At 62.5% G+C, this 113834-nt stretch carries 102 protein-coding genes and 2 pseudogenes (1 of these 104 running past the window's edge); 60 read left to right on the top strand and 44 right to left on the bottom strand.

The window, feature by feature from the left end:
* The 11 genes from NCR39_RS24255 to NCR39_RS24205 form a co-directional block, all read left to right on the top strand.
* On the top strand, positions 1-243 hold the 3' portion of the coding sequence (locus NCR39_RS24255; RefSeq protein ID WP_250454632.1) for a Zn-ribbon domain-containing OB-fold protein. 192 nt of this gene lie to the left of the window's left edge; the window shows 243 of its 435 coding nt (coding positions 193-435); its start codon lies beyond the left edge, outside the window; it ends in the stop codon at positions 241-243.
* Between the two features lie 189 nt (positions 244-432).
* The gene (locus tag NCR39_RS24250; RefSeq protein ID WP_250454631.1) at positions 433-1080 is read left to right on the top strand and encodes a GntR family transcriptional regulator; all 648 of its coding nucleotides are present in this window, start codon (positions 433-435) and stop codon (positions 1078-1080) included.
* 53 nt (positions 1081-1133) lie between these two features.
* Complete coding sequence (locus tag NCR39_RS24245) at positions 1134-1913, top strand: SDR family oxidoreductase (RefSeq protein WP_250454630.1); 780 nt, start codon at positions 1134-1136, stop codon at positions 1911-1913.
* A gap of 175 nt (positions 1914-2088) precedes the next feature.
* Positions 2089-3396, top strand: a complete 1308-nt coding sequence (locus tag NCR39_RS24240; protein ID WP_250454629.1) for an MFS transporter — start codon at positions 2089-2091, stop codon at positions 3394-3396.
* Between the two features lies 1 nt (position 3397).
* A complete protein-coding gene (locus NCR39_RS24235) occupies positions 3398-4438 on the top strand; it encodes an amidohydrolase family protein (RefSeq protein WP_250454628.1) in 1041 nt (346 codons plus the stop codon).
* Between the two features lie 200 nt (positions 4439-4638).
* The gene (locus tag NCR39_RS24230; RefSeq protein WP_250454627.1) at positions 4639-5538 is read left to right on the top strand and encodes an MBL fold metallo-hydrolase; all 900 of its coding nucleotides are present in this window, start codon (positions 4639-4641) and stop codon (positions 5536-5538) included.
* A gap of 80 nt (positions 5539-5618) precedes the next feature.
* Complete coding sequence (locus tag NCR39_RS24225; RefSeq protein WP_250454626.1) at positions 5619-6794, top strand: ABC transporter substrate-binding protein; 1176 nt, start codon at positions 5619-5621, stop codon at positions 6792-6794.
* A 42-nt stretch (positions 6795-6836) separates the two neighbouring features.
* Positions 6837-7706: a branched-chain amino acid ABC transporter permease gene (locus tag NCR39_RS24220; protein WP_250454625.1), complete on the top strand. Its 870-nt coding sequence runs from the start codon at positions 6837-6839 to the stop codon at positions 7704-7706.
* Positions 7703-8734 (top strand): branched-chain amino acid ABC transporter permease, encoded by a 1032-nt coding sequence (locus NCR39_RS24215; protein WP_250454624.1) that lies wholly within the window; start codon positions 7703-7705, stop codon positions 8732-8734. Before NCR39_RS24220 ends, NCR39_RS24215 begins: the two co-directional genes overlap by 4 nt.
* Positions 8731-9516, top strand: coding sequence for an ABC transporter ATP-binding protein (locus NCR39_RS24210; RefSeq protein WP_250454623.1), 786 nt, complete (start codon positions 8731-8733; stop codon positions 9514-9516). Before NCR39_RS24215 ends, NCR39_RS24210 begins: the two co-directional genes overlap by 4 nt.
* Entirely contained in the window at positions 9494-10204 is a 711-nt protein-coding gene (locus NCR39_RS24205) for an ABC transporter ATP-binding protein (RefSeq protein ID WP_250454622.1), read from the top strand. The genes NCR39_RS24210 and NCR39_RS24205 overlap by 23 nt, the downstream gene beginning before the upstream one ends.
* A 6-nt stretch (positions 10205-10210) precedes the next feature.
* Here NCR39_RS24205 and NCR39_RS24200 read toward each other — a convergent pair whose 3' ends face one another.
* Complete coding sequence (locus tag NCR39_RS24200; RefSeq protein ID WP_250454621.1) at positions 10211-10843, bottom strand: flavin reductase family protein; 633 nt, start codon at positions 10841-10843, stop codon at positions 10211-10213.
* A 249-nt stretch (positions 10844-11092) separates the two neighbouring features.
* Between NCR39_RS24200 and NCR39_RS24195 the strand changes: the two genes are divergently transcribed.
* Both NCR39_RS24195 and aldA read left to right on the top strand, forming a co-directional pair.
* On the top strand, positions 11093-12406 hold the full coding sequence (locus NCR39_RS24195) for an MFS transporter (RefSeq protein WP_250454620.1): 1314 nt from the start codon (positions 11093-11095) through the stop codon (positions 12404-12406).
* A 74-nt stretch (positions 12407-12480) separates the two neighbouring features.
* Positions 12481-13926, top strand: coding sequence for an aldehyde dehydrogenase (gene aldA, locus NCR39_RS24190; protein WP_250454619.1), 1446 nt, complete (start codon positions 12481-12483; stop codon positions 13924-13926).
* Positions 13927-13982: 56 nt separating this feature from the next.
* Here the strand turns inward: aldA and NCR39_RS24185 are convergent, their stop codons facing one another.
* From NCR39_RS24185 to NCR39_RS24175, 3 genes are read right to left on the bottom strand one after another with little or no spacing between them, the layout of a single operon-like run.
* Entirely contained in the window at positions 13983-14396 is a 414-nt protein-coding gene (locus NCR39_RS24185; protein ID WP_250454618.1) for a Zn-ribbon domain-containing OB-fold protein, read from the bottom strand.
* Positions 14397-14399: 3 nt separating this feature from the next.
* Positions 14400-15530 carry a thiolase family protein gene (locus NCR39_RS24180; RefSeq protein WP_250454617.1) on the bottom strand — a complete coding sequence of 377 codons (1131 nt, stop codon included), beginning with the start codon at positions 15528-15530 and terminating at the stop codon, positions 14400-14402.
* A 46-nt stretch (positions 15531-15576) separates the two neighbouring features.
* Positions 15577-18207, bottom strand: a complete 2631-nt coding sequence (locus NCR39_RS24175) for a CaiB/BaiF CoA transferase family protein (protein WP_250454616.1) — start codon at positions 18205-18207, stop codon at positions 15577-15579.
* A gap of 203 nt (positions 18208-18410) precedes the next feature.
* Between NCR39_RS24175 and NCR39_RS24170 the strand changes: the two genes are divergently transcribed.
* Entirely contained in the window at positions 18411-19061 is a 651-nt protein-coding gene (locus NCR39_RS24170) for a GntR family transcriptional regulator (RefSeq protein WP_250454615.1), read from the top strand.
* Between the two features lie 12 nt (positions 19062-19073).
* Here the strand turns inward: NCR39_RS24170 and NCR39_RS24165 are convergent, their stop codons facing one another.
* Positions 19074-20444 (bottom strand): MFS transporter, encoded by a 1371-nt coding sequence (locus NCR39_RS24165; protein WP_250455151.1) that lies wholly within the window; start codon positions 20442-20444, stop codon positions 19074-19076.
* A gap of 30 nt (positions 20445-20474) precedes the next feature.
* Positions 20475-21470: an SMP-30/gluconolactonase/LRE family protein gene (locus tag NCR39_RS24160; protein WP_250454614.1), complete on the bottom strand. Its 996-nt coding sequence runs from the start codon at positions 21468-21470 to the stop codon at positions 20475-20477.
* A gap of 389 nt (positions 21471-21859) precedes the next feature.
* Here NCR39_RS24160 and NCR39_RS24155 point away from each other — a divergent pair, with 389 nt between their 5' ends.
* Positions 21860-23230, top strand: a complete 1371-nt coding sequence (locus NCR39_RS24155; RefSeq protein ID WP_250454613.1) for an MmgE/PrpD family protein — start codon at positions 21860-21862, stop codon at positions 23228-23230.
* 6 nt (positions 23231-23236) lie between these two features.
* Here NCR39_RS24155 and NCR39_RS24150 read toward each other — a convergent pair whose 3' ends face one another.
* Positions 23237-24292, bottom strand: a complete 1056-nt coding sequence (locus NCR39_RS24150) for a LacI family DNA-binding transcriptional regulator (protein WP_250454612.1) — start codon at positions 24290-24292, stop codon at positions 23237-23239.
* A 339-nt stretch (positions 24293-24631) separates the two neighbouring features.
* On the opposite strand from NCR39_RS24150, the gene NCR39_RS24145 reads away from it, so the two are divergent.
* From NCR39_RS24145 to NCR39_RS24125, 5 genes are read left to right on the top strand one after another with little or no spacing between them, the layout of a single operon-like run.
* Complete coding sequence (locus NCR39_RS24145; protein ID WP_250454611.1) at positions 24632-25807, top strand: CaiB/BaiF CoA transferase family protein; 1176 nt, start codon at positions 24632-24634, stop codon at positions 25805-25807.
* On the top strand, positions 25797-26603 hold the full coding sequence (locus NCR39_RS24140) for an enoyl-CoA hydratase/isomerase family protein (RefSeq protein ID WP_250454610.1): 807 nt from the start codon (positions 25797-25799) through the stop codon (positions 26601-26603). The genes NCR39_RS24145 and NCR39_RS24140 overlap by 11 nt, the downstream gene beginning before the upstream one ends.
* Positions 26604-26605: 2 nt before the next feature.
* A complete protein-coding gene (locus tag NCR39_RS24135; protein ID WP_250454609.1) occupies positions 26606-27550 on the top strand; it encodes a hydroxymethylglutaryl-CoA lyase in 945 nt (314 codons plus the stop codon).
* 28 nt (positions 27551-27578) lie between these two features.
* Entirely contained in the window at positions 27579-28781 is a 1203-nt protein-coding gene (locus NCR39_RS24130; protein ID WP_250454608.1) for an acyl-CoA dehydrogenase family protein, read from the top strand.
* A gap of 43 nt (positions 28782-28824) precedes the next feature.
* The gene (locus tag NCR39_RS24125; RefSeq protein WP_250454607.1) at positions 28825-29886 is read left to right on the top strand and encodes an amidohydrolase family protein; all 1062 of its coding nucleotides are present in this window, start codon (positions 28825-28827) and stop codon (positions 29884-29886) included.
* Between the two features lie 350 nt (positions 29887-30236).
* Here NCR39_RS24125 and NCR39_RS24120 read toward each other — a convergent pair.
* Positions 30237-31273: pseudogene (locus NCR39_RS24120) on the bottom strand (IS481 family transposase).
* A 42-nt stretch (positions 31274-31315) separates the two neighbouring features.
* The gene (locus NCR39_RS24115) at positions 31316-32185 is read right to left on the bottom strand and encodes a hypothetical protein (RefSeq protein ID WP_250454606.1); all 870 of its coding nucleotides are present in this window, start codon (positions 32183-32185) and stop codon (positions 31316-31318) included.
* Between the two features lie 800 nt (positions 32186-32985).
* Between NCR39_RS24115 and NCR39_RS24110 the strand changes: the two genes are divergently transcribed.
* A complete protein-coding gene (locus tag NCR39_RS24110) occupies positions 32986-33438 on the top strand; it encodes a hypothetical protein (protein WP_250454605.1) in 453 nt (150 codons plus the stop codon).
* A gap of 1049 nt (positions 33439-34487) precedes the next feature.
* Here the strand turns inward: NCR39_RS24110 and NCR39_RS24105 are convergent.
* A complete protein-coding gene (locus NCR39_RS24105) occupies positions 34488-34745 on the bottom strand; it encodes a hypothetical protein (RefSeq protein WP_250454604.1) in 258 nt (85 codons plus the stop codon).
* 226 nt (positions 34746-34971) lie between these two features.
* Here NCR39_RS24105 and NCR39_RS24100 point away from each other — a divergent pair, with 226 nt between their 5' ends.
* On the top strand, positions 34972-35325 hold the full coding sequence (locus tag NCR39_RS24100) for a cyclic-phosphate processing receiver domain-containing protein (RefSeq protein WP_250454603.1): 354 nt from the start codon (positions 34972-34974) through the stop codon (positions 35323-35325).
* 391 nt (positions 35326-35716) lie between these two features.
* Here NCR39_RS24100 and NCR39_RS24095 read toward each other — a convergent pair whose 3' ends face one another.
* From NCR39_RS24095 to NCR39_RS24065, 6 genes are all read right to left on the bottom strand, one after another.
* A complete protein-coding gene (locus NCR39_RS24095) occupies positions 35717-36829 on the bottom strand; it encodes a sensor domain-containing diguanylate cyclase (RefSeq protein ID WP_250454602.1) in 1113 nt (370 codons plus the stop codon).
* Between the two features lie 703 nt (positions 36830-37532).
* Entirely contained in the window at positions 37533-39089 is a 1557-nt protein-coding gene (locus NCR39_RS24090; RefSeq protein ID WP_250454601.1) for an MFS transporter, read from the bottom strand.
* 1850 nt (positions 39090-40939) lie between these two features.
* Positions 40940-41860, bottom strand: coding sequence for an alpha/beta hydrolase (locus NCR39_RS24080; RefSeq protein WP_250454600.1), 921 nt, complete (start codon positions 41858-41860; stop codon positions 40940-40942).
* Positions 41861-41904: 44 nt separating this feature from the next.
* On the bottom strand, positions 41905-43365 hold the full coding sequence (locus tag NCR39_RS24075) for an aldehyde dehydrogenase (RefSeq protein WP_250454599.1): 1461 nt from the start codon (positions 43363-43365) through the stop codon (positions 41905-41907).
* Positions 43310-44497 carry a zinc-dependent alcohol dehydrogenase family protein gene (locus tag NCR39_RS24070; protein ID WP_250454598.1) on the bottom strand — a complete coding sequence of 396 codons (1188 nt, stop codon included), beginning with the start codon at positions 44495-44497 and terminating at the stop codon, positions 43310-43312. The genes NCR39_RS24075 and NCR39_RS24070 overlap by 56 nt, the downstream gene beginning before the upstream one ends.
* Positions 44494-45294: an SDR family NAD(P)-dependent oxidoreductase gene (locus tag NCR39_RS24065; protein ID WP_250454597.1), complete on the bottom strand. Its 801-nt coding sequence runs from the start codon at positions 45292-45294 to the stop codon at positions 44494-44496. Before NCR39_RS24065 ends, NCR39_RS24070 begins: the two co-directional genes overlap by 4 nt.
* Positions 45295-45538: 244 nt before the next feature.
* Between NCR39_RS24065 and NCR39_RS24060 the strand changes: the two genes are divergently transcribed.
* The 3 genes from NCR39_RS24060 (at position 45539) to NCR39_RS24050 (ending at position 49538) form a co-directional block, all read left to right on the top strand.
* Positions 45539-46792: a CaiB/BaiF CoA transferase family protein gene (locus NCR39_RS24060; protein ID WP_250454596.1), complete on the top strand. Its 1254-nt coding sequence runs from the start codon at positions 45539-45541 to the stop codon at positions 46790-46792.
* 72 nt (positions 46793-46864) lie between these two features.
* Positions 46865-47791: a LysR family transcriptional regulator gene (locus NCR39_RS24055; RefSeq protein ID WP_250454595.1), complete on the top strand. Its 927-nt coding sequence runs from the start codon at positions 46865-46867 to the stop codon at positions 47789-47791.
* A 469-nt stretch (positions 47792-48260) separates the two neighbouring features.
* Positions 48261-49538, top strand: a complete 1278-nt coding sequence (locus NCR39_RS24050; RefSeq protein WP_250455149.1) for an MFS transporter — start codon at positions 48261-48263, stop codon at positions 49536-49538.
* 259 nt (positions 49539-49797) lie between these two features.
* Here NCR39_RS24050 and NCR39_RS24045 read toward each other — a convergent pair whose 3' ends face one another.
* Entirely contained in the window at positions 49798-50679 is an 882-nt protein-coding gene (locus tag NCR39_RS24045; protein WP_250454594.1) for an alpha/beta fold hydrolase, read from the bottom strand.
* A gap of 294 nt (positions 50680-50973) precedes the next feature.
* Between NCR39_RS24045 and NCR39_RS24040 the strand changes: the two genes are divergently transcribed.
* Positions 50974-51930 carry a LysR family transcriptional regulator gene (locus NCR39_RS24040; protein WP_250455148.1) on the top strand — a complete coding sequence of 319 codons (957 nt, stop codon included), beginning with the start codon at positions 50974-50976 and terminating at the stop codon, positions 51928-51930.
* Between the two features lie 38 nt (positions 51931-51968).
* Here NCR39_RS24040 and NCR39_RS24035 read toward each other — a convergent pair whose 3' ends face one another.
* Positions 51969-53123 (bottom strand): porin, encoded by a 1155-nt coding sequence (locus tag NCR39_RS24035; protein WP_250454593.1) that lies wholly within the window; start codon positions 53121-53123, stop codon positions 51969-51971.
* A 579-nt stretch (positions 53124-53702) separates the two neighbouring features.
* Between NCR39_RS24035 and NCR39_RS24030 the strand changes: the two genes are divergently transcribed.
* The gene (locus NCR39_RS24030) at positions 53703-54071 is read left to right on the top strand and encodes a BON domain-containing protein (protein ID WP_250454592.1); all 369 of its coding nucleotides are present in this window, start codon (positions 53703-53705) and stop codon (positions 54069-54071) included.
* 39 nt (positions 54072-54110) lie between these two features.
* On the opposite strand, the gene NCR39_RS24025 is transcribed toward NCR39_RS24030, so the two are convergent.
* A complete protein-coding gene (locus NCR39_RS24025; RefSeq protein ID WP_250454591.1) occupies positions 54111-54920 on the bottom strand; it encodes an enoyl-CoA hydratase/isomerase family protein in 810 nt (269 codons plus the stop codon).
* Positions 54921-55262: 342 nt separating this feature from the next.
* Here NCR39_RS24025 and NCR39_RS24020 point away from each other — a divergent pair, with 342 nt between their 5' ends.
* Positions 55263-55493 carry a hypothetical protein gene (locus NCR39_RS24020; protein WP_250454590.1) on the top strand — a complete coding sequence of 77 codons (231 nt, stop codon included), beginning with the start codon at positions 55263-55265 and terminating at the stop codon, positions 55491-55493.
* Positions 55494-55623: 130 nt separating this feature from the next.
* On the opposite strand, the gene NCR39_RS24015 is transcribed toward NCR39_RS24020, so the two are convergent.
* Together NCR39_RS24015 and NCR39_RS24010 are read right to left on the bottom strand one after the other, a co-directional pair.
* The gene (locus tag NCR39_RS24015) at positions 55624-56556 is read right to left on the bottom strand and encodes an electron transfer flavoprotein subunit alpha/FixB family protein (RefSeq protein WP_250454589.1); all 933 of its coding nucleotides are present in this window, start codon (positions 56554-56556) and stop codon (positions 55624-55626) included.
* 16 nt (positions 56557-56572) lie between these two features.
* The gene (locus NCR39_RS24010) at positions 56573-57322 is read right to left on the bottom strand and encodes an electron transfer flavoprotein subunit beta/FixA family protein (protein ID WP_250454588.1); all 750 of its coding nucleotides are present in this window, start codon (positions 57320-57322) and stop codon (positions 56573-56575) included.
* 254 nt (positions 57323-57576) lie between these two features.
* On the opposite strand from NCR39_RS24010, the gene NCR39_RS24005 reads away from it, so the two are divergent.
* The 8 genes from NCR39_RS24005 (at position 57577) to NCR39_RS23970 (ending at position 65775) form a co-directional block, all read left to right on the top strand.
* Entirely contained in the window at positions 57577-58731 is a 1155-nt protein-coding gene (locus tag NCR39_RS24005; protein WP_250454587.1) for a CaiB/BaiF CoA transferase family protein, read from the top strand.
* A gap of 153 nt (positions 58732-58884) precedes the next feature.
* Positions 58885-60027: an acyl-CoA dehydrogenase family protein gene (locus NCR39_RS24000; protein ID WP_250454586.1), complete on the top strand. Its 1143-nt coding sequence runs from the start codon at positions 58885-58887 to the stop codon at positions 60025-60027.
* Between the two features lie 82 nt (positions 60028-60109).
* Positions 60110-60607 (top strand): MaoC family dehydratase, encoded by a 498-nt coding sequence (locus NCR39_RS23995; RefSeq protein WP_250454585.1) that lies wholly within the window; start codon positions 60110-60112, stop codon positions 60605-60607.
* Between the two features lie 11 nt (positions 60608-60618).
* A complete protein-coding gene (locus NCR39_RS23990) occupies positions 60619-61830 on the top strand; it encodes a thiolase family protein (RefSeq protein ID WP_250454584.1) in 1212 nt (403 codons plus the stop codon).
* Positions 61831-61849: 19 nt separating this feature from the next.
* A complete protein-coding gene (locus NCR39_RS23985) occupies positions 61850-62278 on the top strand; it encodes a Zn-ribbon domain-containing OB-fold protein (protein ID WP_250454583.1) in 429 nt (142 codons plus the stop codon).
* A gap of 67 nt (positions 62279-62345) precedes the next feature.
* Entirely contained in the window at positions 62346-63587 is a 1242-nt protein-coding gene (locus NCR39_RS23980; protein WP_250454582.1) for a CaiB/BaiF CoA transferase family protein, read from the top strand.
* 1 nt (position 63588) lies between these two features.
* Positions 63589-64737 carry a CaiB/BaiF CoA transferase family protein gene (locus NCR39_RS23975; RefSeq protein WP_250454581.1) on the top strand — a complete coding sequence of 383 codons (1149 nt, stop codon included), beginning with the start codon at positions 63589-63591 and terminating at the stop codon, positions 64735-64737.
* A 108-nt stretch (positions 64738-64845) separates the two neighbouring features.
* Entirely contained in the window at positions 64846-65775 is a 930-nt protein-coding gene (locus NCR39_RS23970; protein WP_250454580.1) for a LysR family transcriptional regulator, read from the top strand.
* Positions 65776-65819: 44 nt separating this feature from the next.
* On the opposite strand, the gene NCR39_RS23965 is transcribed toward NCR39_RS23970, so the two are convergent.
* The 5 genes from NCR39_RS23965 to NCR39_RS23945 all read right to left on the bottom strand — a co-directional run bounded on the left by NCR39_RS23965 (position 65820) and on the right by NCR39_RS23945 (position 72022).
* Positions 65820-67001, bottom strand: a complete 1182-nt coding sequence (locus NCR39_RS23965; RefSeq protein ID WP_250454579.1) for a CaiB/BaiF CoA transferase family protein — start codon at positions 66999-67001, stop codon at positions 65820-65822.
* A 91-nt stretch (positions 67002-67092) separates the two neighbouring features.
* Positions 67093-69057: an AMP-binding protein gene (locus NCR39_RS23960; protein WP_250454578.1), complete on the bottom strand. Its 1965-nt coding sequence runs from the start codon at positions 69055-69057 to the stop codon at positions 67093-67095.
* Positions 69058-69073: 16 nt separating this feature from the next.
* A complete protein-coding gene (locus NCR39_RS23955; protein ID WP_250454577.1) occupies positions 69074-70279 on the bottom strand; it encodes an acetyl-CoA C-acetyltransferase in 1206 nt (401 codons plus the stop codon).
* A 93-nt stretch (positions 70280-70372) separates the two neighbouring features.
* Positions 70373-71122, bottom strand: a complete 750-nt coding sequence (locus NCR39_RS23950) for an SDR family NAD(P)-dependent oxidoreductase (protein ID WP_250454576.1) — start codon at positions 71120-71122, stop codon at positions 70373-70375.
* Between the two features lie 24 nt (positions 71123-71146).
* Positions 71147-72022, bottom strand: coding sequence for a MaoC family dehydratase (locus NCR39_RS23945; protein WP_250454575.1), 876 nt, complete (start codon positions 72020-72022; stop codon positions 71147-71149).
* A gap of 241 nt (positions 72023-72263) precedes the next feature.
* Here NCR39_RS23945 and NCR39_RS23940 point away from each other — a divergent pair, with 241 nt between their 5' ends.
* The 4 genes from NCR39_RS23940 (at position 72264) to NCR39_RS23925 (ending at position 75488) form a co-directional block, all read left to right on the top strand.
* Positions 72264-73415, top strand: coding sequence for an acyl-CoA dehydrogenase family protein (locus NCR39_RS23940; protein WP_250455146.1), 1152 nt, complete (start codon positions 72264-72266; stop codon positions 73413-73415).
* Positions 73416-73434: 19 nt separating this feature from the next.
* Positions 73435-73638, top strand: coding sequence for a hypothetical protein (locus NCR39_RS23935; protein ID WP_250454574.1), 204 nt, complete (start codon positions 73435-73437; stop codon positions 73636-73638).
* Between the two features lie 184 nt (positions 73639-73822).
* The gene (locus NCR39_RS23930; protein WP_250454573.1) at positions 73823-74692 is read left to right on the top strand and encodes an IclR family transcriptional regulator; all 870 of its coding nucleotides are present in this window, start codon (positions 73823-73825) and stop codon (positions 74690-74692) included.
* A 7-nt stretch (positions 74693-74699) separates the two neighbouring features.
* Entirely contained in the window at positions 74700-75488 is a 789-nt protein-coding gene (locus NCR39_RS23925; RefSeq protein WP_250454572.1) for an IclR family transcriptional regulator, read from the top strand.
* 42 nt (positions 75489-75530) lie between these two features.
* Here the strand turns inward: NCR39_RS23925 and NCR39_RS23920 are convergent, their stop codons facing one another.
* From NCR39_RS23920 to NCR39_RS23910, 3 genes are all read right to left on the bottom strand, one after another.
* Complete coding sequence (locus tag NCR39_RS23920) at positions 75531-76823, bottom strand: acetyl-CoA hydrolase/transferase family protein (protein WP_250454571.1); 1293 nt, start codon at positions 76821-76823, stop codon at positions 75531-75533.
* A gap of 76 nt (positions 76824-76899) precedes the next feature.
* A complete protein-coding gene (locus NCR39_RS23915) occupies positions 76900-77475 on the bottom strand; it encodes a DUF2889 domain-containing protein (RefSeq protein ID WP_250454570.1) in 576 nt (191 codons plus the stop codon).
* A gap of 172 nt (positions 77476-77647) precedes the next feature.
* On the bottom strand, positions 77648-78163 hold the full coding sequence (locus tag NCR39_RS23910; RefSeq protein WP_250454569.1) for a hypothetical protein: 516 nt from the start codon (positions 78161-78163) through the stop codon (positions 77648-77650).
* A gap of 32 nt (positions 78164-78195) precedes the next feature.
* On the opposite strand from NCR39_RS23910, the gene NCR39_RS23905 reads away from it, so the two are divergent.
* The gene (locus NCR39_RS23905) at positions 78196-78633 is read left to right on the top strand and encodes a YybH family protein (RefSeq protein WP_250455144.1); all 438 of its coding nucleotides are present in this window, start codon (positions 78196-78198) and stop codon (positions 78631-78633) included.
* A 38-nt stretch (positions 78634-78671) separates the two neighbouring features.
* Here the strand turns inward: NCR39_RS23905 and NCR39_RS23900 are convergent, their stop codons facing one another.
* Positions 78672-79667, bottom strand: coding sequence for a LysR family transcriptional regulator (locus NCR39_RS23900; protein ID WP_250454568.1), 996 nt, complete (start codon positions 79665-79667; stop codon positions 78672-78674).
* Positions 79668-79804: 137 nt separating this feature from the next.
* On the opposite strand from NCR39_RS23900, the gene NCR39_RS23895 reads away from it, so the two are divergent.
* From NCR39_RS23895 to NCR39_RS23880, 4 genes are all read left to right on the top strand, one after another.
* Positions 79805-80722, top strand: a complete 918-nt coding sequence (locus NCR39_RS23895; protein ID WP_250454567.1) for an alpha/beta hydrolase — start codon at positions 79805-79807, stop codon at positions 80720-80722.
* 70 nt (positions 80723-80792) lie between these two features.
* Entirely contained in the window at positions 80793-81728 is a 936-nt protein-coding gene (locus tag NCR39_RS23890) for an alpha/beta hydrolase (RefSeq protein ID WP_250454566.1), read from the top strand.
* A gap of 20 nt (positions 81729-81748) precedes the next feature.
* Positions 81749-82453: an SDR family oxidoreductase gene (locus NCR39_RS23885; RefSeq protein ID WP_250454565.1), complete on the top strand. Its 705-nt coding sequence runs from the start codon at positions 81749-81751 to the stop codon at positions 82451-82453.
* 17 nt (positions 82454-82470) lie between these two features.
* Positions 82471-83628 carry an NADH-dependent flavin oxidoreductase gene (locus tag NCR39_RS23880; RefSeq protein WP_250454564.1) on the top strand — a complete coding sequence of 386 codons (1158 nt, stop codon included), beginning with the start codon at positions 82471-82473 and terminating at the stop codon, positions 83626-83628.
* A 45-nt stretch (positions 83629-83673) separates the two neighbouring features.
* On the opposite strand, the gene NCR39_RS23875 is transcribed toward NCR39_RS23880, so the two are convergent.
* Both NCR39_RS23875 and NCR39_RS23870 read right to left on the bottom strand, forming a co-directional pair.
* Entirely contained in the window at positions 83674-84267 is a 594-nt protein-coding gene (locus NCR39_RS23875) for an aldehyde dehydrogenase family protein (protein ID WP_250454563.1), read from the bottom strand.
* A gap of 4 nt (positions 84268-84271) precedes the next feature.
* Entirely contained in the window at positions 84272-84454 is a 183-nt protein-coding gene (locus NCR39_RS23870) for an aldehyde dehydrogenase family protein (protein ID WP_250454562.1), read from the bottom strand.
* A 324-nt stretch (positions 84455-84778) separates the two neighbouring features.
* Here NCR39_RS23870 and NCR39_RS23865 point away from each other — a divergent pair, with 324 nt between their 5' ends.
* Positions 84779-85384 carry a TetR/AcrR family transcriptional regulator gene (locus tag NCR39_RS23865; RefSeq protein WP_250454561.1) on the top strand — a complete coding sequence of 202 codons (606 nt, stop codon included), beginning with the start codon at positions 84779-84781 and terminating at the stop codon, positions 85382-85384.
* Positions 85385-85402: 18 nt separating this feature from the next.
* On the opposite strand, the gene NCR39_RS23860 is transcribed toward NCR39_RS23865, so the two are convergent.
* Together NCR39_RS23860 and NCR39_RS23855 are read right to left on the bottom strand one after the other, a co-directional pair.
* On the bottom strand, positions 85403-86851 hold the full coding sequence (locus tag NCR39_RS23860) for an MmgE/PrpD family protein (RefSeq protein WP_250454560.1): 1449 nt from the start codon (positions 86849-86851) through the stop codon (positions 85403-85405).
* Between the two features lie 120 nt (positions 86852-86971).
* Entirely contained in the window at positions 86972-88351 is a 1380-nt protein-coding gene (locus NCR39_RS23855; RefSeq protein WP_250454559.1) for an MFS transporter, read from the bottom strand.
* A gap of 362 nt (positions 88352-88713) precedes the next feature.
* On the opposite strand from NCR39_RS23855, the gene NCR39_RS23850 reads away from it, so the two are divergent.
* The 8 genes from NCR39_RS23850 (at position 88714) to NCR39_RS23815 (ending at position 95779) form a co-directional block, all read left to right on the top strand.
* Positions 88714-89601, top strand: a complete 888-nt coding sequence (locus NCR39_RS23850; RefSeq protein ID WP_250454558.1) for an HpcH/HpaI aldolase/citrate lyase family protein — start codon at positions 88714-88716, stop codon at positions 89599-89601.
* 31 nt (positions 89602-89632) lie between these two features.
* A complete protein-coding gene (locus NCR39_RS23845; RefSeq protein ID WP_061178376.1) occupies positions 89633-90094 on the top strand; it encodes a MaoC family dehydratase in 462 nt (153 codons plus the stop codon).
* A 26-nt stretch (positions 90095-90120) separates the two neighbouring features.
* Positions 90121-91287 carry an acyl-CoA dehydrogenase family protein gene (locus NCR39_RS23840; RefSeq protein WP_250454557.1) on the top strand — a complete coding sequence of 389 codons (1167 nt, stop codon included), beginning with the start codon at positions 90121-90123 and terminating at the stop codon, positions 91285-91287.
* Positions 91288-91449: 162 nt separating this feature from the next.
* Positions 91450-92688 (top strand): CaiB/BaiF CoA transferase family protein, encoded by a 1239-nt coding sequence (locus NCR39_RS23835; protein ID WP_250454556.1) that lies wholly within the window; start codon positions 91450-91452, stop codon positions 92686-92688.
* Between the two features lies 1 nt (position 92689).
* Positions 92690-93856 (top strand): CaiB/BaiF CoA transferase family protein, encoded by a 1167-nt coding sequence (locus NCR39_RS23830; RefSeq protein ID WP_250454555.1) that lies wholly within the window; start codon positions 92690-92692, stop codon positions 93854-93856.
* A gap of 114 nt (positions 93857-93970) precedes the next feature.
* Positions 93971-94657, top strand: a complete 687-nt coding sequence (locus tag NCR39_RS23825) for a nitroreductase family protein (RefSeq protein ID WP_250454554.1) — start codon at positions 93971-93973, stop codon at positions 94655-94657.
* 11 nt (positions 94658-94668) lie between these two features.
* On the top strand, positions 94669-94992 hold the full coding sequence (locus NCR39_RS23820; RefSeq protein WP_250454553.1) for a carboxymuconolactone decarboxylase family protein: 324 nt from the start codon (positions 94669-94671) through the stop codon (positions 94990-94992).
* A gap of 13 nt (positions 94993-95005) precedes the next feature.
* Entirely contained in the window at positions 95006-95779 is a 774-nt protein-coding gene (locus NCR39_RS23815; RefSeq protein ID WP_502800279.1) for an enoyl-CoA hydratase/isomerase family protein, read from the top strand.
* A gap of 57 nt (positions 95780-95836) precedes the next feature.
* On the opposite strand, the gene NCR39_RS23810 is transcribed toward NCR39_RS23815, so the two are convergent.
* The 3 genes from NCR39_RS23810 to NCR39_RS23800 form a co-directional block, all read right to left on the bottom strand.
* A complete protein-coding gene (locus NCR39_RS23810; RefSeq protein ID WP_250454551.1) occupies positions 95837-96634 on the bottom strand; it encodes an IclR family transcriptional regulator in 798 nt (265 codons plus the stop codon).
* Positions 96631-97389: an IclR family transcriptional regulator gene (locus tag NCR39_RS23805; RefSeq protein WP_250454550.1), complete on the bottom strand. Its 759-nt coding sequence runs from the start codon at positions 97387-97389 to the stop codon at positions 96631-96633. The genes NCR39_RS23810 and NCR39_RS23805 overlap by 4 nt, the downstream gene beginning before the upstream one ends.
* A 235-nt stretch (positions 97390-97624) precedes the next feature.
* A complete protein-coding gene (locus NCR39_RS23800; RefSeq protein WP_250454549.1) occupies positions 97625-98554 on the bottom strand; it encodes a LysR substrate-binding domain-containing protein in 930 nt (309 codons plus the stop codon).
* 111 nt (positions 98555-98665) lie between these two features.
* On the opposite strand from NCR39_RS23800, the gene NCR39_RS23795 reads away from it, so the two are divergent.
* The 6 genes and pseudogenes from NCR39_RS23795 (at position 98666) to NCR39_RS23770 (ending at position 104837) form a co-directional block, all read left to right on the top strand.
* Complete coding sequence (locus tag NCR39_RS23795; protein ID WP_250454548.1) at positions 98666-99838, top strand: acyl-CoA dehydrogenase family protein; 1173 nt, start codon at positions 98666-98668, stop codon at positions 99836-99838.
* A 71-nt stretch (positions 99839-99909) separates the two neighbouring features.
* A pseudogene (locus NCR39_RS23790) lies at positions 99910-100101 on the top strand (FAD-binding protein); the annotation flags it as partial.
* A gap of 41 nt (positions 100102-100142) precedes the next feature.
* Positions 100143-100997 (top strand): HTD2 family dehydratase, encoded by an 855-nt coding sequence (locus tag NCR39_RS23785; protein WP_250454547.1) that lies wholly within the window; start codon positions 100143-100145, stop codon positions 100995-100997.
* 34 nt (positions 100998-101031) lie between these two features.
* Entirely contained in the window at positions 101032-102228 is a 1197-nt protein-coding gene (locus NCR39_RS23780) for a CaiB/BaiF CoA transferase family protein (protein ID WP_250454546.1), read from the top strand.
* Positions 102229-102231: 3 nt separating this feature from the next.
* Positions 102232-103086, top strand: coding sequence for an HpcH/HpaI aldolase/citrate lyase family protein (locus tag NCR39_RS23775; protein ID WP_250454545.1), 855 nt, complete (start codon positions 102232-102234; stop codon positions 103084-103086).
* Between the two features lie 56 nt (positions 103087-103142).
* Entirely contained in the window at positions 103143-104837 is a 1695-nt protein-coding gene (locus NCR39_RS23770; protein ID WP_250454544.1) for an electron transfer flavoprotein-ubiquinone oxidoreductase, read from the top strand.
* 120 nt (positions 104838-104957) lie between these two features.
* Here the strand turns inward: NCR39_RS23770 and NCR39_RS23765 are convergent, their stop codons facing one another.
* The 7 genes from NCR39_RS23765 to NCR39_RS23735 form a co-directional block, all read right to left on the bottom strand.
* The gene (locus tag NCR39_RS23765; protein ID WP_250454543.1) at positions 104958-106382 is read right to left on the bottom strand and encodes an MmgE/PrpD family protein; all 1425 of its coding nucleotides are present in this window, start codon (positions 106380-106382) and stop codon (positions 104958-104960) included.
* Between the two features lie 32 nt (positions 106383-106414).
* Entirely contained in the window at positions 106415-107704 is a 1290-nt protein-coding gene (locus tag NCR39_RS23760; RefSeq protein WP_250454542.1) for an MFS transporter, read from the bottom strand.
* A gap of 79 nt (positions 107705-107783) precedes the next feature.
* A complete protein-coding gene (locus NCR39_RS23755; protein ID WP_250454541.1) occupies positions 107784-109193 on the bottom strand; it encodes an MmgE/PrpD family protein in 1410 nt (469 codons plus the stop codon).
* 212 nt (positions 109194-109405) lie between these two features.
* Complete coding sequence (locus NCR39_RS23750) at positions 109406-110476, bottom strand: zinc-dependent alcohol dehydrogenase family protein (RefSeq protein WP_250454540.1); 1071 nt, start codon at positions 110474-110476, stop codon at positions 109406-109408.
* Between the two features lie 59 nt (positions 110477-110535).
* Complete coding sequence (locus NCR39_RS23745; protein WP_250454539.1) at positions 110536-112026, bottom strand: aldehyde dehydrogenase family protein; 1491 nt, start codon at positions 112024-112026, stop codon at positions 110536-110538.
* 27 nt (positions 112027-112053) lie between these two features.
* A complete protein-coding gene (locus tag NCR39_RS23740; RefSeq protein ID WP_250454538.1) occupies positions 112054-112944 on the bottom strand; it encodes an SMP-30/gluconolactonase/LRE family protein in 891 nt (296 codons plus the stop codon).
* A 65-nt stretch (positions 112945-113009) separates the two neighbouring features.
* Positions 113010-113819 (bottom strand): enoyl-CoA hydratase/isomerase family protein, encoded by an 810-nt coding sequence (locus tag NCR39_RS23735; RefSeq protein WP_250455142.1) that lies wholly within the window; start codon positions 113817-113819, stop codon positions 113010-113012.
* Positions 113820-113834 lie beyond the last annotated feature (15 nt).

Here is a 113834-nt window from a genome sequence, read left to right as displayed (position 1 = left end):
TCGGGGCGAGGCACGGTGCTGTCGTGGGTGGTCTATCACAAGACCTATCTGGATGCCTACCCGGCGCCGTACAACGTGATCGCGGTGCGGCTCGACGAAGGCGCCGTGCTCATCTCCAACCTCGAGGCGCCGCTGCCCGAGGAAAGCTGGATCGGCAGAAAGGTGAGCATGATTTACAGCACGATGCCGGATGGCCTCGTGCTGCCCAGATTCGTGCTGTCCGAGCGCAACCCGGTGTCCTGAGCGAACGCCTCTCCGGGCGTTTCGCGTGCCCCAGGTTCGACTGTCCGAGCGCCATATATTTTATTTGCCCCTTACAATGACGTCCCTGCCGGGCGGCGAACCGCTCCGGCCGACACGACATCGCCCCGGGCCGGCCGTCTCCGGCGGACGGGGCCGCAGGCGGACAAGGCAGGACACTTTGGGGTTGATATGGTGTTTCAGACAAAGCTGGATCAGGTGGCCGAACGGCTGAGAGAGCGGATCATCTCGGGCGAGTACCGGCGCGGGGAGAAGCTCAAGCAGGCGGAGATCGCCGAGGAGCTGGGCGTATCCATCACGCCGGTGCGCGAGGCGCTCAAGGCGCTCGAAATGGAAGGCTTCGTCCTCAGCATCCCGCACAAGGGGTTGCTCGTGCCGGAGATCGATCGCGAAAGCGCGCGCGAGATTTTCGAGCTGCGCGTCGTGCTCGAACGGCGGTTGACCGAATGGGCGCTCGAAAAGATCACGGACGCGGAAATCGCCGAGTTGCGCACGATTCACAAGGAGCTGGCCAAGCTGACCAAGTCGCGCGAGCCGTTTCCCGTGCGCGCCGCCAACGTCCGCTTCCACTTCCGGATTTACGAGATCGCCGACCGTCCGCAGACGCTGCAGTTCGTCCGCGTGCTGTGGGCGAAGTATCCGTTCAATTTTCACGATGACCAGGCGGCGCGCTTCAAGCAGTTGCTGCACGAGCACGATGAAATCCTGCGCCGGCTCGAAGCGGGCGACCGCGCCGGCGCGCTCGCCGCGATGATCGAGCACATCGAGGCCGGCTGGCATCGGGTCGAGAAAAACGTCACGGAGGCGGCGAACGACTGAGTCGCCGCGGCGGGGCGGGAAGGTGAACTTCTTTCAGGAGACGCAAGGCAGCGATGAGCACTTCTTCTCACCCCGCTTCATCTTCGGACGCGCCGGTTCACGGCCGCACGCTGATCGTCACCGGTGGCTCGCGCGGGATCGGCGCGGCCGTTTCGCGCGCCGCGGCCCGCAGCGGCTATCGCGTGTGCATCAATTACCACAACGGCGCCGAGGCCGCCGAACGGCTCGCCGGGGACATCGCGGCTTGCGGCGGGGAAGCGTTCGCCTGGCAAGCCGACACGGCCGACGAGCACGCGGTCATCGCCCTTTTCGATGAAGTCACACGCCGCTACGGGCCCGTCACCGATCTCGTCAACAACGCCGGCGTGAGCGGCGGATCGACCCGTCTCGCCGATCTCGACGCCGCCGTCCTCGGGCGAACCCTCGCGGTCAACGTGATGGGCTATTTTCTCTGCTGCCGCGAAGCGGTACGGCGCATGTCGACGCAGCGCGGCGGCGCGGGCGGGCGCATCGTCAATGTGTCGTCGGTCGCGGCCACGCACGGATCGGCCGGCCGGCGCGTGCATTACGCGGCATCGAAGGGCGCGGTCGATACGCTGACCGTCGGCCTCGCCAAAGAAGTGGCGCGGGAAGGCATTCGCGTCAACGCCGTGTCTCCCGGCCTCGTCTTCACCGATTTCAACGAACCGGGCCGCGTCGAGCGTCTCGCAGACGAGGTGCCGATCGGCCGAGGCGCGTCGCCCGAGGAAATCGCCAACGCGATTCTCTGGCTGCTGAACGGCGATTCGGCCTATGTGCTCGGTGCCAATCTGGTGGTGTCTGGCGGCCGATAGACGTCCCGCATCGAAGCGGCATATCGCGCAAGACGGCGCGGCGTTTCTCCGTGCTAACCCTCGGTTGGAAAGAAGCAGATTGTCCGGCCGTTAAATATATTTTATATTTTACCCGATCAAATTCAGAATCGTGCCGCCGGCCAGCGAAGCCCGGCGGCCATACAAGGAGACGAACGTGCGCTGGAGATCTCGCTACTGGGTGTACCTGATGCTGTTCGCGCTCGCCGCGATCAATTATCTGGATCGCGTCGCGCTGTCGGTGTCGGCCGGGCACGTGCAAGCGGCGCTCGGCATCGACAAGGTTCAGCTCGGCTACCTGTTCTCTTCGTTTCTGTGGGGCTACACCCTTTGCCTGATTCCGGTCGGATTGCTCGTCGACCGCTTCGGCTCGCGCACGGTGACGGCGTTCAGCATGGCGATCTGGTCCGCCGCGACCGCGCTGACGGGCGCGACATCCGCGATGGCCGGCGTCGTCGCTGCGCGCGTGGTGATGGGCGTCGGCGAATCGGTCTGCTATCCGGCGGCGTCGCGCATCATTCGCGAATGGGTGCCGAGCAGCGAGCGCGGCACCGCGATGACGGTTTTCAACTCGGGCGCGTACTTCGGCCCGGCGCTCGGCGCGGTCGGGCTGTCGTGGCTCGTGTCGGTGTTCGACTGGCGCATATCGTTCGCCATCTGCGGGCTGGTAGGGTTCGTGTGGCTCGCCGTGTGGCTCGCGTTTTTCCGCCAGCCCGAAGAAGCGACGTGGATTTCGGACGAGGAGCGCGAAACGATCCGCCGCGAGCGCGAGACCGTATCGCAGACGAAGACGGTCGCCTCGGAGCCGGTGGGACTGCGCCGCATCATCGCCAGCCGCACGATGTGGGGACTCATGCTCACGCAGGGCGCCGGCGCCTACACGCAATATCTGTTTCTCACGTGGCTGCCGAACTATCTGCAGGCCGAGCGGGGCATGACGCTGCTAAAGAGCGGCACGGTGATGGCGCTGCCGTACATCGGTTCGATCGTCGTCTCGGTGGCGCTCGGCATGATGAGCGACCGGCTGCTGACGGCGCGCGCGGTGGAAGCGGGCCGCCGGCGCATCGTGCTCGGCGCGGTCGTGCTCGGCGGCGCGGTGATCCTGTTCGTGCCCTGGGTGTCGAGCATCGAAGCGATCCTGCTGCTCATCACGGTGGCGCTCGGCAGCGTCGCGACGGGCAACGCGCTCAACATCACGCTGCTCGGCGACCTGCTGCGCTCGAAGGCCGATCTCGGCCGCGCGACGGGACTGCTGTTGATCGGCGGGAACGTTTTCGGCTTTCTCGCGCCGATCGTGACCGGCTACGTGGTGCAGGCCACGGGTCGCTTCGATACCGCGTTCGCGGCGGCGGGCGGCCTGCTCGTCATGGGCGCGCTGTCGTCGTGGTTCCTCACGCGTTCGCCGATCGGCGAGCGGCCACAGGTTGCGCTGCAAGGCGACGCGACCGGACACATCGGAGGATGACATGAGCGATCCGCACAATAAGACCGCGCCGCCGCATATCGCGATACGTCCGGAATGGCTCGCGCAGCGCACCGAAGCGGCGCTCGACCCCGAGTTGCCGATCATCGACGCGCATCATCATCTGTGGGAATTTCCGGACAAGCGCTATCGCGCGCAGGATTTGCTCGACGATATCGCGAGCGGGCACGACATCCGCGCGACGGTGTTCGTCGAATGCAAGACGCATTACGACACGGACGGACCGGCGGATCGCGCCTCGGCCGGCGAGATGCGCTTCGCCCTGTCCGAGGCGCGCGAGGCGGCGGCGCTCGGCGCGTCGACGCGTGTGGGCGCTGCGTTCGTCGGCAATGTCGATCTGACGCTCGGCGCGTCGGCAGGGCCGGCGCTCGACCATCTGATGGACGCGTCGGAGGGGCGTCTGCGCAGCATCCGCAACATCGCCGTGTGGCACGCGGACCCGAACGTGCGCGCGTCGGCCGCGACGCCGCCGCCGCGCCTCTATCTCGATCCGTCGTTCCAGGCGGGATTCGCGCAACTGGCGCCGCGCCGGATCGCGTTCGACGCGTGGCTCGTCCACACCCAGCTTCCCGAACTGGATCGGCTCGCCGGCACGTTCGGCGAGACGCCGATCGTGCTCAACCATGTCGGCGGGCCGCTCGCGCTCGGTCCGTATCGCGGACGACGGGACGAAGTGTTCGCAGCATGGCGCGATGACATCGTGAAGCTGTCGCGTCGCGCGAACGTGCACGTGAAGCTCGGCGGCTTCGGCATGCCGCTCTTCGGCTTCGACTTCGAACGAGGCGAGTTGCCGCCCGATTCCGCGTCGGTGGCCGAGGCGATCCGGCCGTATGTCGAGACGTGCATCGAGGCATTCGGCGCGTCGCGCTGTATGTTCGAGACCAACTTCCCGGTCGACAAAGGCTGCTTCGGTTATGGCATCGCGTGGAATGCCTACAAGCGCGTGACCGCGGGTCTGCCGTCATCCGAGCGGATCGCGCTCTTTCACGACACCGCTGCGCGGTTCTATCGCATTGCGGCGTAGCCGTGCCGTGCCGTGCCGAAAGGCGCGGCGCATTCGTTACTTCCAAAACAATAAGGATACCGACATAAACGGAAAGCGTGAAAAGCCGCGATGCGTGCGCTTGGTAGATGCAAAATATAAAAAATATTTACACGGTGCTTTAGAAATATATAATGCATCGAAACGGGCTGGGCGACGAACCGGAACATCAGGAGACAGCAATGCAAGTGCAGAGAATCGGCAACACCGAGATCCGCAAGTTCGATGAAATCAGCCGGCTGCCGCTCGAAGCGCGCTGGCTCTTTCCGTCGATCGACGAGTCATTCGTCGAGGCGAACCGGAACTGGCTCGGGCCGAATCTCGTCGAGCCCGGATCGACCCGGCTCTACATGAGCTTTCACAGCTACGTCATCCGCACGAAGCACCACACGATCCTCGTCGATGCGTGCAACGGCAACCACAAACAGCGTCCGTCGATGCCGGCCTGGAACGATCTCGACACGCCGTATCTCGCCAATCTCGCGGGAATCGGCGTGAAGCCGGAGGAGATCGACATCGTGCTGTGCACGCATCTGCATGCCGATCACGTCGGCTGGAACACGAAGCTCGAAAACGGCCGCTGGGTGCCGACCTTTCCGAACGCGCGTTATCTGATGGCGCGCGTCGAGTTCGAACATCTGTTCGAGCAGCATCGCCGGCATCCGGAAACGCCGGTGAATCGCGGCTCGTTCGAGGACAGCGTGCTGCCGATTCACGAGCACGGCCGCGCCGATCTCGTCGAGCTCGATCACGTGGTCGAGCGCGAACTGGGCGAGGGCGTGTGGCTGTCGCCCGCGTGCGGTCACACGCCGGGGCACGTGCTCGTCAACGTGGGCGATCACGGACGCGAGCGCGCGGTGTTCACGGGCGACGTCATCCATCACGCAATCCAGTTCGCCGATCCAACCCTGACCAATCTCGCCGATTTCGACCCGCAGCAGGCGCACGACACGCGGCTCGCGCTGATGCGCCGCTATGCGGACACCGACACGCTGCTGATGACCGGGCATTTCCCCTCGCCGACGGCGGGCCGCATCGTGAGTCACAAAGACCTGTTCCGTTTCGTGTTCGACGGCCAGTAGCGCCACGCGCGGCCGCATCGCGCAGCACCTATCTCGCAACCGTCGCAGAGGCGGTATGAAAATGACAAGGAGACAACCGTATGATCAGTAAGACGCTGAAGACCATCGCGATCCGCGGGCTGCTCGCGGCGGCCATGAGCGGCGCCGCGTGGGCCGCGCACGCGCAGGAGACGATGAAGATCGGCGTGATCGCCTCGCTTTCCGGCGGCGGCACCGCGTGGGGCCTGGGACTTCAGCGCGGCGTCCAGATCGCCATCGATCAGCTCAACGACGCGGGCGGCATCAAGCTCGCCGGCAAGACCTACAAGCTCGAACTGATCGCATACGACGATCAGTACAACGCCGCGCAGGCCAAGACGGCCGCCGACCGACTCGTCAACCGCGATCAGGTGAAGGTGATCTTCGGACCGGTCGGATCGCCAGGCGCGCTCGGCTCGCTGCCGGTCACGGAGCCCGCGAAAGTCATTCAGTTCGTCGACGGCTACGCGCCGCAGATTCTGCGCAATCAGTGGAAGGGCGCCTACGTGTTTCGCATCAACAACAGCACGCAGGAGTTCTCGGGACCGATCGTTCAATGGCTGCACAAGAACGCACCGAACGCGAAGAAGATCGGCATGATCGCGCCGAATGATGCAACCGGCCAGTCCGGCGTGCCGATCCTCACCAACGCGTACAAGCAGAACGGCTTCGAAGTATGGACCGACGCCTACGAGCGCGGCACGAAGGAATTCACGCCGCTGCTGCTTCGCATGATGGCGCAGAACGTCGATGTGTTCGATCTCAACGCCAATGCGCCGGGTGAAGCGGGGCTGCTCGTCAAGCAGGCGAGACAGGTCGGCTATAAGGGCATCATCATCCAGTCGGGCGGCGCGGGCATCGACGAGCTGATCCAGATCGCCGGGCCGCTCGCCAACGGCATGCTGAAGTACGACGTCATCGACGAATCGCTGCCGCGCGTGAAGCCGTTCGTCACCGCGTATCAGAAGAAATACAGCGGCGTGATGAACGGCCTCGCGCCCGTGTACTACAACGCGGCGAACATGCTGTTCGAAGCCATGCGCCGCGCGGACAGCACCGACACCACGCAGATCCGCGATCAGCTCGAAAAGCTCGCGAACTACGACGCGCCGATCTTCGGCAAGGTCGTGTGGACCGGCGCGAAGGACTACGGCGTCGATCATCAACTGCTGCACACGTTCGTCATCAAGGAAGTGACGAATGGCAAGGCGTCGGTGAAAGCCGTCATCACGCCGTAAGCCTGCACGGCTTTTATCGCTGACGTGTTCCAGGAGCGTTTCATGTTCACTCCCGCAGTCATCGGCCAGGTGTTCGTGGATGGCATCGGCCTCTCCAGCATCTATATCCTCATCGCGCTCGGGTTCACGCTCCTGTTCGGCATCATGCGGGTCGTGAACTTCGCGCACGGCGCGTTCGCCATGCTCGGCGGCTATGCGCTGTACTACCTGTACGGCGGCTTCGGCCTGCCGTACCTGATCGCGGCGCCCGCCTCGGCGCTGATCGTCGCGACCGGCGCGCTGGTGCTCGAACGCGTCGTGTACCGCTTCTTCTATCAGCGGATGTTCCAGAGCATGATCGGCCTGCTCGGGCTCGACATGGCGATCATGTACACGGCGGTGATCGTCTGCAACGCGGAGGAGCGCTCGGTGCCGCCGAGCACCGATGCACTGCTTCAGTTCGGCGGTCTCGTGTTTCCCGCGCAGAAGCTGATCATCGCGGGCATCGCGGCCGTCGCGCTGCTCGCGTTCTACGTGTTCACGCATTACTCGCGCTACGGCCTCGCGATGCGCGCCGCCGCGCAGGACGTCGATATCGCCGAGGCGCAGGGTGTCAACAGCACGGCGATCTATCGGCTCGCCTTCTTCATCGCGATCTTCATGGCCGCGCTCGCGGGCGGCTTCTACGCGCAGACGTATGCGCTCTCGCCGTTCGTCGGCGAGCCGCAGTTGATGATCGCGTTCATCGTCGTGATTCTGGGCGGCATGGGCAGCATTCCCGGCGTCGCGCTAGGCGGGCTGCTGCTCGGTTTCGCGAACAGCTTTCTCGGCACCTTCTATGGCAGCGCCGCGTCGATCTTCGTGTCCTTCGGCGCGGTGATCCTGCTGCTGATCTTCCGTCCGTGGGGCCTGCTTGGAGCAAAAGAAGCATGAGCAAACAGTCGATTCTTCCCGCCACGCTGGGTCAGGCGCACGCATCGCCGCCGGCGCCGCAACCGGCCGCCGGGCGGCCGGCGCGCCGCTGGCTCGCGCATCCGGCGGTGATCGCGCTGCTGGTCGCCGCGCTCGTCGCGCTGCCGCTTTTGGGGCTCGACAAGTTCGTGCTCTCGGTGGCCGTCACGACGTTCATCACGGCGATCGCGGCCGCCTCGCTGCATCTCATCGTGCGCACCGGGCACGTCTCGCTCGGTCACGCGGCCTTCATGGGCATCGGCGCATACGTGTCGGCGATAGCGACGACGAACTACGCCGTGCCGTTCCCGATCGCGATGTGTCTCGCGTTTCTCGCGCCGGCGGTGCTCGCGCTGTTCGTCGGCCCGATTCTCCTGCGGCTGACGGGCAAGTACTTCGTGCTCGTCACGCTGCTGTTCGGCGAGATCGTGCGCACCGTGTTCGTCAACTGGACGAGCGTGACGGGCGGCTCCAACGGCATCTCCGGCGTGCCCGCGCCGAGCGAATTCTTCGCGGCTCCCGTGCCGTTCTATTACCTCGCGCTCGGCTTCGCGCTCGTCATCATCGGCATTGTCGGGCGGCTTCTCGGGTCCGAAGTCGGCCGGATCATCGATTCGGTGCGCGAGGGCGAATCGCTCGCGCGATGCTCGGGCGTGCCCGTGCTCGCCACGAAGGTCGCGGTGTTCGTGCTGGCGTGCGGCATCGTCGGCATCGCGGGCGCGTTGCAGGCGCATTTCGTCCACTACATCGATCCCACTTCGTTCGCCGTCGTGCAGTCGCTCAATCTCGTCGTCATCAACGTGATCGGCGGCATGTACACGCTCATCGGGCCGCTTCTCGGCACGGTGTTCGTCGTGCTGCTGCCGGAGTTCCTGCGCGGCTATGTCGAGCTTCAGCATGTCGTGTTCGGCATCGTGCTCATTCTCGTCATGGCGTTCTTCTCGGGCGGCATCGCCGATGCGGGCGTGCTGCTCGATCGCATGGGCTTCGGACGCGGAGGCCGGCGATGAGCGCGCGCCTGTTGCAGGTCGACAAGCTGTCCCGGCATTTCGGCGGGCTCGCCGCCGTGTCGGACCTGACGTTCCACGTGAACGAGCACGAGATTCTCGGCATTATCGGGCCGAACGGCGCGGGCAAAACCACCGCGATCAATCTCGTGAGCGGCATGATTCGCCCGAGCAGCGGCCACGTCCGGCTCGACGGTGAAGACATCACCGGGCTCACGCCGCACGTGCTCGCGCGCAAGGGGCTCGTGCGCACGTTTCAGTCGACCACGGTGTATGGCAGCCGCACGGTGTATGAAAACGCCGTGCGCGGCGCGTATCTGGGCATGTATCCGGGCGCGATGGCGGCGTTCTTCAACACGCGCCGCGCGCGTGCGATGCGCGCCGAAAGCGAGCATCGCGTCGCGGAGCTGCTTCAATGGCTGAATCTGGCCGATGTCGCGCACTTGCAGGCAGGCAGCCTGCCGTACGGCTATCAGAAGACGCTCGGCATGGTCATCACGCTGGCGGCGCAGCCGCGCATCGTGATGCTCGACGAACCGGTCGCGGGCCTGAGCGCCGAAGAAGCCGATCACGTGCGCGACACCATTCTCAAGATCCGCGCGCGCGGCATCACCGTGATCGTCATCGATCACAACATCCGCTTCATGAAGGGCCTGTGCGATCGCGTGATGGCGATGAATCAGGGACACGAGCTGACGACCGGCGCGCCGCTCGACGTCCTGGCCGATCCGAAAGTCATCGAAGCGTATCTGGGGAGAGGACATGCCGCAGCTCACCGTATCTGACCTGAACGTGCGCTACGGGCGCGTGATCGGCACGCACGATGTTTCGTTCTCGGTCGAGCCGGGCGAGATCTTCGCGCTGGTCGGCAGCAACGGCGCCGGCAAGAGCAGCGCCATCAAGGCGATACTCGGCATGGCGCAGTACGCGTCCGGCTCGATCACGTTCGAAGGCGAAGACATGCGCGGGCTGAGGACGAGCGAGATCGTGCGTCGCGGTATCGCGATCTCGCCGGAAGGACGGCGCGTGTTCGGGCAACTGTCGGTCGCCGAGAACCTTCGCATGGGCGCGTTCACGCGCGCGCGCGACGAGGCCGATCAACGCATCGAGCAGATCTATGCCTATTTTCCGCGCCTGAAAGAGCGCTGGAAGCAGCCGGCGGCGAGTCTCAGCGGAGGCGAGCAGCAGATGCTCGCCATCGGCCGCGCGCTGATGTCGAAGCCGAAGCTCTTCCTGCTCGACGAACCGTCGCTCGGGCTCGCGCCCATCGTCGTCGAGCGCATCGGCGACGTGCTGGACGAGATTCGTCACAAGGAGCAACTGACCGTGATCCTCGCGGAGCAGAACGCGCACTGGGCCATGCATCTCGCCTCGCGCGCGGCGATCTTCGAACTCGGCCGCACGGTCAACACCGGTCCGACCGAGCAATTGATGCGCGACCCCGCCGTGCAGGGCGCGTATCTGGGCATCTGAAATTCGTTACGCGTTCTTCGCCTTCCACGTATCGACGGGAATCAGCGGCATCTCGAAGACATCGGCCATGCGCACATAGTGATTCGCGTGCATGCGGCCGATGAGCTGCAACGCCTGAGTGTCGATCCAGCAGCGGTTCGCGTCGAGCACGGCCTCGTCCGGGATGTGCATCGCGAGCACTTCGCCGAGCACGAGCGAACGCCGCGTGCCAAGCTCGATGATCTGCATCAGCCGGCACTCGAACGACACGCGGCTTTGCGCGATGCGCGGCGTGCGGATCAGCGTGGAAGGCGCCGGCGTGAGTCCGGCTTCGGCGAATTCGTCCACGGACGGGCCGAACTCGATCGCGGTGATATTCATCTGTTCGGCGCAGTCGGCGCTCACGAGATTGACGACGAATTCCTTCTGCAGGCGCACGTTCTCGCCGGTGTCCTTGCGGTCCGAGTCGGAACGATGATTGATCGCGAAGCCGAGCGTCGGCGGGTCTTCGGCGAAGACGTTGAAGAACGAGAAGGGCGCGGCATTGGGCTTGCCGTTCGCATCGATGGTCGATACCCACGCGATAGGGCGCGGCGTGACCGTCGATGCCAGCAGCTTGTATCGATCGACCGGCTTGTAGCGGGAAAATTCAAAGTACATGACGCTCCTTCGGCGGATGAACGGTTGTGATCGCGAAGCGGGGAAGGGACAAGGAACTCACGAGGCGCGTGACAATATAGATTATATAATGCATTCTATTATCTGCATCCTTGAACGAAGATCGGAGCATTGATGAACGTGGGACGTCGATCCCGGGATGCGCAGGCGAGAAGAAGACCGCTTTCGCGGCGACGCGGAACAGCCGTCATTCCTTCGCGCCGATGACACGCCGTTCATCAGGAGACAAGCATGCAATCTGTCGATCCCGCTTCGGCGGTCTCTTCCCGCTCTGCATCAGAATTCGGCACTTCGGTCTTCGGGCGCATCACGCGCCGTCTGCTGCCGTTGCTGTTCATCTGCTATGTCGGGTGCTATCTCGACCGCGTCAACATCGGCTTCGCGAAACTGCAGATGGCGTCCGATCTCGGCTTCAGCGACACGGTGTACGGGCTCGGCGCGGGCATGTTCTTCATCGGCTATCTGGCATTCGAAACACCGAGCAACATGATTCTGTATCGCGTGGGCGCGCGGCGATGGCTCGCGCGCATCATGGTCACGTGGGGCTTCATTTCGGCGGCGATGCTCTTCGTCAGGACGCCCGCTGCGTTCTATGCGATGCGCTTCGTGCTCGGCATCGCCGAAGCGGGATTTTTCCCGGGCGTCGTGCTGTATCTGACGCAATGGTTTCCGTCGCGGCGTCGCGCAGGCGTCGTCGCCATCTTCATGACGGGCATTCCGGTGTCCGGCGTGCTCGGGGGACCGTTGTCGGGCTGGATCATGAGCCGCATGTCGGGAACGGGCGGCCTCGCGTCGTGGCAATGGCTGTTTCTGATCGAAGCGATTCCTTCCATCGTGCTCGCGGGCGTCCTGCTGAAGACGCTTCCCGACCGCGTCGCGGACGTCGACTGGCTCGATCAGGGCGAGAAAAACTGGGTGCAGGCGCAACTCGACGCCGAACAAAACGCGAAGCCCGAGGCGTCGCTGCGCCAGATGTTCGGCGATCGACGCGTCTGGCTGTGCGTGCTCATCAACTTCTGCATCGCGACGGGGCAATACGGCGTCAGCTTCTGGCTGCCGACGCTCATCAAGCGGCTCGGCCTGCACGACAACTTCCAGATCGGCTATCTCAGCGCGATTCCCTATCTGGCCGGCGTCGTCGCGATGCTCGTGCTCTCGCGCACCGGCGACCGCCTGCGCGAACGCCGCTGGCATGTCGCGGCGCCCGCGCTCGTCGGCGCGGCCGGCTTCGTGCTGAGCACGTTCCTTCAGCACGACACCACGCTGGCGCTGGGCGCGCTGACCATCGCGACCGGCGGCGTGATGGCGACGCTGCCGCTGTTCTGGTGCTTGCCGACATCGTTTCTCAAAGGCGCGTCCGGCGCGGCGGGCATCGGCCTCATCAATTCGGTCGGCGCGCTCGCCGGTTTCGTGAGCCCGCTTCTGACCGGCCTGCTGAACGACTACACGCACGACGCGCGCTACGGCGTCACGATGCTCGCCGCGTGGCTCGTGCTCGGCGCGGCGATGGTGTTGCGTCTGCCGCGCGCGCTGGTCAATCGCTGAGGCCGCGCGCCGCGTGATCGGAAAGTGGTTTTAAACATGGCGGGCGATGGCTCGCTCATCAAAGGTGAAAACGAATGAATCCAACCAACGAGTATTCCCTGTTCATCGATGGAGACTGGGTCGCGTCGGACGGCGATGCGCGGATCGCGGTGATCAATCCCGCGACGGGCGAGAAGATCGCCTCCGTCGCCGATGCGACCGACGCCGACATCGACCGCGCGGTCGATGCGGCGGCGGCGGCCTTTCCCGCCTGGAGCCGGCGCACGGCAGTGGAGCGCGCGGACTTCCTGCTGCGCCTCAACACGCTGATTCAGCGCGACCGCGAGCGCCTCGCGCGGCTGCTGACGCAGGAGGTCGGCAAGCCGATCCGCGAGGCGCGCGGCGAGATCGACTTCGCAATCGCGCTGATTCGCTTCGCCGCCGAGAACGCGCGCCGCGTGGAAGGCGATATCGTGCCGGGAAGCCGTCCGGGCGAAAAGATTCTGATCGAGAAGCTGCCGCACGGCGTGATCGCCGGCATCTCGGCGTGGAATTTTCCGGCGGCGCTGCTCGCGCGCAAGGTCGCGCCCGCGATTGCGGCGGGCAATACGATCGTCCTCAAGCCGCATGAGCTGACGCCTATCACGTCGCTCGAAATCGCGAGGCTGGTGGCGGAAGCGGGCATTCCGGCGGGCGTGGTCAACATCGTGAGCGGCGGCATTCCGGCCGGCCAGCGCCTCGTCGCGAATCCGGCCGTGAAGCTCGTCACGATGACGGGCAGCACCGCGGCGGGCAAGAAGATCATGGCCGCCGCCGCGCCGACGCTGAAGGAGGTCCGCCTGGAACTCGGCGGCAAGGCGCCTTTCATCGTGCTCGCCGATGCGGATCTCGAAGTGGCCGCGAGCGCAGCCGTCGAAGCGCGCTTTCTCAACGCGGGCCAGGTTTGCACGTGCAACGAGCGCACCTACGTTCACGAGGCCGTCCACGATCGCTTCCTCGAACTCGTGAGCGAGAAGATGCGCGCGATCAAGGTCGGCGATCCCTTGCAGGAAGACACGTCGATGGGGCCGAAGATCAGCGCGGCCGAGCTGGAGAAGGTCGAGCGGATCGTCGAAAAGGCGCTGCAGCAGGGCGCGCGTGCGCGGATCGGCGGCGGCCGGCTGACGGGCGGCGAATACGCGCAGGGCCATTTCTACGGCCCCACGCTGCTGACGGACGTGACGCACGAGATGGACATCGTGCGCGGCGAGGTCTTCGGCCCGGTCATGTCGGTGCTGAAGGTGCGCGACTTCGACGAGGCGCTCAGGCTTGCGAACGATTCGAGCTACGGCCTTTCCGCTTATCTCTTCACGAAGGATCTGGGCGTGCTGATGCGCACCGCGACGGAGCTGAACTTCGGCGAAATCTACGTGAACCGTTCGCTCGGCGAGGCGCCGCAAGGTTTCCATCACGGCTACGGCGACAGCGGCCTGGGCGGTGAGGACGGCAAGTACGGGCTCGAAGCGTACGTCCGCACGAAGACGATCTATCTGAACGCGTGACGCAGCGTGGCGCGCGGACGCACGAAGCGCCCGCGCGATCACGCATGCCGGGCATGTCAGGCCGGCACGAAGCGCGCGAGCGAGATCTCCGGCGTCACGTCTTCGAACTCCACTTGCATCGGCATGCCCATTTTCACGTCGCCGGGAAGAAGGCCGCTGCCGAAATTGCCGACGACGATCGGACCGTCGTCGAGCTGCACGAGGCACACGTGATACGGCAACTCGGCGCGAAAGCCGTCCCAGTACGCGCGATGGAACGTCGCCCAGGAAACGAGCGTGCCGCGCCCGCTCACGACTTCCCACGTCTGCGCGTCGGACAGGCACGACGGGCAGACCGGCGACGCCGGGAAATGCCGATGGCCGCATTGCCTGCACGCCTGCACCGACAACCGGTGTTGCCGCGCGAGGTTCCAGTAGCCCTTCGAGTATTCATCGATCACGGGTAACGGCTTGCCGTAGTCTTTCATCATGCTTCACCCCTTCGTATAGATGATCGAACGCGTGCACGGCGTGGCCGCGACGTACTGCACCACTTCGCAGTCCTTCACCTGGCGCTCGCCGCATTCGCCGCGCAACTGCCGCACCGCTTCGACGTTGAGCGCCCAGCCCTGCATGTAGGAATTCGACAGATGCCCGCCGTCGGTATTCGTCGGCAGCCGGCCGTGCACGCCGAGCGCGCCGTTCTCGACGAACGCGCCCGCCTCGCCGCGCTCGCAGAAACCGAGCCCTTCGAGGCTGAAGAGAACGGTCGGCGTGAAGTTGTCGTAGCACATCAGCGCGTCGATGTCGTCGTGGCTGACGCCCGCCATTTCATAGGCCTGCGTGCCGGCTTCGCGCACTTCGTCGTACCAGAATTCGGGATCGAAATTACCGATGGCGGAGCGCTCGAACGCGTCGCGTGCGCCGACGCCCGAAATCAGCACCGGCGGCTTTCGCAGATCGTTCGCGCGCTCGCGCGTCGTGAGGATCATGCAGACGGCGCCATCGTTGATGAGGCAGTAGTCGAGCAGGCCGAGCGGCGCGACGATGCGCCGTATCGTCTCGTGATCCTCGATCGTGATCGGCTTGCGCATGACCGCGTCGGGATTCAGGATCGCGTTGTTGCGAAACGCGACGGACACCTCGCCCAGCTGCCGCGTCGTGGTGCCGTAGCGCTCCATGTGCATGCGGAACATGAGCGCGTGCGACGCGCCCGGCGAAGTCAGTCCCCACGGGTCCCAGAACGACGCGAACTCGTCGCCGCCGTAGTTCATGCGGCGCGAGCGCCCGATGTTCGTGTAGATGAGCGCGACATACTTCGCCGCGCCGGTTTCGAGCGCGAGCATCGCCTCGGCGATCGCCATGCCGGACATGCGGCCGTGGCCGGGCAGCGTCATCGTCCAGCGCGGATTGAGGCCCAAAATCTCGCCCATGCGCGCATAGAACGGCACGCGGCAGCAGAGCAGGCCGTCGATCTCGTTCTTGTCGAGTCCGCAATCGGCGATCGCGGCCTTGAATGCCTCCGCGCCGAGCGCGTAGTCGTCGACAGCGGGAAAGTCGCCATAAGGCGTGTTGCCGACGCCGACGACGGCGATCCGGTTACTCATGCCCTGCATCGGATTCATGCTTGTTCTCCGTTCGGTAGGGGAAGGTCGGTGCGATGCCATGCGTTCAGATCACGCCTTCCTCGCGCAGCGCGTCGATGTCCGACGCGGCATAGCCGAGCCACTGGCTGAGGACGTGCACGTTGTCCTCGCCGTAGCAGGGCGCGCCGCGATCGATCACGCCGCCGCTGTAGGCGGGCGTCGCGGCGAGCTTCACCGGGAATTCGATGACCGGCCAGCGGCCGATGCGCGTGCCCGTCACTTCCGTGAGCCAGCCGAGTTCGGCGAGTTGCGGATCGACATCGCAGCGATCCGCAGCCGTCTGGCACACGCCCGCGGGCACGCCCGCGCGCTGCAGGCGCTGCATGCACGCGTACGGTTCCTGGCTCGCCGTCCACGCGCCGACGAGCGCGTCGAGTTCGTCCTGATGCGCGAGGCGGCCGTCGAGCGTCGCGAAGCGTGGATCGGTCGTCAGCGCGGGCAGTTGCGCGACATCGGCGAAGGCGCGCCACTCGGCATCGTCGAAACAGGCGATGCCGATCCACGCGTCGCGTCCCGCGCACCGGTAAGCGCCGTGCGGCGCGGCGCGCTTGTACGGAGAGCGGTTGCCGTAGCGCGCGAAGACGCGGCCATTGGCCGACCAGTCGAGCACGGACGACGCCGTCTGGAAGATGCCCGATTCGCACTGCGACGAGTCGATCCATTGCCCTTCGCCGGTCCGGTCGCGGTGATAGAGCGCACCGAGCGCGGCCAGTGCGAAGCCGTATGCGCCGATCCAGTCGAGATACGAATAGCCCCAGCCGGCAGGCATCGCGGGATCGGGCAGACCGGACATCTCGGTGCTGCCCGCGAACGACGCCGCCACGGGGCCGACGGTGCGAAAGCGGCCATAGCGGCCGATCGTGCCCATGCCCGACTGCTGCACGTAGATGATGTCCGGGCGGATCGACTTCAGCACGTCGTAGCCGAGGCCGAGCCGTTGCAGCACGCCGGGCGAAAAGCCTTCGGCGACGATATCGCACTGGCGAATCAGTTCCTTCGCGATCGCGAGACCCTTCGGATGCCGAATGTTCAGCGACATGCCGCGCTTGCCCGCGTTCTTGTTGTTGAACTGTCCGCCCATGTCCGCATCGGTCACGCCGGGCAGCGGCCCGGTGGCCTTTTCGCGCGCCTCGCGTCCGCCGACGGGCGCCATCGCGGCAAGACGCGTGTCGGGGTTCGCCTTCCATTCCACCTTGATGCTCTCCGCGCCGAGCGCGTTCAGGAAGCGCGTGCCGCCCGCCGAAGCGAGGAACCACGAGAAATCGAAGATGCGCACGCCTTGCAGCGGAAACGGCTTGCCGTGCCGCGAAAGCGTCACGCCGGACGGCGACGGATCGCGCGGCCGCGCGGGCAATGTCGGCGGCTGACGGCCGGCGAGCGGCTGCGAGAGCGGCTTCAAGAGCGAGGCGTCGCCGTTGTGCTCGCCGATCAACGGCGCGCGCGTGCCGGGCTGCCACGCGGTCGCCGTGCCGAGCCATTTGCTCGTCGGATAGCGAAAGCTGCGGCCGAATTCCGGATGCTCGATATCGCGGAACGACGCCCGCGCGAGCCAGTGCTCGTCTTCGGCGTTTTCGTGCGGCTTGCGCACCGGCGCCCACAACAGGCCGGCGTCCTGGGCTTCGCGCCACGGCAACTGCGCGTAGTCGTACGACGCGACGAAACGCTGGATGACTTCGAGCATGTGGCGCGTTTCGCTGTCGACCTCGGTGGAACCCGGCGTGTTACGCGCCGTCATGTCGGTATCGGCCGAAGGCGGCTGCAGATCTTCGGCCTTGCCGAATCGTTGCAGGAAGGGCACGAGGCACGCCTTGTCGCGCGCGGATACGCCCCACGTCATGTTCCAGCGGCCGTCCGCCGTGCGGCTGATGTTCGGCACGTCGCTCGGCGCCTCGGAAGCGTGCCGCGCCGTCTGCCGATACAGCGGCGCATGCCGCATGACCCACGACATCAGATCGAGTTCGGTGTTGATCGACACGGCCTGATGGATCGCGCACGAGACGTCCTGTCCATCGCCCGTGCGCAGCCGGTGCATCAGCGCGGCGAGGATCGCGACGGCCGTCTGATCGCCCGCGATGTGATACGCGTGCCAGACCTGCGGCGCGATGGGCGGCGTGGAGTAGGTTCCGTCGGGACCGCGGTCGTAGCCGCAGTTCATCATCACGCCGCCCAATGCGAGATGGATCAGATCCGATGCGCGATAGTCCTTCCACGGACCGGTATCGCCGAAGGGCGTGATGCGGGCGTGGATCAGCGAGGGAAACCGGTCCGTGACCGCTTCGCCGAGGCCGAGGTCGCGCACGAGACGGCCGCACGTGCTGTCGAGCAGGACATCCGCGTGCGCCAGCAGTTCGAGCAATCGTGCGCGGCCCGCGGGACTCGCGGTATCGAGCGCCACGGATTTCTTGCCGCGGTTGTAGGCCCAGAAGTGAAGCGAGCGCTCCGGATCTTCGACGTCTTCATAAAACGGTCCGATGCCGCGCGTCGCATTGCCCGCTTGCGGTTCGATCTTCACGACTTCCGCGCCCAGGCCCGCCAGCAGGAGGCCGCAGTACTCGCCGGTTTCGTCGGCGACTTCGATGACCCTGAGACCGGACAGCATGCCGGGCAGCGTGGACGGGTCGGGCATGGCGGGGCCGGAAGCAGTGGAATGCGACATGGTTCTCCTTTGGCGGACCGGGTTCTATGAACGATCGATGCAAAGTATAAAATATATTTTATAAAATCGTCACGCTTTTCGGTCCGGACGGCGGCTCGTGGCGCGCCCGGCTGGCGAGCGGTGCGGGCGTGATGGCGGCGTACAATACGGCGTGTCCGGCCCGATGAAGAGGCCGAAGCGCGATAGCCCACATCAGGACAATCATGGTTTTCCTCACAAAACTCGATCACGTGGCAGAGCGCTTGCGTGAGCGAATCATCTCGGGCGAATACCCGCGCGGCCACAAGCTGAAGCAGGCGGATATCGCCGCCGAGCTGGGCGTGTCGATCACCCCGGTGCGCGAGGCGCTCAAGGCGCTCGAAATGGAAGGCTTCGTCGTCAGCGAACCGCATCGCGGTTTGTCGGTGCCCGACATCGACCCGCTGCGCGCGCAGGAAATCTACGAGCTGCGCGTCGAGCTGGAACGCCTGCTCGCATTCAAGGCAGCCGAGCGGGCGACCCGCGAGGACATCGCCGAGTTGCGCGCGATGCACAAGGAATTCGTCGCGCTGGTCAAGTCCGGCGAGCGCTACGCGATCCGCTCGGCCAACGTGCGGTTTCATTTCCGTCTATACGAGATCGCGGATTACCAGCAGACGTTGCAGTTCGTGCGCGTGCTGTGGGCCAAGTTTCCGTTCAACTTCCACGACGATCAGGCCGGCCGGTTCAAGCAGTTGCCGAACGAGCACGTCGAGATTCTGCGCAAGCTCGAACAGGGCGATGCGCAGGGCGTCGCCGATGCGATGGTCGAGCACATCGAGGCGGGCTGGCGCCGTCTGGAGAAAAACGTGACGGCGCCGCCGACCGCCGCCTGACCGCGCGGCCGGTCAGCGTCCGGCGCGCGCAGGACTCAGCGACGGCGCGGCTTCGCCGGCGAGCGGCGCGATCGCTTCTTCTTCCAGCAGCGAGCGCCCGCCCGTCTCCGGCAGCTTGAAATACAGCACCACGAAGGCGACGAGCGCGATCGCGCAGAGATAGAACGCCGGCGAGATCGCGATGCCCGTGCCCGCGACCAGCGCCGCCGCGATCAACGGGCCGGTTCCGGCGACGGGCCCCGCGCCGAGATTGAGCGCAAGCGCGCCGCTCGTCATCCGCGTGCGCGGCGGGAACAGTTCCACGACGACCACCGTGTTCATCACGTTGATGAGCGCCTGGAACGACGCGAAGATGACGAGCCCGGCGAACGCGAGCGGCAGCCTGCCCGACGAGAGCATCAGGAACACCGGCACGCCGAACGCCATGTGCCCGAAGATGCCGATGAGAAACGTCTTGCGGCGGCCGATGACGTCGGACAGCCAGCCCGCCAGCGGACAGAAGAGCCCGTAGAGCACGAGACTCGCGCCGCTCGCCATCACGGATTCGGTGCGGCCCAGATGACCGGTCACGGGCAGGTAGTTGACCATGTAGGTCACGAAGTAATAAAAGCCGAGTCCGGTGATGCTCGCGAACAGGAACGCGATGCCGATCATCCGGATGTCCTCTTTCAGCGAATCGAGAAACGGCGTTTTCGCGAGGCCCTTCGGCGCGCGCGCCTTGATTTCCTCGAACACCGGCGTGTCTTCGAGTTTCAGCCGCATGTAGAGGCCGATCAGCCCGAGCGGAACGGCAAGCACGAAGGGGATGCGCCAGCCCCAGGCGTCGAACGCGCGCGCATCGAGCATGCTGGAGATGGCGAACACGACGAGGCTGCCCGCGGCCACGCCGAACGCGGCCGTCATCGAAATCACGCTCGCCGCCACGCCCCGACGGTTCGCCGGCGCGTATTCCACGAGGAACGTGCCTGCGCCCATCCATTCGCCGCCGACCGACATGCCCTGTATGCATCGCGTGACCAGGAGCGCGGCGGTCGCCCACATGCCGATGTGCTGGTACGTCGGCAGCACGGCGAGCACGAACGTCGATCCGCTCATGACGATGATCGCGATGGCGAGCGACTCCTTGCGCCCGACGCGGTCGCCGATCATGCCGAGCACGATGCCGCCGATCGGCCGAAAGAAGAACGCGATGCCGAAAACCGCCAGCGACGCGACCAGCGCCACCGTCGTGTTGCCGGCGGGAAAGAACGCGCGGCCGATGTTCACCGCGACGAAGCCGTACACCGCGAAGTCGAACCACTCCATGAAGTTGCCGATCAGTGTCGCGACGACCGCGCGCCGCCTGCGCGTCGCGATGTCCGTTGTCGTGCCTTCGTTCGTCATGTTCAAGTTCGTCTCCGGTTAGTGTCGTGGTCAGCGCAGCGAGCGGTTCCAGTTCGTCGTCGGCGCGCCGGCGACGGGACTGTCGAAACTCAGGACGGCATCGCCGAGCAGGCAGCCGAGATAGGCGGTCTTGTTGCCGGGACCGCCGAAGACGAGGCTCGATACGCTCTTTAGCCGCGACCGGCCGGTTGTGGCCATGTCTTCGGGCGTCAGGGAATCGGCCGCATAGCGCGACGCGAGATAGCGGGCGTATTCGTCGTCGAGGTCTTCGAGCACGACCTGAGTCGATCCGTCCGGCCGGATGACGATGACGCGGTTGCTGCCGACGCACGTGACCCACACGCCGCCGAAAGCATCGAAACACAGGCCGTCCGGGAAGTCGGCGCCCTCGAACTGGCAGACGACTTCCTTCGGCCCGAGCGCCGGTCCCGGCTGCAACTCGAAGCGGCTCGTCTTCTGCGCGTAGGTTTCGTTGACATAGAGCCACTTGCCGTCCGGAGAGAACGCGATTTCGTTCGTGTAGCCGAGACCGTTCGCCAGAATGCGCGAGCCGCTCGCATCCGCCACGCCGATGAAACCGTCGGCGACGCGACGCGTCCACGCACGCGCCCGCGGGCGCATGCGCGTGCTGACGGTGAACCAGATCGCGCCGCGCTCGTCCTCCAGCACGAAGTTGGTCGGCGGCATCGGTGCGCCGTCCACGGTTTCGACGACGGGCTCGACCGTGCCGTCGCCATCGATCTGGAAGATGCCGCCCAGTTCGCTGCCCAGGTTCGCGAACAACACCTTGCCCCGTTTCGACAGCGCGATGCCGTTCGGCACATAGCGATGCGGATTGCCGTCGGCCGGCAGCACGTGGCGCGGCGATTCGCCTGCACGCCAGGTCGTGTAGCCGCCCGCGCCGTGCGCGGCGACGAGTTCGCCGCCAGAGAGTGCGAGCACGCATTCGGGACGCGTGAGACCGGCGGCGGATACGCGCAGGTCGGAGAATCCGAGCCGGAAGTCCGGATCGAGTGGATAGGACATCGAAGCGCTCCAACGTGAGTTCGACGGATGAGGGCAGGGCGCGCGAATGCGAACGACGGCTCGGCGGCGGCAAATCTGCGGAGCAATATAATTTATAATTTGCATTATTGTAAAGATGCGGTGCATTCGGTGCCATGTGAGTGCCATCTGCCGGAGAGGGCCGTCCGGCGGGCTTTACCGGCCGACGGACGCGCGCTGATGCGCCCAAATGCGGATAAACCCGCATTTGACAGTACGTATCAGTCTCAATACATTTGAAACGTTTTTTCGGCTTCGACGCCGCGTAAGCAGTCGCAGGAAGCAATTCAAACGTCGCGACGCGCTCGCGATGTAGATCGAAAATGAAACGTTTCATAAAAGCTGCGCACGATTTCGACAGGAGACACGCAATGGAAGGCCTGACCCGGCAAATCGGCCGATTCGCCGCCGAATTCGATATCGCGAACGTGCCCGACGTGTCGCTAAAGGGCGCGCAGAGCGGCATCGCGGATTGCGTCGGCGTGATGATCGCGGGCTCGAAAGAACCCGCGCCCGGCATCATCCAGAGCACGTGCATCGACGTGGAGAGCGAACGCGGCGCATCGGTCGTGCCTTCGCGCCGATGGCTCGCGCCGGCGGACGCCGCGCTCGTGAACGGCGTCTCGGCGCACGTGCTCGATTACGACGACGTCGCGCTCGCGGGACATCCGAGTTCGGTGCTCGTCCCGGCGATTCTCGCGCAAGGCTGGGCTTCGAAGCGCAGCGGCGAGGACGTGCTCGCGGCGTACATCGCGGGCTACGAAACGTGGGCGTTGCTCGACGATCTCGAACCGGGCCACTTCCACGATCTCGGCTTTCATCCGACGGCGGTGCTGGGCACCATCGCGACCACCGTCGCGTGCGCTTACCTCCAGCGGCTCACCGCCGAGCAGGCGACGCACGCGGTCGCGTTGAGCGCATCGCTGGCGTCGGGACTCGTCGGCAACTTCGGCAGCATGACCAAGTCGCTGCACGCGGGCCGCGCGGCGCAGTCGGGCGTGCTGGCCGCGACGTGGGCGAAGGCGGGCTACACGGCATCGGTCGATGCCATCGAACATCGCACCGGCTTCATGCACACGCATTCGCCGTCGCGCGTGCCGGATCTCGCCGCGCGCGAACATCGTCTCGGACACGACTGGCGCATGCCGGGCTACGGCATCAACATCAAGCGCTATCCGATCTGCTACGCGACGCATCGCGCGATCGACGCGGCGATCGGCCTGCGCGAGGCGCACGCGGTCACGGCCGACGCCGTCGCCGAAGTGCGCGTGCATACCGGCGAAACGCAGCGTCTGATGCTGCGCAACCGCGCGCCGCAGACCGGCCTCGAAGCGAAGTTCAGCATGGAATTCGCCATGGCGAGCGCGCTGCTCGCGGGACGCGTCGGCCTGCGCGAACTCACCGACGCATTCGTCGCGCGCGCGGACGTGCAGGAATTGATGACGCGCGTGCGCGTGACAACCACGAAGGAACTGGCGACGCAATGGGATCAGCCGTTCGCGCCCGTCGATGAAGTGACTTTCGTGCTGAGGGACGGCCGCGAGCTTACGGCCGATCCGGTGGCGCGTCCGAAGGGAAGCTGGCAGCGTCCGTTGACGCGGGACGAGTTGCGCGCGAAGTTCGTCGATTGCGCGCGGGACGTGCTCGGCGACGGCGCGGGTTCGCTGTTCGATCAGTTGTCGAATCTGAGGGCGCTCGGTTCCGTGCGCGAACTCGATCTCTTCAGCGCCGCGCTCGCCTGAACGCAGTCAGTCGCGTGGCGCGCGGCACGACCGGCGCAGCACGATCTCCGTCGGAATGGTGATGCGGCGCGTTTGCGACGACTTCACCGGCGACTCCAGCATGCGGCCGAGCAGCACTCGGGCGGCGTTGCGGCCCATGTCTTCGAGATCCCAGCGCACCGTCGTGATGGGCGGCGACGCAAGCTCTGCCAGATCGGTGTCGCCGACCGCGATGATCGACACGTCCTGCGGCACACGCACGCCCTTCAGCGTGAGGGCGCGCAGCGCGCCGGCGAGCATCATGTTGCCGCCGAGGATGATCGCGGTGGGCGGCGTGTCCATCGACATCAGCGATTGCACTTCCTCATAGCCGTAGGCGGCTTCGAGGCTGTCGAGCCGCAACAGCTTCTGGTCGATCGGTACGCCCGCGGCTTCATGCGCCAGCACGAAGCCCTTGAACCGTTCGCGTCCGGGCCGAATGCTGGATGCGCCCGTGATGAGCGCGATGCGCCGGTGCCCGAGCGACAGCAGATATTCGGCTGCCTGATGAATGCCGTTGCACTGATTCGACACGACGTGATCGCATTGCTCCGGAAACTCGCGTTCGACCAGCACGATCGGCACGCGCGCACTCTCGATCAGCTCGATCAGGCGTGCGTCGTATTCGTCGGAAGGCGCGAAAAGAAGGCCATCGACGCGACGTTGCAGCAGCAGCGTGAAGAGTTCGATCTCGTGCTCGACGTCGCCGTTGCTGTTGGCGAGGATGAACGCGTAGCCTTGGCGGCGCGACACTTCCTCCGCGCCCTTGACCATGGCCGCGAACAGGGGATTGCGCGAGTCGGGCAGCAGGCAGCCGATCGCCTTGGTCGATGCGGTTCTCATGCTCTGCGCGACGACGTTCGGCTGCCAGCCGGTGGCGGCGATGGCGGCCTCGACGCGCGCGCGGATGAGCGGCTTGACGCTCGGATGCTTGTTCGCGACCCGCGACACGGTGCCGAGCGAAACGCGCGCGGCGGCCGCGACATCGCGCATGGTGACGGTCGTCCTGGAAGGCGCGGCGCGCTTGTTCGATTGGGACTTCATGGATGATCCGGCGTGGCTTCCGCTTCGGGAGCCGAAGCAGTTCGAAAAGTGAGTTCGTTTCATCGGGCGCTGCGCGTTCGCCAAACGTCGCGGACGGCGGCGAACCTTGCAGATGCGTACTCTACGGCATTTCATGCCATGCGGTAAGCAGAAGGGTGCATCGGGGAAACGCGTTTTTATGAAACGTTTCATTGACGCTGCCGGAGCGCTCTCATAGACTGAATGCTTCTTCGGTTTTTGCGCGAATCGGGCGCGGTGTTCGTGTTTCGAAGGACATCGGCAAAGATAAAATGAAACGGTTCATCGTAGAGCGTAGTGCAACCAGACACGGGAGACACGATGCAAGACGAGCTGCCGCTTGCCGGCACGGTGATCTACGAACTTGGAACGAGCGTCGCGGCGCCTTATGCCGGACAGATCCTCGCGGATCTCGGCGCGCGCGTGGTCAAGGTGGAAAACCCGGGCGGCGGCGATCACGCGCGGCATTGGGGACCGCCGTTCTGGAACGACGAATCGGTGACTTTTCTCGCGCTCAATCGCGGCAAAGAGAGCATCACCGTGGATTTCTCGGATGCGCGCGAGTGCGAACGTCTGCGCCGGTCGATCCTCGACGAAGCCGATGGCGTCATCCAGAACCTGCGTCCGGGGCTGCTCGAGAAATTCGGGCTTGATCCGGACGAATTGATGAAACAGAAGCCATCGCTGATCTGGTGCGACATCGGCGCGTTCGGCAACGTCGGTCCGCTGCGTAAGAAGCCCGGCTACGATCCGCTCGCGCAGGCATCGACCGGAATCATGAGCATCACCGGCGAAGCGCAGCGCCCGCCCGTGCGCGTGGGCGTTTCGCTGATCGATCAGGGCGCAGGAATGTGGGCGGTGATCGGTCTCTTGTCGCGCATGCTCGCGCGCGGCCGGAACGGCGTGGGCGGCCGCGTCGCGACGTCACTATACGAAACCGGTCTCGCATGGATGACGGTGCCAATAGCGACCTATGGCGCATCGGGCAGGGTGCCGCGTTCGCACGGCTCGGGGCTAGCGCAGATCGTGCCTTATCAGGCGTTCCGTGCCGCCGATTCCTGGCTCATGATCGCCGCGGGCAACGACGGACTGTTCGCGCGGCTTGCCCGCGCACTCGGCCAGCCCGAACTGGCCGCCGATCCTCGCTATGCCACCAACGCGCAGCGCGTGCACAACCGCGAGACGCTGCTGCCGATGCTCGAAGCCGCCGTCGCGCAGCACGATTCCGACGAACTCTCGCGGCGTCTCGACGAAGCCGGCGTGCCCAACGCGCCGCTTCTGGACGTGGACCGTGTCGCCGCGCATCCGCAGACCGCCGCGCTCGGCATGCTCGAACCGTGCGACGGCGATACCTTGCCGCTGATGGGCGTGGCGATCACGCTGAACGGCGCGCGTCCGCGCGCGCGAGGCATCGCGCCGATGCTCGGGCAGCACAACGAACCGTCCGGCGTAACCGGCGCAATCAATCAGACATCCGGAGAGTCTTGTGGAAATTGAGCTTCAGACGACGTTCGAGACCTTGCGCATCGACCGCCCCGATGAAAGCGTGATGCGCGTCACGCTGTGCCGGCCGGAAAGCTCGAACGCGATCAACACGCAGATGGGCCGCGATCTCGTCGCGTTCTTCGAGCAGTTCGCGTTGTCGCCGCACGGGCAGCGCGTCCTCATTCTGACCGGAGCGGGCGAGAAGGCCTTTTGCGCGGGCGGCGACCTGAAGGAGCGCAAGGGCATGACCGATGCCCAGTGGCTCTCGCAGCACGCGATTTTCGAACGCATGGTGCGCGCGTTGATCGATTGCCCGGTGCCGGTGATCGGCGCCATCAACGGCGCGGCCTACGGCGGCGGCTGCGAGATCGCCGCGACGTGCGACTTTCTGTACGCGGCCGAGCATGCGCGCTTCGCCCTGACCGAAGTCACGCTCGGCATCATGCCCGGCGGCGGCGGCACGCAGACGCTGCCGCGTGCGCTCGGCGAGCGGCGCGCGAAGGAACTGATCTTGAGCGGCCTGCCGTTTTCGGCGCAAGAAGCGCAGCGCTGGGGACTCGTCAACGAAGTCGTGCCCGGCGCGGAACTGAACGACCGCGTGATGCAGATCGCGCTGCGGGTCGCGGCGAACGCGCCGATCTCCGTGCGTCAGGCCAAACAGGCGATTCATCGCGGCCTGCAGATGTCGCTCGCCGATGGCCTCGCCTTCGAGGTCGAAGCCTATAACCGCATGGTGCCCACGCAGGACCGGCTCGAAGGCGTGCTCGCGTTCAACGAGAAGCGCAAGCCGGTTTTCAAAGGTGTCTGACGATGACCGCGAGAGAAGAAGGCGATCGGGTCACCGTCCGGGAAGTCGGCTTGCGCGACGGCCTGCAAATGGTCCGCACGATCCTCACGCCGGCGCGGAAAATCGAGTGGTGCGCGCGCGAAGCGGCGGCGGGCGTGCGCGAGATCGAAGTGACGTCGTTCGTGCCGCCGAGCATCGTGCCGCAGTTCGGCGATTCGGCCGAAGTGGCGCGCGCCGCGCTTCGTATCGACGGATTGCATGCATCGGCGCTGGTGCCCAACCTGAAAGGCGCGCAGCGCGCAGCCGAGGCGGGCCTGCGCAAGATCGATTTCGTGCTTTCCGCGAGCGACGCGCACAACCGCAAGAACGTGCGGCGCGCGACCACGGAGTCGATCGAGGAGTTCGGCCGAATCGTCGAATGGCGCAAGGAGGCGGCGCCGGAACTCGCGGTGGGCGCGGGCATCGCGACGGCGTTCGGCTGCGCGATCAGCGGCGAGGTGCGCGCCGGGCGCGTGCTCGGCGTTCTCGACCAGTTGCTCACGCTCGGCGCGGACGAAATCACCATCGCGGATACCGTCGGCTACGCCAATCCGGCGCAGGTGCGCGCGCTGATGCGCGAAGTCATCGATCGCGTGGAAGGGCGGCCGGTGACGTGTCATTTCCACGATACGCGCGGCCTCGGTCTCGCCAACGTCGATGCCGCGACGCAGGCGGGCGTGCGCACCTTCGATGCATCGCTGGGCGGCCTCGGCGGGTGCCCGTTCGCGCCCAACGCGACCGGCAACATCGACACGGAAGACTGCGTGTATCTGCTCGAATCGATGGGCTTTCACACCGGCATCGACGTGCGCGCGCTCATCGAACTGCGCCGGGAAATCGAAACATGGCTGCCGGGCGAACCGTTCGCCGGCGCGATCAGCCGCGCCGGCCTGCCCCAAACCTACGACACGCGCGCGGGCCTCGCCTGAGCGCTCAACGGGAAAAGGAACCCGATTCATGAACCAGATTGCCGAAGCAGCAGACCTGAACGACGTTTCCATCTCGATCGACCGCGAAGACTATGCCGATCTGCGCGACGCGGTACGCCGGATATGCGCCGATTTTCCCGGCGCATATTGGCGCCGTCTTGACGAAGAATCGGGCTATCCGAGCGAGTTCGTGAAGGCGCTCACCGATGCCGGTTTTCTCGGCGCGCTGATTCCCGAGGAGTTTGGCGGCGCGGGCCTGCCGTTGCGCGCGGCGGCGGTAATTCTCGAGGAGATCAACGCGAGCGGCTGCGTCGCGAGTCCCGCGCACGCGCAGATGTACATCATGGGCACGCTCTTGCGCCACGGCAGCGAGGAGCAGAAGCGCCGCTATCTACCGAAGATCGCGTCGGGCGAACTGCGCCTGCAGGCGTTCGGCGTGACCGAGCCGACCACCGGCTCCGACACCACGCAACTGAAGACGCGCGCCGAGCGCCGTGGCGACAAGTACATCGTGAATGGCCAGAAGCTGTGGACATCGCGCGCGCTGTATTCGGACCTGATGCTGCTACTCGTGCGCACGACGCCCGTCGAGCAATGCAAGAAGAAGACCGACGGACTGTCGACGCTGCTCGTCGATCTGCGCGAGGCGAAGGGCAATGGCATCGAGATCCGGCCGGTGCATGCGCTCATCAATCACAACACGACGGAGGTGTTCATCGACAACCTGGAGGTGCCGGTGGAGAACCTGATCGGAGAGGAGGGCAAGGGGTTTCGCTACATCCTGGACGGCATGAACGCGGAGCGCATTCTGGTCGCGCAGGAATGCATCGGCGATGGTCGCTGGCTGCTCAAGAAGGGCGTGGATTACGCGAACGAGCGCAAGGTGTTCGGAAGGATGATCGGCCAGAACCAGGGCATTCAGTTTCCACTTGCGCGCGCCTACATGGAACTCGAAGCGGCCGATCTCATGGCGCGCAAGGCCGCCGCGATGTTCGCCGCCGGTCTGCCGTGCGGCGCGGAAGCCAACATGGCGAAGCTGCTCGCCTCGGAGGCGACCTGGCACGCCGCCGATTCCACGCTGCAGACGCATGGCGGCTTCGGCTATGCGCGCGAGTACGACATCGAGCGCAAGTGGCGCGAAGTGCGGCTGTACCAGACCGCGCCGATTTCGACGAACCTGATTCTGGCGTTCATTGCCGAGCACGTACTGGGCTTGCCGCGCTCGTATTGAAATCCTTGCCGTGACCGCCATCCCATTCGAAAAGGAGACACGCATGCCCTTGTTCATGACCGATGCGCAGAGGACGCCCGGGACGTTCGGACGCATCTTCGAGCCGGACGCCGGCTGGCTCGCGAAGCAGCCGCACGAGGAGGCGCTCGAACCGGAGCTGCCGATCATCGACACGCATCATCATTTGTGGGACTTGCCGGGCAGCCGCTATCTGATCAGCGAGTTAGCGGACGATATGCGGACGGGGCACAACATCGTGCAAACGGTGTTTCTGGAATGCCACGCCATGTATCGCGAGGACGGGCCGCCGGAAATGCGTCCGGTCGGCGAGACGACGTTTGCGGCGGGCCTCGCGGCGATGAGCGAGAGCGGCAACTACGGGCCGGCACGCGTGGCGCAGGGTATCGTCGGGATGGCGGATCTGTCGCTCGGCGACGCGGTGCGACCCGTGCTGGAAGCGCACATTCGCGCAGGCGATGGCCGTTTTCGCGGCGTGCGCTACGCGACCGCGTGGGACGCGAGCGAGGTTATCGGCAACAGCTACACGGCGGACGGTCCGCATATGCTCGCACGGCCGCGGGTGCGCGCGGGCATCGCGTGTCTGGCATCGCTCGGGCTTTCTTACGATGCCTGGGTGTTTCATCCGCAGCTCGGCGATGTGATCGAACTCGCGCGCGCGATGCCCGATCTGAACATCGTGCTCGGGCATTGCGGCGGACCGCTCGGCTACGGGCCGTACGCGAACCGGCGCGAGGCGGTGTTCGCGGAGTGGAAGCCGAAGATGATCGAGCTGGCCGCGCTGCCCAATGTCACGGTGAAGCTCGGCGGCATGATGATGCGGCTTGCCGCGTTCGACTACAACGTCGTGCCGGCGCCGCCTTCGTCGGTCGAACTGGCGGAAATGTGGAGGCCGTATATCGAGACCTGCATCGAGTTGTTCGGCGCCGAACGATGCATGTTCGAGAGCAATTTTCCGGTGGAGAAAATGGGCAGCAGTTACGTGACCTTATGGAACTGTTTCAAGCGGATCACGGCGGCTGCGTCGGCCAGTGAGAAAGCGTCGCTGTATTCGGACACGGCGCGACGCGTTTATCGTTTGGGGTGAGGAGTTGCGGCGATCCGAATGGCCGTCGTGATGATGGCGCGCGTGCAGGTGGACATGCTTCACAGCGAAGGTCCGGCGCGCGCACCGCGCGCGAGTGGTGTTGAGCGGAGGCAAAATGCGATATTCGGATATAGCCGCTACAAAATATGTCACGGCCAAATACAAATGTCGGGGTGCGGGCTAAATACAGATGTCGTATCTATCCAGGGATTTTGCGCTCACGCAGTGTTGAAGAAAGCGGGTTGAACGGGCAGGGCGCGGGTGCGCATTCAGGGTGCCTTGCCCGACCGATGAGCTGTATTAGCCGGGACTCGATCTGACAGGTAGTCGGGCCGATAGAGGGGAAGCGATCAATGGGGAATGAGTTTCTCCTTGGCGAGTTCCAGCGAATCGAGAAAAGTGCGCATCGGCGTCTTGCCGTAACACCACCGTCCCTGATGCTCCCGTTCATTGTTGTACTGGTCGAGCCACGCATCAAGGTCCGTCTGCAAGGTGGCAATCGATTCGCAGATCTTTTTGCGGAAGGCAATCCGGTAGAACTCATTGAGCATGGTCTTGTGTAGTCGCTCGACGATCCCGTTGGTTTGCGGCGATTTGGCCTTTGTTCGGGTATGGTCGATGTCTTCCACAGCCAGGTACAACTCGTATTCGTGATGCTCGGGGTTGCCGCAGTATTCGGTGCCGCGGTCTGTCAGCACGCGTAGCAGCGGGATGCCGAAGCCGTCGAAGAACGGGACAACGCGATCGTTGAGCAGGTCCGCTGCCGGCAAGGGCGTCTTGCGATCGTAGAGCTTGGCGAATCCAACTTTCGAGTAGGTGTCGACGAAAGTCTGCTGGTAGACACGGCCTACGCCCTTGAGATTGCCGACGTAGAACGTATCCTGCGCGCCGCTGTAGCCTGGACATTCGGACTCGAATTCGCCGTGCACTTCCTTCTCGTGCTTGGCGCGTTCGAGCGCGACGAGTTGCGCCTCGGTCAACACCAACCCCTCTTGGGCGGATTTGGCTTCCAGGGCCTTCAGGCGCTTCGACATGGTCTCCAGATCGTGGCGCAACCAGACGCTACGGACGCCCTGGGGCGAAACGGACAGCGCATGTCGTTTGAGGACTTCGTTGGCGATACGGATCTGACCGTGGGCTGGCAATTCGAGGGCCAGCTCGACAACGGCGGCCTCGATGTGCGGATCTACACGGTTCTTGAGCAACGGCCGCGGTGGGAAATCTCCTGCAGCGCAGCCTCACCGCCTCGATCCTACAGTTCCTTAAATCGGTAGAAACTATCGCGCGAGTAACCCATCACGCGACAGGCTTGGCTGACGTTGCCGAGTTGCCGGGCCAGTTCAAGTATGCCGACCTTGGCACGAATTACCTTCTGCTCCTGAGTCATGGCGGACTCCTTGCTGTTCGCGGCGCGCATTGCCGCTACAGGCTACGCCCTCCGCGCCAACGCGCGCCAGCACGAGAAACCAACCACTGTCAGATTTAGTGTAGTCCACTGCATGACATCTACTTCCCATCGACGCATCGCATGTGCGAGCAGCGCCAGCCTCTTCGAGTGACGTGTCATCTGCTCCGCCTCTGTGAGTGTCTCCCGGCTATTGCGATTCCGGCGGCAAAGCTCAGCGAGCAATTGGTTCACACGCGCGACATGCTCGACAATCGCTCGTTGCGCACTTTGCTGCTCCACTTTGGTATAGAGCTTCGCGAGTGGTTGGAGCGCGAGATTATGGTCGAAAAGCCACCACTTGCCTCCGTCGAAGAGGAGGTTTTGCGCATGCCGATCCGGGTTCGCGACAAGTTCATCCCAAGCAGCCCCTTTCGGTGCAACTTCGTCGTCACAAACCTTCTGCCAAATGTAGTCGACGGCTAGGGGATTGTCCTCGATTCGTTGCGCGAAGAACGGATCAGGCGGCTGGAATACGCTTCCGAAGAGCATGACCGGACCGTGCTTCAAATTCGCGGGATGTGAGGGAAGGTCTTCCAGATCGGCGATAACGAGCGCCGGCCTCGGAACCGGAAGTCGGAGGACCTGAGAAGCCAGGCCACATGCCAGCTCGATGTCTAACTGAGACGTCTGTGGGAGATATTTGGCAAACACTGGAAGACCAGGCTCATCCAGCCACGGCATGCCGGCCAACCCCTTCCACACGTGGTTCAAATGCTTGCCGTACACCTTGTCCGCAACGCCTAGCAAACGGTACACGGGCGGCCGAGACGCGATTTCGACCATGTCGGAAGGAACGTCCACATTCATAAGCTGCCCGCGCATTAAAGAACACCCCGGCGAAAAATCGCCCACTGATGGCGCCGCTTCCCGGTCGGCGCCGTGAGAAGTTTAGCAGGTGAGTCGCGAGCGGTAGCCAGCTCCGTTAGCTACAAAGCGGCTAGATGACGTGAGACCAAGGGAAAATACCTATGCCAACTCAAATCCTAATAGGCATATTCCGGCATAAACACACGATATAGTGTTTATGCCGGCACTGAACACAAGATCTTGTGTTTTTGCCGGGGTGCCCGTTGAGTCTTGCACACTCAACGGGCAATTTCAGGGGCATAGGGCCTGAAACGACATTGGATTCTAACCGCGACGAATGAGGATCCGAAGCGTAGTTACAATTCCGGCGCCTTGCCTCCGCACTTCCTATCAGGCAATCATCATGAGCAAACCACGACCGGACACTCACCCGGTGAATCGCAGCGCCGTTACGGGTCGCTTCGTCACTGAGCAATACGCCAAGTCGGATCCGCGAACAACCGAGCGCGAGCACGTACGCAATCCGTCTCCATCAATCCCTAAACGGTCGAAGTAACTTCACTGGATCGAGGCCGCTCACGGCGGCCTCACAACGTCGATGGAGACGCCATGCGATTGAAATTCTCAACGCTCCTTCCGATTCACGGACTGGGTGTACGCGGACTTGAAAGCACTCCCCTTTCGGTCACCGGCGGCGTCAACGGAATGCGTATGCAGTTCGTACCGCCGAGCCTTAGAAACCGGGGTCCCAGCCAAACGGAGGAATCCCGTGGAAAAACTAAGTCGAAAGACGAAAAGGCCCATGTCGAGAAAAGCGCACGTGCACAGGAAGCGAAGCGGAAGCCATGAGTGACGAGGAGGAACCGAAGGAACGTCAGCGGCTGTATGACGCCTATCGCACGGAGCTTGATAAGCGGCATGTGTCGAACGCTGGGAACCTAGACAAGTCTGTTCTCACCTACTCGAGCGGCGGACTGGCTTTCTCACTGGGATTTCTCAAGGACTTCGCTCCGCACGGTCACGCTGTCTTCCGGTGGTCGCTGCTCACATCGTGGGGCTTGTTCACTTTTGCGATCGCGCTGGTTGTCGCATCATATCCGGTAAGTCAAAAAGTAATCAGGATTCAGCTGGATCGTTGTGAGCGTTACTTCAAGGAGTCTGAGGAGGGCGCGTTCGACGAAAGTAGTCGATGGGAAACGTTGTCCGAGGTAATCACAATCCTTTCAGGTATTTCCTTCTGTGGGGCGTTAGCACTGTCGGCCATTTTCGTTGGTTTGAACATTTTGGAGCAACCATGACGAGCAAGACTAACTGGGCATATGCGCAGGACGGCGCGATCGGGATGAAGATGCAGAAAGCAGGTACTACGAAGCCGCAGCTAGTCGAGCGTGGAGCGACGGGACTTCCTTTGCAGCGAGTCGTACCACAGACCAAACCAGCACCACCCACCAGTCAAACGCCGAACAAGTCGTCGGGCTCGAAATAAAGCGCGAGAAAACGTGAATCGTCCGTGCTGATGAAATCTGACACAGGCTCGACCCGCTGGCTGCGAGAGCGCTGACCGGAGAGATGCCGGCCGCAAGCCACCAGATCAAGCAGGCCATGTCACACCTCAGTGAGAAAGCTGACCAGCAATACCTCGAGCGCAAGGGCGAATTCAACCGGTCGATGCAATAGATTGCTGAAATCGCTCGGCTGGGGTTTCGTAACCCAAGGTCTTTTTTGGGCGCTCGTTCAGCCGCCGCGGCACGGCGTTGATTCACATTGAGGGTGGCTGGCGTTCAACGCGGCGGCGATATGAATGACCGGTGTCCTTCGTTCAAAAGCCGTCCGAGGGCGGATCGATGAACGTCGGCAATGGCCGAACCGTGCACGCGACAACGCCTTCAGAGCCCCTGAATGATCACCGCCCGCTTCGTATCGTACTCATTTTTCGAAATCAGGCCACGCTTGTAAAGGTCGTTGAGGTCCGACAAACGCTGAGTGTTGCTTACCGGCGCCGCATCGACAGTCCGTGTGGGGCACGCTTTTGCGCAAAGATGCATGGCGTCCGTGCACTGATGCTGCGCCTGAATCGGGAAGAGGGTGAACTCTGCGAGAGTGGCCGGGGTTTCGTTCCGGTCTTGTGAACGCGTCCATGCCAACAAACTTTGCGTCCGCTTTTTTTTTGGAGCGGATGACTGTCTAGATGCGAAAGATCCACACGACGTTATCGCGCCGTCTACAATCACTCAAGTCGATACGCGTTTGCTACGTGCAGCGCAAATGCCAGCGACATGCACGGTTTGCTTCCGACGCATCGCTTCAGGGCGAATACTTCCTAACAAACTATAATCAACTCATGTCGTCATTCATTTGGAATCCATCGAAGGCGGGCAAGGACGGTCATCTTGCGGCTATTAAGAAGGAGTTGGTCGGCGCACAGGTTATCTCTATGTGCTCTGGTCATCTGAAGTTCGGTGGCATAAAGGCACTTGCGGGTGACCTGAAGAAAGCCGTCGATCGCGGAGCTCGCGTCATCTTCTACTCCAATGACAAGCACACAGAACAGGATGCCGCCGATCGGCTGGCCGAGCTGGGCGTCGAGCACATCGTTGTAGATCACACGCGATCGTACCTCCACACCAAACTATATTACTTCTAGGCGGGGGATCGGTATTCGGCCGTTTTGGGGTCAGCTAACATCACGGAGGCTGCGCTTACGTCGAATGAGGAACTGTCTTACGTTGTTGGCGGTATCAAGGGAGATCCTCAGCACCAACAACTCGCAGCGTATCTGGCGCGTTTAGACCGCAGATGTCGCCGCTATGAAGCTTCGAGGATCGACAAAGATGGAAACCGGATACCGCTTGTTTATCGATGACATCCGTGACCCGGTCGCAGCCGATTGGGTAATTGCACGTACGTCTTTTGAGGCCATCAAGTTTCTCGAAACTCGCGGCTGTCCGTTCGAAATCTCCTTTGACCACGACCTGGGTGGAGAGGACACTGCAATGGTTGTGGCCAAGAAGTTGGTATCGATGGACCTCGATGCTGGCGGCGGATTCATCCCTGCCGATTTCGTCTACTCAGTTCATAGCGCGAATCCCGTCGGCAAGGGCAACATCGAAGGCCTGCTCGATGCTTATCTCCTCGGAAGCGGCCGTTCTCTGAAGGCAACTCAGGCTTGGGTGCGAGTTCCGTGATAGGAGCAGTTGCACCTCTGGAGCGATACGCAGCCAAGGCCTCAATCTGCCAGGTTGCTGACGTTAAACGAAACCGTCGTCAATGTCAGCGAAGGCCGAATACGCGAACTGCGCTTACATCCGTGCCTGCCCGAAAAGTCAAGAACGCTGGCGCAAAATTCGATAGCGTGGTTGCGGAGTGGTTGCTAACTACGGGTAACGATAAGTCATTCGCAGAAGCGGCCGCGCACAGGCAATTGTGGACGTTTTGGAAGAGGTGCGGAGAAGCCGAAGCTGACTCTCGATCAACTGAAATTCGGTGAATGCTCGCGGCAAACGTTCGAGATACCGGCCTCCGGCCCGCCATCGCGACGGTAGAACACCGAAGCTGCACTAGCGTGCGATGGGCGCGTTACCCGACGGCGATGTGCGCCTGTGCGCTTGTAATTGCGCAACCGAACATGACGGGCTGGTTGCAGCCATCGCGCTTGGCCACATACATGGCCGAGTCGGCCCGAGTAAGCAGTGTCTGGGCGTCTTTTCCGTGATCGGGGCTCGTGCTTATGCCCACGCTCATCCGCGGTTGGACGTTTGTGCCATTGAGACTAACGGGGTGACTGACTGCTTCGATCAGGGCGTCTGCGAGCGCAGTTACATCGCTCAATGCGGCGCGTACCGATACGATGACGAACTCGTCGCCACCGTATCGCCCAATATCTTCGGTATCATCGATCGTCGCGGCTAGTCGCGCGGCCACCTCTGCAAGGAGCGCGTCGCCGCATTGATGGCCGAGCGAGTCGTTGATTGCCTTGAAGCCGTCCATGTCAATAAATAGCACGCTTACGCGCGATTCGTCGACGCGTGTCTGCAGCCTCGCGTTTAGTCGTGCGATAAGCGTTGCGCGATTCAGCAGTCCCGTTAAAGTGTCGCGTTCGTTCAGACGCTTCAACTCTCGAGATCTTGCTGCAAGTTTGAGCGATGTGCGATGCGTAACAAGGCCAAGCGACAGCGGATAAACAATGAGCATCGGTGCGCTTGCGATGGTGCTCGCAGACAGACCGCCCCAGTCAAATGCGACCCCGAAGCACACTATACCCGCTGTGCATCCCATCATGCACACCAGCGCGCCTCGTGCTAGCAAGCGTCCGCCGCCTGCCGCGACGTTGTTCATCATGAACATAAGCAGAATGAGGGTCGATGGTAGCCACGAATACTTCATGGCGACGACGATCATCCCACCGATAAAGTTATCGACGTAAATATTACGTCGCTCGGCCTTTCCGGGGAGCGCCCGGTGTCGTGCGAGAAGAAACCCGACGTGGGGCCAGGCGAAGCAATATGCGAGAACAAACAGCCGAGTGACGGCCGTTGCGTGCTGTGACCAGAGCACGGTCTGCACCAGGAAACATCCCATCGCGAGACCGACACAGCGGAGCCCGTAGGCGCGCCGCACGAAGCCGGTGCCGCGCGGAACTGCTTCGTCATGTCGCTCCCAGTGCAGCGAAGCCGCCGATTGTGCCTTCACCTTATAACGTCCTTGCGTCCAGGCGCGGGATCGCTTAGCGCGAGGTTAGCGCCGTCGGTTGGATCAAAGGCAAATGCAACTGTAAAGGCGTGGACAAGCATAAATCATCGTCGTGAACTTGGGTAACACGGGAGCGTGCGGAGGGGCAGGTGACTTGTTTACGGCCCGTTCCCGCGATGACTTTAGCCTCAGGCGCAACGGACCCAAGGACGGAAATCCGTGTCGCTGACCTATTTCGACGCTTTGGCAGGGTAGGGGCACCAGCTAAACCGGCGTCTCGCTGACCGGGCGCGCGCACTAATCTTCTCAAGGCCGGCGTACCACGCGCGGAGTGCCGCCAGTTCGTCAGCGGTCGGAAACGCGGACAAAGCGGGCAGATGGGGGGCGGTGTCCAGCGCGATAAAGGGCAGGGCGCGTTTTCTCGAGCGCGAGTTTAGTCCTAAAATGGGGCTATTAGGAAAGTGGAAGTTATCTTAATAGGGGAGTCTCGATATCGCATTCGATGGCAGATCTATTTTCAGTGGGCGAAGACCCCGATCTCACCGGCGATTTGCATATGGAGGAGTCGTCCCGACCGAGGAGACGACGGCGTTCATAGTTTCGCGGCGAACCACCGCGGCGAAGCTGTCTCCGTAGATGTAGCAGAGATCGGCATGCCGCAGGTGGGACCGCGGCTGCTTCCGACGACCACTCCCCGTCCCGGTCAATCGATCTGCTTTTGCCATATGGCGATCACACTTGCGCATAGGGCGACGCCGATCACGAAGTAGAAGCCATCGAGCGAACTGAGAAAGCTCGCCTGCTGTGTGACCATTCGACTGATCTCGTTCAGCGCGAGGCTCTTCGCTTGGCCTGCGTCATAACCCTGTCCTTCGAAGCCACCGATCAGCCGTCCGTACGTGACCTGGAACAGTGGGTCAAACGGATTCACGTGCTCACCCAGGCGCGACTGATGCAGCGCGAGCCGGTGCTGATTGAGAATGATCATCGTTGCTGTCGCAAACGAGTATGTCAACTGTTTGACAATGTTCTTGAAGCGATATCCGTGATTGAACTCTTCGACGGCGAATACGCGAAACGTCACGTTGGCGACGGGCAGCGCGATGAATAGCAGCAGCAAGCCGCGCAACAGGAGCGGAACAATGAGCCAGGGCATGCTGACATCGGGCGGCATGTTGACCATCCAAAGTCCAATGAACGCGGCCATCAGAAAGCCCGGCACGATCATCCATTTTTTGCGTGTGACTGACGCCGAGAAGCGAAAGTAGACGAAGGCCATCGTGATGGTCACAAGAGATGTAAAGCCGACGAGCCGCCCGGCGTTTTCTACTGGATAGCGCAAGCCTCCCTCAAGGAAACGAGAGACGAGGTAACCCATTGCATTGCTGATGTAATAGAAAGCAATGTAGAGGAGTATGCCTACCCGGAAGGTCTTCTCACGCAACGCATGCAGGCGAAGAAGTGGATGTGGATGATGCCACTGCTGCCATGCGAACCACGCGAGCGCCATCAGCCCTGCTGCCGTCAGCACGATGAGCTCCGGCGAAGTGCTGAAGAGCTCAAAGCGCACTTGTTGCATGACAATCTGTAGCGCACCTTGCGCGAATGCGAAAACGATGTACGGCCAGAAGTGCGCTTCGCCACGCTGTTCCGGAAGCACGCGGCCGGCATGCGGCACGGCGAGGAACGCGAAGGCGCCGAGCACAACACCGGCGAGTGCCGTAGATGTAAAAAGCGCATGCCAGTCGAAGTAGGCAAGTAGGTAGCCGCCGGCGAGTGGCGCAAGCGCGCTGCCCAGGAGAATCATGAGGAGGAACAGGCGCGTTGCCGCCGGTCGCTTCTTCGGCGCGAATCTGGTTTGAATGAGAATGCGGCACGCGCTCATCATCGGACCCATGAAATAACCCTGGAACCCGCGCGCGAATGCGAGTTCGATTGATGACTCGGAGACCGCCGCAGCCATCGCGCCAGCGGCAAAAACGAAAAGACACCCGCCGACGTATCGCCGAAAGCCGACTCGTTCGACCCACCATTGCTGCTGCAGGATGCCCAGCACCGAGGCGACTGCATAAGCACTGGACGACCAGACCAATTCATCGGGCGACGCGTTGATGCCGCCCGCGATATAGCTAGTGAAGAACGAAAAGATCGAGTTATCGAAGTAGTCCAGCCCCGTGGCGAGCGCGATGGCCCAAGGGAAAAAGTCGTCCCGGTTGCGCGTTGCGAGTGTGCGTGGCCGCTGTAGCATTTCGATGGTCATGACGCGACGTATTCCTTAAATTTTGCTCGCCGCGCTCGTATGCGAGCCGCTTGGTGAGAAATGCTTCCCGCCTTTCTCCGGCAATACGTCGCCGGATATATCCAAGGACATCACTCAATTCACGAAGCACCGCTCCGGTCTCTTTGGGTTCGCGCTCCATGCCTGCGGTCCGCCTGACCAGCGCGTCGAATTGTTGTGAAAGGGCACCTGCCGGACGCGGAGCTTGCGCTGTTCATCAGACATCCTTTTGATCATGAGTGAAATGCGGCACATGATAGCCGCGCAGATGACTGCGACGTACCGCCTTAAACTTTACCGAGTGGAGGCGGCGTGTCAACGCGTGGCCGTCAGTGGTTCAGTACATCCTAATCCGTAGCCCATTCAATCGACGTGCGAATGTAAGAGCAAGAAGTGCATCACTGCGTCGTCGGACCCATCGTTTGCATCAATTTTCGATCGCCTGCCAGCGTCGCCTACGTCTGCATATCCGGCGTGCGGAAAAGACCGAAGACGGTAAAGAAAGCTTAACCGTGGGCGTCCGTCAAGACCGGTTGCTGTTCTCTAATCGCGCAGTAGATGGTCGTATGGATTATTCATGCAATTCAGTGAATCCGCATCAAGTTGCGTAAATGAGTGAACAAGGGTTAACAGCGCAGAGAGATACCAAGACAGCACGGGAATTCTATGTTCCGGCGACGGCTGAAACTGTGAATTTTGAGTGTAATAGCGAAACATTTGAGTGGCTGGTCGTTGGTAGAACGATATTGTTGCCACGAGTAACGGCGGTTCGTACGGCCGAAGACGCGGCGTTGCACTTATTGACGCTAGCTGCCTGATCTTCATTGCTAAGCACTTGGATCGATCACGATACGACTGTTGGCATATAGACGCAACACGATCAGCATTGAGTTCCGTACTCTGAAACTGCGACGACGCAAAGATCCGTCTCCCGAACGTGATATCCATTGTGCGGCCAGACACCTACTCCAAGCGCATGGTATCGCCGCGCAGGTTCTGGCGGTCGTCAGCGAAATCTTGAGCGATTAAGGGATTGCTGCTCAAGACGGGATCGGCAGTCGATAGTACGTTGATTGCAGCACCCATTTCGGCAAAACGAGTCGGAAGCATGCGATCCAGCGGTTAAGACGGTTAAGGAAGCCCTGCACAACGCGCTTTGCATGCTTTCGTCCGATACAGACGACGGCAGGAGGCGAACAAATACCGAGTGGATTTGACGTTTTGTCGCGAACACGTTGGCCTGCCAATGTCCGTAGGCGAGTCGTTAGACTCACAGCTCGTAATTGAAGTGAGCGTCGGAGGCCGAGTTCGTTGTGCGATGCCCCATTAGGCTCGACGATACCATCGAGCTCAAGGTTGATCGGTGGAAGACGGCGAACGGCACGTCGATCAAAGCAAAGAAATGGGTCTTGCATCTGGTCAACGGTCTTCAACGTCCTGGCATCTTCTGCATCGACTGGCAGCCAGAAACGGCCCTTAAGCTCCGAGCGCGATCATGTGTTCGGCCGTGCAGTTCTTTCTACTGGACGAAAATCATGCTGCGTCGGTTAGCCGGAATCTGTGCCTGAAGGGCAATGCTCCTACGGGGAGTTTATAGGGTTGCGCAGTCAAGCGATTTCCGCGTGCCATCTCATGATTCGGGAAACGTGTGGGATTGGTTGATACGTCGTTGTGCTTCCACGACCAGCTACCGGTGGATGCGATGCTTGCCGTCAGTCTCTCGATGACGTCGCTCATCGTCGACGTGGAGGTAAAGGCTTCTAGTCTTCAACGACAAGTTTCCGAGGTTGTCGCGCACGAGTCGCAGACTCGTAACCGGAAAGCCGGAACCCTCACAGGTACTTTTTGAAAAATGGAGTCAGTTTCGCAAGAGCTTGGGCCACGGGCTCCGGCTTATCGTACAGATCGTAGTGCGACCAACCTTCGACGACGACAAGCTCCTTTTTCTTCGACGCTGCACGACCGATAATTTCGCAGCCGTCTCGATACGCCCCAAAGGCACCCACCTTGTCCCCGACCACGACCATCAGCGGCTGTGTAAGCAGTACTTCCGCCAGGTGGAACGCGTCCCAGCCGACCGCTGCGGCCTGGTGCGAGAACAACGAACGATTGAGACCGTTCGGTTTCTGTCCGCGAGGCGTGCGATAGTACTCGGTCGCGCCGGTTATGTCGGTCTCCGTGATTCCGCGTTTCTTCGCCTCCTCGGGGGACGGCGGGAGAAGATCATCGACGCGCAATGAAGTGCCGCGTGCTTCGGCCGTGCGCTGCTTCGCCATCGCTTCGAGCGCGCCGATGGGATCGTAGCCGCTGAATCCCTCACGCATGAGCCTTCCAAAGTTGGCGCCCGTGACGGTTCCCACTGCCTTGATGCGGCGCTCGGTCATTGCCGCGTTGATCGCGTAGCCGCCACCGCCGCAGATGCCGAGCACACCGATGCGATCTTCGTCGACATAGGGTAGCGTCACCAGATAGTCCGCGACATGGCGGAAATCCTCCACGCGCAGCGTCGGATCTTCAATGAAGCGGGGCACGCCTCCACTTGCACCCTGGAAGCTGGCGTCGAAGGCGACGACGACGAAACCTTCCTTGGCCAACGCCTCACCGTAGACGTTGCCGGACGTCTGCTCCTTGCAACTACCGATCGGGTGAGCACTGATGATTGCAGGATACTTCCCGGCTTCGTTGAAGCCGGGAGGAAAATGAACGTCGGCCGCAATATCCCAGTACGGTGTTTTGATGCTAACGGTCTTCATATGACTTACCTCGATAGACATAGCTACGTTTCACCTTGCAGGCGTCAGGCCATCACGATCGTCTTGGATTCCATGAAAGCCATCAAGCCCTCGATGCCGCCTTCTCGCCCGATTCCAGACTGTTTAAAGCCCCCGAAGCCGATCGAAAAATCGGTGCGAGGACCGTTATATCCGACCGTGCCGGATCGGAGTTGCCTGGCCACTCGCATCGCTCGCTCTCGATCGTTGGTGAAGACGGCTGCGTTAAGACCAAATGGCGTGTCATTGGCGACACGGATTGCGTCTGCTTCGTCGTTGACCGGAATAACGCTGAGCACCGGGCCGAAGATTTCTTCCTGAGCGATTGCCGACCGATTATCGACGTTGCCGAACACGGTCGGTTCGAAGAAGAATCCGCGTTTGATATGCGGGGGTCTTCTGCCTCCCGTCGCAAGCAGTGCGCCTTCCGCTACGCCCTTGGCGACAAATCGCTCGACCGTATCGCGCTGGCGAGCGCTTGCGAGCGGGCCCGACGTCGTTTCTACCTCGAACGGGTCGCCCAGCACGATTTTTCCCGCGACGTCGGACAGCGCCTGGACCATCAAGTCGTGTTTGTCGCGCGGCACGATCACACGAGTAAGGCTGTGACAGATCTGCCCGGTGTTATAGCCGAAATAAGACTGTCCCAGCGTCCGGGCGGCGGTCTCGATATCGTAATCGTCGAGGACGATTGCGGGCGATTTGCCGCCAAGCTCGAGCGTGACACGCGCCACGCGATTGCCGGCAATGGACGCGATCCTCCGCCCGGCGGCAGTCGAGCCGGTAAAAGTGATCTTGTCGACGCCGGGATGACGAACGAGTTCTTCGGAAACGTCGCGATCCGCCGTCACGACGTTAATCACGCCGGGAGGAAGGCCGATTTCCTCGCATATCTCGGCGAACATATAGGCAGAGCATGGTGCTTCGGGAGGCGACTTGATGACGACCGTGCAACCCGCGAGCAAGGCAGGTGCTGTCTTGTAGGCCATCAGTCCGGCAGGACCGTTCCAGGGAATGATTTCAGCGACGACGCCGACCGGTTCGTACAAGCGGTATGCCTGGTTTCCTGTGACCGCGCGATGTTCCTCTTCGAACGCGAACGTCGATGCCATTGCCGCATACTGACGGAACGCGCCGCTGATGAACAAGCCGATACGCGGCTGAGCGACCTTATACACGATGCCTGTTTCGGTCGACCATACGCGCGCGAAATCATCGTTACGCTCTTCAAGACGCTGCGCGAACCGTTCGAGATACGCCGCGCGTTCCTGCGGATTCAGACGCGGCCATGGTCCCGTGTCGAAGGCCTCACGAGCCGCGGCCACGGCGCGCTGCATATCCGCCGACGATGCCTTGGCCACCGTAGCCACCACTTCCTCCGTCGAGCAATCGAGCACGTCGAACGTTTCTTCGGTCGACGGTGCAATCCACTCACCGCCGATGAAGAGGCGCAGCGGATGCTTCAGTTGAATTGTTCTTGCTGACATTGATGCCTCTTTCGTCAGAATAGGAAGACGCCTTTGCCACCGGTCTGATTGTTGAAGTTTGCATAGGCTTCCCGCGCTTGTTCGAGCTTCCACTCGTGGGTGAAAAGCCGATCCACTTCCACGCCGTGATGCGCGATAAAGCGAGACAGTCCCGCATGGCAGTTTCGGAAAAGGTGAAGGATCCCAACAGCATCCTTTGCTTACCGATGAGGTCTTTCATGACGTCGAGGGTGACATTTCCCCCCACAGCGACGAGAGCGATACGCCCCCAAACCTGCGTGCTGCGCACCGCCTGACTCCTCGCTGATTCGACGCCCGCGCACTCCACGGCGCATGAGACACCCTTACCGCCGGTGAGCTTGAGAATTTCATCGACCGGGTCCAGCCTGCTTGCATCGATCGCGTGCGCGACGCCGAACCCCTTCGAGCGTTCGACGCGTTGCGGGTTGATGTCGGCACCGAATACCTCGACGCCCATTGCGGCCGCGAGCTGCGCCGTCGAGAGCCCGACAGGCCCCAGGCCGTAGACTGCGAGCGAATCGCGTGCGCTGATATTCAGGCGCAAAAGGGCGCCATACGCCGTGCCGGTGCCGCAGGCCACGGCGGCGCCGCCTTTGAACGAGACGTCCGCAGTCAGGTGAACCAGAGACGAGACGGGCACCTTCATGAAATCCGCGTGCCCGCCGTGGCTCGACACGCCATAAATTCGTGCACCTTGCTCGCAGAGCTGAGTCCAGCCGGTTCTGCAGTGATCGCAGCAGTTACAGCCTGCATAGTGGAAAACCATCACACGATCGCCGACCTTGAATGACCGCCGGTCGACGTCCGGTCCGACGGCCGCTATGACCCCGCAGGGCTCGTGTCCGCCGATGATCCTGTCGGACTCGGCGCGATCCGCAAGTCCGAGCATGGCGAGCGAATGCTTCATCCCATCGCGGTAGTAATGCAGGTCTGTGCCGCACATTCCCGAAGCCTTCATTTCGATGATGGCCTCTCCCGTGCCGGGAACGGGATCGTCGAAGTCACCGACCTCAACCCTGCAATCGCCTTGAAAAATCATGCCGCGCACTGAAGTCTCCAGTTCGTCACATCCGTCTTCGCGGATGGTTTCAAGCTCTTGCGAGCGGATCAATGGATCGTGAGCCCGCCGGTCGGACTAAGCGTTGCGCCCGTGAGATAAGCCGATTCGTCGGAAGCGAGGAACGTGACCACGCGGCCGATATCCGTCGGCGCCGCGACGCCGAGCGGACAACCGGCGACGATCTTTTCGTATTGTTTGCGGTGATGGTCCGATACCTTGCTCGCCTCGCCGAACACGGCCTCCCAGGACGGACTGTCGCGCACGACGGTGACGCAAACGCAGTTGACGCGTATCCGGTCGCGAGCGAGCTCTCTGGCAATCACCTTGCTTGCGCGGATCAATCCGCCCGCGAACGTCGACACGGCGGTTTGCCCCGATGTCGGCACGCGGCCGCCTTCGGAGGTCAGGAAGATGACGCTGCCGCCCCCGCGAGGGCGCATGAAGGGCAGTGCCGCCTGAACCGGTAGCAGCTTCGCGCTCGTATTCTCGGCGATGAGGGCTGCCACGCGCGCCAGATCGATTTCGGCGAACGGGCCGCGCACTTGCGGCGAGCGGGCTTCGTCGTCGTTGCCGCCCGCATTCGCGACGACGATGTCGATGCCGCCGTATCTGCGCGCGGTCTCTTCGGCGAGTGCTGTCATGTCGTCTTTGGATCGCACGTCGCCGGCGATGAAATCGGCGGTGGCGCCGCTTTGTCGCAATACAGCGAGCACGGCGTCTGCTTTTGCGACGCTGCGCCCGCTGATTACCACGGTGGCTCCAGCCGCCGCGAGCTGCAACGCGACGCCCTTTCCGATGCCGCCGGTGCCGCCGGTGACGACGGCCACCTTTCCTTCCAGATTGCTCATTGCTGTGCGCCTTCGATGGTTTAACAAGTCGGCTCGCGCGAGCCCGAATCAATCCTAGTCGCGCATCTCATCCAAAGCGATTGCCGTTTTTCGAACCTGCGCTTGATGTTCCGCGAATCGATTCGTGATGCATGCATTCGTATCTTTGCAACGCCGCTTTCACGAACCGTCAATCGTCACTACAGATCGCCAGGGATAGCATTCGAGGCAGGTCGAAGAGCACAGACAGAGCAAGGAGACAGATATGGAAGCAGCCGTTCAATCCGAGCGCGCCACGCAAGCGACAGCAGCCGACCGTCCGCTGTCGGGCATTCGCGTTCTGACCGTCGAAAACTTCATCGCCGCGCCGTTCGCGTCGATGTGGCTCGCCGATGCTGGTGCCGAAGTCGTCAAGATCGAAACGCCCGACGGCGGAGACTTCGCACGCAGCACCAGCCCGACGAAACCCGGCATCGACGGTAGGCCGAGCGGCTTGTCGTTCCTGCGCGCGAACCGCAACAAGAAGAGCGTGACGCTCGATCTCAAGCACCCTGAAGGCAAGCGGATCTTCAAGTCGCTCGCGGCCGAGGCGGACGTCGTGCTGGAAAACCTGCGGCCGAACGTGATGGACCGCCTCGGCCTCGGCTATGCGGAACTCAGTCGCATCAATCCACGGCTCATCTACGCTGCCATCTCCGGTTTTGGACACGCCGATAATCAACCGAGCCCATACGGCGACTTGCCGGCATTCGATATCGTCGGCCAGGCGATGAGCGGCCTCATGTATCGGCCTGAACGCAGCGGAGACCGGCCCGTCTATCTCGGCTTTTCGCTCGCGGACATTCAGTGTGGCAATCTCGCGCTGCATGGAATCATGCTGGCGCTGCTTCATCGGGCACGCAGCGGCCGTGGCAAGAAGATCGATATCTCGATGGTCGACGCATCGCTCGTTCTCAACGAAATCTCGGTCACCATGTACTCGGCAACGAAACAGGTCGCGCCGCCGGGCGTACACGCGGTCACCGCACCCTTCGGTACGTATCGGGTGGCGGACGGCTATATCGTCATAGCGGTGATCGGCGAGCACATCTGGAAGCGCTTCTGCGAGGTCATCGGCCGGCCCGAACTCGTCGACGATGCCCGCTTCGAAAGCGGCACATCCCGGCGAGAAAACATGGGCGCGCTGAACGCGCATATCGACGCATGGCTCGACGGCAAGTGCCGCGACGAAGCCCTGGGCCTGCTTCGCGCGGGCGGCGTGCCATGCTCGACGGTGAACGACGTCCCCGATCTTTTTGCCTGCCCGCACGTCGCCGCGCGCAACATGCTCATGCAACTCGACGACCCCGTGTGGGGCAAAATCCACGTCACAGGCAATCCGATCAAGATGTCCGACGTGCCCGAACCGGAAAGCAACTTGCCGCCGCTGCTCGGCGAGCACAACTGCGACGTCTTGCGCGACTGGCTCGGCATGAGCGAAGCGCAGATCGGAGCGCTGCGTGAACAGCATACGATCTGAGCGTGTCCGGCTCCCCGCCGATTGACGGCCGATCAGGGCGGGCATAGGCTCTGAACCATTCAGGGAGCCGCCATGACCGCACTGAGCGTCCACACACTGACCCGACGCGTCGATTTGTTCACGCTGCGCCTGTTTCTCTCGGTCGTCGAGGAGCAGCAGATGCGGCGCGCCGCTCAACGCGAGAACATCACGCCGCCCGCCGCGACGCGGCGCATCCAGGAACTCGAGGAAGTCGCGGGCATCGCGCTATTCGAGCGCATGCCGGGTGGCATGACGCCCAGCCCGGCGGGTGAAGTACTCGCGCGTCACGTGCGTCTCATGTTCGCCAATTTCGATGTCATGCGCCGGGAGATCGCCGAATTCACCGAAGGTGTCCGCGGGCAGGTCGGCATCAGTTCGACGAGCACGATCATCGTTCATTTTCTGGCGCGGGAGATAGCCGACTTCCGGCGCGACTTTCCGCTCGTGGATATCGATCTGCACGAGGATGCCAACGTCAACGTCGTCGGCGCCGTGCTGTCGGGCAAGGCCGATCTCGCGATGTTCTATGCGACGAACGACGTCCACCACGAGGGGCTCGATATCGTCGAATACCGCACGGACCGGCTCGCCGCGATCGTGCCGCGCAGACATCCGCTCGGCGAGCGCGCCAGCGTGACCACGCGCGATTTGCTCGACGAAGACCTGATCGGCATTTCGCCGACTACGTCGATGATGACCCAGTTGCGCCAGGCGGCTGCCGCGCTCGGCCGGGACCTGCGCCTGAAGTACACGGTGACGACCATCGAAGCGGCCCGCAGTCTCGTCAAGGCCGGGCTCGGCGTCACGATCCAGCCGGAGAGCATGCTGCCGAAGGAAGAACTCGCCTCGCTGACGATAGTGGCGCTAGACGAACCGTGGGCGAAGCGGCAACTGTGCATCGGCACGAAGCGCGGCGTGTCGCTGACGCCCGCGGCGAGGGCGCTCATCGCGCAACTCACGGCTTCGGCCGGCGAGTGAGCGCACAGCCTCGGACTGTAGCCTGCACCGCACTTCGAACTCGCGCTGCCTTCGGCCGGATCATGTCCGTGCATCCCATCGACAACGGCCTCGGGCTCGTGGCGCAATCATTCGCCGATCGTACGGGCCGCGCGGCGCGTGCGAGCTGCATCACTGTGTGAACGAGAACTGTCATCGCCTCTCCTGATTGGGTGCGCAATCGAATCGAACAATCACCTTAGGCGCGCAATCCCGGTCGAACAATTGCAATGATTCGAATTGGCGATTCGAATCATTCGAATCGACAGGCCGTGGCGGGATTCGGGAATATCGAAGAGGCGATTCGAAAACCATCACTAGGTTGGCCGATTTCGCCTGCCTATATTGAAGCGGCTCATTCGAAGCGTCCGCCATCAGGCATCCAAACAATCAGACAGGAGACGATGTGAACCCTTCTTCACCCCCGACACGAAGCAGTCTATTCGTGGTCATGCTGTGTTTTCTGACGATCGCGGTCGACGGCTACGATCTCATCGTCTACGGCGCGACCATCCCGCGTTTATTGGAAGAACCCGGCTGGAACCTGAGTCCCGCGAGCGCGGGGATGATCGGCAGCTGGACCCTCGCCGGACTGATGGTGGGCCTGCTCGGCGCGGGCCCGCTTTCGGATCGCATCGGACGTCGCAAGCTCATGATGGCAGGCGTGTTGTGGTTTTCGCTCGGCTCGCTGCTCTGCGCGATCGCGCATTCGCCGCAGGCGCTCGGCATCGCGCGTTTCGTCACCGGGATCGGGCTCGGCGGCGTGGTGCCGTCGTCGGTGGCGCTCACGATCGAATACGCACCGCGCAGCCGTCGCCAGCTCTACAGCGCGATCGCGCTCACGGGCTATCCGGTCGGCGGCGTGTTATGCGCGCTGCTCGCCATCGCGACGCTGCAAAGTCACGGCTGGCGTCTGCTGTACGGCTACGGCGCGTTGTATGTGCTGATCTTGCCGGTCATGTGGTTCTTCCTTCCTGAGTCCGTGAGCTATTTGCTGGATCGCGGCCGCACCGATGAAGCGCGTACGCTCGCGGCACGCTACGCAATCGATCTCGATGAAGTTGCGCGCGATGAAGAGGAGCATCGCCGAACACGCGTCGCGGCTGCGGGAGCGCGGGGGTACAGGTTGCTGACATCGCCCGAATTCCGGTCGGCGCTGCTTCTGTTCGCGCTCGTGTGCTTCTGCGGGCAACTTGTCGTCTATGGCCTCAACGCGTGGTTGCCGCAGTTGATGCGCAAGTCGGGTTACGCGCTCGGCTCGTCGCTGCAGTTTCTGCTGGTGATGCAGTGCGGCGCCGTACTGGGAAACCTGACAGGTTCGTGGCTCGCGGACCGGCTGGGGCCGAAGCGTGTGCTCGTGCCGTTCTTTCTGATTGGCGCGGTCTCGCTGCTCGTGTTGAGCCAGAAGCCGGATTATGTGTGGCTCACGCTCGCGGTGTTTGGCGCAGGCCTTGGTTCGATCGGCTCGGTGACGCTCGGTTACGGTTATATCGGCGCATATTTTCCGGCATCGTGCCGTGGCTCCGCCATCGGCGCCGCGCAAGGTATCGGGCGCATCGGCTCCATTCTGGGACCGATGATCGGCGGGTGGGTGCTCGGCTCGAACCTCGACCATCACTGGAACTTCTATGCGTTCGCGATTCCCGCCGTGATCGCCGCCGTGGTTGTGACGCTGATTCCGAAAGCCGCGCCATCCGAAGTCGCGTATGTGCAGGCAAAGAGCACATGACGGCGGCGAGCGATAGGTGAAACTCATGCGCGATGAATGGTGCAGGCTCGCCGAGGGGAGGGGAGTGTCATCGCGCCGGTGCTTCGATGGTCGAAGCGCCGGCTATTTCGCGTTAGCGCGCGCGTGAGACGTTCGTCGTGGTGAGGGTTGTGCGCGGTTCTGTCGATGGCATCACGAGCGAGTCGCAGAGCAGGCCACATGCACGGTCATATCTTCGGCTTGCGACGCAATACAGGCTTGCTCGGCAAGAAAGGCGCGGTCACGCGCAGTCGTAGAGACGCCGGGTGCGCGGCCGTTCAGCTTGTGCGATTCTGACGATGTATCGCATCGCCTCTTCACCATATATGTCGTTGCCTTCCCACGCACTCGCGTGCCCCGCGTCCCGCAAGCTCACATACTCGGCATGTGGGCAAAACCTCAGAAACTCTGCGACGCCCGCTTCGCTGACCACGTCGGAACGTTCACCACGCATGAGCAAAGTAGGCAACGTGAGCTTGCGCGCGGATGCGCACAGCCGTTGACGGCGGCGCCCCATGTCGCGTGGCCATGCGACGAAATGCGGATCCCAAGGCCGGCGATGGCTATGCTCGTCCTTCGGCCGCAGAAAAAGCGCGGCCGGCGAGTGGACGGCATCGTCGCACGGTTCGAAGCCACTCGACCAGCGCCGCAGCGATGACTGAATACGCGCCACGCCCGCCGGTTCCGTTTGGGGCGCAATGTTGACGAGAATGAGGGCACGCGCGTCCACATAGCCTTCTCCGACCGCGAGCAAGCTGGTTGCACCGCCCGTCGCAGCACCGACGAGCACGGGACGCACCATGCCCAACGACGACGCGATGCATTCCAGATCGCGCACCATGGCGACCTGACTGTCGTTTGCATCCGACGGCCAACCGGAGTCTCCGTGACCGCGGGCATCGAATGCGACGGCGAAAAAGCCTGCCTCGCCGAGCATCATGCCCGTCCGGCTCCATGAATGGCGTGTCTGTCCCGCGCCATGCAGCAGAATCACGGGGATGCCGCTGGGGTCGCCCCACGAGTCGCCAGCCAGAAGAACGCCGTCCGCGCTTCTCAAGCGATGCGTGGGTGGGGAATCGTTTATCGGAAGCGTGCCTGCGTCGATTGAGGACATCATTTTCATCTGCTTGCTCTGGACCTTGTTTCGAGGGCGTTGACCGAACTTCTTTCGGCCCCGCACATGCCCAATCTCAAGGCGAAGCGTGCCCGTGTCAACCGCTTGACCCATATTGTTCCGTATATCGAATTGATCGAAAAAGCCCAGCGTGGCCGAGCGCGCTCCGAGAGGGCATCGGCGATTGGCTTGAACGGCGGTTTCCGCTACGATCAGGCTCTCTCGAATCTGCCGCAGGCTGGGCTCATCACCGCATCATGTTCGCGGACCGGCCCGTCTTCGACACTCAACAAAGAACCCAAGATGGACAGGCTCCAAGCGATGTGCACATTCGTCCGGGTGGCGGAAGAGGGCAGCTTCACCGTCGCAGCGGAGCGCATGAACATGGCAACGGCGGTTGCGTCGCGCGCCGTATCCAGCCTGGAAGCGCACTTGCGCACGCGGCTCTTCAATCGCAGCACGCGGCGCGTCGCGCTAACGGAAGCCGGACAGCGCTATCTGGAACGCTGCCAGCGGATTCTCGGCTACATCGACGAAGCGGAGGCCGAGGCCGCAGACGCCCAGGCGCGCCCTTCCGGGCGCTTGCGCGTGCATGCGACGACGGGCTTTGGGCAGGCCTACATGGTGCCGGGCATTATCCGATATCAGGAGAAGTATCCTTCAGTCACGGTCGATCTGACGCTCTCGCAGCATGTGCCCGACATCATCGACGAAGGTTACGACGTCACGCTCCAGGTGAGCCCCGCCGAACTGCCCGACTCCGCGTTGGTTTCGCTGCGGCTCGGCACGGTGCACAGCGTGCTGTGCGCCGCTCCCGAATATCTGCGCGATCACGGCACGCCGCAATGCGTCGAGGACCTGGCGGCACACCCTTGCCTGCAGATTGTCACTCATGTCTTTCCACGAGACTGCTGGCATCTGGACGGACCCAAAGGTCGCGAAACGCTTGCGCTCAAGCCGACGACGTTTCAGGTGAACATTGCCGAAGCGCTTGCGGGTGCATTGCGAGAGGGCGTCGGCATCGGAGCGCTGCCGATGTCGTCAGCCGTGCCCGCGCTGGCGAGCGGGGCACTCGTGCGCGTGCTGCCGGAGTACCAGTTGCAGCAGTTGACGGTATACGCGCTATACGCCTCGCGCGAGTATCTCGACGCGAAAATCAGGACCTTCGTCGACTTTCTCAGGGACTACATTCCAATGTCGCTCGCCGCCGCCGACACCGCGCTGACCGTACAAAGAAAAGCGGCCCGCAAGGGCCGCTAGCCAACTATGCGCACGTGCGCCGGCGCATTCCAGCGCACTCAGAACTTGTGCCGCATCGCGATGCGCACGAGCACCTGGTTCTTTGTCGTCGATGCATCCGGCGCGGCTGTCCCGCCCGTACCGAAGGTGTCCGGAGCGAGCGATGCAACGGGCGCGTCGCCGACCGCGCGTTGCCACGCGCCGAGCAGGTAGACATCGGTGCGCTTGCTGAGGAAGTAGTCGGCGATCAATTGGACTTGGTGATACTTCGGGCTCGCATCGGTCGAATGCAGCTTGCCGTCGGTGAAGCTATAGATGCCGGCGAGCGAGAGGGCCGGCGTGAGGAAGTAGTTGGCATTGACTTCGTAGTTATCGAAGCTGAGCCGGTCGGTCGCCGAATCAAATTTCGAATGGCTGTAGACGAATGCCACCCTGCCGCCATTGAATGAATACGCGCCGCCCCCGCTTATCACGTCTTCCTTGGTCACGGCCGAGGGCAGCCCGCTGGTTCCCAGGGCGGAGGTGCGGGTTACGTTGATGTAGTCACCGGAAATCGCGCCCACCGCGTTGCTGTTGGGCGAATTCAGGTGCAGATAACCCACGGCGAGATTGACCGACGAAGCAGCATACGATGCCCCGAGACTCCAGACACGATTGCTCGCGAAACCCGAGTTCGCGGCGCCGGTATTGGCACTGTTGCTAAAGCCGTACAGGCCGCCGAACTTGAGGCCGCGAAAATCGGGACTCGCATATTTCACCGAATTGCTGATGCGAAAGTCGTTGTCGAGATTGTCGTTGTCGAACGGGTGCGCGAGGCCCGTATAGGGAATGCCGCTCAGCGCCTGAACGTAGTCGACGACGGAGTCGTACTGCCGTCCGAAGGTGAGGCCGCCGAACCTGTCGTGGCTCAGGCCGACCCATGCCTGACGGCCGAACTCGCGACCGCCCTGCTGGAGCGAGCCTGTGGCGAGCGCAAAGCCGTTCTCCAGTTGGAAGATGGCTTTCAGTCCGCCTCCCAGATCTTCGACGCCCTTCAAGCCCCAGCGGTTGCCTTGAAGCACGCCGGTCGTCATCGTGAAGTTGGATTTGCCGCCGTCGTTGTTGATGTAGTTGAAGCCCGCATCGAGCAGGCCGTATAACGTCACGCTGCTTTGCGCGTGGGCCATGCCCGCGCAGGAACCGAGTGCCGCAACCATTAGGATTCGCTTCTTCATCGACCAGTCTCCATGTTATGTTGGTAAGGAATGTGTTCCAAACTCGTGACGCTTTCGCATTGATTAGTCATCCGAAAGCTGCGCGCGTGTGCCGTTTTCGTCGAAGACACACATCACGTCTCTTTTTTTGCACACAATGAAGCGCGTGGCCATTGCCCGTCAACGCGGGCCCGCAAAACATTCCGTACTTCGAGACGCCGGCGTTTCTTTCGAACACTGTGAGGAGAAATTCGGCATGGAACCGAAGCGACAACCTGAATCTCGCGGCAGTCGGACGGCAAGGTCGCGAGCGGCGGCTCGCACCTGCCTGATCAGGCGAATGGACATAAACGTCTCGCGTATTTCCGAAGGACGGAACAGAAGGCGCCAGCCCGTTGACGCGCGGCGCGGCGAGTCTATGATCGGACACTGCTCGCTACGGAATGGGTCGCTTCCCGGCGAGCTTTTTACGTCGTCGAAATAGCGTTACCCGCCGTTGCCAGGATGAGGAAGGTGGCTATTCGAAGCGACACATAACACCATCTAAAATTGCTCTTCTTCCCTCTAGGAGAGCCGCATCTCGACAGGAGGAAACACTCTATGAAGGCAACTCAGGCATTCAAGCTGGCTGTCGGTGTCATGCTAATCGGTGCCTCGCTTCAAGCGTACGCTCAGGACGCCTCAGCACCCACCGGTGCCGCGAGCGGCACGCCTCTCACCGCTGCGCAGCAGAACAAGGCTTCAAGATCCGCCAACCGGGCGCTCTCCCGCAAGGTACGCGCCGCACTCGCAAGGGACAAGAGTATCAATGTCGCCAACGTTACCGTGCGCGCGAAAGAGGGTGCCGTGACGCTTCAGGGTACGGTGCCGGATTCATCACAAATCGACCGCGCCACCGAGGTCGCGCAGAGGGTAGCTGGTGTCGCGTCGCTTAAAAACGCGCTCACCGTTCGTCCTGCGGGAAGTTGAGCGAGCGCGGCATGACGCCGCGCATTGCCGTGCCGTCGCCTACTGAGGTAACCGGGCTGAAGGAAAGTCCGGCTGTCGCTTGCCGCGCATGGCGGCCACTCCTTCTTTGACGTCCGCGCCGAGGAAGCACAACATCTCCATGGCGAGCGAGTTGTCGAAGATGGGACCCGCCATGTGCATCCAGCTATTGAGCGACTTCTTGGTCGCGCGGATCGCAGTCTGGCTGCCGCACGCCAGCTTGGCGGCGATGGCCAGCGATTTGACCAGCACGTCGGCACGCGGCGTACTGAAGGTGACAAGGCCGATACGCTCGGCCTCTTTGCCGTCGACGAAGTCCGCCGTCATCAGGTAGTACTTGGCCTTCGCCATGCCGCAGAGCAGCGGCCATACGATGGCGCCGTGGTCGCCCGCCGACACGCCCAAACGCGCGTGACCATCGCTCAGACGTGCGTCTTCCGCCATGACACTGACGTCCGCGAGCAGCGCGACGACAAGCCCTGCGCCTACGGCCGTTCCGTTGATGGCGGAAATGATGGGCTTATCGCAGGCCAGCATGTTGTAGACAAGGTCGGAGGCTTCCTTCATCACGCGCATGGTAGCTTCGTGACTGGTCGACATCTCTTCGACCACGGACAGATCGCCGCCCGCGGAAAAGGCGCGATCGCCCGCACCTGTGACAACGATCGCCTTGACCGTGGGATCGTCGTTGGCCACGCCCCAAACCTGCGTCAGTTCCCAGTGCATTCTGTTGTTGGTCGCGTTCATGACCTCCGGACGATTCAGTGTGATGAGCAATACGCCGTCAGCCTGGCGCTCGAACAGAAGGAACTGAAAGTCTTCGTATCGCATGTGGGAATCCAGAGTTGAGTTGAAAGATGGCGACGCATATTGAACTCGCCGGCATCGATTGGCGCAACATGTGCGGCGCGGTCGTTCCGTACTTCGACGACCGTGCGAAACCGGTTTGCTGAAAGCGCCACGCGTGCCGCCGCCGCGTCATGAGTTCCGTCGCTTCTCAACCAAACATATGTTCGCGAGGTGAACGTTCGTGACTTTCATTCACCTGGCGTGTCGTGCAGTCAAAGTACGGAACGCGTTGATCGGTGCCGTTGACGCCCGGTTGCGGCAGGTCGCACGATGAGTGCAATGACAAACGCATTTGCAGCGGGTGGCTGAAAGCAGGAGAGGGTGATGAACGTGACGAGAAAGACCTTGCGCGACGCAATCGAGAGTTGGCTGACACCGAATGGCGCGATCCCCTTTCGCATCTACTTTCTGCGGCGTACGGCATGCAGACGATGCGTGAGGATCGATGCCCGGGCAGCGAAGGGCGATGTCGCGATCTGCTTCTTCCAGCACGAGGACGGCGCGTGGCATGTATTCCCGCCGCTGCCGCGTCACGCGACGATGCGTATCGCCTAGCCGTCGCCGCCGAATGTGCTCGGCGCCGACGTAGCGATCACGCGACGAGGCCGTGGAGCCCGAACTGTCAATGACGCCGGGCTTGCCTCGAAACTTTTTCGCCGAGGTTTCTGCGCCTCGGACATGACTTCTATAGTTCGCTTGCGAGTTCCGGCACGAGCGCGAAGAGATCGCCGACGACACCGTAATCGGCCACGCTGAAGATCGGCGCTTCCGCATCCTTGTTGATCGCGACGATCACCTTCGAATCCTTCATGCCCGCCAGATGCTGGATCGCGCCGGAGATGCCGACCGCCACGTAGAGCTGCGGCGCGACGATCTTGCCTGTCTGGCCGACCTGATAATCGTTCGGCACGTAGCCCGCATCGACCGCTGCGCGCGATGCGCCCAGCGCTGCGCCCAGCTTGTCCGCCAGCGGCTCCAGCACCTTCGTGTAATTTTCGCCGCTGCCCAGGCCGCGGCCGCCCGACACGATGATGCTCGCGCTCGTGAGTTCCGGGCGATCCAGCTTCGTCACTTCACGGCTGACGAACTGCGACTTGCCCGCGTCCGGCGCCGCGTCGATTTTCTCGACCGATGCGCTGCCGCCTTCAGCCGCAACCGGATCGAAGCCTGTCGCGCGCACCGTGATGACCTTGATCGGATCGCTCGACTGAACCGTTGCTATTGCGTTGCCCGCGTAGATCGGACGCTCGAACGTATCGGCACTGTCGACTTTCGTGATGTCGGAGATCTGTGCGACGTCCAGCATCGCCGCGATGCGCGGCGCGACGTTCTTGCCATACGCGGTGGCCGGCGCGAGGACGTGCGAATAATCCTTCGCGATGTTCAGCACGGTCGCCTCGACGTTTTCCGCCAATCCCGCTTCGAGCTGTGGCGCGTCGGCCAGCAGCACCCTGGAAACGCCTGCGATCTTCGCCGCCGCATCCGCCGCGCCTTGCGCGCCGTGGCCCGCGACGAGCACGTGAATGTCGCCGCCGATCTTTGCCGCTGCTGCAACCGTATTCAGCGTCGCGGCCTTCAGCGACGCGTTGTCATGTTCCGCGATTACGAGAATCGTCATGTCTTTCTGCTCCCTCTCACAGTACCTTGGCTTCGGTCTTCAGCTTTTCGACCAGTGTCTTCACATCCGGCACCTGCACGCCGGCCGCCCGCTTCGCCGGTTCAGTCACTTTGAGCGTCTTGATCCGCGGCGCGACATCTACGCCGAGGTCTTCGGGCTTCACGGTTTCCAGCGGCTTCTTCTTCGCCTTCATGATGTTCGGCAACGTCACGTAGCGCGGCGCGTTCAGGCGCAGGTCCGTCGTGACGACGGCCGGCAGCGTCAACGAAAGCGTTTCCGTGCCGCCGTCCACTTCGCGCGCGACAGTTGCACGGCCGTCGGCGATCGTCACCTTCGATGCGAACGTCGCTTGCGGGAAGCCGGCCAGCGCAGCCAGCATCTGCCCGGTCTGGTTCGAGTCGTCGTCGATGGCCTGCTTGCCGAGAATCACCAACTGCGGCTGCTCCTTGTCGACCAGCGCTTTGAGCACCTTTGCGACGCCCAGCGGCTCGACGCCGTCGTTCGACTGCACGAGGATCGCGCGATCCGCGCCGATCGCCAGCGCCGTGCGCAGCGTTTCCTGCGCCTGCGCGACGCCGACCGATACGGCGATCACTTCGGTTGCGACGCCCGCTTCCTTCAGCCGGACCGCTTCTTCCACGGCGATTTCATCGAACGGGTTCATCGACATCTTCACGCTCGCGATGTCGACGCCCGACTGATCCGATTTGACGCTGACCTTCACGTTCGCGTCCACGACACGCTTGACGGGGACCAATATCTTCACTTTGCATCTCCTTTCCATTCAACATTGAACCGAAGGCCGCGTGTGCGGCCATTACATTGGCATGGTGTTCACAGTGGCGGTTCGGTCGGCGTGGCGTCAATACCGCTCGAACGATGGTTCCGTACTTCGGAAGGCTGCCGGATCGCCTAATTCGCGGTTTCGACTGCAGCGAAATGCCGGTTCGATAAATCGAAATTGGACTGCCTGCCTGACACGCGTAAGCTTGAACGGGCACTTCCATGGAGACACTCTCGATGCACAACGCTAAAGGGCCGCTGGCAGGTATCAGGGTCGTGGAACTAGGTGGTGTAGGGCCTGTGCCGTTCTGCTGCATGCTGTTGTCGGATCTCGGCGCCGATGTCATTCGTATCGACCGGCCGCCCGGCTATGACGGCGGTCAGCCCGGCGATCCCCGCTTCAACCTGCTGAATCGCGGCCGACGCAGCGCCGCACTCGATCTGAAGAAAAAGGAAGCGGCCGAGGCGATCCTCAAGCTCGCCGGTCAGGCCGACGCGTTGATCGAAGGCTTTCGCCCGGGCGTCGCGGAGAAGCTGGGACTCGGACCCGACGCTTGCCTTGCGGCGAACCCCGCGCTCGTCTACGGCCGCATGACCGGCTGGGGGCAGCATGGTCCGCTTGCGCAGGCGCCGGGCCACGACATCAACTACATCTCGCTGAGCGGCGTGCTGCACTCGGTCGGCGTGGCCGGCGGACCGCCCGTGATTCCCCTCAATCTGGCGGGCGATTTCGGCGGCGGCTCGCTGTATCTCGCGCTCGGCGTGGTATCGGCGATTCTCGAGAGCAAGCGCTCGGGGAAGGGGCAGGTCGTGGACGCCGCGATGGTCGATGGCTCCGCTTCGCTGATGACGCTCTTCTACGGAATGTTCGCGAGCGGGTATTGGAAGGACGAGCGCGGCAGCAATCGTCTGGACTCCGGTGCGCCCTGGTACAACGTGTACGAGACTGCCGACGGCCGCTGGCTCAGCATCGGTTCGAACGAAGCGCGCTTCTGGCGCAATACGCTGGCGATGCTGGGCGTGCGCGAAGAAGAGATGCCTGACCAGCACGATCGTTCCCGCTGGCCGGAGATGCATGCGAAGTTCGCCGCGATCTTCCGAACGCGTACCCGCGACGAATGGTGCGCGCTCGCCGAGGGCCGCGATGTCTGCATCGCGCCGGTCATGTCGCTGGCGGAAGCACCGGACCATCCGCACTTGCGCGCACGACAGACGTTCGTCGAACGCGACGGAGTAATCCAGCCCGCGCCCGCGCCACGCTTCAGCAGAACGCCCGGCGAGATCCAGTCGGCGCCTGCGCTGCCCGGCGAGCATACCGACGAGGTGCTCGGCGACTGGGGATTTACCGCCATCGAACTCGAGACGCTGCGGGAGGCCGGCGCGATCTCGTGACATCGCCGCGGCCGTATGGGCGGCAGCCGATTTCGATATTTCGAATCGTCACTTCAGAAACGGTCAGTTGGTTTGCGGCGCGTGAAGTCATAAGCTCGTTCCACGATGAACATGCGGCTGCTTCCGCAGACGTCAACACATGGAGCGAAGACAATGGCTAACTTTCTCGACGACTCGCAAACGATGTGGCTCGAAACCGTGAACAAGTTCATGGACAACGAGATCACGGTCGAATACGTGCGCAAGTGCGACACGAACCGCGACTACCCGTACGAAGCGTATGAAAAAATCGCGCAGCAAGGTTGGCTCGGCATCCTGATTCCGGAAACCGAAGGCGGTTCGGGCGGCGACATCTTCGATTATTCGCTCATGGCCGAAGGGCTCGGCAAGTTCGGCTTCGACTTCGCGTGCTCGGTGCTGGTGCCGACGTTCACCGCGATGAACATCATCAAGTTCGGCACGCAGGCGCAGAAGAAGCAATACGTGCAGCCGTTCATCGACGGCAAGATCCGCTTCTCGGTGTCCATCTCCGAACCCGATGCGGGCTCCGACGCCGCGAACACGAAGACGCGTGCACGTCGCGACAGCAACGGCGACTGGGTCGTCAGCGGCCAGAAGCTCTGGTGCAGTGGCGCCGCCGCGAAGAACACCGTGATCGCGATGCTGGTGCGAACGAGCACGGATGACAAGCACAAGGGCCTGTCGGTGCTGCTCATTCCGAACGACACGCCGGGCATGGTGATCAACAAGCTGCCGACGTTGTCGCGTCACGCGACGGGCACGACCGAGATCTTCCTCGACGAAGTGCGCGTGCCGGCCGATGCGCTGCTGGGCGAGGAAGGCCAGGGCTGGAAAATCATCACCGAACACCTCGAACTCGAACGTTGTGCGGTAGCCGCGGCTTATACGGGCAATGCACAGCAGGCCGTCACGACGGCCACGCGTTACGCACACGATCGTATTCAGTTCGAGCACCAACTGTACGACTTCCAGGTGATTCGCCACATGCTCGCCGACTGCCAGACCAAGGTCGACGCCGCGCGCCTGCTGTGCTATCGCGCCGCGCGGATGGCGGCCGATCACGTGCCGTGCAGCCGTGAAGTGTCGATGGCGAAGCTGTACGGCTCGGAAACGCTGAAGGAAAGCGCGTTGGCCGGCATGCAGATTCTCGGGGGCTACGCGAATCTGCCGGAAGCGGACATGGAGCGTTATCTGCGCGAGAGCATCCAGTCGACGATCGGCGGCGGCACGTCGCAGATCCAGCGCACGATCATCGCGAAGTCGATGCGCCAGTAACGTCTATCCATCTGTCGCCGGTGCGGCGCGCTTGTTGCCGCCGCGCCGCATTCGAGCATTCAACTGATCAGGAGACTCCGCCATGAGCGGCATCAACAACAGCATCAACATTCCCCTCGACGAACTGGAAGTCGGCATGAAGTTCCGCTCGCCCGGCCGCACCGTGACCGAAAGCGACGTCGTGATGTTCTGCATGTTCACGGGCAACTGGATCGAGATCCACTCGAACAAGGAATACGCGGAGAAGACGCGCTGGGGCGAGCGCATCGTGCAGGGCATGCTGACGTTCTCGCTGATCTCCGGCCTTCTGCAATTCGGCCCCGCGATCCAGGCGAACTATGGCGTCGACAAGATGCGCTTCCTGAATCCCGTGAAGATCGGCGACACGGTCTACGCGAGCGCCGAGATCATCGCCAAGAAGGAAAAGGACGACAAGTTCGGCGTCGGCACGATGTTGATCCAGGCGTACAACCAGCGCGGCGAAGTCGTGCAGCGCAGCGAATGGAGCCTGTTGATGCTCCGCAAGCGCGCGGACCTCGATGCGCTGATCGCCGAAGCGCAACCCGAGTTCAAGGTCTGAGGAGCGCAGCCATGACTCCTCGTCCGGTTGCGGCGATCGTCGGCATGGGCGATGCCTATGCATCGCGCGCGAATCGCAAGGATCCGCTTCAGTTGGCCGCCGAGGCAACGCTCGACGCGCTTGCGGAAGCGGGCATCCGCAAGGATCAGGTCGATGCGGTGTTCACGGGACGTTCGCCATGGGCCGACAAGCGTTCGCAGTGGAGCAACATCTTCATCTCGCACATGCAGATGCCGGTGACGATCACGAGCGAGGTGACGATGCATGGCGCGGGCCTGACGTCCACGCTCGCCATCGCTTCGCAGATGATCGCGGCGGGGCGCGCGCAATACGTGCTGTGCCTGCAGAGCGACGCGACCGAGCTGTTCGTCGACGCGGTCGCGATGGGCGCGGAAGCGGATGCCGATCCGCAGTTCGAGATTCCGTACGGCCCAACGATTCCAGCGCTCTACGCGCAGGCCGCGCAGCGCTACTTTCACGAATTCGGCATCACTGAAAGCGATCTCGCCGACGTCGCGATCGCGAACCAGCGCTGGGGGCGCCATCATCCGCACGCGGCGAAGGCGAAGTTCGGCGAGATCGATCGTGCGACGGTGCTGTCGTCTCCCTATGTCGCGACGCCGCTGCGCCGCTGGATGTGTTCGACGTGGGGCGGCGGCACGGGTGGCGCGTTCGTCGTGACGTCGCCGGAGAATGCGCGCAATGCACGCGATCCCGTGTATCTGCTCGGGTACGGATCGGCGACGACGCACGAATACCTGACCGACCGGATGAACATGCGTCATTGCCGGTACGAAAGCCTCGGTGCATTCCCGAACCTGACCACCACCGCCACGGCCGAGGCGGCGCGACAGGCCTATGCGATGTCGGGGCTGGCACCGTCCGATATCGACATGGCGCAGATCTCGGTGAATTTCGCGCACATGGGGCCGATCGTGATGGAAGACCTGGGGTTCGCGAAGAAAGGGCACGGCATCGACCTCTATCGCGAAGGACGAACCGGTGTCGACGGCGACCTGCCGACCGACACGAACGGCGGCTGGCTGTCGTTCGGGCAACCCGGCATCTCGTGCAACATGGACAGCATGATCGAGGCCGTGCGGCAACTGCGCGGGAAGGCACTGGGGCTTGCGCCGTCGCGCCGCCCCGAGACCGTGCTGGTGCAGGGCGCGGGTGGGATGCTGGCCGCCGGCGCGGTGGTGCTGCTGTCTACCGCAACGTGATACCCGATCGAGATCATTCATGACCGAAACGCATTCGCCGCATTTGCCACATTCCTGGCCGCAGCCGTACCGGCTGCTCGATGCGCAACCCTACTGGGATGCGCTGGCAGAAGACAAGCTGACGTTCCAGCGCTGCACTTCATGCAGCGAATCCGTGTGGCCGGCTCACTCGTTCTGCACGCACTGCGGTGCGAAGTCGCTCGACTGGATCGAGTCGTGCGGCCGCGGCGAGATCTATTCGCACAGCACGGTTCTACGTGGGCCGACACCCGTGTGGGCCGAGATCGCGCCGTACACGGTCGGTTTCATCCGGATGGACGAAGGCTACTACCTCTTCGCGCAGATAGACGAAGCACCCGAAGCGATACGGATCGGGCAGCGCGTCGAAGTCCGGTTCGTGCAGCGTGGCGCACAGAAGCTGCCTGTGTTCGTACTAGCGTCATCCTGAAGGCTGTTCATTCACGGAGGAGACATCGTGAATAAGCTGAACGAACACCCCGTCGACGGAGGCTGACATGGCCGGACCACTGGACGGTGTGCGCATACTCGACCTGACGTCGAATTTCATGGGCCCGTATGCATCGCTGTTGCTGGCGGACATGGGCGCCGACGTGTGCAAGATCGAATCGCGCGATGGCGACACCACGCGCAACATCGGACCCAGCCGCAATCCCGGCATGGGGCCGATCTTCCTGCATCTGAATCGCAACAAGCGCAGCCTCGTGCTGGACCTGAAGCATCCGGACGGCATCGCCGCGCTCAAGCGCATGGCGCAAGCCGCCGACGTGCTGCTCTACAGCATGCGTCCGCATACGATGGCGAGGCTCGGCGTCGGCTACGAGGATGTTCGCAAGCTCAACCCCCGCATCATCTACTGCGGCGCATTCGGCTTCGGGCAAAACGGCCCCTATGCGACGCGCCCGGCCTACGACGATCTGATTCAGGCTGCGGTCGGCATGCCGGTGCTGCAAAGCCGCAAGAGCGGCCCGCCGGCCTATGTCGCGACGGCGGTCGCCGATCGTGTCGTCGGCATGGCGACCAGCAATGCAGTCGCCATGGCGCTGTACTGGCGCGAGAAGACCGGCATCGGCCAGCAGGTATTCGTTCCGATGATGGAAACCTTTGCGCATTTCGTGCTCGGCGATCACTTGTACGGACACACATTCGTGCCGCCCATCGGCGACTGGGGCTATGCGCGGATGATGAATCCGGATCGCCGTCCCTATCGCACGCGCGACGGCTACATCGGCGTGAACGTGTACGCGGACCATCACTGGAAGCGCTTCTTCGTGCTGTCCGGGCATCCGGAGATGGCCGAGGATCCGCGCTTCAACAACATCGGCGGGCGCACCGAACATATCGCGCAGTTGTACGCGTTTCTCGCAGATGTCTTCGAGACGCGGACCACGGCCGAATGGGTGAGCACGCTGACCGAAGCCGACATTCCGGTGATCGAGATGAATACGCCCGAGACGGTCATCGACGATCCGCACATGAAAGCGGTCGGCTTCTTCGCGGAGCAGGATCACCCGTCCGAGGGGCGGATCCGCACGCTCGGCATTGCGCAGCAATGGAGCGAGAGCGTGCCGGAACTTCGCCATCCTGCGCCACGGCTCGGCGAGCATTCGGTGGCGTTGCTGACGGAGTATGGCTTCAGCCGCGCTGAAATCGACGGGATGCTGCGTTCCGGCGGCATCTATGCGCCGGTGACGGATGCCGCGCCGCAATCTCGAAACGTACTGGATCAGGAGAAGTGACATGTTGCGCGATCTGCCGCTGTCGGGTGTTGTGGTGGTCGAACTGAGCGACAGCGCGTCGGCGCCGTTCGCCGGAAGGATCCTGGCGGCGCTGGGTGCCGAGGTGTGGAAGGTCGAGCGCCCCACGGGCGATTCGGCGCGCGGTTGGGGGCCGAGCGAGTGGAGGGGCAGCAGCGCCGCCTATCACGGCCTCAATCGCGGCAAGCGCGCGATTTCCATCGATATCAAGGATCGGGATCAACTTGCGACGTTGCATCGGCTGATCGCGGAACATGCGGACGTGTTTCTCCACAACCTGCGACCGGGATCGAGCGCGCAATACGGGCTCGACGCCGACAGCCTGCGCGTAACCAAGCCGGAACTCGTCTGCTGCGAGATCGGCGCATTCGGCCATCTCGGGCCGCTGAACACGCTGCCCGGCTACGATCCGCTGATGCAGGCGTTTTCGGGGATCATGAGCATCACCGGCGAGGACGGCCAAGCGCCGGTTCGCGCCGGTGTGTCGATCGTCGATTTCGGTTCGGGGTTGTGGGCGGCCGTCGGCATCCTGTCTGCGTTATATCGCCGTCAGGTCAAGCATTGCGGCGCGACCGTCAACGGTTCGCTGCTGGAAACGGCGCTGGCATGGATGACGGTCAATGTCGCGAACTACAGCGCCGATGGCGATATGGGCGGCCGGCACGGCTCCGGCGTCGCGTTCATCGTGCCGCATCGCGCGTACTTGGCAAGCGACGGTCATCTGATCATCAGCGCCGCGAACGATGCGCTGTTCGCGAAGCTGTGCGCGGCACTGGATCACCCCGAGTGGGCGCTCGACGACCGGTTCGCGACCAATGCGGGGCGGCTCACGAACCGGACGGAGATAGACCGCCTGATCGGCGAGCGGCTGGCGACCGGTTCCCGCGCGGCCTGGCAAGCGAAGCTCCAGGCGGCCGGCGTACCCGTGGCGCCGATCCAGACGACGGCGGAAGTGCTCGGGCATGCGCAGACGCATGCGCTCGGCATTATCGAAAAGCCGTCGGACGACGAAATCGGACTGGTCGGGCTGCCGCTGTCGTTCGACGGCAAGCGCGCGCCGCCTTTGCATGCGGCACGGGACATCGGTGCCGACAACCCATTGCTCGAAACGTTGCTCGATCCGAGCCGCTAGCCTGTCGCCGGTCGCATCTCGTAAGATAATCCCGATGCGGATCTCGCCCGGCGCGCTATGTCGGCCGCAGGTTCCGACAACGTCATGAAGACGTGCATGAGGGGAGACATGAGTACTTTCAATCGCCTGCATCTGATCCGGCAGGTCGATCTGCTCACCTTGAAGCTGTTCTTGTCGGCGGTCGAGGAACAGCAGATCGGGCTGGCGGCGATTCGCGAAAACGTGGCCGCATCGACGGCGACCAAGCGCATTCAGGATCTCGAGGACGTTGCGGGAATCAAATTGCTCGAACGCGGCCCGAAGGGCGTTGTGCCGAGTCCCGCGGGCGAGGTCCTCGTCCGTTATATCCGCCGGATTTTCGACAATCTCGACGGCATGCGCGCGGAGATTGCGTCGTTCACCGACGGCATGCGCGGCGAGCTGACGATTGCGTCGGCGCGATCGATCATCGTGCCGTTTCTCGCGCGTGAAGTAGGCGACTTCCAGCGCGAATATCCCCTCGTGGATCTCGTGATCAGGGAACTGGAGAATGCCGAGGTCGTCCAGGCGGTCGCGCGCGGCGAGGCCGACGTCGGCGTATTCGCGGCGGCGCACAAGCTCGATCTCGGCGGTGTCGACGTGACGCCGTACCGGGAGGATCGCCTGATTGCCGTCGTTCCGCAGGGACACCCGCTTGCCGGGCGCGCGAGCGTCACTATCCAGGATCTACTGGAGGAAAATCTGATCGTGGTTGGCGCGATGCTCGGCGCGATCCAGGCGGCTGCGGGTCGACTCGGCAGAGCGTTTCAGCCGCGATACGGCGTCCGGAGCGCAGGCGTGGCCGTCAGTCTGGTGCAGGCCGGGCTCGGTGTGACGGTTCAGCCGGAATGCCTGGTGAGTCATGAACTGTTCAGCCGTGTTGCCGTGCTGGACCTGACGGAGCCGTGGGCCGTTCGGCGCGTACAGATCGCGACGGCACGCGGTCGTGAGCTGAATCCGATCGCGCGCGCGCTCGTCGAGCAACTGCTCGATCAACCGGGAGACACGCGGGCCGCGTGAGGCATCATCGACACGCGCCGGTCATCGGCATGACATGCGGCCGGTCAAACGATCTTGCGCGATCGCAATTCAGCGACCCTCTGCGCATCGAGTCCGAGCCCCGCCAGAATCTCGTCGGTATGCTCGCCCGTCAGCGGCGGCCGCGTATGGATTTCCGGCGGCGTGCGTGAAAGCGAAACGGGTGTGGCGAAGATCGGCACCTTCTTCGGTGCGCCGGGGTAATCCATCCAGTGGATCACATCGGCGGCCTTGATGGTGTCGTCTTCCAGCACCTGACGCGGCGAGTTGACCGGGCTGGCCGGAATGCGCGCCGCTTCCAGCGCGCTCAACGCTTCGGCCTGGGTCTTGTCCGCGCACCATCGGCTCATGAGATCGCTCAGGATCTCGCCGTTTTCGCCACGCAGCGTATCGTCGGCAAAACGCGGATCGTCGAGCAGTTCCGGCTGGCCAACCAACTGAGTCCAACGCTTGAACATCGGGCGGCCGATGACCTGGGTGATGAACCATCCGTCCCTGGCCTTGAAGATGTCGGAAGGCGCATAACCCGACGCGCGATTCGCCGTGGCCTGGCGGTCCAGGCCGAGCAATGCTTCCTCGATCAGCGCGCCGCTTGCCATGTTCAGCCCCGTGCATAGCAGCGAAGCGGTGACTTCCTGACCCATGCCGCTGCGCTGACGCTCGTAGAGCGCCAGCATGACGCCGAGTGCGCAGGAAAACGCCGTGGCGAAGTCCACCACCGGCACCATGGCCTTCTGCGGCCGGTCAGGCGTGCCCGCGATATACACGGCGCCGCTCAGCGCCTGGCCGACGCCATCGAAGCCCACGCGGTCGCGCACGGCCTCGCTATTGCCGAACGCGTTGGAGGCGACGAGGATGATGTCGCGCTTGATCTCGCACAGGCTTTCGTAATCCAGACTCAGGCTCTTGAGCGTGCGTGGCGGCATGTTGGCGATCACCACGTCGGCATCGGCTACCAGCTTGCGCACGATTTCCCGTCCCTCGGGACTATCGAGGTCGAGCGTCATGGAGCGCTTGTTGCGGTTTACTTGCAGAAACAGCGCGCCTTCGCCCTGTTCGGTCACGGGCACGATGAAGCGGTCTTCGCCGCCGCCGACGCGGTCAATGCGGATCACGTCGGCGCCGTAGTCGGCCAGCAGCGCCGAACAGAACGGCCCGGCGATGAAGCGTCCGAAATCGAGGACCTTGATGCCTTCGAGTACTTTCATGTGTGGTTCAAGTTTCGTTGAATGTCCCGGCAGATGAGCGTTGCCCGGGCTCGCGCGGCCAGCGTCAGCCCGGGTTCCGACACTGCACGAATCAGCCGGCGTTCGCCGCCGTGCGCACTTCTTCGAGCGCGGCCGGATTGTCCAATGACGACAGATCGCCCGGCGGCAGCCCGCAATACACGCTGCGAATCACACGCCGCATGATCTTGGAGCTGCGTGTCTTCGGCAATTGAGCGACGACGTGCACGTGGCCGGGGCGGAACGGCCGGCCCAGGCGCTTGTCGACATGACTGGAGACAATGATCTCCAGATCGGCCTCGGCGACACTCGAGTCGGGCTTCGGCACGACGAAGACGACGAGCTTCTGCCCCTTGTCGGCATCGGCCACGCCGATTGCGGCGGCTTCGGATACGTCGGACAGTTCAAGCACGACTTCTTCCACTTCGGCCGGTCCCAGGCGCTTCCCGGCGACCTTGAGCGTGTCATCGGAGCGCCCCATCATGAAGTAGTTGCCCTCGGGCGTGCGCAGCGCAAGATCGCCATGCACCCAGATGCCGGGAATGGTCTGCCAGTACGTTTCCAGATAGCGCTCGTCGTCGCGCCAGAACGATTGCGTCATGCCGACGAAGGGCGCTCGGATCGCCAGTTCGCCCACCACGCCCGTCACGCTCTGGCCATCGGAATTGACGACGTCCGCGGCGACGCCGGGCGACACCGTGTTGAAGCCGCTCGGTGGAATCGGACGGATCGGCACGCTCGCGAGCAAGGCGCCGGAAGCCTCGGTGCCGCCCGTGTAGTTGATGACGGGCGCCGTGCCGTCGCCGAAGCGCTGCAGGAACCAGTTGAAGTGCTCGGGCGCGATGCCTTCGCCTGCCGTGATCAGCAGGCGGACGGTCGAGCGGTCGCCCTTCAGAGCCAGCTCTTCGTGGCTGGCCATCCCGCGAATCAGCGTGGGGGCCGAACCGAAGTGCGTGACCCGGTGGCGTTCGACCACGCGCGACATGCGCGACCAGTCGGGGTAATCGGGCGCGCCGTCATAGCACACCAGCGTCGCGCCGCGCAGCAGGGCGCAGCCGAGCACCAGCGTGCCCGCGATCCAGCCCATGTCGGCGGGCCAGCAGTAGACATCGCCGGGATGCACGTCGAAGTGAATCAGCGAATCGTGCGCGATCTTGATGGGAAAGCTGCCATGTGTGTGCACCACGCCTTTCGGCTTTCCCGTGGTGCCGGATGTGTAGATCACCATGAACGGCGTGTCGGGCGTGACGGTAACCGGATCCGTGCCTTGTCCCTGTGCCGTGGTCGCGGTTTCCTGCCAGTCGAGGTCGCGAGGATCCTGCGCGGTTTCGCCCTCGACGCGTTTCCAGATCACGTGTTCGAGCAGCGGCAACTGGCGCCATGCGTCGCGCAGCGCACCTTCCACGTTCACGCGCTTGGTGCGGCGCGCAAAGCCCGTGGACGCGATCACGATGCGCGCTTCGGCCGCCGACAGGCGCGCGACGATCGCATCGACGCCGAAGCCGCTGAACAGCGGCACGACCAGCGCGCCGAGATGCACGATGGCCAGCAGCGAGACAGTCGCTTCGATGCCGTTTTCCATCAGCAGGCCGACGCGTTCGCCCTCTTTGACGCCATGCAGGGCGAGGCCCGCCGCGAAATCGCGCACGCGCTGCTCCAGTTCCGTGTAGGTCAGTGTGCTCACGCTGCCGTCTTCGCGTTCGGCCACCACGGCCTTTTGCTGTGACGTTGCAGGGTGACGAGCCCACGAATAGATCGTGTTCACCCAGTTGAGCCTGCCGCCCGGGAACCAGCTCGGAAACTGCGGGCCGCGCGAGAGGTCCGCATAGCCGCTCGGCGGCACGTCCCAGGCGATCGCGCATTCGCGCATCACGGTTTGCCAATAGCGCTCGGGCTCCGAAATAGACATGCGCATCAGTTCGTCATACGAAGGCACGTCCAGCGCGCGCATCAGCTTGACGATGCCGGCGTTCTGCAGTTCGCGCTCGCCCGGCTGCCAGATTTGGCTGGATGAGTGGCCGGCTTCGAGGTTGCTCATGATCGGTCTCCTGCCTTCAGGCGCGTTCGAAAATCATCGCGATGCCCTGGCCGCCGCCGATGCACATCGTCTCCAATCCAAAACGGGCCTGGCGGCGCTGCATCTCGTGCAGCAGCGTGCTCATGATGCGTACGCCCGTGGCGCCCACCGGATGGCCCAGCGAGATGCCCGAGCCGTTCACGTTGAGCTTTTCTTCCAGCGCTTCCATGGAGCTGCCCCATCCCTTGACGCAGGCGAGCGCCTGACACGCGAAGGCCTCGTTGAGCTCGATCAGGTCCATCTGGTCGAATGTCAGACCGGTGCGCGCAAGTACTTTCTGTACGGCGGGTACGGGACCGATACCCATGCGCGCCGGGTCGCAGCCCGCGGCGGCCCAGCCGACCAGCCAGCCCATCGGCGTGAGACCCAGCTCGTCGAGCTTGTCCTCGGCCACGATCAGGCAGGCGGCGGCGGCGTCGTTCTGCTGGCAGGCGTTGCCTGCGGTGACGACACCTTCCTTCATGATGCTACGCAGCTTGGCGAGGCTCTCCGGCGTCGTCTCGCCACGCACGCCTTCGTCCTGCTTCACGATCAGCGCATCGCCCTTGCGCTGCGGCACCGCGACGGGAACGATCTCCGCATCGAAGTGCCCGGCTTGCTGCGCGGCGGCGGCGCGCCGATGGCTGCGCGCGGCGAAGCGGTCGGATGCCTCGCGCGTGATGTCGTACTCGCGCGCCAGCGTTTCGGCGGTCTCGATCATGCCGCTGATGCGGCCGAAACGGCTCTCCGGTTGCGAACGTTCGCGGCCGCGGTCCAGACGGTCGTGCATCTTCACCGTGCCGGCGCGCTTGCCCCAGCGCATGTCGGTCGTGTAGTACTCGACGTTGCTCATGCTTTCCACGCCGCCCGCCATCACCACGTCGGCCGCGCCGGTCTGCACCATCATCGCCGCCGTGGCGAGCGCCTGCACGCCGCCGCCGCAGCGCCGGTCCAGCTGCATGCCGGCCACCTCGATGGGAAAGCCCGCCTGTAGCGCCACCCAGCGTCCGGTGCACGGCGTCTCGCCGCTGGCATAGCTTTGCGCGAACACGACGTCGTCGATGCGGGCGGGATCGAGTCCGGTACGGTCCACGATGGCGCGCGCGACGCTGGCGCCGAGTTCCTCGACGGGAACGCCCTTCAACGTTCCGCCGAACGCGCCCACGGGGGAGCGCAGCGGGGAGACGATGGCTGCTCGTTTCATTTCGAATGCCTCTTCAATGTCATCAATGTTCCGCCGCCATCGCTCGCCTGTCATGCGCTGGCAGCTATCGTTTCTTGATCTTGCGTCGCGCGATCAGCCGTAGCGTCCGCCCGTCACATGCAGCACTTCACCGCTGATGAAGCCCGCGCGCTCACTGGCGAGGAAGGCCACCGCATCCGCGATGTCATCCGGATGTCCGGCGCGCTTTATCGGCTGGGCGGCCACGGCGCGCTCCTTGATCGTTTCGTAGGTCGGAAGCGCCTGCACCATTTCCGTATCCATGAAACCCGGCGCGACGCAGTTCGAGGTGATGCCGTAGCGGCCTTCCTCCATCGACAGCGCTTTAGCCATGCCGATCAGGCCTGCCTTGGCAGCGGAATAGTTCGCTTGCGTGGGATTGCCCAGATACGCGCGCGAGCTGATGTTGATCAGCCTGCCCCAGCCCTGATCGATGAAATGCGGCATGACGGCCCGGGCGGCCAGAAAGGCGCCCTTGAGCATCACGTTCATGACGAAATCCCAGTCGTCCGCGCTCATCTTCACGAGGTATTTGTCGCGCGGCGCACCGGCGTTGTTCACGAGAATGTGCACGCCGCCGAAATGGGCGACGGTTTCATCGACGAGACGCTGGACGTCGGCTTCGCGCGTGATGTCGCCCACGATGCAGTGCGCGGCCAGTCCTTCATTCTCCAGTGCCTTCGCGGTGGCTTGCGCCAGTTCGCCGTTGATGTCGGTGACGACAACCTTCGCGCCCTCTTGTGCGAGACGCCGCGCCGTGGCGGCGCCCAGCCCGCGCGCCGAGCCGGTGACGATGGCGACCTTGCCGGTCAAACCGAGATCCATGTGTTTCTCCTGAGAACAAGTTGGTCAGCGCAGGTCGACCCGCGCATGGTTCAAAACCACGACGTCGCGCTCGACGGCGGTTACGCGCAGCGACACCGTGCTGCCGCGCACCCACATCTCGGTACGCAGCGTATCGCCGGGCCACGCCGGCGCCGTGAAGCGCACGCGCATGCCCGCGAAGCGCGCGTCGTCGTAATCGAGCACGGTACGCAGCACCGCATGCGCCGCTACGCCCATCAGGGCCATGCCGTGCAGAATGGGACGGGGAAAGCCGGCCGCGGCGGCTACGGCGGGGTCGGCATGCAGCGGATTCAGATCGCCGCTCAGGCGATAGATCAGCGCAAGCTGCTCGGGCGTCGCGAGATCGCATACATGATCGGGCGCGCCGCCGGGCATCGCATGGGGCGCGGGCGGCGCACCGTCGCTGCCGCCTGCGCCAAAGCCACCGTCTGCGCGCAACAGGCTCAGTTGCACGACGGTCGCCAGCGGGCGCCCCGTTTGCGCGTCGGCGATCTCGCGCGTCTGCTGCAGGAATGCGCCCCTGCCGGGCCCTCTGTCCCACAGCCCGGTGATGCGTGTCGTGCCCTCGATGCGGCCGCTGGCCGGCAACGGTGCGTGTATCCTGATTTCCTGCTCGGCATGCAGGATTTTTTGCCAGGTGATATCCGTGTCCGGTTCGCGTGCCCAGAAGCCCGGGTATGCAAGCACGTTCGCCATTGTCGGCAACGCACGCAGCGACTGACCGTCACTGCCTTCGTAGACATAGCGCAGTTGCCCTGCGTCGAGCGGATCGGCTCCAAGACCGAGGCCGAGGGCATAGAGTTGGGTATCGCGCAGCGAGTAAGCATGCTCGATGGGAAGAAATGGACGGTTCAACAAGTAATCGGCTCGGAGCGGCATGGCGAACGTGATGTCGTTTGATTCGAGTTCGTACGATGAGTCCGCTCCGCTCGCCGGTCAACGGAACCGCGACCATTGTTCCGTACCTTGGCAGACGTCCTGCCGGCCTCGAAGTCGACGCCAGTGCCAGTCCTATAGACGCGATTTCATTTTCCGGAACATATTCGCCAATAAGGTTGTTCCGGGTGGGCCGCCCGGCGCAGCATCCTGTCGTCCTCTTCTACTTTTTAAGCGTACCGACATGATTCGCGATCAAGAAACGCTCAACGGCCTGCTCGACTCCATCGCCCGGTTCGTGCGCGAGCGCCTCGTGCCCAACGAGGAGCTGGTAGCCGACACCGACGAGATTCCCGAGGATATCGTCGCCGACATGAAGGCGATGGGCCTGTTCGGTCTCACCATTCCCGAGCGCTTCGGCGGCCTGGAACTGACGATGGAAGAGGAAGTGCTCGCGGTGTTCGAGCTGTGCCGCGCTTCACCGGTATTCCGCTCGCTGCTGGGCACCACCGTGGGCATCGGTTCGCAGGGCATCCTGTTCGACGGTACGCCCGAGCAACAGGAGAAATATCTGCCGCGCCTCGCAACCGGCGAGCTGATCGCCTCGTTTGCGCTGACCGAGCCGGAAGCCGGCTCCGACGCGGCATCGCTTCGCACGACCGCCATCAGGGACGGCGACGACTACGTGGTCAACGGCACCAAGCGCTTCATCACGAACGCGCCCCATGCGGGCATCTTCACGCTCATGGCGCGAACCAATCCGGAGGACAAAGGCTCAGGCGGCATTTCGGCTTTCATCGTCGATGCAAAGACGCCCGGCATCAGCTTCGGCAAACGCGACAGGAAGATGGGGCAGAAGGGCGCGCATACCTGCGACGTGATCTTCGAAGACGCGCGCGTGCCGGCCGCCAACCTGATCGGCGGGAAGGAAGGGCAAGGCTTCAAGACGGCGATGAAGGTTCTGGACAAGGGCCGCATTCACATCGCCGCCGTGTGTGTGGCCGTGGCCGAACGCATGTTGTCGATGGCGTTGTCGTACGCGGTGGAGCGCACGCAGTTCGGCAAGCCTATCGCCGATTTCCAGCTCGTGCAGGCCATGCTCGCCGACAGCAAGGCCGAAATCTACGCGGCCCGCTGCATGGTGGTCGACGCCGCGCGCCGCCGCGACGACAAGCTGCCAGTGAGCACCGAAGCGTCCTGCGCCAAGCTGTTCGCGTCCGAGATGTGCGGCCGAGTGGCCGATCGCGCCGTGCAGATTTTCGGTGGCGCAGGCTATATGGCCGAGTATGGCATCGAGCGCTTCTACCGCGATGTGCGCCTGTTCCGCATCTATGAAGGCACGACCCAGATTCAGCAACTGGTCATCGCACGGGCCATGATTCGTGACGCTAATTAAGGATGAGGCAGAAGACGCAATGACGAATTTCAGCAAGCGTTGTGACACATCGCGCAGCGGCGAGCAGCGTGCCACGGATGAACAGGCGATCGACGCCGGAGAGTCATCGGTCGGAGTGCATTCGAGCGTTGTACGAAACGATAACGTCAACTGGGCATGGACGGGAACCACCGGCCATTACGACTGGATGGATCACGCGCCGCTCTTTCATCACCGCGACTGAGTTCCAGAGTACGGAACGCGACGACGCTTTGTTTTGACTCGTTTGCGCCTCGCCCGTGTAATGCAAGGCATCGGATGGACGCATGTTGCGCCGTTCCCTTCGATGCGTGGCGTTCCGCCGCGACCCATGCGTCCGCGCATTTTCTTGGCCGCTCAGAAGCCAGATCGAGACAATGGAGCTATCGATGTTGCTGCAGGCAAACCGGACAGCGCTGCGTTCCTCAGTGCATGAAGATGCGAATCGGTACGATGCGCCAATCGGAGGCCGCGAGAGTGCGGACGGCGCGCGCGCGTCGTCGGGCATGGTCGTGCCGCTGGCGCGAAGTCTCGCGATACTGGCGGCATTTCCACCGCACGAAGCCTGGCTCGGCAACCACGAGCTCGTAATCGAAACTGGCATTCCGGCACCGACGATTTCGCGGATCGCGCGCTCGCTCGTGACACTCGGATACCTGCATTATTCGCCGGAGCGCCGCAAGTATCGACTCGCCGCGCCCGTGCTGTCGCTGGGTTATGCGGCGACGGCCCATTCCAACGTGCAACTGCTCGCACGACTCGAAATGCAGGCATTCGCGACGCAAAGTGAAACTTACGTGATGCTCGGCTCGCGGGACCGTCTCGACGTGATCGTGCTGGGAACGTGTGTGAACGAACCGGCATCGGTCGATCTCAAGCTGTATGCGGGTACGCGCCTGCGCATCGCATCGTCGCCGATGGGCTGGGCCTTGCTTGCAGCAGTGCCGGAACTAGAACGCTTCTATCTGCTCGGGAACATCGAACGCAAGGCGGGACGCGACTGGGCCGGCCTGCGTCGCCGTATCAGCCAGGGCATCTCGCAGGTGCATAACGTCGGCTATTGCATGTCGATCGGCGAATGGGAGCCGGACCTGACGATTCTCGCCGTGCCGCTTGTGGTTCAGGACCAGACGCCCCTCGTCCTTGCCTGCGTCGGGCGCAGTGCGCGGCTGGGGCGTGCGCGCGTCGAACGGGAACTCGGGCCAAGGCTTGTTGCGGCCGCGCAGCGCTTGCAGGAGCAGGCAGGCGTCATCGACTGAAGCGAACATGGACAAGACCGACATGCACAAAGGCGTGACGCTGACCGTCGAACGCGGACTCGAGGTGCTCCACGCGTTTCGCGCGAACCGCGCTCCGTTGTCAAACGCGGAACTGGTACGTCGCACGGGTCTGCCGAAAGCTACCGTATCCCGGTTGACGACGACACTGATCTCGATCGGTTATCTGCGCCGCGTGGGCGGCGGGCGCCAGTTCGAACTGAGTGCCGGCCCACTGAGCATTGGTCACGCCTATCTGGAAGCGAATGTCGTACCGCGGCTGGTCGCGCCCGTCATGCAGCAGCTTGCCGACAAGCTGAATCTGTCGGTCGCGCTGGCGGTGCCGTATCGACTCGACATGGTGTATATCGCGTGGCGAGCAAGTGCCAACATCGCCACGCTGAGGCTCGGCGTCGGTTCGCTCCTGCCGATGGCGTCGACTGCCGTGGGGCGCGCCTATCTGTATGCACTGCCCGACGCGGTGCGCGAACCTTTGATGTCGGAACTGCTCGATGCGGCCGGAGACGATGCGGAAACGGTGCGCGCGAACCTGGATGCCGCATTCAGCGATCTGGAGGAATCGGGTGTATGCATGTCGGTAGGCGAGTATCAGCGCAACGCGTTTGGCATTGCCTTGCCGATCGTGGTTGGCCGAACCCGCACGTTGATGGCGCTTAACTGTGGAGCGGTGGAACTGGAGCCGGACATGACGGCGATCCGTCGGCGTGTGGCGCCTGCATTGAAGGCCGCGGCGTTGACGGTGTCCGGTATCCTGAGCGACGTCGACTGCGAGCCTTGACGGGCCGCGCGTCGCATCGCATTGCGCGAGCCTTGCGACCGCTCAACTGCGTGCATGAGGTTCGCGGGCCAGCCGTTCGCGATGATCCGGATGCGCGAGCGCGATGAGCTTTCGGATGCGCTCGGCGATCGAGAGGCCGCGCAGATCGGCAATCCCGTATTCGGTGACGATCACGCACGCGTCGCTGCGCGGCACCGTCACGGGCCCTGTCACGCGCGTCACGATGCGGCTGTGCCGCCCGGCGGTCGACGGCAGCGCGACCACGGGCACGCCTCCACGGCTGATCTGCGCCGCGCGCAGAAAATCGCCGACCCCGCCCACCGCGCCCACATAGGTGTCGCCGATGGCTTCGGCGTTGACCTGGCCCGTGAGATCGACCTCCACCGCCGAATTGATCGCGACGAAGCGATCGATCCGGCGCAGCACGTACGGATCATGCGTGTATTCCGTGCCGCGCAGCTGGAGCGCAGGATTGCGGTGGGCGAAACGGCGCGTGCGCTCCGAGCCCATGATGACGCCTCCGATGGTGATCCCAGTATCGATCGTCTTCCTCGCATTCGTCACGACACCCGCCTCGCACAACGCCGCGACGCCGTCTCCGATGCTGCCGGTGTGCACGCCGAGATCCCGCCTGTCGTGGCGTTGCGCCATCACCGCGTCCGGGATCGAGCCGATTCCCGTCTGCAGCGTCGCTCCGTCTTCCACCAGCGATGCGACGTTCCGTCCGATCATCTGCTCTACCGGTCCGGCCTCTGCCGCTCGTGTCTCCGGGAACGAGGCGTCCGACGCCACCCGCAGGTCGATGTCACCGTCTTGGAGATAAGGGCCGCCGTAGGTCCACGGCACGCCGGGGTGCACTTCCGCGACGATCGCGCGCGCGTGCCTGACTGCTTCGACCAGATACTCGCGTGCGAGCCCGAGGCTGTATCGGCCGTGTTCGTCCGGAGGCGATACCTGTAGCAGCACGACATCGATCCGCAGCCGACCGCTGCGAATCAGCTCCGGAAGCCGGGAGTAATGCACCGGAAGAATGTCGAGCACTCCCGCGCGCGCAAGGCTGCGATTGGTTCCGCTGCCGCAGTATGCGAGGAAATCGAAGGCGTCGGCATGCTCGGGTCCGAGTACTTCGGTCAAGCCGATGCCGAGGAAGATGCGGATTCGCTTCAACTGTTTGCGCTGAGCGACCAGCGCGCGCATGAGCGTCACCGGCTCCGCATGCGACTGACCCCACATCACGGTATCGCCTGGCCGAACGAGCGCGCAGAGTTCGCGGCAGTCGCCCGGCCGGCAGTCAGGGTTCGCGGCACGCGCGATCACGGTGTCGGTGTGGTTCATGCGTGGAGGAAGTGAGTTCCGATGTTGGGTGATCAGGAGCACGAAGGGCTGCGCACCGGCTAGCATTGCGATCCCGCTACATCTTCTTCAGCGTGTGGTACTCGGGCCATAGCGCCTTGACGAGTTCGCGCGACGCGCCGTACGCATGACAGCTATCGATCTTCCGAGGCTTGCCCTGTTCGTCGCGCTCACTGAACCTGGACGGCCGTTCGGTAACCATGGTCTGATAGGCGGCGCTCGCAAGTGGCCCGAGCAGTTCCTTCAGGTGCGTGCACGTATCGCCGGATGGCAGACGCTTGCGCACCTCGGTGTTCCAGCCTGGTCCGATGCGCAAGCCGATCAAAGTCTGCAGCGTGTCGCCGCCACCCTGGCACGGTGCATACGGATGAGACCGGATGAACGTATGGACCTCGCGAACGATCATGTCCTTGTCGAACATCAGCGTAACGCCGAGATCGTGAATGGGCGTTTGAGCGGCTACCAGACGCGCCCCGCCGGGCGGCGTGAAGTCGTGCGTCTTGCGATCCACGAGACGCGCGCTTACCTCGAACAGGCCATCGTTGCGTCGATAGCCGCGCATCTCGATCTGTCGTAGATGCAGTTCTTCGCGCGTGACGACCGGTTCGGCAGCGGAATCATCGTTGCAGGCCATGCTTCTACTCCAGTCGTGAGAACGCTCTTTAACTGTGGCGCAAGCTGAAAATCGACCGTCGCCAGAAGCGCACGGTCGCGGCCTCGGCTGGCCGTTGCCAGTTTGACTCTCGAATTCGCGAGCAGGCAATCACACCGGCGCAGTTCTTCCGTACTTTGGAAACAACGAGATGTTATAGCCGCGACGCCAGTCCTTGCGCGGTCTCCTTGAGCGCCGGCACGACGCGCGCTCTGATCGACGCGGTGTCGCGGGTGACATCGACCCCGCCGCAACTCGGTGCCATGCCGGTCTGCGGACGACCGGGCGCGACCGGCAACGCGATGTCGTGTGCGTGGCGTTGATATTCCCCGACCGCCATGCATAGGCCGTTCGCATCCAGATCGCGGAACGACGTTCGATCGACTTGCCGAATTCGCCAGCCTTCGGACCGGCCGCCGCCAGCAGTTGTTCGACATGTGACCGTGACCACATCGAAGGCTGCTTTGCGAGGCGACCATTCCATGACCAGTCCTGCTCGCAATTCCCCCGGCGACGTGCGGATTCCAAAGTACGGCACACCGCTGCCGCCGCGATTGCCCCAATGCGGCCTTCGCTCATCAAATAGAAGGTTAGAAAAGCAGCCCTTTTCGGAAGGCGAGGAAATAACAGATTCCGGGTCGGAGGCGTTCGAGCCGGGTACGGCTCTCATTTGCAGCCCATATTGAATTACAGTTGAATCCGATGCTTGCTGACTACGATAGGTTTCAGGCGATGAAAGATTGGCTCGAACAAGATATCTTGAGTGATGTTCAGACTCGATGGAACGTGGCTGCGCGTCGATGGGATGCACACGCGTTGACCTCGATCTACGAGCAAGATGCGTTGTTTTTCGGTGGCAGGCAAGGACAGTCGGTCGGCGCGCACGAGATCCTCGCCTACTTCGAGTCGTATCGAGGCGTGATCGAATCGGCGTGTCTCACGTTTGCGGAACAGAGGTTCATTCGTCTGACGGGTGACTGTTTTCTGGCGCAGGGGTTCGGCGAGTTCGATTTCGTTTTGTGCGGCAACAAGGCGACTCGGTCGCGATTGCGTACCACGCTCGTCATCACGCGACGCGGCGACACGTGGCGCATCCGCCAACATCATTTTTCCAGCGAGCCGTTATCGCCGCCAATTTAGGCACGCTGAACGCGCGATGGCCTGACGATAGCGAGATTTCAGGTGCGATTCGAGCGCGAAGAGGCGAGCGAGCGTTGCCCGGACTTACGCATCAGGTGATTTGAAGGCTCTTGTCCTGGTGCAGGCAGGAGTTCGCGCTTTTCAACGAGAAAATCCATGAGGACGCGCACCTTTGGAGGCATGCGCTCACGCGTCGGGACATAGAGATAGAAGCCTGCGAACGGCTTGCACCATTCGCGCAGTACGCGAATGAGCAAGCCGTCGGCCAACTCGCGACGTACCGCAATATCGACGTGCTGAACGAGACCGGCACCCTGGAGGGCCGCGCGAATCATGCTGTCGTCGTCGTTCGTGATCAGCGTGCCTTGAGGTTCGACGACGAAGCTATGGCCCTTTGCTTCGGGCGAGCTGAACTCCCATCGGAAAATGGCCCCGCTGCTCGTATGCCGATACGCCACGCAATCATGTGTCGCGAGGTCCGCCGGCGTTGCGGGAACACCGTGGCGTTCGAAATATTGGGGCGAGGCTACCACCGCCATTTCAAGCATGGGCGAGATCGGCACAGCAACCACGTGCGCCGCGAGACTCTCGCCCATGCGGATACCCGCGTCGCATCCCTCCGCAACGATGTTCGAAAGTCCGTCGTCCATCACGAGTTCCAGTTTCAACTGAGGAAATCGCGAGAAGAACTCGGATAGATGCGGCTCCAGCAGATTCCGTGCGGCGATCCTCGACGTGTTGACGCGCAGAAGGCCAGAAGGCGCCGCGTTCGTTTCGCCGACGTCGCGCACGGCCTGCTCGATCGCGCCAAGCGCTGGACGCAGTTGATCAAAAAGCCGCTGGCCCTCTTCCGTGAGCGACATCTCGCGCGTCGTGCGATAGATCAGCTTGACGCTCAGCTGCTCTTCGAGCGCCTTCAGGCTTTGCGACAACGCCGCCCGCGAAACGCCCATCTCGGCAGCGGCCTTAGTGAAACTGCCGTGTTGGGCGATGTGGGCGAATGCGGCTAAAGAGGGGAGACGCGAAAAGTCCATCGATCCTATTGGTAAGCCTGGCTTACGACTGTGATTGGTTATCTGATCTTGTCACGCAGCAATGCAGGTTCTAACATTTTCCCCATCGAGAACGCAATGATTTTCCGGGCGCTCGCTCAACACAGGAGTTCAGGACCATGCAGAAAATCGGAATCACGAACCGGAACGGACAGACCATCACGCTTGCGGCGGTCATCAATTTCCCGCAAGGATTCGATGAGCGTAAAACGTATCCTGCTGTGGTCGTCGCTCATCCGGGCGGCGGCGTGAAGGAGCAGACCGCAGGGCTCTACGCGCGCAAGCTGGCGGAGCATGGCTTCGTCACCGTCGCTTTCGATGCGTCTTATCAAGGCGAAAGCACCGGGGAGCCGCGACAGTTGGAGAATCCCTATGTCCGAACGGAGGATATCAGCGCCGTCGTCGACTATTTGACCACGCTGCCGTATATCGCCAAGGACAAGATCGGCGCGATGGGCATTTGCGCCGGCGGTGGCTATACGGCCAACGCCGCAATCAACGATCGCCGCATCAAGGCAGTAGGGACGGTGAGCGCGGTGAATATCGGCTCGATGTTCCGCAATGGCTGGGAAAACACCGTCAAGGATGCCGACGCTATCCCGATGCTCGAGCTTGGCGCCGATGCGCGCAGCGCCGACGCCGTGAAGGCAGAACACGCCGCGTTCCCGCTCGCGCCGATGCGCAAGGAGGACGCGCCGAATAAGGAGCTGGAAGAGGCGTGGGAGTACTACCACACGCCGCGTTGCGAACACCCGAACGCGCCGGGCTTCATGACGGCACGCAGCCTCACGCAGATCATCACGTATGACGCCTACAACAAGGCCGAAGCGTTCCTCACGCAGCCGCTGCAGATCGTGGCCGGCAGCGTGGCCGGAAGCAAATGGATGAGCGACGACCTGTTTGCGCGCGCGGCCAGCAAGGACAAGCATTTTCACGTGGTCGAGGGTGCCAATCATATGTCGCTGTATGACGGGGAAAAATTCGTCGACGAGGCCGTTGATGTGCTCGCGCCATTCTTCCAGCGTACGTTGAAGTAAGCGGCGAGGCCAGTTCGGGAAGGTCCGGTTCGCCGGAACCTTCGAACCACTTCGACAAGGAACTCATATCATGGCTTCAGACAAGGTCCGAAGCGTCACTTATCGCAATCTGGGATGGGACTCTGCGGCGGACATCCACCTGCCGCCGAACTTCGACGAGACGAAGAAGTATCCCGCCATCGTGAGCACGCATCCTATCGGCAGTTGCAAGGAGCAGACCTCCGGCAATGTGTACGGCGCGGCGCTCGCCAAGGAAGGTTTCGTCGTCATCGCCTTCGACGCGAGCTTTCAGGGCGCGAGTGGCGGCGAGCCGCGCCTCATCGAAGATCCATCGATTCGGGTCGCCGATATCCGCTTCGCGATCGACTATCTGGTCACGCTGCCTTATGTCGATGCAGACCGGATCGGTGCGATCGGTGTGTGCGGCGGCGGCGCTTATACGATACACGCGGCGATGACCGACCATCGGATCAAGGCCGTGACATCGATTACCGGAGTCAACTTCGGCAGACTGATTCGCGAAGGCTTCAGCAACTTCGATCCGGTCGCGGCGCTGGAAGCCATGGGCAAACAGCGCACGGCGGAAGCACGTGGCGCAGAGCGCAATGTGATCGACTACCTTCCGCCGTCGGTGGAAGAGGGTAAGAAAGCCGGGGTGACGGATATCGACGTGCTGGAGGCCACCGACTACTACAAGACCGCACGTGGCCAGCAACCGCACGGCGCCACGAGCGGGCTGTTTTCATTCAATAGCGCCGCGATGGGGTGGGATGCGTTCCTGCATGCCGAAGTCCTTCTCACCCAGCCACTGATGGTCGTCATCGGTGACAAGCCCGGTGGTTTCGGCGCATATCGTGACGGTTGGGAGATCTACGGCCGCGCGGCGTCGAAGGACAAACAGATCGTGGTGGCCGAAGGCTGGTCGCACTACGATCTCTACGACCGCCCAGAACCGGTGGCACTGGCGCTCGCCAAGGCCATACCGTTTTTCAAGGAACGCCTCTAAGGGCTATGGTGCCTGCTGATGTGTTGCCCGCATCGGCGGGTCCCTCGCGCATTTCCGCATTTCCTATAACCGGCTCGAGGATGACCATGACAAGCGTATTGATTCTCGGCGCAAGCGGGCAAATCGCGAAGTGGGTAATCGAATCGCTCGCGGCGCGCAACGACACGAAGTTGACCTTGCTTTTGCGCGATCCGAAAAAGATCTCCGGCAATGAGCCGGCGAACGCGAAACTTGCCATAGGTGACGTGCTGGACAAGGACTTTCCGAAGCAGGTCATGCCCGGCCACGAAGTCGTCTATGCGAACCTCACAGGAGAAGATCTCGACATACAGGCGCGCGCCGTCATCTCTACGATGCGGGCGACCGGCGTCAAGCGGCTGATATTTGTCCTTTCATTGGGCATCTACGACGAAGTGCCGGGCAAGTTCGGCGAGTGGAATAACGCGGCCATCGGCGAAGCGCTTGCGCCTTTCAGGCGCGCTGCCGATGCCATCGAGGCATCAGGGCTGGACTACACCCTTCTGCGCCCGGCATGGCTGACCGACGAGGACGAAGTCGACTACGAGTTGACCGAGCGCCATGAACCCTTCAAGGGCACGGTGGTGTCGCGCAAGAGCGTGTCTGACCTCGTCGTCAGGATCATCGCCTCGCCGTCGCTCCATGTCGGCGCAAACCTCGGCGTGAACAAGCCCGACACCGACGGCGAGAAGCCGTATTTCATTTAAGTGGGAAATTCTTCCGAATGGCATCGACAACAGACCCGATTTTCCAGGCATTCTCCTTCTCCAACGGCATCACCCTTCGTAACCGCGTCGTGATGGCTCCAATGACGACGTGGTCATCCAACGCGGATGGCACCGTCTCTGATCAGGAACTGACCTATTATCGTGCACGAGCCGGCAGTGTCGGCATGGTTTTGACCGGGTGCACGCACGTCATGGAAAACGGCGTCGGCTTCACGCACGAGTTCGCCGCGCATCACGATCGATTCATCCCCGGATTGCGGAAGCTGGCACAAGCCGCCAAAAGCGGCGGAGCGCCTGCGGTGCTGCAAATCTTCCACGCGGGCAACAAGGCCGTACCGGGATTGATTCCAGATGGCGAACTTGTGAGCGCGAGCGCGACAAAGGCGCCTCAGGGTCCTTTCAACGACGGCGTGACGGGCAGCCGCGCTCTGACTCACAATGAGATCCTCGATGTGATCCATGCATTTGGACAGGCCACGCGGAGGGCGATCGAAGCCGGATTCGATGGCATCGAACTGCATGGTGCGCATGGTTTTCTGATTCAGAATTTTTTCTCGCCTCTCTTCAATCAGCGCACCGACGATTGGGGCGGCTCGCTCGAAAGCAGAATGCGTTTCCCGCTTGCCGTGGTTCAGGAGGTCAAACGCGTGATTGAGGCTCATGCGGAGAGGCCGTTTCTCGTCGGTTACCGTATTTCTCCGGAAGAGGCCGGCGAAGGCGCATTGCGTATCGACGATACGTTCGTGCTCATCGATCGTCTGATCGAGGCCGGCATCAATTATCTGCATGTCTCGCTCCATGACCTGCTGCGCAACAAGCCGCAAGACCATACGGGCGCGAAAACCACGATCGAGCACATCATCGACCGGGTCGGGCAACGTGTGCCGCTTATCGCGGCGGGCTCGATCAGCACCGCTGCGCAAGCTCGGCAGGCGCGCGCCCTGGGGCTGCCGCTGGTGGCCGTGGGGCGAGGTCTTGTCGCAAGACCCGATTGGGTCGAGCGCAGTGCGTCAGAGCATGGCACTGAAGTCGATATCTCACTGGATATGTCACGGCATCCTGCCGAGCTCGAAATTCCCGAGAAGCTCTGGGACATCATTTCGGCAACGACAGGCTGGTTTCGTTCGCGCGACGCTTCGCTCGCTACGAGCTGACGATTTCTTGTAGTCCTCGTCGCTCGCATCCAGCCTGTCAGGACGTCATCTCTCAGGCACGCGTCGTCCCAATCCGGTTCGCAGGATGTTCGACACCCCGACGCAACGGTACGCGACGTCCTGTGTGATTTTCTCGCCTGCGATCGGGCTGACCATGAACGTGACCTTGTCGACGTGCGGATGCGTCGATAGCGCCGCGCCCGTTTCAGCGCCGCCCGTCACGATATTGAACACGCCCGGCGTCAGGTCGCTTTCCCCGACGATCCGTGCGAGCCTCATTACCGCGAGATTAGTGTATTCGGACGGCTTGACGATCACCGTGCAGCCACAGGCAAGAGCAGGCGCGATCTTCATCGCGAACGTCTTGACGGGGCCGTTGTACGGCAGGATCGCGGCCACCACGCCGGCCGGCTCGCGGAACGTCACGTACTGCATGTCCGAGGCGCTGGAGAACTGCGGGTATGTTTCGCCGTTGATCTCGTCGATCCAGCCGAGAAAATGATCGAAGATGTCCGCCTCCGACTTGGGCGACACGCGCGAGTTGTGGCTGAACGTGAACGGGATGCAGTTATCGAGCGTCTGCAACTGCGCAATCTCCCTTTCGGCGGCGTAGATTTTCTCGACGATGGGCTGCAGCATCCGCTTAAGACTGCGCGCGCATACGCGGCCACGGTCCTTCGTCGAAGGCGCTTCGCGCTGCGAACACCGCCTGATCGACGCCACGCGCGCCGGCTTCGACGAATGTCGTCATCACTTCATTGGTTGCCGGGTGAATCCGGTCGAAGCGCTGGTAGTTTCCGTCAAGCAAGTTTCCGTCGATGAACAATCGACCGGGCACGACGTTCAGATCGTCACGGATGCGGATGAGGCTAAGGGCATGAAATGTCCTGCCGAAGCTGAGACTGAGCGAAGCGTTAAAGCTAACGAACGATAGCTAGCTTAGATTCTGAGAGACCGCATTTTGCATTGGTGATATGCCCGGATGCAATGACGCTCGTTCCGTACAGTGAACGCGCTGGCCCGTCAAAAAGAAATGCGGTAATCTCTCAAACGAACATTAGATCGTCGTGAGTGCTTCCGCGACATTGGGAACGAGGAAAGAGACGTGCGAAAGCGAAATGTAAATCCCAGTGCGGATACCCGAGAGACCTTGCTGCGGCTGGCGGCGCGCTCGTTTGCGACGCAGGGCTACACAGCAACCACGATGCGCTCGATTGCGGACCAGGCCGGCATCGAGGCGGCCAGCATCTACTATCACTTTTCGTCGAAGGAAGAACTCGTCGACGTGGTGATGGAGCATGGGGCGGACAGCATCGTGCAGCACATCAATGAGCATTTCGGTGCGCTGCCCGAAAATGCGAACGCCGAGGACCGCTTCAGAGCGGCGGTGGTCGGTCAGATGAGTGCGCTGATCAAGTTTGGCGACTACGCGCTCGCACATGGCCGCCTGCTGAGCCAATTACCGGATCAGGTGCGTGAGCGGCAGATCAAGCGTCGCGAGCGGCATCAGCGACTGTGGACCACCGTGTTCGACGATCTGCGTGAGGAAGGTTTTCTGCGCGACGATATAGACATCGCGCTGAGCCGTATCTATGTGCTCGGCTTCATCAATTCCGTTCAGACGTGGTTCGATCCCAAGAAGGGGTCGCTGGAAAAAATCGCGGATCAATTTATTTCGATGTTCTTCGAAGGCGCTCAGTCACCGGGCAGGCAGCGGCGTCGCGGTCGCAAGAAGGAACTGGCCACTTCGTCGTGATCGGCAGTCGATTCACCTTCAAGCCGGAACCCGTGTAAGGGTTTCATTCCTGCCGGGGCGAAGCAAGCGCATCAGGGTCGCGACATTGCCGAGATTTTCGAGGTTGAAGACGCGCTCGATGATGTCGTCGATGCGCGCGGAGGAGAACACGTCTTCCGCGTTGTGGCGAAACTTGCCGACGAGTTCCGCGTTGCTCATGCAGGTGGACGGCTCAGGCGACGGACTTCCCTTGGGATAGCGGCGCGCCCCGGCGAACGTCCGGCCGCGCGCGCGAACCTCGATTTTCGCGGGACGGCTGGCGGCATGACTCGTCAACAGCTCGACGTAATTCGGATGGACTTCGTGCGTGACGCGATCCATCAGCTTCATGACAGATGCGCCGAACACGAACTCAGGGTCCTGCCAGGCCTTTCCAGGCGGGACGCGATGTGCACCGAGCGCAAGCCCGTGCGCGATGCTGAACTGCGCGTCGTGAACGTGGCCGATATCGCGATTGAGCCATACCGGTTGTTCGACGAAGCCTTCGACCCAAGCCTTGATGCTCTCGATCTCGTGCGGCTCGATATCGTTCGTTTCGACGATTTCAATGAGCGCGTCGAGCAATGCATGGAGGATGCGGCAGTGCGGGTAGGGCTTATAGGCCTGTTCGGTGATAAACCGCCAGGCTGCACCCAGTTCCGCGGTGATGCACTCAGGCTCCCAACGACGCGTGCCGATGAAGCGCGCAAAGCCGAACTCCCGGTCGTCCAGGATCTGCAGATCGCCACGGTGGCCGAGTTCCGCCATGTGAGCGGCAGTCATCGCTGATTGCGTCAGCGCGCCTGCGAGCAGGTACTTGATCGTCGAACTCGGCGCGTGCTGAAACCACGCAACCTGCGAATTCACCGGCGAGATGCTTCCGGCGATACCGAGCGCGTTCGCAACCACCGTCGCCGGCAACGCCTTGAGCTTGACGATCGCCGCCGTCGCGCCGAATACGGTGCTGCTGTAACCGTAGACCGGCGGCGGCGACACCTTGCCGTCTTTCGTGTCTCGCAGATAATCCATCGCCTTGCCGAGCCGATACGACATTTCGTGCGAAAGCGCCATCGCCTCGACAAGCGCCTTGCCCGTTACGCAGCGAGCTTCACCGACGGCGAGCGCGCCCGGCAGCACATAGGGCGTGACGTGACCGGGCGGCACGACGGCGTCCATGTCGAGCGCGTTGATCAGTTCGCCGTTGGCGAACGCCGCGCCGAAAATCGACGTTCGTTCGCCCGTTCCGATGACGGTCGCATCGCCGTTGCCGCCCAACATGCGAGCGTAGTCGATGCCGATCCGCCCCTTGGGCTGTTCGATCGCGGCCACCGCGCAGCCGATCGAGTCGAGCAGGATGCGTTTGCATTCTTCAACGACGGCTGCGGGAAGATGATCGAATCGGACATTCGATGTGAACGTGCCCAACTGCTGAATGAGACTGTCGGCCATGCTGGAATCTCCTGAAATGTTGTCGACAGTCGCGGAATCATGTTTGGCGATTCCGAGACGCGTCCGGCCGGTGTCGACAGCGAGGCGATGCAGCGCTGAAAGGACAAGGGACATTGAGGCTTACTTCACCTGAGCCGCGCGCTCTTCAGCCAGCAAGCGCCTGTAATGCGGCAACGCGGTCAGAAGCAGCGTCGCAGCGATCGCAGACGCAATCGCGCACACGATAGCGATCGACTGTCCGACCATCTTCGGATTCTGGAATACACGATCGGTCAAGAGTGCAATCAGCGTCGGGCCTGCACCGAATCCAACCAGTTGAGCGACGAACGAATAAATGGCGCCGACGGTGCCACGCATGCGACTGGGCGCGACGAGTTGCAATGCAGCGGCCATGCAGCCGGTGGGCAGACTGAAGAAGAACACGATGCCGGCTGCCGCGGCTAGCGCACCAGTCGCTCCCGGCACGAATGGAATGCTCGCGCAACAGAGCATCATCGGAATCATGGCGATCGCGGCGGTGCGCAGCGGAGCATCCTCATAGCCACGTTTCTCCAATTGACGTGCAACCCAAGGACCGGTCAGCGCGCCGGCAATGCCAAAGACCACAACCAGACCGCCGAAGCGGAAACCGACCAGCGAAGCCGGCATGCCATGCGTGCGAATCAGATAGGAGGGCATCCATGCGGGCATGCCGAGCACGACGATCGCAAGCATGCCGACGCCGAGCAAAATCCTCGCGTAGAACGCGCGGCGCTGCCAAAGATAGCTGGCCGAAGCGCCGGTCGAGAATTGCCGCTCGTCTTCGCGCGCGCTCATCACGCTGCTACGTGCGGGTTCGCGCATGGTGAGCAATACGACCAGCGCGAAAAGTATCCCGGGCAGCCCGATGATGACGAACGCGAGTTGCCAGGTCTGGAACTGCGTGAGGGTCGGAAAGTGCTCGTGAAAAGCGCGTGCGAATTCGATCACAAAGCCGCCCGCGACAAGCGAGAGCCCGCCGCCGAGCATCGGGCCGAGGATGAAGATGCTCATCGCGCGCGGCATCTTCTTCGCCGAAAAGCAGTCGGCGATCATCGAGAGCGCGAGCGGGAATACGCACGCTTCGCTGGCGCCGACGCCCAGTCGGGCGAGGAAAAGCCCCCGATACGTATCCGCGGTGCCACATAGTGCGGTGAAAACACACCACAGGCAGATGGAGACGAGAAGAAGATTGCGCCGGTTGGTCACATCGACGAGCCGACCGAACAGCGGCGATGCAGCCAGATAGGCAGCAATGAAAGCGAACCCCTGAACCAGGCTCAGTTGTGTGTCGGAGATGACGAGCGAGCGCTTGATCGGTTCGACCAGCAGATTGAGAAGCTGTCGATCGATGTAGGCGAGGGAATACGCGAGCGTCAGCATCACCAGTACATACCACGCGCGTCCGCTGTCATGGATGACGTGATCGGGAGATAGATGCAATGGCGTTTGCGCGCTGACAGCAGCGGCGTCGGACGGCATGTCGTTCATGGCGTTTCTCATTTCTCCTCCAATAAGAGCATTGAAAGTCGTGAGTTCTGCAAGGCAACTTGCGGGACATTCGAAAAAGGGCAGCTCGGACGACGCGACTGTCGGCACGCCGCATAGAAACACGTTATCTAATTAATGTTAGGTAGTTTGTGTATTGTTTGCACGGTGTTCCATGGGTGTTATCCATGAGTCGAATGCGTCGACTTGCTGTTGGCTCGCTCGGAGGACTGCATCCAGGCCGATGTCGGTGTAAACCCCAAATGACACCTCCAGATGTGAGGAGGAAACTAACTACCAATCGTTAGGTTAAGCCCGACGACGCAGGACGAGACTCTCTACAGGCCGAGACAGTGATGACCACCCAGATGAAACCCATTCGCTCCTTCCTCTTCGTTCCGGGCAACAAGCCGACGTGGATCGAAAAGTCCATCAATTCCAGGGCCGATGCGCTGATTCTGGATCTGGAGGACAGCGTGCCGCCCGCACAGAAAATCGAAGGGCGCGAGATCGTGAAGTCCAAACTGGGCTGGCTGGCCGAGCAGAAGCAGCGCGTCTGGGTGCGCATCAACCGCAGCGCACACCTGTACGATTTCGAAGACATTCTGGCTATCGTCAGCCCCGTGGTTGAAGGCATCGTGATTTCCAAGCCCTGCGGGCCGGAAGACATCCACACCGTTTCATCGATGCTCGCCGAAGCCGAGTTTCGCGCCGGCGTGGAAGTGGGTCATACGAAGGTGATTCCGCTGCTGGAGACGGCCCGCTCACTGCAACTGGCCTATGAGATCGCCCAGCACGAGCGCGTGCCCGCCATCGTGGGCGCGACGGCCAAGAACGCCGACGTGGCCCGCGCGCTCAAGACGGTCTGGTCGCTCGGCGGTCGCGAGACGCAGTACCTCAAATCACGCATCGTCATGGCCGCGCGCGCGGCGGGCAAACTGCCGATCGGCGGCGTCTGGCAACAGGTGCACGACCTCGACGGACTCAAGGTCTCCGCGGCCAACGACCGGCAACTGGGCATGAGCGGAGAACTGGTGCTGCATCCCTCCAACGTCGAGATCGTCAATCAGACCTACAGCCCCGCCGAGGAAGAGGTGGCGTTCTATCAAGGGATGATCGACGCGCTCGACAAAGCCCAGGCCGAAGGCCGCGCATCGTGCATCTACGACGGCGAACACATCGACATTGCTCATGCCAAGACGGCGCGCGAAATCATCGAACTCGCGCAGTCGTTCAACGGCTGATTGCTGACCAGAACCCCAGGAGACAGACAACATGGCTGGCCTTTACTTCGAAGAATTCAAGCCCGGCATGGTCATCGAACATGCCATCCGCCGCACCGTGACCGAGACCGACAACATCCTGTTCTCGGCCATGACTTACAACTGTGCGCCGCTGCATATCGATGCCGAATACAGCAAGAACACCATGTACGGTCAGCGTCTGGTGAACAGCATGTTTCTGCTGGCGCTGGTAGCGGGCATCACCGTGTATGAAACGACGCTCGGCACCACGCTGGGCAATCTCGGCTTTGGCGAAATCGCTTTCCCCAAGCCTACGTTTCATGGCGACACGGTCCGCGTCGAGACGGAGATCGTCGAGACGCGCCTGTCGAAGAGCCGCAAGGACTCGGGCATCGTAACCTTCAGACACATTGCCCGGAACCAGCGCGACGAGATCGTATGCACCGCTGTTCGCACCGGCCTAATGATGCTGCGTCCCGCCGACAAGGCTTGATTTCATCTTCGGAGAAGGACTAGGTCATGGACTACCAACTCAGCGCCGATCAACACGCCATCGTCGATGCAGCTCAGAAGATCTGTACTGACTTCCCGCTCGAATACTGGCGCAACAAGGACAAGAACCACGAATTTCCGCAGGAGTTCTTTGAAGCCGTCGCGAGCGGAGGGTGGCTCGGCATCTGCATGCCGGAAGATGTGGGCGGGGCGAATCTGGGCGTGACGGAAGCGGCGCTCTTCATGCGCGCGGTCGCAGAGTGCGGCGGACAGGCGGCGGCGTCCACCATCCACATGAATATCTTCGGCCTGCAGCCAGTCGTGCATTTCGGCACGGAGGCGCAGAAAAAGGCCTGGCTGCCGCCTTTTGCGCGAGGCGAAAACAAGGCGTGCTTTGCAGTGACCGAACCGGACACGGGCCTCGATACCACCAAGCTCAAGGTGACGGCGAAGAAGCAGGCCGATGGCAATTATCTGATTTCGGGCAAGAAGGTTTTCATCTCGACCGCACAGGTTGCCGATCACATTTTGATCCTCGCGCGGACCACGCCGATCGAGCAGGTGACGAAGCACAGCGAAGGGCTGAGCCTGTTCTACACGAAACTCGATCGCGACTACGTCGACATTCGGGAGATCGATAAACTCGGCCGCGCGGCCGTCGATACGAACGAACTGTTTATCGATAATCTGCCGGTGTCGAAGGGCGCGCTGATCGGCGAGGAAGGCAAGGGCCTGAGCTATATCTTCCATGGTATGAACGCCGAGCGTGTGCTGGTCGCGGCGGAGCAGATCGGGATCGGCCGCGCCGTGCTCAAGCTCGCGACGCAGTATGCGAAGGAACGCGTGGTGTTCGGCCGGCCGATCGGCAAGAATCAGGGCGTGCAACATCCGCTCGCGCGCAACTGGGCCGAGCTGGAAGCGGCGAATCACATGATTTTTGCCGCCGCGGATCTGTACGACAAGGGTCTGTCCTGCGGCTGCGAAGCGAACGCCGCGAAGCTGCTGGCATCGGAGGCCTGCATGAACGCGTGCCAGACGTCGATCCTCACGCATGGCGGCTTCGGTTACGCGAAGGAGTATCACGTGGAGCGGTTCATGCGCGAAGCCTGGATCGGCTACATCGCGCCGGTCACCCCGCAACTGATCCTGTCGAATATCGCGGAGCGTAAGCTCGACTTGCCCAAGTCATACTAGGCACGGCGGTTCGGGGCATCCCGGGCGTACGAAGAAGAACACTTTGGCGGCAACCGTTAATCCATCCGTTATCGGTCGCCAATCAGGCAAACGGAAGTCTGTGTCAGGCGGTTCGGTATATACAAGCCAGATTCCGCTTGCATGCGGGTTCAGGAGACAAGCATGACAGCCGCAAAACCCTTGCAGGGTATTCGTGTTCTCGATCTGACTGTGGCGTTGGCCGGGCCCTATGGATCACTGTTACTCGGCGGTCTGGGCGCCGAAGTCATTCGCGTCGAATCGCCCGGCGGCAGCGATATCGCGCGTAGCAACCCGCCTTATGTGGGCAAGGAAGGCATCCACTTCGGTGTCAGGCGCGAGGAAGAGGTTTCGCTAACCATCCTGAATCGCGCACGCAACAAGAAAAGCATTACGCTCGATCTGAAATCCGAGCAGGGCCTGGCTCTCTTCATGGATTTGGTCAAGGAATGCGACGTCGTCATTGAAAACGCCAGCGAAGGCGCGACCGCGCGCCTCGGCGTGGACTACGAAAGCGTGCGCAAGGCCAATCCTAAAATCATCTACGCATCGATCAAGGCCTTCGGCGAGCCTAGCCCTTACCCCAATCTCAAGGGGATGGACATCATCGTGCAGGCGCTGTCCGGCATCATGGACGTTACCGGTGTCGCCGACGGCCCTCCCACGCGATGGGGCCTGCCGATCGCCGATCTCGTCGCGCCGTTGTATGCGGTCAATGGCATCCTCGCCGCGCTCATTCATCGCGGAAAGACGGGTGAAGGGCAACGAGTACAGGTCTCGATGCTCGACTGCCTGTCGTCGATGGTGGCCGAGGAGCACTTCGATGTGTTCCTCGACAACGGTTACCCAAAACGCTCGGGCAATTTCCACGATCGCCTGGTGCCGTTCGGCGTGTACGCGACGCTCGATGGTCACGTGGCCATGGTCGCTTTCCAGCCCGACTGGTTCCAGAACCTCATGGAAGCCTTGGGCAAACCCGAGCTGGCCAAGGATCCGCGCTACGCCACGCGTGGTCCGCGCATGAAGCATGCGGCCGAGATCAACGCCATGATCGAAGAGTGGGCACGGCAGCGCAGCACGGAAGAGGTCATCCGCGAGTTGCAGGAAAAGCGCGGCGTGCCCGCGGCCCCGGTGCGCTCGCCGCTCGACGTGCTCAAGGACCCGGTATTGCAGGAGCGCGGCGCCGTGGTCAAACTGCAGCATCCGGGTCTCTCCGATGTCCACGCCATAGGCATGGGACTGCCCATCAGCTTCTCGCAAACGCCGGTGCAGTTCGACCAGCCGGCACAGGAACTCGGCGCATCGAATGAAGAGATTTATCGTGATCTGCTGAAGCTGCCGGACGATCGGCTGCGGCAACTGCGCGACCAGGGAGTGATCTGATATGTCCGCCGCATCTTCCCGTGGAGGCCCGCTCGCGGGCGTCAGGGTCGTCGAGATCGCAGGCATCGGCCCCGGTCCGCTGGCGGCGATGTTTCTGGCAGACCTCGGCGCGACCGTGATCCGTGTCGATCGCAAGGAGCCTTCGGGGCTCGGCGCGCCGCGTCCTGCGCAGTTCGATCTGGGGCTGCGCAATCGCAAGTCCATCCGCGTCGATCTGAAAGACCCGGACGCCGTTCAAATGGTGCTTGAGTTGATCGCCCAGACCGACGCGCTGATCGAAGGCTTTCGCCCCGGCGTGATGGAGCGGCTGGGTCTGGGGCCGGATACGTGTCTCGCGCGCAATCCTCGTCTCGTCTATGGCCGCGTGACGGGCTGGGGACAGGATGGCCCGCTTTCGACAGTCGCGGGGCACGATCTGAACTACATCGCCATCACCGGTGCGCTGCATGCAATGGGCCGCGCGGGGCAGGCGCCGACGCCACCGCTCAACGTGTTGGGCGACTATGCGGGCGGCTCTTTGTATCTGGCGTTCGGACTGCTCGCGGGCATCATCGAGGCGCGCGGTTCCGGCAAAGGCCAGGTCGTCGATGCCGCGATGGTCGATGGCGTGGCCTCCATCATGACAGTGACGATGGGTCTGCATGCGGCAGGCATGCTCGGCAAGGAACGTGGCACCAACATGCTCGACACCGGCGCGCACTTCTACGAGGTGTACGAATGCGCCGATGGAAAGTTCGTGAGCGTCGCGCCGATCGAGGGCAAGTTCTACAGGCTCTTGCTTGAAAAGCTCGAGTTACAGGACCATCCGCTGCTTCAAAAGCAGATGGATCGCACGCAATGGCCGCAAGCCAAAGCGGTGCTTGCCGCGAAGTTCAAGGAACAGTCGCGCGATGAGTGGACGCGGCGCTTCGGGCAACTGGACGTCTGCCTTGCGCCGGTGCTCGACTTCGACGAGGCATCGAGTCATCCACACATCGAGGCGCGTGGAACGTTGATCGATCTGGACGGAGTGACGCACCCCGCGCCCGGCCCACGTTTTTCACGAACGCCCGCCGCGCGACCCGAGTCGCCGGCGGCATTGAGCACCGACAACGCCGTCGATGCGCTGCGTGAGTGGCTACCGGACGAACGCATCGAAAATTTGCGCGCGCGCGAGACCTTCATCTGAGGCATGGGCCATACAAACCCGATCAACCGCCGGCGCATCGCCGGGCAACTTCGCTCCACGGTTCCAGCGCACGTTGAGGGCAGGGAACAGGGAGCAGGCAACGAGCTTACCGAAATGACATCGCATACTTCCGATTTGACCGCGCTGGATCGCCTCACGCGCGGACGCTCCACGTGTCGTGCCTACGAGCACAAGGCGCTGGATGCCGACCTGATACGCAGCATCGTAGGCATGGCAAGTCGCTCGGCTTCCTGGTGCAACGTGCAACCGTGGAAACTGGTTATCACTGAAACCCTGGAGAGTACGGAGCGCTTTCGCGAGGCGTTGATGGAGCGCGCGCGGAGCTGTCCGGACACCGAGTCCGATTTGCCATTTCCGCCGGGATATAAGGGCGTTTATGGCGAACGGCGGCGCGGGGCGGGCATCGCACTTTATTCTGCCCTCGGCATCGGCCCCAAGGATGCCGAACGCAGCGCCGAACAGGCATTCCGCAATTTCCGCATGTTCGATGCGCCGCACGTGGCCATCATCACCGTGCCTGCGGAGCTGGGTCCTTATGCGCTCGTGGATGCGGGCGGCTTCGTCTCCTCGTTTCTGCTCGCGGCCTATGCACATGGCGTGGCCACGACGCCTCAGGGCGCGCTCGCTCGCCACGCGCATTTCGTGCGCGAGTACTTCGGTATTCCCGATACACAGCACATGATTTGCGGCATTTCGTTCGGTTTTGCGCAGGCCGGACACCCGGTCAACCAGTTTCGCACCACTCGGGCTGGCATAGACGATCTGGTGCGCTTCGCCTGAGCGACGCAAGCATGAGCGACACGAATACTGCAGCCCGGCGACTGCTGGGCGACATCGCGCCCGGTCTGGCGAAACTGACCGACGACGTCCTGTTCGGCCAGATCTGGGAACGCCCGGGACTGTCGAAACGCGATCGCAGTCTCATCACCTGTGCCGCGCTCGTCGTCACAGGGAAGACCGAGCAGATGAGCGGGCACTTCCCACGCGCGATCGAGAACGGCGTCACGCGCGAGGAACTCATCGAACTCATTACGCACCTGGCCTTTTATGGCGGATGGCCCAACGCGGTCAGCGCCGCCGTGCGCGCGAAGGAAGTGCTGGGCGCGAATGAATAACAAGGGGAACATCCTGTCACTGCTGATTGACCACCCCGTGCCGCAGGTGCGCCGCCTCACGCTGAATCGCGCCGAGCGCATGAACGCGCTCGATGGTCCAACCTTGCAGAGTCTCAACGACGCGGTGCGCGACTGTGCTTCGGCTGCCGGCCAGGTCAAGGTGCTGGTGATACGGGGCAGCGGTCGGGCGTTCTGCGCGGGCAACGACCTCAAATGGCTCGCGAGCGGCGTGCTGGCTGACCGCGCTGCGCACATGCGTCATCAGGACCTGATGCAGGACACCTATGAACGCCTGGAGTCCGCACCGCAGATCGTGTTGGCGAGCATCAACGGCTATGCCCTCGCGGGAGGCTTCGAGCTGGCACTGGCCTGCGACGTGATTATCGCCGATGAAGCGGCTGAATTCGGCGATGAGCATATTCGTCGCAGCCTTCTTCCGAGCGGCGGCAGTTCTCAACGGCTGCCGCGCAAGCTGGGCTTGCAGCGTGCCATGTACTATCTCGTCACGGGCCGTCGCATGACGGGACGTGACGCCGCGGACATGGGGCTGGCTGCCTTGGCTGTTCCCTCTCTGCAACTGGAGAGCGCTACGCTCGCGCTGGCGGAGGAGATCGCCCAGGCTGACGCACTCGCGCTCGCGTCCATGAAGCAGATGGCGCGCCGCGCGATGGAGCTGCCACTCTCCGATGGCCTGCGCTACGAGCGCTGGATGCAGCATCGCTACCGCACGGAGTCGCCGTCCCTGGAGGCGGGTGTACAGGGCTTTGCCGGCCCTACGGGGAGCTGAATCGAACGAGAACGTTTGATGACGTTCTGTCCGGTATGACCGGCGAACCCGATTGGATCAAAGCGCACCATCGAAATCGGCGAGCTGCGCTTGCAGAAGCGCGGCCGTTTCTTTCAATGCGGGCGCGATGCGCTCGCGCTCGAACTCCAGATCCAGCTCGACGTCGGCTTTCCCGCAGCTCATTCCCAGGAGAATGCCCTCGCGACCGATACGTACAGGCAGCGCAACGCCCCACGTGCCACGCTGGAAGCCGCCCATCACGGCACATGTGCCGGTGGTTTCGAGCTCATGGAACGAGGCGTGAACGGCGTCCTCCAATGCGTCCCCCTGGGATCCGGCGCGCCGCTTGTGTTCTTCTATCAGCAGCGCCTGCTCCTCCTGAGGCAGTCCCCAAAGATATGCCCTGCCGATGGACGTCGTGCTCATGGGCAGTACCGAACCGACGCCGAGCCGCAAGGTGGCCACTTTGCGGCTCACCCGATAGTCGACGTAGAGCATATCCAGGCCATCTTGCAGACCGAGCGCTACCGAGACATCGAGCCGATCGGCCATTTCCTGCAGGAGGGGCTGCGCCGCTTGCAGCAATTCGTTCGATGCGAGATAGGCATGACCGATAGCCAATGCACCCGTCGATAGTTCGAATCCGCGGCTGCCCGGGACGGATCGCAAGAATCCCACCTGCAGCAGCGTAGAGGTCAATCTGGACACGATCGCTTTGGGGAGTCCCGTGCGTCTGACGAGTTCGGCATTGGTAAGGGCTGTGCGATCCGACCGAAACGCGCGTAGGACGTGCAGTCCGCGCTCGACCGTCATCAGCGTGGATCTATCGGCGGCATGTCCCTGTAGGGTGTTCATGGCAATCTGCTCGACAGTGTGATTTCCCCAGCCATTCGTACAAGCGCAGGTCCCAGTTCACGCATGCTCCGCGCCCGGCCGAGCAGCATCGACGGTCCCATGCAGCTCACGGCCAGCGGAGCTTCGCCGGGTAACCGGACCGGCGCGGACACCATGGTCATGGGCCGGCCCGATTCTCCCAACGCGACACAGAAGCCGCTTTCCCGCACCTGCCCGATGGCATCCGCGGAACGACGGCGAACGTGCTTCCATGTCTCGGTCGTGTCGGACGAGCGGTGAAGCTCGGCGCTTTTGAACAGAAAATCACGCTCGGCGTCCGGAAGGCTGGCGAGCAAGGCCCAGCCCGCCGCGGAGGAAGCAAGTCCCGATCTCGATCCAATTTCCAATTGGAGCGCGGCGGGGATCGAGTTCGTGCAGCAACCGTCGATCACGACCAGGTCCAGCCGGTTGCGAACGCTCAGTTGCACGTGTACCTGATGGCGATCGGCAAACAGGCGCATCCGGTCATGCGCCGCTTCGCGGATTTCGATGTCTGCCGCCGCGCGGTATCCCAAGGCGAGCGCCGAAGGATTGAGACAGAAACGTCTGCTGCTCGAATCGCAGCGCAGATAGCCCAGCGCGATCAGCGTGCGAGTCAGACGTGTCACCGTAGAGGCGGGAAGCCCGGCGCGCACGGCAAGTTCACGGTTGCACAGCCAACGATCCGCTGGCGTGAAAGATGAAAGGATGGCCAATGCGCGGGCAAATGGCGTCACCACAGGGCGCGATTGCCCCGAGGGCTGCGAACTCGAACTACCAGAGATTGAGCATGAATGTTGCATACCGTTGCCCGCTACAAAACCGGCTCGTCAAACTAACATTCATTAGAATGAAAATGGCCTCCGAAGTCGATTGGGGTTAACCTGATCCAGCCGGCTGTCGCTTACGAGCGGTGAGGGCATCGGTTTGGATCGACCAGCAGACGGGCGATCTGCGCTTCCGCCAAGCTCCCTAACCAAGCCAGCGTGCATCGGGCCAGCGGCCGCTCTCGAATGTGGACTTGACGCAGTCCAGCAGCACCCCGACGACGCAGCGCACGGGCGCCGTGGCTTGTCGGCTGCCGGGCGCTGCCAGCACGATAGTTCGCTTGAGCGCAGGGGAGATCAGCGGGGCCGCGCTGAGGGTCCTTCGCGCGACCTCCTGCGTGACACCCACAGCCGGAAGAATGGTCCAGCCGTGTCCTTGTGCAACCAGTTCCTTCTGGACGCTCAGCGCATTCGTTTCGGCGAACACCTGCAGTGTCAAGCCAGCCTCGGTCGCGGCGTGCTCGATGACGGCACGCAAACCCTGTGGCGCGGCGGGGAGGATGAAGGGCTCGCGTGCAACGCGCGCGAGCGTGAGCGGTCGCTTGCGGGACAGCATCGCCGAGGGCGCCGCCACTGCCCAGAGACTTTCCTCGAGCAGCGGCTTTACGTGCAGCGCGGATGTTTCCTTCTGTCCATAGAGCAAGGCGGCATCCACATCGCCGGCTTGGAGCCAGTCCTGAAGATGCCCCGCATAACCGATGGTCAGTCGCAGACGGATGTGCGGGTAACGCTTCGCCACTTCGCCTGCCAACAGCGTGGCCAGAACGTCCGACGTGCTGGCAAGCAGGCCGATACTTACGATGCCCGAAACCGGCCCTTCGACAGGCTGAATCTCCGCCTTGGCGCGCGCGACTTCGTCAAGGATGCGGCGAGCGTATTCGAGCATGGTCTTGCCCGAAGCCGTGAGCTGCATGCCATGGCGGCTGCGGTCGAAGAACTCCGTGCCCATGTCCTCTTCAAGCAGTCGCAGTTGCCGGGATACTGCGGGCTGCACGAGGTTGAGAAGGGTGGACGCCCGGGTTACGTTGCCGGTTTCGGCCACGGTGACGAAGGCACGCAGTTGCTTGAGATCCATCACACATACCTCGATGCTGAAAAATGATGGTGCGATCAGTTATTTCTATTTTTCCAATGATCCATCAAATATTACTATGACTCGACCAAAGCTACTTACGGATCTTCCTTCATGAGCGCCTCCATGCTTTCCGCCCCGGACCAATACCAGGAGATTCGTGACGCCGTGCGCGCCCTGTGTAGTCAGTTTCCCGCTGACTATCACCGCAAGATCGACGAGGCGCGTAGTTATCCAGAGGAATTCGTCAACGCCCTGACGAAGGCCGGCTGGCTTGCCGCGCTGATTCCGCAGGACTATGACGGCCCCGGCCTGTCGATGGCCGAAGCCTCCGTCATCATGGAAGAGATCAATCGTTCAGGCGGCAACTCTGGCGCGTGCCACGGTCAGATGTACGTGATGAACACGATCGTGTTTAGTGGCACCGAAGCGCAGAAGCAACGCTATCTGCCGCGCATCGCCGCGGGCGAGTTGCGCGTGCAATCCATGGGCGTGACCGAGCCCACCACGGGCAGCGACACCACCAAGCTCAAGACCACAGCCGTGAAAAAAGACGGGCGCTGGGTCATCAATGGCCAGAAAGTCTGGATATCGCGCGTGCAGCACAGCGACCTGTTGATCCTGCTGGCGCGCACCACGCCGCTCGACCAGGTGCAAAAGAAGAGTGATGGCCTGTCGTGCTTCATCGTCGAGCTGGACAAGGCAATCGGCAATGGACTGACAGTGCAGCCCATTCTCAACATGGTCAACCACGAGACCAACGAGCTGTTCTTCGACAACCTCGAATTGCCCGAGGATGCACTGCTGGGCACCGAGGGCAAGGGCCTGAAGGTGATCTTCGATGGATTGAACGCAGAGCGCACGCTGATTGCCGCCGAATGCATCGGAGACGGCTACTGGTTCCTCGAAAAGGCGCGGGATTACGCGAACGAGCGCAAGGTCTTCGGCCGTCCCATCGGTCAGAACCAGGGTATCCAGTTCCCGCTCGCCGAATCGTTCATCGAGCTCGAGGCCGCCAATCTGATGCGCTGGCGCGCCTGCCAGAAGATCGATGCGCGCGAGAACGCGGGCGTTGAAGCCAACATGGCCAAGTACCTGGCGGCCAAGGCCAGTTGGGAAGCCGCCAATGCGTGTCTACAGACACATGGTGGCTTTGGCTTCGCGTGCGAATACGATGTAGAGCGCAAGTTCCGTGAAACCCGTCTGTATCAGGTCGCGCCCATCTCTACCAACATGATTCTCGGACACGTGGCCGAACACGTGCTGCACCTTCCGCGCTCTTACTGATATTTGCTTGGCTTACCGATCATCATAATTATCGTACCCGTCATACCCGGGCAGATGCTCGCGGCGCTCGCCGAATCGTGGCAACGCAGGTGTATCTCGCCTATGGAATCTCCGGGGCGACCCAGCATCTGTCGGGGATGAAGGATTCCAAGGTGATCGTGGCAATCAACAAAGATTCCGAAGTACCGATCTTCGGCGTCGCCGACTACGCCCTGGAGGCTGATCTGTTCACAGCGGTGCCCGAACTGGTCAAGCTGCTGTAGCCGTGACCGGCTTTCATATCGATCTTCCCTGGTAGAGCGCGATGCATTCAAGTCTTGAAAATCCCGATTCCTACGATGCCTGGACCGGCCGCAGCGAAGAAAGTGCGGATCATGTCACCGAGGCGCCTGTGCGCCTCATGCAGGCCACGCTGGACAACTCCGATCCGGCGAAGTTGCCCGCCGAGCTGCCGCCGTTGTGGCATTGGCTCTATTTTCTGCCGGGCGAGCGTCAATCCAACATCGGCCCGGACGGGCATCCGCAGCGTGGCGGCTTCCTTCCGCCGATCACGCTTCCGCGGCGCATGTGGGCCGGAGGGCGGCTACAGTTTCTGCGTCCGCTGACCGTGGGCCAGCCAGTACGCCGCGTATCGACGATCAAGAGCGTCCAGGTGAAGTCTGGGCGCAGTGGTGAACTCGTGTTCGTGACCGTGTTGCATGAAGTCGCTGACGCCAGTGGCCTCGCCATTCGCGAGGAGCAGGACATCGTCTATCGCGATGCACCGGTGCCGGGCGCGCCCTCGCCACAGCCTGCTGCGGCTCCGTCCGACGAGCAGTTCAGCCGCACAGTCACCCCCGACCCCGTGCTGCTGATGCGCTATTCGGCGCTGACCTTCAATGGCCATCGCATCCACTACGACCGTCCCTACGCGATGCAGGAAGAAGGCTATCCGGGCCTCGTCGTGCATGGGCCGCTGATCGCGACACTGCTCATCGAGGAACTGCGCCGGGTTCATCCGCAAAAGACAGTTCGCCGCTTCGAATTCAAGGCCGTCAGCCCTTTGTTCGATACCGCGCCGTTCGCGCTCAACGGAAAGATCGAGGGCACGACAGCACGACTGTGGGCGCGCGGTCCGCAAGGCCAGTTGACCATGCAGGCCAGCGCGGAACTCGAATGACACCGAGCCAATAACCTGAGAGACGATACAAGCCATGTCAGAACCCAACCGCGGTGGCCCGCTCAGCGGCATGACCGTCATCACGCTGGAACACGCGATCGCCGCGCCGTTCTGCACGCGCCAGCTCGCCGACCTCGGTGCGCGAGTCATCAAGGTGGAGCGTCCCGGCGTCGGCGATTTCGCGCGGGCCTATGATCACCGCACGCGCGGTCTGGCCTCGCATTTCGTCTGGACCAATCGCTCCAAGGAAAGCCTGACGCTGGACCTCAAGCAGTCCGCCGCGCTCGAAGTGCTGGACGAACTGATCGCCCACGCCGACGTGCTGGTGCAAAACCTGGCGCCCGGCGCAGCGGCGCGAATGGGTTTGTCGTTCGAAACGCTGCACGCGAAATACCCGAAGCTCATCGTCTGCGATATTTCGGGGTACGGCGCGGACGGACCCTACCGCGACAAAAAGGCCTACGACCTGCTGATCCAGAGCGAGGCCGCCTTTCTCTCCATCACAGGCACGTCCGAGGAGCCCAGTAAGGCGGGCAACTCGATCGCCGATATCGCGGCGGGCATGTACGCCTATACGGGCATTCTCAGCGCACTGCTTCAGCGTGGCATCAGCGGTGAAGGCTCACATGTCGAAGTCTCCATGCTCGAAGCGCTGGGCGAGTGGATGGGCTTTCCCATGTACTACGCCTATGACGGCCAGCAGCCGCCCGGACGCAACGGTGCAGCGCATGCCACGATTTATCCTTATGGTCCATTCAAGGCTGGCGATGGCCGGGTCGTGATGCTGGGGCTGCAAAACGAGCGGGAATGGAAGCTGTTCTGCGACATCGTGTTGCGCCGTTCCGAACTCGCGACCGATCCACGCTTCGACTCCAATGTGCGTCGAGTGGAAAACCGCGCGGTCCTGAAGGAAGTCATCGAACAGGGTTTTGCGAGTCTCACTGCGCCAGATGTCATCGCGCGCCTCGACGAAGCCCAGATTGCCAACGCCGCGGTCAATCAAGTGGGCGATCTGTGGATTCACCCGCAGCTCCACGCGCGCCAGCGTTTCCGTCCCATCGGCTCACCCGCAGGCGAATTGCAGGCGCTGATGCCGCCCGCGACCGTCAACACCTTCGATGCCCGCATGGATCCCGTGCCCGCGCTCGGCGAACACAGCGCGACAATTCTGCGCGAATTGGGGCGTTCGGATGCCGCCATCAGCAAATTGCAGGCTGACGGAGTGATCTGACCCATGCGCACAAAAACTGAGTCTCCCGTGTGCCATGTGCGCAGTCTGCTGTTCGTGCCCGCCACCAGACCCGAACGCTTCGCCAAGGCTTTGGGTTCGGGCGCGAATGGCATCATCATCGATCTGGAAGACGCCGTTGCCGATGACAGCAAGATCAGCGCGCGCGAGCAACTCGCACAGCACTTGCCTCAACTGACCCCTGCGCAACTGGCATGCACCCTGGTACGCGTCAACGCGGTAAGCACCCCCTGGCACGACGCGGACGTTGCGCTGCTACGCGACTGGGTAGGCAAGGGCGTGACCGTGATGCTGCCAAAGTCCGATCACGCAGCCGCGATACGCGACGTGGCGCAAGCCCTCGGCCCCAAGGCGGCCATTGTGGCTCTGGTCGAGTCGTTGAGCGGTCTCGACGCAGCCGATTCGCTGGCGCGCGATCCTCAGGTGATACGTCTCGCCTTCGGCCATCTGGATTTTCAGTTGGACCTGGGCATGCACGCGTCGGCCGAGGAACCCGAACTGGCTTTCGCGCGCAACGCCCTGGTCGCGGCATCGCGCCGTGCGGGACTGCACGCACCCATCGATGGCGTGACGACAGACATCGGCAATACCGAGCGTTTGATTGCCGATGCCCGGCGCGCACGCGCGTTCGGCTTCAGCGGAAAGCTGTGCATACACCCGTCTCAGGTGGACGCAGTGAACGAAGTCCTGGACTATTCCGATGCCGAAAAGGCCTGGGCGCTGCGCGTTCTGGACGAGGCGGCGAAGCACGGTGGCGAAGCCTTCCGCCTGGAAGGTCTCATGGTCGATCTGCCGGTGATCCGCGCGGCCGAGGCGATCGTGGCAAGCATAGTTAAATGAGAGCCGGAAGCGCCTGATCAAAGGCGTGTGAGGCAAGATCCCCTGAAGACAACACAATGAACAGCGAAGACATTTTGGCCGAGTACGGACCGCGAGAGTCCATGGAGTACGACGTGGTGGTGGTGGGCGGTGGTCCCGGCGGCCTGTCGACAGCCATACGCATCAAGCAATGCGCGGCGGAAGAAGGCCGGGATGTGTCCGTCGTGGTGCTGGAAAAGGGATCCGAGCCGGGCGCTCACATCCTCTCTGGCGCGATCATGGATCCCAACGCACTGACCGAACTCTTTGCCGACTGGAAAGAGCGTGGGGCACCATTGAAGCAGCCTGTGACCGATGAGGCCTACGTGTTTCTGAGTAAGAAATCGTCCTTGCGCGTCCCCAACATGTTCCTGCCGCCGTTCGCGCATAACCGGGGGAACTATGTCATCAGTCTGGGCGCATTCACGAAGTGGCTGGCAGAGCAGGCCGAGTCGCTCGGTGTCGAAATATTTCCGGGATTCGCGGCCGCCGAAGTGCTTTATAACGAACACGGTGCGGTCATGGGTGTAGCGACGGGTAACCAGGGTATAGGCAAGGATGGCGAACCCAACGAGCACTTCCAGCTCGGCATGGAGCTTCATGCCAAGTACACGATTTTCGCCGAGGGCGCACGCGGCCATCTCGGGAAGCAGCTGATCGAACGCTATGAACTCGCCGCCGGGCGTGATCCGCAGAGTTTCGGTATCGGCGTCAAGGAACTGTGGGAAATCGATCCCGCGCGCCACAAGCCGGGCTTTGTCATGCACACCGCCGGCTGGCCCATGGACAGCGAGACTTACGGCGGCTCCTTCCTGTATCACCTCGATGAAAACAGGATCGCCGTGGGTTTCGTCACGGGCCTCGGCTACACGAATCCTTACCTGAGCCCGTTCGAGGAATTCCAGCGCTGGAAGACGCATCCGAGAATCCGCCACTACTTCGAGAACGACAAGGGCGAGATCACGGCGAAGCGCCTGTCCTATGGTGCGCGCGCCATCAATGCGAGCGGTATCAACGCGTTGCCCAAGTTCATCTTCCCGGGAGGGGCGATGGTAGGCTGCGAGGCGGGCTTTCTCAACGTGAGCCGCATCAAGGGCAGTCATGCCGCGATCAAGACCGGTATGCTCGCAGGCGAAGCCGCTTACGCGGCGGTGGCGGCGGGGCGCCACCAGGACGAACTGACGGAGTATCCCCAAGCGTTCGAAAAAAGCTGGCTCTGCGCTGAGCTGCACAAGGACCGCAACTTCAAGAACTGGTTTGCTCACGGGCTTGCTGTAGGTACGCTGATGAATGGCTTCGAGCAGCTCGTTCTGCGCGGTCGCATCCCCTGGACGCTGCGCCGCAAAAAACCTGACTACGCTTACTTGAAGCCTGCAAGCGCCTGCCAATCCATCGACTACCCCAAGCCCGATGGCAAGCTGACGTTCGACCGGCTTTCCAGCGTGTTCATCAGCAACACCAACCACGAGGAAAACCAGCCCGCGCATCTGACGCTCAAAGATCCGGACGTGCCCGTGAACGTCAACCTGATGACGTATGCAGGTCCGGAAGCGCGCTATTGTCCCGCAGGTGTGTACGAGTTCGTCGATGCCGACGTTCAGGGCGGCAAGCGACTACAGATCAACGCGCAGAACTGCGTGCATTGCAAGACCTGCGACATCAAGGACCCAACCCAGAATATCGTGTGGGTCACGCCTGAGGGTGGAGGCGGTCCCAACTATTCAGGCATGTAGACGAGGTGAGGAAGCGTTGCTCTACCGCATCGACCTTTGCATTTGAACGCGCGCCCGTCGTGTGAATCGAAGGGCGCGCTGGTTTGGCTATTGGCCGAGTCTTTGGAAGCAAGCCGGGATTCAGTGCTCCGTGGAGCACATGGCCGTCAGCTCTGCGGCTTTCATCGCCGGATTCATCTCACACAACGCAGCGAGCAGCTTCCGGGCTCTGTCCTCACCCAGTACGTCACCGGTGAGTTCCATGAACTTCGCGTCCTGCTCGTGTTCCGGCATGGGATTTTTGTCGGTGCCGATCGGATTTTCCACGAACACATGCTCGGAGGAGCCGTCTTTAAATGTGACCGTCACGTCCGCGACGAACTTGCCTGGGTAATCCTTCTCCAGCGCCGGTTCTGCAGTGATACGGATGCTGCGCGCCATGTCGATCACCGGGGCCATGTCGACCTTGCCCGCGAGATAATCGCGATGGATCGGGTAGCCATTCCCATTGCCCAACAGCGTGAACGCTGCCTGAATGGGCAAGCTGAATTGCACATGCTCGATGTTCTTAGGTTCGTAGGCATTCGCGTTGGACGTGCCGACGACGACGTTGAAGTGCGGCGTGATCTTCAGGTGCACGTCGGCAATCTCGTCGCGGCGCGCTGAAAACGGGCGCAGCGCGTCGATATAAGCATGCGTGCAGTAGCAGGCACAATAGGCTTTGAGCCAGACAGTAGCGATCTCGAAAGGCCGAGCCGGCGCGAAGCGATGTTCGGCGGCGTCGCCTGGCGTACGCTGCAGGAAAGCGCGGAAGAATCCCTTGTTTCCGCTCAGAAAAGCCCGCGGTCCGGTGATGCCTGCCGTGGCCATGTCGGCGGCCGCGATGCCATTGCGTGTGCCGATTCCCGCATGGATGCGCTTGATGGAGCCGCCGGTGGAGGTGTATTCAGTCGTGCCCGAAACATGACTCAGCGCAATCGCCAGCGCTTGCAGCGTCGTTTCGGCGTCGAAACCGCGCAGTTTGGCGGCAACGGCCGCGGCGCCGAAGTTGGACAGCGTGCAGTGCGGATGAAAACCGCGTTGCAGCAGGTCGGGCGCAGCAAGCCGTCCGATGCGCGCGTAGACCTCGTATCCGGCGACCATCGCGGTGATCACTTCTTCGAGCGACGAGCCGAGTTCCTCACCGATCGCCAGCGCAGCCGGGATGACGCAACTGCCCGGATGGCTGTAGCTGGGACCGTGGGCGTCGTCGTATTCGAACCCGTGACCGTACGAACCGTTGACGAAAGCGGCGTCCATGGCGCTCATCGTAATTGTCGAGGCACTGACGCGGCTTTTTCCCGGTCGTTGCTGGCTCGTCGCGTATCTGAGTAATTGCTCGGACCACGGCATCTTGGAGATACCGATCTGCAGGGCGAGTTGATCGCGCAGCAGCCGGTTGATGCCGGCGTGGGCGTGCGAATCAATATCTTCGTATTTCAGATCCTGGATGAACTGCACCACTGCCTGTTCCAGCGGTGGGCAATTGAATGGCACGGGGGATGGATTTTGTTGTGCGGCGGACATTGCTGTCTCCTTGAAAATTATGAGAGTAGTGTTCAGGCCCGGCGATAGACGGGCATCTTTCGACTCACCGATAACGCAATACCGGCGGCGATCAGTGCAACGATAGCCATCAAAATGAGCGCGGCGGTGTAGCTACCGGTTCGATCCTTGGTCAGGCCGAGCAGATAGGGGCCGGCAAAGCCGCCCAGATTGCCGACAGCGCCGATCCACGCAATGCTGGCCGCTGCGGCGGATCCCGAGAGCAGTTCCGTGTTGACGGCCCAGAACGCGGGCAATGCGCCAAAAACGCCGAAGGCCACGAGGCAGAAGAAAATGAGCTTCGCGGCGGGATCGGCGGACAGGCTGGCGCCGACGAGGGATACGGCGGCGATGAGCGCGGGCAACGCGATGTTCCAGCGGCGTTCCCGGGTGCGGTCGGAGCGGCGCGCCCAGAACACCAGACTGGCGGAGCCGATCACATAGGGAATGGCCGTGACGAAGCCAGTCTGCGCATTGCTCAATCCGAAGGATTTAACGATCTGCGGCAGGAAGAAGCCTACACCGTAGATCGTCAGAAAGAAGCCGAAGGCCATGGTGGCGAGCGTCCAGACTCGTTTGTCGCTAAAGACTTGCGCGATGGGGATGTTGTGGTCCTCGCGTCGCTGCGCGTCTTCCTTGCACATACGGTCGGATAGCCAGCCGCGCTCCTCTGCCCGGAGCCAGTGCGCGTTGTCGGGGGTGCCCTTGAGGTATTGAATGATGACGATGCCCAGAATAAGCGCGGGCAACGCCTCGATGAGGAACATCCACTGCCAGCCCTGCAGCCCGGCCAAGCCATTAAGCCCATGCAGGCTTAAGAGCATGCCTGAAATGGGCGAGCCAATCACCGACGACAGTGGTGCGGCAACCAGGAGATAACCCATGACACGTGCGCGATAAGCCGAGGGAAACCACAACGTGAGGAAATACGCGACGCCGGGGAAAAAACCCGCTTCGGCCAGACCCAGCAGAAGGCGGACGGCATAGAAGCTATGAGGGCCGACAACAAAGGCTGTCGCGCCCGAGATCAAGCCCCACGTAATCATGATGCGCGCGAGCCACACGCGTGCTCCTACGCGAACCAGCAGCAGGTTCGAGGGCACCTCGAACAGGAAATACAGGAGAAAGAACAGCCCTGAACCCAGACCGTATTGCGCGGCCGTCAGCCCAATGGCCTGGTTCATCTGCAGACTGGCGAACCCGACGTTCACACGATCGAGAAAGGATACGAAATAGCACAGCGCAAAGAATGGCACCAGACGCCGAAATACCTTGCGCATGGTGGTTTGCTCAAGCGAATCCATGCTGTCTCCGAATAGTATTTGTATCGCGGGAAGGCGTTGTGCAACCTTCCGCGCGTAGCGATTCCGCTTTCTGCCGGGCTCAGGCTTCGGTTGGTATCAGCGGGTCGAGCAGGGCGCTAACAACGTCATCCACTTCATCGAAATGAAGAATGTCGTTGACCATCCTGTCCACGACTTCCGGGGCGAGCGGGATGGCAGAGTAGGGCACGCAGAGGTCGAACTTGGCCTTGAAATCCTCTCCATTGAACGGATTCCTGGGGTGACCTTTTACGTATATGCATTCTTTCCTCGCTTCGCGCCCATCGCGTAGCTTCACAGTCAGGCGTGCGCCCCAATCGGATACGCCAGGGTTTTCCTCGGCGGTGATGCGCGTCATCAGCTCGCGTATTTCGGGCCGGGCGCGCGCCTCTTCGCTATACGACTCCAGGAAAACCTTGTCGTCAAATGCGGCAATGGCCACGACATAAGGCAGGCTGAACTGGCACTCGGGCACCGTGACCGGATGCCACTTCTTATCCTGAGGCTCGCACACGGCGCGCCAACTTGGCGTGGAGGTCTCGATGTGAATGCTGGCGATGTCGAGCGCTCCGAACGCCTCTTCCTTCATGAGCGCGCGGATGGCGTCGATGGACGAATGCGAGAAATAGCAGGCGCTATAGCCCTTGGTGATGATGTTTTGCAGTTCCCAATGCTCACCGAGATCCCTGAGGATAAAATCTGGATCGGTCTCCCAGCGCGCCGTCGCGAAGTAGCCCTTGGCACCGAGCAACACTTCGGCGCGCGGTCCGGTGATGCCGCGTTGAGCCAGCTGGCAACAGGTGATGGCGGCCTGGCTAACCAGTCCGTGATGCATGCGCACCATCAGCGTGGCGGGCGAATAGATTCCCATGGTGTTGGGTTGCGTCATGGTACGCGCGATGCCTTGGGCGTTTTCCAGTTCGTCCTGTGTCAGCCCGATCAATTTGCCCACGGCGGCCACGGCACCGAAAATATAATGGCCGCCGCATTCATGATGTTTGATCGCGCGATTGATGACCTTATAGGCTGTTCCCAACCGCACGAGAATTTCCTGACCGACCGCCATCGCAGCCAGGAACGCCTCGCCCGAAACGGGACCGCAAAGGCCGGTGGCAGCGAGCAGCGTGGGCACGATGTATTCAGTCACGTGACCAGCCTCCTCGTGCAGATCGCCGCAGTCCATGGCGCGCGGCATCGGGCCCATGGCCAGCGCCGCCTCGTTGGCCGGCACCCGACCGCCGTAGAAGGGCAGCGGCGTTTGAGGGTTGCCCCCGCGCTCTTTGACGAGCGAGACGATAGCGGGGATGCCTTCCATCGCGGATCCGCCAATGGTGACGCCCATGGCATCGAGGAGGGTGTGTTTGACGTGACGTACCACGTCGGCCGGCAGGTCGGCGTACTGGGTTTGCAATGCCATTCGGCAGAGCGTGGCCATCGGGTCTTCGCCCTGTTGCGGTTTGAATTGGCTCATTCCAAAGTCTCCGTTTATTTGCTTTTCGCAATTTTTCGTTTGTGCCGATGCGGGCATTACCCGCCATCAGACGCTCGAACTTGTGCGGGCGTACTTCGACATGACGTCGTGCAATTCTTCCGCTTGAGTCGCGGCGAAGTTCAATTTCGTTGTGTTGGGCAGGTTAGAGACGCCAGTCGGCGAGCGCGAGAGGCGGCTACATCACACGGAAGTTAAAATAGGAACACGCCTTTGCCGCCGGCCTGACTATCAAAGAGTCGATAGGCATCTTCCGCCTGATCCAGCTTCCAACGGTCGGTGAACAGCTTGTCCACGTCGACGCCGTGGTCCGCCACGAAATGGAGACAGTCCTTCATGCTGACTTCCGAGAACGTGTATGAGCCGATGATCGTGCGTTGCTTGCCGATCACGTCCTTCATGCCGTCCATGTTAAGGTTGCCTCCCACGGCCACTAACGCGATGCGTCCCCAAGGGCGGGTGCAGCGCACGGCTTGTTGCTTGGGAACGTCACCCCCCGCGCAGTCCATGGCACAACTCGCACCCAAGCCCCCGGTGAGCTTGTGAATTTCTTCGATCGGATCGAGCGTGCTGCCGTCTATCACGTGTGCTGCACCGAAGGCTTTGGCGCGCGCTACACGATCGGCTGCGATGTCCACGCCGATGACCTCCACGCCCATGGCAGCCGCGAGTTGCACGGCCGACAGACCCACGGGACCCAAGCCGAACACAGCAAGCGTGTCGCGCGCGCTGATTTCGAGTCGCAGGAGCGCGCCCCACGCCGTGCCCGTGCCGCATGACACGGCCGCTCCGGTGGCATACGAAACCTCTTCGGGAAGGTGGACGAGTGACGTAACGGGGACCTTCATGAAATGAGCGTGTCCGCCGTGCTTGATCACGCCGTGAATATCCGCGCCATGGCTGCACATCTGCGTCCAGCCCGTGCGGCAGTGGTCGCAGTGCTGGCAACCTTCGTAGTGAAACACTGCGACACGATCGCCTACGTTGAAGGCCCGGTGATCGACGGCCGAACCAAGGGCGATGATCTGGCCACAAGGCTCGTGGCCGCCGATCACGGGTGTGTCCTCCGACATGCCGCGCGAGGCCAGATCCTTGAAGCCCAGCGATCGAATCACGTCGGCGGGCTTGTTGCGGTAGAAGTGCAGATCGCTGCCGCACATGCCCGACGCCTTCATCTCGACGATGGCATCGCCGGGGCCAGGTACTGGATCGTCGAAATCCAGGATCTCCAGCTTTTTGTCGCCTCTGAAAACCACGCCTTTCATCTGTGTCTCCTCGTTGATAGATGACCCGATCGACGGAGTCCTTTTGCCGCGCGCGGCCGTTACAGGCGAACCATGATGGATTTGCTCTGCGTGTAGGCCTCGATCGATTCCTGGCCGAATTCGCGGCCCCATCCCGATTGCTTGTAGCCGCCGAACGCCATGGCCGGATCGGACTCACCGAAGGTGTTGATCCACAAGCGCCCCGCCTTCAGCGCGCGCACTACTTTGTGGGCGCGCGAGATGTCCCGGGTCCAGACGGCGGCCGAGAGGCCATAGGTGGTGTCGTTGCCTTGCAGCACGGCGTCCTCTTCATCCTTGAACGGGATGATGGACAGCACAGGGCCGAAGATTTCTTCCTGCGCGATCTTCATTCCGTTGCGCACGTTGTGGAACACCGCGGGTTCGACAAAGTAACCGGGACCCGTCCAGGCGTTGCCGCCCGCGCGCAGCAACGCACCTTCCTCCTGGCCCGCGCCGAGGTAGGACCAGACGCGGTCCCGCTGCTTCGCAGAGATCAGCGGGCCGAGCCGCGTGTCCGCCTCGAACGGGTCGCCGACCTTCCAGGTGGCGGCGACTTGAGCTACACGTTCGGCCACCTGGTCGTGGATGCTTTCCTGTACGAACAGGCGCGTGCCGGCCGAGCACACCTGGCCCGAGTTGCCGCAAAACGTTTTGACCGCGGCCTGCACGGCCCGCTCGATATCGGCGTCGGCAAATATCACGTTCGGCGCTTTGCCGCCGAGTTCCAGCGTCACCTTCTTGAGATTGGAGGTCGCATCGCGCACGATCTGCTTGCCGATCGCCGTGGAACCCGTGAAGGCGATCTTGTCGACGCCAGGGTGTTGCGCCAGCGCCGCGCCCGCCGTGGCCCCGAAGCCCGGTAGCACATTGACGACCCCGGGAGGCACGTCCGTCTCCTGGATCAATTCGGTGAGACGGATGGAGGTCAGGCAGGCGAGTTCGGCGGGCTTGAGGATGACCGTATTCCCACAGCACAGCGCGTTCGCAAACTTGATGGCCGCCATGAGAATGGGCACGTTCCACGGGATGATCTGTCCGCACACGCCCAGCGGCTCGCGCAACGTATAGATCAGTGTGCTGCCGTCCGATGGCACGGTGGTGCCGAGCACCTTGGAGCACCAGCCCGCGTAGTAGCGGAAGATATCGACCGCGGCGGTCACTGCGCCCTGCGCAAACCATAGCGGCATGCCGTTGTCCAGCGACTCGATGGCGGCCAACTCGTCGATGTGCTGCTCGATCTTGTCGGCGATCTTGAGCAGCACTCGCGTGCGGGCGTGAGGCGACATGGCCGCCCAGGACGGCGCGTCGAAGGCGTTGCGCGCAGCGATCACCGCCGCGTCGACGTCGGCGCTGTCCGCTTCGGCCACGCGGCAGAGCAGTTGCTCGGTTGCCGGATTGATGACCTCAAACGTCTTGCCCGATGCTGCGCCGGTCCACTCGCCGCCAATCAGCAGGCGCTTGGAGCCCAGGTTGATCCATTCGAGCGCTTTTGCGCGTGCGGCTTGCGCAGTGTTGGTTGCGGTTGTCATGAAATCTCTCTGCGAAAGGGGTGTGGCTCAGGCAAGCGGGACGTCGACCCGGGCGGACACCACGGCGCTCATCGGGTGGGTGCGGCGCACCTCGGGGTTGAAATCGGCCGGCGTCACGCACATGAACAACGTGTGTCCGTCGACGCCGCCCAGGGCGCACGCATAGCAGTTGCGATCGGCCGTCTGGATCTCGTCGAGAATCTCTCCACCGGGAGCCACGCGTAATGCGCGCGCCTTGGTGAAGTCGGCGACCCAGATAGCCCCTTCGGCGTCGACTTGCGAAATGCCGTCCGCAGCGACTGCGATTTCGGCCAACGATTGAATGACGTCGTCGTTCTGGGGGACGGCGCCGAAGGTTGCCCAATCCCGGCGTGGCGACAACGAGCCATCAGACTGAATATCGAAAGCGGACATGCGATTGCCGAATGATTCGGCCACGACCAGCGTGCGGCCGTCGATTACGGTTGAACCGTTGGGAAAGTGCAGGGGCTCACTGACCATGACGACCGATCCGTCGGGATCGACGCGCGCCAATCTGCCCGGGAGACGCGGAGCGAGCTTCATTACGTCGAAACCGAGATTGCCTACCCACGCGCGGCCTTTTGCATCCACGACCATGTCATTGGGCTCGAACTCGAGGAACGGGAATAGTTCGGCATGGGTCACCACGGACCCGTCGTGTTCGCGCCTTAGCAACTTGCGATCGTGCATGGACACCGCCAGCAGACGTCCGTCCGGAAGCCATCCAATGCCGGAGGGACACTCGGGCACGTCCATTTCCACGCGGACGTCCGTGCCGTCCTCGCGCATGGAGTAGATTCGCTCGGAGTACAGATCGCTGAACCAGAACCGCCCGTCGTGCCAGCGTGCGCCCTCCGTATGCGTCATACCGTCGAGCAGAACCGTCAGTTGTCTCATAGAGTAACTATTATTAGTTAGGTGGAACAGATACGACGTGGCTTTACGAATAGCCTGATCGTTCGTTACCGGGGCAATCGGGCCGAAGGAAAATCCGCCTGACGTTTGCCGCGAAATGCTGCCACTCCTTCTTTGACGTCCGCGCCGAGGAAGCACAACATCTCCATGGCGAGCGAGTTGTCGAAGATGGGACCCGCCATGTGCATCCAGCTATTGAGCGACTTCTTGGTCGCGCGGATCGCAGTCTGGCTGCCGCACGCCAGCTTGGCGGCGATGGCCAGCGATTTGACCAGCACGTCGGCACGCGGCGTACTGAAGGTGACAAGGCCGATACGCTCGGCCTCTTTGCCGTCGACGAAGTCCGCCGTCATCAGGTAGTACTTGGCCTTCGCCATGCCGCAGAGCAGCGGCCATACGATGGCGCCGTGGTCGCCCGCCGACACGCCCAAACGCGCGTGACCATCGCTCAGACGTGCGTCTTCCGCCATGACACTGACGTCCGCGAGCAGCGCGACGACAAGCCCTGCGCCTACGGCCGTTCCGTTGATGGCGGAAATGATGGGCTTATCGCAGGCCAGCATGTTGTAGACAAGGTCGGAGGCTTCCTTCATCACGCGCATGGTAGCTTCGTGACTGGTCGACATCTCTTCGACCACGGACAGATCGCCGCCCGCGGAAAAGGCGCGATCGCCCGCACCTGTGACAACGATCGCCTTGACCGTGGGATCGTCGTTGGCCACGCCCCAAACCTGCGTCAGTTCCCAGTGCATTCTGTTGTTGGTCGCGTTCATGACCTCCGGACGATTCAGTGTGATGAGCAATACGCCGTCAGCCTGGCGCTCGAACAGAAGGAACTGAAAGTCTTCGTATCGCATGTGGGAATCCAGAGT

The organism is Caballeronia sp. ATUFL_M2_KS44 (genome assembly GCF_023630965.1).
In the GTDB taxonomy this organism is placed as follows: Bacteria; Pseudomonadota; Gammaproteobacteria; order Burkholderiales; family Burkholderiaceae; genus Caballeronia; species Caballeronia concitans.
This window is presented reverse-complemented; position numbering and strand designations above follow the sequence as displayed.

What these genes read in the sequence shown, in the direction of transcription:
- NCR39_RS23955 (WP_250454577.1), bottom strand. Translation starts at nt 70,279, where the DNA reads ATGAAACGAGCAGCCATCGTCTCCCCGCTGCGCTCCCCCGTGGGCGCG.
- NCR39_RS23890 (WP_250454566.1), top strand. Translation starts at nt 80,793, where the DNA reads ATGGCTTCAGACAAGGTCCGAAGCGTCACTTATCGCAATCTGGGATGG.
- NCR39_RS23900 (WP_250454568.1), bottom strand. Translation starts at nt 79,667, where the DNA reads ATGGACTTTTCGCGTCTCCCCTCTTTAGCCGCATTCGCCCACATCGCC.
- NCR39_RS24130 (WP_250454608.1), top strand. Translation starts at nt 27,579, where the DNA reads ATGAACCAGATTGCCGAAGCAGCAGACCTGAACGACGTTTCCATCTCG.
- NCR39_RS24060 (WP_250454596.1), top strand. Translation starts at nt 45,539, where the DNA reads ATGGAAGCAGCCGTTCAATCCGAGCGCGCCACGCAAGCGACAGCAGCC.
- NCR39_RS24050 (WP_250455149.1), top strand. Translation starts at nt 48,261, where the DNA reads ATGCTGTGTTTTCTGACGATCGCGGTCGACGGCTACGATCTCATCGTC.
- NCR39_RS24125 (WP_250454607.1), top strand. Translation starts at nt 28,825, where the DNA reads ATGCCCTTGTTCATGACCGATGCGCAGAGGACGCCCGGGACGTTCGGA.
- NCR39_RS24170 (WP_250454615.1), top strand. Translation starts at nt 18,411, where the DNA reads ATGGTTTTCCTCACAAAACTCGATCACGTGGCAGAGCGCTTGCGTGAG.
- NCR39_RS24220 (WP_250454625.1), top strand. Translation starts at nt 6,837, where the DNA reads ATGTTCACTCCCGCAGTCATCGGCCAGGTGTTCGTGGATGGCATCGGC.
- NCR39_RS23930 (WP_250454573.1), top strand. Translation starts at nt 73,823, where the DNA reads ATGTTGCTGCAGGCAAACCGGACAGCGCTGCGTTCCTCAGTGCATGAA.
- aldA (WP_250454619.1), top strand. Translation starts at nt 12,481, where the DNA reads ATGAATCCAACCAACGAGTATTCCCTGTTCATCGATGGAGACTGGGTC.
- NCR39_RS24075 (WP_250454599.1), bottom strand. Translation starts at nt 43,365, where the DNA reads ATGTCAGCAAGAACAATTCAACTGAAGCATCCGCTGCGCCTCTTCATC.
- NCR39_RS23740 (WP_250454538.1), bottom strand. Translation starts at nt 112,944, where the DNA reads ATGAGACAACTGACGGTTCTGCTCGACGGTATGACGCATACGGAGGGC.
- NCR39_RS23780 (WP_250454546.1), top strand. Translation starts at nt 101,032, where the DNA reads ATGTCAGAACCCAACCGCGGTGGCCCGCTCAGCGGCATGACCGTCATC.
- NCR39_RS24020 (WP_250454590.1), top strand. Translation starts at nt 55,263, where the DNA reads ATGAACGTGACGAGAAAGACCTTGCGCGACGCAATCGAGAGTTGGCTG.
- NCR39_RS24150 (WP_250454612.1), bottom strand. Translation starts at nt 24,292, where the DNA reads ATGAAGTCCCAATCGAACAAGCGCGCCGCGCCTTCCAGGACGACCGTC.
- NCR39_RS23895 (WP_250454567.1), top strand. Translation starts at nt 79,805, where the DNA reads ATGCAGAAAATCGGAATCACGAACCGGAACGGACAGACCATCACGCTT.
- NCR39_RS23975 (WP_250454581.1), top strand. Translation starts at nt 63,589, where the DNA reads ATGTTGCGCGATCTGCCGCTGTCGGGTGTTGTGGTGGTCGAACTGAGC.
- NCR39_RS23960 (WP_250454578.1), bottom strand. Translation starts at nt 69,057, where the DNA reads ATGAGCAACCTCGAAGCCGGCCACTCATCCAGCCAAATCTGGCAGCCG.
- NCR39_RS23860 (WP_250454560.1), bottom strand. Translation starts at nt 86,851, where the DNA reads ATGGCCGACAGTCTCATTCAGCAGTTGGGCACGTTCACATCGAATGTC.
- NCR39_RS23905 (WP_250455144.1), top strand. Translation starts at nt 78,196, where the DNA reads ATGCTTGCTGACTACGATAGGTTTCAGGCGATGAAAGATTGGCTCGAA.
- NCR39_RS24160 (WP_250454614.1), bottom strand. Translation starts at nt 21,470, where the DNA reads ATGTCCTATCCACTCGATCCGGACTTCCGGCTCGGATTCTCCGACCTG.
- NCR39_RS23920 (WP_250454571.1), bottom strand. Translation starts at nt 76,823, where the DNA reads ATGAACCACACCGACACCGTGATCGCGCGTGCCGCGAACCCTGACTGC.
- NCR39_RS24180 (WP_250454617.1), bottom strand. Translation starts at nt 15,530, where the DNA reads ATGAATCCGATGCAGGGCATGAGTAACCGGATCGCCGTCGTCGGCGTC.
- NCR39_RS23800 (WP_250454549.1), bottom strand. Translation starts at nt 98,554, where the DNA reads ATGGATCTCAAGCAACTGCGTGCCTTCGTCACCGTGGCCGAAACCGGC.
- NCR39_RS23925 (WP_250454572.1), top strand. Translation starts at nt 74,700, where the DNA reads ATGGACAAGACCGACATGCACAAAGGCGTGACGCTGACCGTCGAACGC.
- NCR39_RS23950 (WP_250454576.1), bottom strand. Translation starts at nt 71,122, where the DNA reads ATGGATCTCGGTTTGACCGGCAAGGTCGCCATCGTCACCGGCTCGGCG.
- NCR39_RS24005 (WP_250454587.1), top strand. Translation starts at nt 57,577, where the DNA reads ATGCACAACGCTAAAGGGCCGCTGGCAGGTATCAGGGTCGTGGAACTA.
- NCR39_RS23810 (WP_250454551.1), bottom strand. Translation starts at nt 96,634, where the DNA reads ATGAACACCCTACAGGGACATGCCGCCGATAGATCCACGCTGATGACG.
- NCR39_RS24205 (WP_250454622.1), top strand. Translation starts at nt 9,494, where the DNA reads ATGCCGCAGCTCACCGTATCTGACCTGAACGTGCGCTACGGGCGCGTG.
- NCR39_RS24040 (WP_250455148.1), top strand. Translation starts at nt 50,974, where the DNA reads ATGGACAGGCTCCAAGCGATGTGCACATTCGTCCGGGTGGCGGAAGAG.
- NCR39_RS24155 (WP_250454613.1), top strand. Translation starts at nt 21,860, where the DNA reads ATGGAAGGCCTGACCCGGCAAATCGGCCGATTCGCCGCCGAATTCGAT.
- NCR39_RS24110 (WP_250454605.1), top strand. Translation starts at nt 32,986, where the DNA reads ATGAGTGACGAGGAGGAACCGAAGGAACGTCAGCGGCTGTATGACGCC.
- NCR39_RS23995 (WP_250454585.1), top strand. Translation starts at nt 60,110, where the DNA reads ATGAGCGGCATCAACAACAGCATCAACATTCCCCTCGACGAACTGGAA.
- NCR39_RS24080 (WP_250454600.1), bottom strand. Translation starts at nt 41,860, where the DNA reads ATGAAGACCGTTAGCATCAAAACACCGTACTGGGATATTGCGGCCGAC.
- NCR39_RS24215 (WP_250454624.1), top strand. Translation starts at nt 7,703, where the DNA reads ATGAGCAAACAGTCGATTCTTCCCGCCACGCTGGGTCAGGCGCACGCA.
- NCR39_RS24245 (WP_250454630.1), top strand. Translation starts at nt 1,134, where the DNA reads ATGAGCACTTCTTCTCACCCCGCTTCATCTTCGGACGCGCCGGTTCAC.
- NCR39_RS24200 (WP_250454621.1), bottom strand. Translation starts at nt 10,843, where the DNA reads ATGTACTTTGAATTTTCCCGCTACAAGCCGGTCGATCGATACAAGCTG.
- NCR39_RS23825 (WP_250454554.1), top strand. Translation starts at nt 93,971, where the DNA reads ATGACATCGCATACTTCCGATTTGACCGCGCTGGATCGCCTCACGCGC.
- NCR39_RS23735 (WP_250455142.1), bottom strand. Translation starts at nt 113,819, where the DNA reads ATGCGATACGAAGACTTTCAGTTCCTTCTGTTCGAGCGCCAGGCTGAC.
- NCR39_RS23980 (WP_250454582.1), top strand. Translation starts at nt 62,346, where the DNA reads ATGGCCGGACCACTGGACGGTGTGCGCATACTCGACCTGACGTCGAAT.
- NCR39_RS23795 (WP_250454548.1), top strand. Translation starts at nt 98,666, where the DNA reads ATGAGCGCCTCCATGCTTTCCGCCCCGGACCAATACCAGGAGATTCGT.
- NCR39_RS23775 (WP_250454545.1), top strand. Translation starts at nt 102,232, where the DNA reads ATGCGCACAAAAACTGAGTCTCCCGTGTGCCATGTGCGCAGTCTGCTG.
- NCR39_RS23970 (WP_250454580.1), top strand. Translation starts at nt 64,846, where the DNA reads ATGAGTACTTTCAATCGCCTGCATCTGATCCGGCAGGTCGATCTGCTC.
- NCR39_RS23745 (WP_250454539.1), bottom strand. Translation starts at nt 112,026, where the DNA reads ATGACAACCGCAACCAACACTGCGCAAGCCGCACGCGCAAAAGCGCTC.
- NCR39_RS24065 (WP_250454597.1), bottom strand. Translation starts at nt 45,294, where the DNA reads ATGAGCAATCTGGAAGGAAAGGTGGCCGTCGTCACCGGCGGCACCGGC.
- NCR39_RS23880 (WP_250454564.1), top strand. Translation starts at nt 82,471, where the DNA reads ATGGCATCGACAACAGACCCGATTTTCCAGGCATTCTCCTTCTCCAAC.
- NCR39_RS24135 (WP_250454609.1), top strand. Translation starts at nt 26,606, where the DNA reads ATGACCGCGAGAGAAGAAGGCGATCGGGTCACCGTCCGGGAAGTCGGC.
- NCR39_RS23875 (WP_250454563.1), bottom strand. Translation starts at nt 84,267, where the DNA reads ATGCTGCAGCCCATCGTCGAGAAAATCTACGCCGCCGAAAGGGAGATT.
- NCR39_RS24165 (WP_250455151.1), bottom strand. Translation starts at nt 20,444, where the DNA reads ATGACGAACGAAGGCACGACAACGGACATCGCGACGCGCAGGCGGCGC.
- NCR39_RS24210 (WP_250454623.1), top strand. Translation starts at nt 8,731, where the DNA reads ATGAGCGCGCGCCTGTTGCAGGTCGACAAGCTGTCCCGGCATTTCGGC.
- NCR39_RS23760 (WP_250454542.1), bottom strand. Translation starts at nt 107,704, where the DNA reads ATGGATTCGCTTGAGCAAACCACCATGCGCAAGGTATTTCGGCGTCTG.
- NCR39_RS23750 (WP_250454540.1), bottom strand. Translation starts at nt 110,476, where the DNA reads ATGAAAGGCGTGGTTTTCAGAGGCGACAAAAAGCTGGAGATCCTGGAT.
- NCR39_RS23855 (WP_250454559.1), bottom strand. Translation starts at nt 88,351, where the DNA reads ATGCCGTCCGACGCCGCTGCTGTCAGCGCGCAAACGCCATTGCATCTA.
- NCR39_RS24030 (WP_250454592.1), top strand. Translation starts at nt 53,703, where the DNA reads ATGAAGGCAACTCAGGCATTCAAGCTGGCTGTCGGTGTCATGCTAATC.
- NCR39_RS23940 (WP_250455146.1), top strand. Translation starts at nt 72,264, where the DNA reads ATGATTCGCGATCAAGAAACGCTCAACGGCCTGCTCGACTCCATCGCC.
- NCR39_RS23785 (WP_250454547.1), top strand. Translation starts at nt 100,143, where the DNA reads ATGCATTCAAGTCTTGAAAATCCCGATTCCTACGATGCCTGGACCGGC.
- NCR39_RS24015 (WP_250454589.1), bottom strand. Translation starts at nt 56,556, where the DNA reads ATGACGATTCTCGTAATCGCGGAACATGACAACGCGTCGCTGAAGGCC.
- NCR39_RS24145 (WP_250454611.1), top strand. Translation starts at nt 24,632, where the DNA reads ATGCAAGACGAGCTGCCGCTTGCCGGCACGGTGATCTACGAACTTGGA.
- NCR39_RS24000 (WP_250454586.1), top strand. Translation starts at nt 58,885, where the DNA reads ATGGCTAACTTTCTCGACGACTCGCAAACGATGTGGCTCGAAACCGTG.
- NCR39_RS23770 (WP_250454544.1), top strand. Translation starts at nt 103,143, where the DNA reads ATGAACAGCGAAGACATTTTGGCCGAGTACGGACCGCGAGAGTCCATG.
- NCR39_RS23915 (WP_250454570.1), bottom strand. Translation starts at nt 77,475, where the DNA reads ATGGCCTGCAACGATGATTCCGCTGCCGAACCGGTCGTCACGCGCGAA.
- NCR39_RS23985 (WP_250454583.1), top strand. Translation starts at nt 61,850, where the DNA reads ATGACCGAAACGCATTCGCCGCATTTGCCACATTCCTGGCCGCAGCCG.
- NCR39_RS23850 (WP_250454558.1), top strand. Translation starts at nt 88,714, where the DNA reads ATGACCACCCAGATGAAACCCATTCGCTCCTTCCTCTTCGTTCCGGGC.
- NCR39_RS24230 (WP_250454627.1), top strand. Translation starts at nt 4,639, where the DNA reads ATGCAAGTGCAGAGAATCGGCAACACCGAGATCCGCAAGTTCGATGAA.
- NCR39_RS24035 (WP_250454593.1), bottom strand. Translation starts at nt 53,123, where the DNA reads ATGAAGAAGCGAATCCTAATGGTTGCGGCACTCGGTTCCTGCGCGGGC.
- NCR39_RS24225 (WP_250454626.1), top strand. Translation starts at nt 5,619, where the DNA reads ATGATCAGTAAGACGCTGAAGACCATCGCGATCCGCGGGCTGCTCGCG.
- NCR39_RS24100 (WP_250454603.1), top strand. Translation starts at nt 34,972, where the DNA reads ATGGAAACCGGATACCGCTTGTTTATCGATGACATCCGTGACCCGGTC.
- NCR39_RS23755 (WP_250454541.1), bottom strand. Translation starts at nt 109,193, where the DNA reads ATGAGCCAATTCAAACCGCAACAGGGCGAAGACCCGATGGCCACGCTC.
- NCR39_RS24185 (WP_250454618.1), bottom strand. Translation starts at nt 14,396, where the DNA reads ATGATGAAAGACTACGGCAAGCCGTTACCCGTGATCGATGAATACTCG.
- NCR39_RS24025 (WP_250454591.1), bottom strand. Translation starts at nt 54,920, where the DNA reads ATGCGATACGAAGACTTTCAGTTCCTTCTGTTCGAGCGCCAGGCTGAC.
- NCR39_RS23820 (WP_250454553.1), top strand. Translation starts at nt 94,669, where the DNA reads ATGAGCGACACGAATACTGCAGCCCGGCGACTGCTGGGCGACATCGCG.
- NCR39_RS24045 (WP_250454594.1), bottom strand. Translation starts at nt 50,679, where the DNA reads ATGAAAATGATGTCCTCAATCGACGCAGGCACGCTTCCGATAAACGAT.
- NCR39_RS24055 (WP_250454595.1), top strand. Translation starts at nt 46,865, where the DNA reads ATGACCGCACTGAGCGTCCACACACTGACCCGACGCGTCGATTTGTTC.
- NCR39_RS23935 (WP_250454574.1), top strand. Translation starts at nt 73,435, where the DNA reads ATGACGAATTTCAGCAAGCGTTGTGACACATCGCGCAGCGGCGAGCAG.
- NCR39_RS23945 (WP_250454575.1), bottom strand. Translation starts at nt 72,022, where the DNA reads ATGCCGCTCCGAGCCGATTACTTGTTGAACCGTCCATTTCTTCCCATC.
- NCR39_RS23990 (WP_250454584.1), top strand. Translation starts at nt 60,619, where the DNA reads ATGACTCCTCGTCCGGTTGCGGCGATCGTCGGCATGGGCGATGCCTAT.
- NCR39_RS24175 (WP_250454616.1), bottom strand. Translation starts at nt 18,207, where the DNA reads ATGTCGCATTCCACTGCTTCCGGCCCCGCCATGCCCGACCCGTCCACG.
- NCR39_RS23910 (WP_250454569.1), bottom strand. Translation starts at nt 78,163, where the DNA reads ATGAGAGCCGTACCCGGCTCGAACGCCTCCGACCCGGAATCTGTTATT.
- NCR39_RS23840 (WP_250454557.1), top strand. Translation starts at nt 90,121, where the DNA reads ATGGACTACCAACTCAGCGCCGATCAACACGCCATCGTCGATGCAGCT.
- NCR39_RS23835 (WP_250454556.1), top strand. Translation starts at nt 91,450, where the DNA reads ATGACAGCCGCAAAACCCTTGCAGGGTATTCGTGTTCTCGATCTGACT.
- NCR39_RS24090 (WP_250454601.1), bottom strand. Translation starts at nt 39,089, where the DNA reads ATGACCATCGAAATGCTACAGCGGCCACGCACACTCGCAACGCGCAAC.
- NCR39_RS23830 (WP_250454555.1), top strand. Translation starts at nt 92,690, where the DNA reads ATGTCCGCCGCATCTTCCCGTGGAGGCCCGCTCGCGGGCGTCAGGGTC.
- NCR39_RS24235 (WP_250454628.1), top strand. Translation starts at nt 3,398, where the DNA reads ATGAGCGATCCGCACAATAAGACCGCGCCGCCGCATATCGCGATACGT.
- NCR39_RS24195 (WP_250454620.1), top strand. Translation starts at nt 11,093, where the DNA reads ATGCAATCTGTCGATCCCGCTTCGGCGGTCTCTTCCCGCTCTGCATCA.
- NCR39_RS23765 (WP_250454543.1), bottom strand. Translation starts at nt 106,382, where the DNA reads ATGTCCGCCGCACAACAAAATCCATCCCCCGTGCCATTCAATTGCCCA.
- NCR39_RS23845 (WP_061178376.1), top strand. Translation starts at nt 89,633, where the DNA reads ATGGCTGGCCTTTACTTCGAAGAATTCAAGCCCGGCATGGTCATCGAA.
- NCR39_RS24250 (WP_250454631.1), top strand. Translation starts at nt 433, where the DNA reads ATGGTGTTTCAGACAAAGCTGGATCAGGTGGCCGAACGGCTGAGAGAG.
- NCR39_RS23965 (WP_250454579.1), bottom strand. Translation starts at nt 67,001, where the DNA reads ATGAAAGTACTCGAAGGCATCAAGGTCCTCGATTTCGGACGCTTCATC.